General features: G+C 48.2%; 105 protein-coding genes, 1 rRNA gene and 1 pseudogene (1 of these 107 running past the window's edge). 60 read left to right on the forward strand and 47 right to left on the reverse strand.

All coding sequences use genetic code 11. The features are described from left to right. From rrf to K3G39_RS14465, 12 genes and pseudogenes are all read left to right on the forward strand, one after another. Positions 1 to 101 (forward strand): 5S ribosomal RNA (gene rrf / locus K3G39_RS14415); the annotation flags it as partial. A gap of 524 nt (positions 102 to 625) precedes the next feature. Beyond that, positions 626 to 856 (forward strand): annotated as a pseudogene (locus tag K3G39_RS21185) (BatA domain-containing protein); the annotation flags it as partial. Positions 857 to 928: 72 nt separating this feature from the next. Beyond that, positions 929 to 2,635, forward strand: coding sequence for a hypothetical protein (locus tag K3G39_RS14420; protein WP_255594364.1), 1,707 nt, complete (start codon positions 929 to 931; stop codon positions 2,633 to 2,635). A 1-nt stretch (position 2,636) separates the two neighbouring features. Further along, positions 2,637 to 3,908, forward strand: coding sequence for a dihydroorotase family protein (locus K3G39_RS14425; protein WP_220626884.1), 1,272 nt, complete (start codon positions 2,637 to 2,639; stop codon positions 3,906 to 3,908). Between the two features lie 58 nt (positions 3,909 to 3,966). Then, the gene (locus K3G39_RS14430) at positions 3,967 to 4,476 is read left to right on the forward strand and encodes a DUF4199 domain-containing protein (protein ID WP_220626885.1); all 510 of its coding nucleotides are present in this window, start codon (positions 3,967 to 3,969) and stop codon (positions 4,474 to 4,476) included. 35 nt (positions 4,477 to 4,511) lie between these two features. After that, on the forward strand, positions 4,512 to 5,030 hold the full coding sequence (locus K3G39_RS14435; RefSeq protein WP_220626886.1) for a DUF4199 domain-containing protein: 519 nt from the start codon (positions 4,512 to 4,514) through the stop codon (positions 5,028 to 5,030). Between the two features lie 5 nt (positions 5,031 to 5,035). After that, positions 5,036 to 6,010 (forward strand): glycosyltransferase family 2 protein, encoded by a 975-nt coding sequence (locus tag K3G39_RS14440; protein ID WP_220626887.1) that lies wholly within the window; start codon positions 5,036 to 5,038, stop codon positions 6,008 to 6,010. Positions 6,011 to 6,066: 56 nt separating this feature from the next. Continuing rightward, complete coding sequence (locus K3G39_RS14445) at positions 6,067 to 7,155, forward strand: glycosyltransferase (protein ID WP_255594366.1); 1,089 nt, start codon at positions 6,067 to 6,069, stop codon at positions 7,153 to 7,155. A 384-nt stretch (positions 7,156 to 7,539) separates the two neighbouring features. Next, entirely contained in the window at positions 7,540 to 8,274 is a 735-nt protein-coding gene (locus K3G39_RS14450) for a hypothetical protein (protein ID WP_220626889.1), read from the forward strand. Between the two features lie 53 nt (positions 8,275 to 8,327). Beyond that, positions 8,328 to 11,111 carry a TonB-dependent receptor gene (locus K3G39_RS14455; protein ID WP_220626890.1) on the forward strand — a complete coding sequence of 928 codons (2,784 nt, stop codon included), beginning with the start codon at positions 8,328 to 8,330 and terminating at the stop codon, positions 11,109 to 11,111. A 5-nt stretch (positions 11,112 to 11,116) separates the two neighbouring features. Then, positions 11,117 to 12,271 (forward strand): DUF4249 domain-containing protein, encoded by a 1,155-nt coding sequence (locus K3G39_RS14460; protein WP_220626891.1) that lies wholly within the window; start codon positions 11,117 to 11,119, stop codon positions 12,269 to 12,271. A 30-nt stretch (positions 12,272 to 12,301) separates the two neighbouring features. After that, the gene (locus K3G39_RS14465; protein WP_220626892.1) at positions 12,302 to 14,740 is read left to right on the forward strand and encodes a hypothetical protein; all 2,439 of its coding nucleotides are present in this window, start codon (positions 12,302 to 12,304) and stop codon (positions 14,738 to 14,740) included. A 75-nt stretch (positions 14,741 to 14,815) separates the two neighbouring features. On the opposite strand, the gene purB is transcribed toward K3G39_RS14465, so the two are convergent. Beyond that, positions 14,816 to 16,168: an adenylosuccinate lyase gene (gene purB / locus K3G39_RS14470; protein ID WP_220626893.1), complete on the reverse strand. Its 1,353-nt coding sequence runs from the start codon at positions 16,166 to 16,168 to the stop codon at positions 14,816 to 14,818. A 377-nt stretch (positions 16,169 to 16,545) separates the two neighbouring features. Here purB and K3G39_RS14475 point away from each other — a divergent pair, with 377 nt between their 5' ends. Together K3G39_RS14475 and K3G39_RS14480 are read left to right on the forward strand one after the other, a co-directional pair. After that, a complete protein-coding gene (locus K3G39_RS14475; RefSeq protein ID WP_220626894.1) occupies positions 16,546 to 18,519 on the forward strand; it encodes a biosynthetic peptidoglycan transglycosylase in 1,974 nt (657 codons plus the stop codon). A 176-nt stretch (positions 18,520 to 18,695) separates the two neighbouring features. Further along, positions 18,696 to 19,703, forward strand: a complete 1,008-nt coding sequence (locus tag K3G39_RS14480) for a bile acid:sodium symporter family protein (protein ID WP_220626980.1) — start codon at positions 18,696 to 18,698, stop codon at positions 19,701 to 19,703. A gap of 72 nt (positions 19,704 to 19,775) precedes the next feature. Here K3G39_RS14480 and K3G39_RS14485 read toward each other — a convergent pair whose 3' ends face one another. The 6 genes from K3G39_RS14485 to hemG all read right to left on the reverse strand — a co-directional run bounded on the left by K3G39_RS14485 (position 19,776) and on the right by hemG (position 26,008). Further along, positions 19,776 to 20,099: a DUF3817 domain-containing protein gene (locus tag K3G39_RS14485; RefSeq protein WP_220626895.1), complete on the reverse strand. Its 324-nt coding sequence runs from the start codon at positions 20,097 to 20,099 to the stop codon at positions 19,776 to 19,778. A gap of 166 nt (positions 20,100 to 20,265) precedes the next feature. After that, entirely contained in the window at positions 20,266 to 21,129 is an 864-nt protein-coding gene (locus K3G39_RS14490) for a hypothetical protein (protein ID WP_220626896.1), read from the reverse strand. A gap of 303 nt (positions 21,130 to 21,432) precedes the next feature. Next, entirely contained in the window at positions 21,433 to 22,545 is a 1,113-nt protein-coding gene (locus K3G39_RS14495; RefSeq protein ID WP_255594367.1) for a bifunctional 3-deoxy-7-phosphoheptulonate synthase/chorismate mutase type II, read from the reverse strand. A 264-nt stretch (positions 22,546 to 22,809) separates the two neighbouring features. Further along, positions 22,810 to 23,760, reverse strand: coding sequence for a TerC family protein (locus K3G39_RS14500; RefSeq protein ID WP_220626897.1), 951 nt, complete (start codon positions 23,758 to 23,760; stop codon positions 22,810 to 22,812). A 150-nt stretch (positions 23,761 to 23,910) separates the two neighbouring features. After that, positions 23,911 to 24,645 carry a polyprenol monophosphomannose synthase gene (locus K3G39_RS14505; RefSeq protein WP_220626898.1) on the reverse strand — a complete coding sequence of 245 codons (735 nt, stop codon included), beginning with the start codon at positions 24,643 to 24,645 and terminating at the stop codon, positions 23,911 to 23,913. Positions 24,646 to 24,658: 13 nt separating this feature from the next. Continuing rightward, the gene (hemG, locus tag K3G39_RS14510; protein ID WP_220626899.1) at positions 24,659 to 26,008 is read right to left on the reverse strand and encodes a protoporphyrinogen oxidase; all 1,350 of its coding nucleotides are present in this window, start codon (positions 26,006 to 26,008) and stop codon (positions 24,659 to 24,661) included. Positions 26,009 to 26,123: 115 nt separating this feature from the next. Here hemG and K3G39_RS14515 point away from each other — a divergent pair, with 115 nt between their 5' ends. The 5 genes from K3G39_RS14515 (at position 26,124) to K3G39_RS14535 (ending at position 29,846) form a co-directional block, all read left to right on the forward strand. Next, positions 26,124 to 26,645 carry an HAD-IIIA family hydrolase gene (locus K3G39_RS14515; protein WP_220626900.1) on the forward strand — a complete coding sequence of 174 codons (522 nt, stop codon included), beginning with the start codon at positions 26,124 to 26,126 and terminating at the stop codon, positions 26,643 to 26,645. A 402-nt stretch (positions 26,646 to 27,047) separates the two neighbouring features. Continuing rightward, positions 27,048 to 27,551: a hypothetical protein gene (locus tag K3G39_RS14520; RefSeq protein ID WP_220626901.1), complete on the forward strand. Its 504-nt coding sequence runs from the start codon at positions 27,048 to 27,050 to the stop codon at positions 27,549 to 27,551. A 123-nt stretch (positions 27,552 to 27,674) separates the two neighbouring features. Beyond that, positions 27,675 to 28,535 carry an amidohydrolase family protein gene (locus K3G39_RS14525; RefSeq protein ID WP_220626902.1) on the forward strand — a complete coding sequence of 287 codons (861 nt, stop codon included), beginning with the start codon at positions 27,675 to 27,677 and terminating at the stop codon, positions 28,533 to 28,535. 132 nt (positions 28,536 to 28,667) lie between these two features. Continuing rightward, the gene (locus tag K3G39_RS14530) at positions 28,668 to 29,381 is read left to right on the forward strand and encodes a carboxypeptidase-like regulatory domain-containing protein (RefSeq protein WP_220626903.1); all 714 of its coding nucleotides are present in this window, start codon (positions 28,668 to 28,670) and stop codon (positions 29,379 to 29,381) included. A 21-nt stretch (positions 29,382 to 29,402) separates the two neighbouring features. Further along, positions 29,403 to 29,846, forward strand: coding sequence for an SRPBCC domain-containing protein (locus tag K3G39_RS14535; protein ID WP_220626904.1), 444 nt, complete (start codon positions 29,403 to 29,405; stop codon positions 29,844 to 29,846). A gap of 300 nt (positions 29,847 to 30,146) precedes the next feature. Here the strand turns inward: K3G39_RS14535 and K3G39_RS14540 are convergent, their stop codons facing one another. The 5 genes from K3G39_RS14540 to K3G39_RS14560 all read right to left on the reverse strand — a co-directional run bounded on the left by K3G39_RS14540 (position 30,147) and on the right by K3G39_RS14560 (position 33,973). Next, on the reverse strand, positions 30,147 to 30,749 hold the full coding sequence (locus K3G39_RS14540; RefSeq protein ID WP_220626905.1) for a hypothetical protein: 603 nt from the start codon (positions 30,747 to 30,749) through the stop codon (positions 30,147 to 30,149). Continuing rightward, a complete protein-coding gene (locus K3G39_RS14545) occupies positions 30,736 to 31,227 on the reverse strand; it encodes an RNA polymerase sigma factor (protein WP_220626906.1) in 492 nt (163 codons plus the stop codon). Before K3G39_RS14545 ends, K3G39_RS14540 begins: the two co-directional genes overlap by 14 nt. Positions 31,228 to 31,230: 3 nt before the next feature. After that, entirely contained in the window at positions 31,231 to 32,076 is an 846-nt protein-coding gene (locus K3G39_RS14550; protein WP_220626907.1) for an alpha/beta fold hydrolase, read from the reverse strand. Between the two features lie 253 nt (positions 32,077 to 32,329). Further along, positions 32,330 to 32,488: a hypothetical protein gene (locus K3G39_RS14555; protein ID WP_155800585.1), complete on the reverse strand. Its 159-nt coding sequence runs from the start codon at positions 32,486 to 32,488 to the stop codon at positions 32,330 to 32,332. A 90-nt stretch (positions 32,489 to 32,578) separates the two neighbouring features. Next, entirely contained in the window at positions 32,579 to 33,973 is a 1,395-nt protein-coding gene (locus tag K3G39_RS14560; protein ID WP_220626908.1) for an arginine decarboxylase, read from the reverse strand. A gap of 422 nt (positions 33,974 to 34,395) precedes the next feature. Here K3G39_RS14560 and rocF point away from each other — a divergent pair, with 422 nt between their 5' ends. The 5 genes from rocF to K3G39_RS14585 all read left to right on the forward strand — a co-directional run bounded on the left by rocF (position 34,396) and on the right by K3G39_RS14585 (position 39,865). Further along, the gene (gene rocF / locus K3G39_RS14565) at positions 34,396 to 35,367 is read left to right on the forward strand and encodes an arginase (RefSeq protein WP_220626909.1); all 972 of its coding nucleotides are present in this window, start codon (positions 34,396 to 34,398) and stop codon (positions 35,365 to 35,367) included. An 8-nt stretch (positions 35,368 to 35,375) separates the two neighbouring features. Further along, the gene (argS, locus tag K3G39_RS14570) at positions 35,376 to 37,166 is read left to right on the forward strand and encodes an arginine--tRNA ligase (RefSeq protein ID WP_220626910.1); all 1,791 of its coding nucleotides are present in this window, start codon (positions 35,376 to 35,378) and stop codon (positions 37,164 to 37,166) included. 76 nt (positions 37,167 to 37,242) lie between these two features. Then, positions 37,243 to 37,851 (forward strand): glutathione peroxidase, encoded by a 609-nt coding sequence (locus K3G39_RS14575; protein ID WP_220626911.1) that lies wholly within the window; start codon positions 37,243 to 37,245, stop codon positions 37,849 to 37,851. Positions 37,852 to 37,901: 50 nt separating this feature from the next. Further along, complete coding sequence (locus K3G39_RS14580; RefSeq protein WP_255594368.1) at positions 37,902 to 38,834, forward strand: 1,4-dihydroxy-2-naphthoate polyprenyltransferase; 933 nt, start codon at positions 37,902 to 37,904, stop codon at positions 38,832 to 38,834. An 83-nt stretch (positions 38,835 to 38,917) separates the two neighbouring features. Continuing rightward, positions 38,918 to 39,865, forward strand: a complete 948-nt coding sequence (locus tag K3G39_RS14585) for an aldo/keto reductase (protein ID WP_220626912.1) — start codon at positions 38,918 to 38,920, stop codon at positions 39,863 to 39,865. Between the two features lie 136 nt (positions 39,866 to 40,001). Here the strand turns inward: K3G39_RS14585 and pncA are convergent, their stop codons facing one another. The 5 genes from pncA to K3G39_RS14610 form a co-directional block, all read right to left on the reverse strand. Next, positions 40,002 to 40,616, reverse strand: coding sequence for a bifunctional nicotinamidase/pyrazinamidase (pncA, locus tag K3G39_RS14590; RefSeq protein WP_220626983.1), 615 nt, complete (start codon positions 40,614 to 40,616; stop codon positions 40,002 to 40,004). Positions 40,617 to 40,839: 223 nt separating this feature from the next. Next, on the reverse strand, positions 40,840 to 41,553 hold the full coding sequence (locus K3G39_RS14595) for a PIG-L deacetylase family protein (RefSeq protein ID WP_220626913.1): 714 nt from the start codon (positions 41,551 to 41,553) through the stop codon (positions 40,840 to 40,842). Between the two features lie 268 nt (positions 41,554 to 41,821). Continuing rightward, a complete protein-coding gene (locus tag K3G39_RS14600) occupies positions 41,822 to 42,385 on the reverse strand; it encodes a hypothetical protein (RefSeq protein WP_220626914.1) in 564 nt (187 codons plus the stop codon). Between the two features lie 166 nt (positions 42,386 to 42,551). After that, on the reverse strand, positions 42,552 to 44,999 hold the full coding sequence (locus tag K3G39_RS14605; RefSeq protein ID WP_220626915.1) for a TonB-dependent receptor domain-containing protein: 2,448 nt from the start codon (positions 44,997 to 44,999) through the stop codon (positions 42,552 to 42,554). A 301-nt stretch (positions 45,000 to 45,300) separates the two neighbouring features. Beyond that, positions 45,301 to 46,734 carry a DEAD/DEAH box helicase gene (locus K3G39_RS14610; RefSeq protein ID WP_220626984.1) on the reverse strand — a complete coding sequence of 478 codons (1,434 nt, stop codon included), beginning with the start codon at positions 46,732 to 46,734 and terminating at the stop codon, positions 45,301 to 45,303. Between the two features lie 703 nt (positions 46,735 to 47,437). Between K3G39_RS14610 and K3G39_RS14615 the strand changes: the two genes are divergently transcribed. Both K3G39_RS14615 and K3G39_RS14620 read left to right on the forward strand, forming a co-directional pair. Next, entirely contained in the window at positions 47,438 to 48,583 is a 1,146-nt protein-coding gene (locus tag K3G39_RS14615; protein WP_220626916.1) for a CaiB/BaiF CoA-transferase family protein, read from the forward strand. A gap of 122 nt (positions 48,584 to 48,705) precedes the next feature. Then, positions 48,706 to 49,377, forward strand: a complete 672-nt coding sequence (locus tag K3G39_RS14620) for a hypothetical protein (RefSeq protein WP_220626917.1) — start codon at positions 48,706 to 48,708, stop codon at positions 49,375 to 49,377. Positions 49,378 to 49,457: 80 nt separating this feature from the next. Here the strand turns inward: K3G39_RS14620 and K3G39_RS14625 are convergent, their stop codons facing one another. Beyond that, positions 49,458 to 50,216, reverse strand: coding sequence for a phenylalanine 4-monooxygenase (locus tag K3G39_RS14625; RefSeq protein ID WP_220626918.1), 759 nt, complete (start codon positions 50,214 to 50,216; stop codon positions 49,458 to 49,460). A 35-nt stretch (positions 50,217 to 50,251) separates the two neighbouring features. On the opposite strand from K3G39_RS14625, the gene K3G39_RS14630 reads away from it, so the two are divergent. From K3G39_RS14630 to K3G39_RS14640, 3 genes are all read left to right on the forward strand, one after another. Beyond that, complete coding sequence (locus tag K3G39_RS14630; protein WP_220626919.1) at positions 50,252 to 50,599, forward strand: hypothetical protein; 348 nt, start codon at positions 50,252 to 50,254, stop codon at positions 50,597 to 50,599. Positions 50,600 to 50,680: 81 nt separating this feature from the next. Continuing rightward, positions 50,681 to 51,679: an alkaline phosphatase family protein gene (locus K3G39_RS14635; protein WP_255594369.1), complete on the forward strand. Its 999-nt coding sequence runs from the start codon at positions 50,681 to 50,683 to the stop codon at positions 51,677 to 51,679. A 74-nt stretch (positions 51,680 to 51,753) separates the two neighbouring features. Continuing rightward, positions 51,754 to 52,893, forward strand: coding sequence for a hypothetical protein (locus K3G39_RS14640; RefSeq protein WP_255594371.1), 1,140 nt, complete (start codon positions 51,754 to 51,756; stop codon positions 52,891 to 52,893). Between the two features lie 56 nt (positions 52,894 to 52,949). Here the strand turns inward: K3G39_RS14640 and K3G39_RS14645 are convergent, their stop codons facing one another. The 3 genes from K3G39_RS14645 to K3G39_RS14655 form a co-directional block, all read right to left on the reverse strand. Continuing rightward, positions 52,950 to 54,821, reverse strand: a complete 1,872-nt coding sequence (locus K3G39_RS14645) for an ABC-F family ATP-binding cassette domain-containing protein (RefSeq protein ID WP_220626920.1) — start codon at positions 54,819 to 54,821, stop codon at positions 52,950 to 52,952. 96 nt (positions 54,822 to 54,917) lie between these two features. Next, positions 54,918 to 55,307 carry an SPW repeat protein gene (locus K3G39_RS14650; protein ID WP_220626921.1) on the reverse strand — a complete coding sequence of 130 codons (390 nt, stop codon included), beginning with the start codon at positions 55,305 to 55,307 and terminating at the stop codon, positions 54,918 to 54,920. Between the two features lie 87 nt (positions 55,308 to 55,394). Then, entirely contained in the window at positions 55,395 to 55,922 is a 528-nt protein-coding gene (locus K3G39_RS14655; protein WP_220626922.1) for an RDD family protein, read from the reverse strand. 310 nt (positions 55,923 to 56,232) lie between these two features. Between K3G39_RS14655 and murI the strand changes: the two genes are divergently transcribed. From murI to nuoK, 8 genes are all read left to right on the forward strand, one after another. Beyond that, on the forward strand, positions 56,233 to 57,048 hold the full coding sequence (gene murI, locus K3G39_RS14660) for a glutamate racemase (protein ID WP_220626923.1): 816 nt from the start codon (positions 56,233 to 56,235) through the stop codon (positions 57,046 to 57,048). Between the two features lie 386 nt (positions 57,049 to 57,434). Next, positions 57,435 to 57,986 carry a hypothetical protein gene (locus K3G39_RS14665; RefSeq protein ID WP_220626924.1) on the forward strand — a complete coding sequence of 184 codons (552 nt, stop codon included), beginning with the start codon at positions 57,435 to 57,437 and terminating at the stop codon, positions 57,984 to 57,986. A gap of 159 nt (positions 57,987 to 58,145) precedes the next feature. After that, positions 58,146 to 59,333 (forward strand): glutathionylspermidine synthase family protein, encoded by a 1,188-nt coding sequence (locus tag K3G39_RS14670; protein WP_220626925.1) that lies wholly within the window; start codon positions 58,146 to 58,148, stop codon positions 59,331 to 59,333. Between the two features lie 28 nt (positions 59,334 to 59,361). Then, a complete protein-coding gene (gene map / locus K3G39_RS14675; RefSeq protein WP_220626926.1) occupies positions 59,362 to 60,120 on the forward strand; it encodes a type I methionyl aminopeptidase in 759 nt (252 codons plus the stop codon). Positions 60,121 to 60,189: 69 nt separating this feature from the next. Beyond that, positions 60,190 to 61,293 carry a complex I subunit 1 family protein gene (locus tag K3G39_RS14680; protein WP_220626927.1) on the forward strand — a complete coding sequence of 368 codons (1,104 nt, stop codon included), beginning with the start codon at positions 60,190 to 60,192 and terminating at the stop codon, positions 61,291 to 61,293. Between the two features lie 121 nt (positions 61,294 to 61,414). Beyond that, the gene (locus K3G39_RS14685) at positions 61,415 to 62,023 is read left to right on the forward strand and encodes an NADH-quinone oxidoreductase subunit I (protein WP_220626928.1); all 609 of its coding nucleotides are present in this window, start codon (positions 61,415 to 61,417) and stop codon (positions 62,021 to 62,023) included. A 38-nt stretch (positions 62,024 to 62,061) separates the two neighbouring features. Beyond that, positions 62,062 to 62,574, forward strand: a complete 513-nt coding sequence (locus K3G39_RS14690; protein ID WP_255594375.1) for an NADH-quinone oxidoreductase subunit J — start codon at positions 62,062 to 62,064, stop codon at positions 62,572 to 62,574. Continuing rightward, entirely contained in the window at positions 62,574 to 62,888 is a 315-nt protein-coding gene (gene nuoK, locus K3G39_RS14695; protein WP_255594376.1) for an NADH-quinone oxidoreductase subunit NuoK, read from the forward strand. The genes K3G39_RS14690 and nuoK overlap by 1 nt, the downstream gene beginning before the upstream one ends. A 26-nt stretch (positions 62,889 to 62,914) precedes the next feature. Here nuoK and K3G39_RS14700 read toward each other — a convergent pair whose 3' ends face one another. From K3G39_RS14700 to K3G39_RS14730, 7 genes are all read right to left on the reverse strand, one after another. Next, positions 62,915 to 64,219, reverse strand: coding sequence for a hypothetical protein (locus K3G39_RS14700; protein ID WP_220626929.1), 1,305 nt, complete (start codon positions 64,217 to 64,219; stop codon positions 62,915 to 62,917). Positions 64,220 to 64,223: 4 nt separating this feature from the next. After that, the gene (locus K3G39_RS14705; RefSeq protein WP_220626930.1) at positions 64,224 to 65,243 is read right to left on the reverse strand and encodes an STELLO glycosyltransferase family protein; all 1,020 of its coding nucleotides are present in this window, start codon (positions 65,241 to 65,243) and stop codon (positions 64,224 to 64,226) included. Between the two features lie 50 nt (positions 65,244 to 65,293). Continuing rightward, the gene (locus K3G39_RS14710; RefSeq protein ID WP_255594377.1) at positions 65,294 to 66,025 is read right to left on the reverse strand and encodes a glycosyltransferase; all 732 of its coding nucleotides are present in this window, start codon (positions 66,023 to 66,025) and stop codon (positions 65,294 to 65,296) included. Between the two features lie 663 nt (positions 66,026 to 66,688). Further along, positions 66,689 to 67,015: an iron-sulfur cluster assembly accessory protein gene (locus tag K3G39_RS14715; protein ID WP_018478385.1), complete on the reverse strand. Its 327-nt coding sequence runs from the start codon at positions 67,013 to 67,015 to the stop codon at positions 66,689 to 66,691. A 13-nt stretch (positions 67,016 to 67,028) separates the two neighbouring features. After that, positions 67,029 to 67,436, reverse strand: coding sequence for a hypothetical protein (locus K3G39_RS14720; RefSeq protein ID WP_220626931.1), 408 nt, complete (start codon positions 67,434 to 67,436; stop codon positions 67,029 to 67,031). Positions 67,437 to 67,451: 15 nt separating this feature from the next. Next, entirely contained in the window at positions 67,452 to 67,865 is a 414-nt protein-coding gene (iscU, locus tag K3G39_RS14725; protein ID WP_196116176.1) for a Fe-S cluster assembly scaffold IscU, read from the reverse strand. A gap of 90 nt (positions 67,866 to 67,955) precedes the next feature. Beyond that, positions 67,956 to 69,170: an IscS subfamily cysteine desulfurase gene (locus K3G39_RS14730; RefSeq protein ID WP_220626932.1), complete on the reverse strand. Its 1,215-nt coding sequence runs from the start codon at positions 69,168 to 69,170 to the stop codon at positions 67,956 to 67,958. A gap of 118 nt (positions 69,171 to 69,288) precedes the next feature. Here K3G39_RS14730 and mce point away from each other — a divergent pair, with 118 nt between their 5' ends. The 3 genes from mce to K3G39_RS14745 all read left to right on the forward strand — a co-directional run bounded on the left by mce (position 69,289) and on the right by K3G39_RS14745 (position 71,964). After that, positions 69,289 to 69,690, forward strand: a complete 402-nt coding sequence (gene mce / locus K3G39_RS14735) for a methylmalonyl-CoA epimerase (RefSeq protein WP_220626933.1) — start codon at positions 69,289 to 69,291, stop codon at positions 69,688 to 69,690. Positions 69,691 to 69,803: 113 nt separating this feature from the next. Beyond that, positions 69,804 to 70,376 (forward strand): L-threonylcarbamoyladenylate synthase, encoded by a 573-nt coding sequence (locus K3G39_RS14740; RefSeq protein WP_220626934.1) that lies wholly within the window; start codon positions 69,804 to 69,806, stop codon positions 70,374 to 70,376. Positions 70,377 to 70,521: 145 nt separating this feature from the next. After that, positions 70,522 to 71,964, forward strand: coding sequence for a CCA tRNA nucleotidyltransferase (locus tag K3G39_RS14745; protein WP_220626935.1), 1,443 nt, complete (start codon positions 70,522 to 70,524; stop codon positions 71,962 to 71,964). 13 nt (positions 71,965 to 71,977) lie between these two features. On the opposite strand, the gene K3G39_RS14750 is transcribed toward K3G39_RS14745, so the two are convergent. The 3 genes from K3G39_RS14750 to K3G39_RS14760 all read right to left on the reverse strand — a co-directional run bounded on the left by K3G39_RS14750 (position 71,978) and on the right by K3G39_RS14760 (position 75,800). Then, complete coding sequence (locus K3G39_RS14750; RefSeq protein WP_220626936.1) at positions 71,978 to 72,859, reverse strand: hypothetical protein; 882 nt, start codon at positions 72,857 to 72,859, stop codon at positions 71,978 to 71,980. 83 nt (positions 72,860 to 72,942) lie between these two features. After that, positions 72,943 to 75,459 (reverse strand): PspC domain-containing protein, encoded by a 2,517-nt coding sequence (locus K3G39_RS14755; RefSeq protein WP_220626937.1) that lies wholly within the window; start codon positions 75,457 to 75,459, stop codon positions 72,943 to 72,945. Continuing rightward, on the reverse strand, positions 75,456 to 75,800 hold the full coding sequence (locus K3G39_RS14760; protein WP_220626938.1) for a PadR family transcriptional regulator: 345 nt from the start codon (positions 75,798 to 75,800) through the stop codon (positions 75,456 to 75,458). Before K3G39_RS14760 ends, K3G39_RS14755 begins: the two co-directional genes overlap by 4 nt. Positions 75,801 to 76,083: 283 nt before the next feature. Here K3G39_RS14760 and K3G39_RS14765 point away from each other — a divergent pair, with 283 nt between their 5' ends. Continuing rightward, on the forward strand, positions 76,084 to 77,178 hold the full coding sequence (locus tag K3G39_RS14765; protein WP_255594378.1) for a PorV/PorQ family protein: 1,095 nt from the start codon (positions 76,084 to 76,086) through the stop codon (positions 77,176 to 77,178). 28 nt (positions 77,179 to 77,206) lie between these two features. Next, positions 77,207 to 82,273 carry a C25 family cysteine peptidase gene (locus K3G39_RS14770; RefSeq protein WP_220626939.1) on the forward strand — a complete coding sequence of 1,689 codons (5,067 nt, stop codon included), beginning with the start codon at positions 77,207 to 77,209 and terminating at the stop codon, positions 82,271 to 82,273. A 34-nt stretch (positions 82,274 to 82,307) separates the two neighbouring features. Here the strand turns inward: K3G39_RS14770 and K3G39_RS14775 are convergent, their stop codons facing one another. The 5 genes from K3G39_RS14775 to K3G39_RS14795 all read right to left on the reverse strand — a co-directional run bounded on the left by K3G39_RS14775 (position 82,308) and on the right by K3G39_RS14795 (position 86,422). Beyond that, positions 82,308 to 83,198: a transposase gene (locus K3G39_RS14775; RefSeq protein ID WP_220626940.1), complete on the reverse strand. Its 891-nt coding sequence runs from the start codon at positions 83,196 to 83,198 to the stop codon at positions 82,308 to 82,310. A 39-nt stretch (positions 83,199 to 83,237) separates the two neighbouring features. Continuing rightward, positions 83,238 to 83,693, reverse strand: a complete 456-nt coding sequence (locus tag K3G39_RS14780) for a hypothetical protein (RefSeq protein WP_220626941.1) — start codon at positions 83,691 to 83,693, stop codon at positions 83,238 to 83,240. Positions 83,694 to 83,764: 71 nt separating this feature from the next. Further along, a complete protein-coding gene (locus K3G39_RS14785) occupies positions 83,765 to 84,256 on the reverse strand; it encodes a dihydrofolate reductase (protein ID WP_220626942.1) in 492 nt (163 codons plus the stop codon). Continuing rightward, the gene (gene fmt / locus K3G39_RS14790) at positions 84,253 to 85,188 is read right to left on the reverse strand and encodes a methionyl-tRNA formyltransferase (RefSeq protein WP_220626943.1); all 936 of its coding nucleotides are present in this window, start codon (positions 85,186 to 85,188) and stop codon (positions 84,253 to 84,255) included. The genes K3G39_RS14785 and fmt overlap by 4 nt, the downstream gene beginning before the upstream one ends. A 4-nt stretch (positions 85,189 to 85,192) precedes the next feature. Further along, positions 85,193 to 86,422 (reverse strand): exo-beta-N-acetylmuramidase NamZ domain-containing protein, encoded by a 1,230-nt coding sequence (locus tag K3G39_RS14795; protein WP_220626944.1) that lies wholly within the window; start codon positions 86,420 to 86,422, stop codon positions 85,193 to 85,195. Between the two features lie 111 nt (positions 86,423 to 86,533). Between K3G39_RS14795 and K3G39_RS21190 the strand changes: the two genes are divergently transcribed. Continuing rightward, positions 86,534 to 87,748: an FtsX-like permease family protein gene (locus K3G39_RS21190; protein WP_220626945.1), complete on the forward strand. Its 1,215-nt coding sequence runs from the start codon at positions 86,534 to 86,536 to the stop codon at positions 87,746 to 87,748. Positions 87,749 to 88,344: 596 nt separating this feature from the next. On the opposite strand, the gene K3G39_RS14805 is transcribed toward K3G39_RS21190, so the two are convergent. The 3 genes from K3G39_RS14805 to K3G39_RS14815 all read right to left on the reverse strand — a co-directional run bounded on the left by K3G39_RS14805 (position 88,345) and on the right by K3G39_RS14815 (position 90,596). Then, positions 88,345 to 89,202, reverse strand: coding sequence for a mechanosensitive ion channel family protein (locus tag K3G39_RS14805; protein WP_220626946.1), 858 nt, complete (start codon positions 89,200 to 89,202; stop codon positions 88,345 to 88,347). Between the two features lie 91 nt (positions 89,203 to 89,293). After that, complete coding sequence (locus K3G39_RS14810) at positions 89,294 to 89,995, reverse strand: peptidoglycan DD-metalloendopeptidase family protein (RefSeq protein ID WP_220626947.1); 702 nt, start codon at positions 89,993 to 89,995, stop codon at positions 89,294 to 89,296. Between the two features lie 46 nt (positions 89,996 to 90,041). Continuing rightward, the gene (locus K3G39_RS14815) at positions 90,042 to 90,596 is read right to left on the reverse strand and encodes an HNH endonuclease (RefSeq protein WP_253405077.1); all 555 of its coding nucleotides are present in this window, start codon (positions 90,594 to 90,596) and stop codon (positions 90,042 to 90,044) included. Positions 90,597 to 90,854: 258 nt separating this feature from the next. On the opposite strand from K3G39_RS14815, the gene K3G39_RS14820 reads away from it, so the two are divergent. The 3 genes from K3G39_RS14820 (at position 90,855) to K3G39_RS14830 (ending at position 95,117) form a co-directional block, all read left to right on the forward strand. Next, positions 90,855 to 91,940 (forward strand): ferredoxin--NADP reductase, encoded by a 1,086-nt coding sequence (locus K3G39_RS14820; protein ID WP_220626948.1) that lies wholly within the window; start codon positions 90,855 to 90,857, stop codon positions 91,938 to 91,940. Positions 91,941 to 92,072: 132 nt separating this feature from the next. Beyond that, positions 92,073 to 93,785 carry a M3 family oligoendopeptidase gene (locus K3G39_RS14825; protein ID WP_255594379.1) on the forward strand — a complete coding sequence of 571 codons (1,713 nt, stop codon included), beginning with the start codon at positions 92,073 to 92,075 and terminating at the stop codon, positions 93,783 to 93,785. Positions 93,786 to 94,094: 309 nt separating this feature from the next. Then, complete coding sequence (locus tag K3G39_RS14830) at positions 94,095 to 95,117, forward strand: copper resistance protein NlpE N-terminal domain-containing protein (protein ID WP_220626950.1); 1,023 nt, start codon at positions 94,095 to 94,097, stop codon at positions 95,115 to 95,117. A 435-nt stretch (positions 95,118 to 95,552) separates the two neighbouring features. On the opposite strand, the gene paaD is transcribed toward K3G39_RS14830, so the two are convergent. The 5 genes from paaD to K3G39_RS14855 form a co-directional block, all read right to left on the reverse strand. Then, positions 95,553 to 96,038: a 1,2-phenylacetyl-CoA epoxidase subunit PaaD gene (paaD, locus tag K3G39_RS14835; protein ID WP_220626951.1), complete on the reverse strand. Its 486-nt coding sequence runs from the start codon at positions 96,036 to 96,038 to the stop codon at positions 95,553 to 95,555. Between the two features lie 102 nt (positions 96,039 to 96,140). Continuing rightward, positions 96,141 to 96,896: a 1,2-phenylacetyl-CoA epoxidase subunit PaaC gene (paaC, locus tag K3G39_RS14840; RefSeq protein ID WP_220626952.1), complete on the reverse strand. Its 756-nt coding sequence runs from the start codon at positions 96,894 to 96,896 to the stop codon at positions 96,141 to 96,143. Further along, on the reverse strand, positions 96,896 to 97,531 hold the full coding sequence (locus K3G39_RS14845; RefSeq protein WP_220626953.1) for a phenylacetic acid degradation b: 636 nt from the start codon (positions 97,529 to 97,531) through the stop codon (positions 96,896 to 96,898). The genes paaC and K3G39_RS14845 overlap by 1 nt, the downstream gene beginning before the upstream one ends. 116 nt (positions 97,532 to 97,647) lie before the next feature. After that, entirely contained in the window at positions 97,648 to 98,634 is a 987-nt protein-coding gene (gene paaA / locus K3G39_RS14850) for a 1,2-phenylacetyl-CoA epoxidase subunit PaaA (protein ID WP_220626954.1), read from the reverse strand. A gap of 80 nt (positions 98,635 to 98,714) precedes the next feature. Next, positions 98,715 to 99,287, reverse strand: a complete 573-nt coding sequence (locus tag K3G39_RS14855) for a TetR/AcrR family transcriptional regulator (protein ID WP_220626955.1) — start codon at positions 99,285 to 99,287, stop codon at positions 98,715 to 98,717. 353 nt (positions 99,288 to 99,640) lie between these two features. On the opposite strand from K3G39_RS14855, the gene K3G39_RS14860 reads away from it, so the two are divergent. From K3G39_RS14860 to K3G39_RS14905, 10 genes are all read left to right on the forward strand, one after another. Further along, positions 99,641 to 100,414, forward strand: coding sequence for an enoyl-CoA hydratase/isomerase family protein (locus tag K3G39_RS14860; RefSeq protein WP_220626992.1), 774 nt, complete (start codon positions 99,641 to 99,643; stop codon positions 100,412 to 100,414). A gap of 71 nt (positions 100,415 to 100,485) precedes the next feature. Then, on the forward strand, positions 100,486 to 100,968 hold the full coding sequence (locus K3G39_RS14865) for a fatty acid hydroxylase (RefSeq protein WP_255594380.1): 483 nt from the start codon (positions 100,486 to 100,488) through the stop codon (positions 100,966 to 100,968). After that, on the forward strand, positions 100,941 to 101,828 hold the full coding sequence (locus tag K3G39_RS14870; RefSeq protein WP_220626957.1) for a MerR family transcriptional regulator: 888 nt from the start codon (positions 100,941 to 100,943) through the stop codon (positions 101,826 to 101,828). The genes K3G39_RS14865 and K3G39_RS14870 overlap by 28 nt, the downstream gene beginning before the upstream one ends. A 210-nt stretch (positions 101,829 to 102,038) precedes the next feature. After that, entirely contained in the window at positions 102,039 to 102,548 is a 510-nt protein-coding gene (locus K3G39_RS14875) for an RNA polymerase sigma factor (RefSeq protein WP_220626958.1), read from the forward strand. A gap of 36 nt (positions 102,549 to 102,584) precedes the next feature. Continuing rightward, positions 102,585 to 104,093 (forward strand): NAD(P)/FAD-dependent oxidoreductase, encoded by a 1,509-nt coding sequence (locus tag K3G39_RS14880; RefSeq protein ID WP_220626959.1) that lies wholly within the window; start codon positions 102,585 to 102,587, stop codon positions 104,091 to 104,093. Positions 104,094 to 104,108: 15 nt separating this feature from the next. Further along, the gene (locus tag K3G39_RS14885) at positions 104,109 to 104,942 is read left to right on the forward strand and encodes a phytoene/squalene synthase family protein (RefSeq protein WP_220626960.1); all 834 of its coding nucleotides are present in this window, start codon (positions 104,109 to 104,111) and stop codon (positions 104,940 to 104,942) included. Positions 104,943 to 104,946: 4 nt separating this feature from the next. Further along, on the forward strand, positions 104,947 to 105,483 hold the full coding sequence (locus K3G39_RS14890) for a hypothetical protein (protein ID WP_220626961.1): 537 nt from the start codon (positions 104,947 to 104,949) through the stop codon (positions 105,481 to 105,483). Positions 105,484 to 105,489: 6 nt separating this feature from the next. Then, the gene (locus K3G39_RS14895; RefSeq protein ID WP_220626962.1) at positions 105,490 to 106,188 is read left to right on the forward strand and encodes a lycopene cyclase domain-containing protein; all 699 of its coding nucleotides are present in this window, start codon (positions 105,490 to 105,492) and stop codon (positions 106,186 to 106,188) included. A gap of 6 nt (positions 106,189 to 106,194) precedes the next feature. Continuing rightward, positions 106,195 to 107,046, forward strand: a complete 852-nt coding sequence (locus K3G39_RS14900; protein WP_220626963.1) for a 4-hydroxy-3-methylbut-2-enyl diphosphate reductase — start codon at positions 106,195 to 106,197, stop codon at positions 107,044 to 107,046. Positions 107,047 to 107,243: 197 nt separating this feature from the next. Continuing rightward, positions 107,244 to 107,933 (forward strand): fatty acid desaturase, encoded by a 690-nt coding sequence (locus K3G39_RS14905; protein ID WP_220626964.1) that lies wholly within the window; start codon positions 107,244 to 107,246, stop codon positions 107,931 to 107,933. Positions 107,934 to 108,121: 188 nt separating this feature from the next. Here K3G39_RS14905 and K3G39_RS14910 read toward each other — a convergent pair whose 3' ends face one another. From K3G39_RS14910 to K3G39_RS14920, 3 genes are all read right to left on the reverse strand, one after another. Beyond that, on the reverse strand, positions 108,122 to 108,472 hold the full coding sequence (locus tag K3G39_RS14910; protein ID WP_220626965.1) for a heavy-metal-associated domain-containing protein: 351 nt from the start codon (positions 108,470 to 108,472) through the stop codon (positions 108,122 to 108,124). A gap of 85 nt (positions 108,473 to 108,557) precedes the next feature. Further along, positions 108,558 to 110,780 carry a TonB-dependent receptor gene (locus K3G39_RS14915; RefSeq protein ID WP_220626966.1) on the reverse strand — a complete coding sequence of 741 codons (2,223 nt, stop codon included), beginning with the start codon at positions 110,778 to 110,780 and terminating at the stop codon, positions 108,558 to 108,560. Between the two features lie 65 nt (positions 110,781 to 110,845). Beyond that, positions 110,846 to 111,265 carry a hypothetical protein gene (locus K3G39_RS14920; RefSeq protein WP_370627266.1) on the reverse strand — a complete coding sequence of 140 codons (420 nt, stop codon included), beginning with the start codon at positions 111,263 to 111,265 and terminating at the stop codon, positions 110,846 to 110,848. A gap of 393 nt (positions 111,266 to 111,658) precedes the next feature. Here K3G39_RS14920 and mraZ point away from each other — a divergent pair, with 393 nt between their 5' ends. The 4 genes in view from mraZ to K3G39_RS14940 are tightly spaced (at most 47 nt apart) and all read left to right on the forward strand, a layout consistent with a single transcriptional unit that may run on beyond the window. After that, on the forward strand, positions 111,659 to 112,126 hold the full coding sequence (mraZ, locus tag K3G39_RS14925) for a division/cell wall cluster transcriptional repressor MraZ (RefSeq protein WP_220626967.1): 468 nt from the start codon (positions 111,659 to 111,661) through the stop codon (positions 112,124 to 112,126). Next, positions 112,126 to 113,028, forward strand: coding sequence for a 16S rRNA (cytosine(1402)-N(4))-methyltransferase RsmH (gene rsmH / locus K3G39_RS14930; RefSeq protein WP_220626968.1), 903 nt, complete (start codon positions 112,126 to 112,128; stop codon positions 113,026 to 113,028). The genes mraZ and rsmH overlap by 1 nt, the downstream gene beginning before the upstream one ends. A gap of 47 nt (positions 113,029 to 113,075) precedes the next feature. Then, positions 113,076 to 113,513: an FtsL-like putative cell division protein gene (locus tag K3G39_RS14935; protein WP_220626969.1), complete on the forward strand. Its 438-nt coding sequence runs from the start codon at positions 113,076 to 113,078 to the stop codon at positions 113,511 to 113,513. Beyond that, a protein-coding gene (locus tag K3G39_RS14940; protein ID WP_220626970.1) for a penicillin-binding protein crosses the window boundary here: on the forward strand, positions 113,503 to 115,343 show its 5' portion. The gene runs 259 nt beyond the window's last position; only the first 1,841 of its 2,100 coding nucleotides appear in the window; it begins with the start codon at positions 113,503 to 113,505; the stop codon falls past the right edge of the window. The genes K3G39_RS14935 and K3G39_RS14940 overlap by 11 nt, the downstream gene beginning before the upstream one ends.

Here is a 115,343-nt window from a genome sequence, read left to right on the forward strand (position 1 = left end):
TGGCGCCGGTGAGCACCTCTTCCCATCCCGAACAGAGAAGTTAAGCCCGGCTGCGCCGATGGTACTGGGGTCACACCCGGGAGAGTAGGTGGCCGCCAACCCCAACAACAAACAGCCCCTGTTTCCCTAAAAGAAGCAGGGGCTGTCTTGCGTTTATAGACCCTGTCTGTTGTAGGTAGTGGCTGGCCGACTGCAGCGCTTAACTGTAGCAGAGCCCTAAGCAGAGACTATCCACAGAATATTGACCACTACACAATCCACAAGGTCAGCCTACACGGCAAGTTCCTAAATCTTGCTAATGCAGAAGGGACGCAAATCTGCCAAAAGCCGCTAGTAAGATACACGCTGGGTCGCTAACAATAGCACCTAAGCCCGCATCAGCACCTATCAATTAGCCATAACCGACACGCTTGACAGCAGAAGCAAGCTGAAAGTGGGAAGAAATCGACCAATGAAATGGTATCGGAAAAGAGGCTAATAAGAAGTGCCCAAATTTTCAGGTAAGGTACTCGTAAATGGCGATGCCTAATATTTCTTGTTACTACCATCTCATTATGGGCAACAGCGTATGGGAATGTTCAACCTTTACGTTGTATATTACAGACATCCTATCTAACTTGTTGACATGGCCTTTCTCTATCCCTCATTCTTATGGGCGCTTGCTGCAATATCGATTCCGATCGTACTACACCTCATCCAATTACGCCGGGCAAAGCGGATAGAATTTAGTAATGTAAAGTTTATACAGGTTTCCAAAGACCTAACCGCGAGTCAGCGTAATCTAAAGGAATTACTTATTCTTGCAGCCCGTATCCTATTCATCATTTTCCTTGTATTAGCTTTTGCGCAGCCTTTCATTTCTGCTTCCGAGACTGAGCGCCCCACTGATTCTTCGCAAGTAACCATTGCACTCGATAATTCCCTGAGTATGCAAAACCTACATGCTGATGAGGATCTGACTTTACTGACTGTCGCAGCTGATCAGGCAAAAAGGGTATTGGATATTTTTCCGTCTACAACAGCAATCAGCGTAAATACTAATTCTAATTATAACAGAGCCGCTACTATAGGTACAAGTGAAGCTGTTAGTGCATTGGATCAGCTGTCGCATTCTACCAGGCCTTTTGTAAGTCAGCAGGTGATGAAAGCTGATCAGGGCTATGCTGAGCATGTGTTTCTCTTTTCTGATTTTCAGAAGTCTTACTTTGAGCCTTCTTTGCTTAGTAAAGTTGACAGTAACCGTGTCTATCATCTTGTTCCATTAAAAGCGGCGGATATAGCAAATGTATTTGTAGACTCTGTATACCTGGCTGATGAATTTGTTCGTCCTGATACAGAAGGAAGGTTTTATGTTAGGCTATACAATGCTGGTAATAAGGCTATACCTGATTGTCCCGTCAGGCTGGTGATTGACAACGTGCAGATTGCTGCTTTGAGTATTGACCTGCCGCCAAAGCAAATAACTGAAACAACTATCAACTTTACAATCAGAGGTGAGGGGAGCAAACAAGCTTGGGTAGAAGTAGAAGATTATCCGGTTGAATTTGACAATCTGTATTATTTTGTCCTTCAACCTTCCGGCCGTCTGGCTATTACTGAGATCAGTTCAAGTGAGGCTAGTCCATTGCAGCGGCTATACCAAAATGAGCCTTTGTTTCAGACACAGCGCTTCTCACCCGATAACATTGACTATGCACGCTTGAACAGTTCAGACATTATTGTCTTACAAGGTATAGAGGAGATACCGGCAGCACTTATTTCAACGCTTGAGACCTTTGTGAAATCTGGTGGTACGTTGGCTATTATACCACCATTATCTGAGCGTAGCAGTACCTATGCAGCTTTAATGCAAGCGCTCGCTATACCTGCCAATCTGAATACCGGTAGTAGCACTAAAACTTCACTTGCTATTCCGAGTCGTGATAATCCTTTTTTCAAAACCATTTTCTCAGATTACGACCCCAAAATGCAGATGCCTGCTGCTGTTCGTAAGTTGGTTTGGTCCCGTTCCTCTGAAGATATCCTGAAGTACAGAGGTGGTGCGCCATACCTGTCACGCTTCGACAGAGGCCAGGGAAAGGTATACCTGCTGGCTGCGCCCTTACAGCCTGAGCAAAATGAGTTGGTGAGTCATGCGCTCTTCGTTCCGGTCATGTACCGTCTGGCTATAAGTAGCTATAAACAAGAGCAGCAGATTGCTTATCGTTTGCAGAATAGCGCAATTTCTATACCTGTGCAGAAGCAGGCTGGCAGTGAAAATATTTACAAGTTGGTAAAAGACAGTACCGTTTTTATACCTGAACAGCAGATAAGGGGAGGGCGCCTGGTGTTTAACGTGCCGCCAGACCTGGAGGAGCCCGGTTTTTACGACTTACAACTTCAGGGAAATACGGTGGGTCGCTTCGCCTTTAATTTTGAAAAGCAGGAGTCTTTGCTTGAACAGTACAGTCCGGCAGAGTTGAGAAGTTTCTTGTCCAAAGACCAGCAACAGGTGCATGTTTATGACTACAGCGATACTTTCTCGGTTAAGAGCGAGTTCGAAAAACGATTTTTTGGCGTCACCCTTTGGAAATATTGCCTAATATTGTGTCTGATTTTCTTGATGGCAGAAATAGCTCTAATCAGATTCCTCTAACATGAAACTTCTTCTCAAAGCAGTCCGCATTTACGATCCTTCATCAGCTTTTCATCTTCAGCAACAGAACATACTTATTGAGCATGGCACGATCACCTCAGTAGGAGGGGACGCGCAACAGGCAGACCAGACCATTGAGCTGGAAGGGCTTTGTGTGTCACCAGGCTGGGTTGATCTGTATGCACAGATGGGAGAGCCGGGATTGGAGCACAAAGAAGATATAGAATCTCTGGCTGAAGCAGCTGCTGCAGGTGGTTTTACGGACGTGCTGTGCATGCCCAATGTACAGCCTATCGTTCAAACAAAAGGCGCTATTAATTTCATCAAGGCCAAGTCGGCAGGTTTACCGGTGAATTTGCTGCCGGCTGGTGCAGTAACAGTAGATACGCAGGGCAAAGAGTTGACAGAGATGATCGATCTGCAACGTGCTGGCGCAGTTGCTTTCAGCGATGGGGCAAAGCCAGTGCAGGGAGCCGAAGTAATTGTAAAGGCATTGCAATACCTGCAACCGTTTGATGGCGTACTGATGAACCGGCCGGAGCACACTCGTCTGGCAGAATACGGGCAGATGCACGAAGGAATTGTGAGCACCCAACTCGGCATGAAAGGTATACCTGCTCTGGCAGAAGAAGTAATGGTAACACGCGATCTGCAATTGCTTGAGTATACAGGTGGGCGACTGCACTTTTCGCTTATCTCTACGGCAGCAGCTGTAGAAGCCATGCGTGCCGCCAAAGCTAAAGGCCTGCAGGTTACCTGCGATGTTGCCAGTTTCCAGGTTGCCTATACCGACCATACCATAGCGTCATTCGACACAAACTATAAAGTATCTCCTCCTTTCAGAAGCGAAGCCGATAAAGAGGCAATCTTGCAAGGGCTTGTCGATGGTACTATCGATGCCATTTCATCGGGGCACCAACCTCAGGACACTGAAAGTAAGAAGCTGGAGTTTGATCTGGCTGAGTTTGGAATCATTAACCTCGAAACGGCCTTTGCTGTAGCTAATACCACCATGCGCGATAAACTACCACTCGCGCAATTGGTTGAAAAGCTGACCATAACTCCCCGCCAGATTCTGCGCATGCCTGCCTGCGGAATAGCAGAAGGAGAGCCGGCTTGTCTGACACTTTTTCATCCGGACTTGAAGTGGACTCCAACGCTTGAAAGCACCCGATCTAAATCCAAGAACACTCCATTTCTGGACCTCGAGCTGACAGGCAAAGTAATTGGCTTAGTAAACAAGGGGCAAATAGTACTTAATCAATCTTTTTAATATATTTATAGCTATATTTCTGTTAGCTGCCTGGCTGGCTTAAATAAGCGGATAACGAATGCTGGATCAAACGATAGTAAGAGTGGGTGTACGCTATGGCGTGCTGTGCGGATTGGCTTCTTTTGTCATCATTATGGCCCTATACCTGATGGGATTCAATGCATTGGGAGAAGCCGGAAGATGGAGTTATCTGCCTCTTCCTATTTTTATTTTTATGGGGCTGCGCTACTTCAAGCGCTTTCACGATGCCGAAGTTGGTTTCTGGAAAGGGGTGCGTGTGAATATGTCTGTCACTTTTTACACCGCATTGAGTGCAGCCATGCTGCTATACCTGATGCTATACCTGGTAGGGCCTGAGATCATACAACAACATGTAGTTGAATTGAGAGCGCTGCTAGACCAGAGCCGGGAGGCGCAGATAAAACTGATAGGCGAGTCAAACTTTGAGCAGGCTTATCAGGAACTGGACAATTTGTCGCCAAGTATGCTGGCCACACACGATTTTTTGAGCAGGGTGATTGTAGGGATGTTGTTTTCGGTGGTAGCTGCTGTATTTTTTAGAAAATAATTCATCTTTACATAACCCTAAAACCCTAAATCCACATGACTGAAACTCAACCTTCTGTATCTTCTGTAGCGCTTAAGTATGGCCTTATAGGCGCTTTGGCATCCATCGTATTCACTGCTGTCCTGCTTATCACAGGAGTGAACGTAAGCGGCTGGATAGGTTCTTTAGGCTATCTTATCCTGATCGCCTTTATGGTGATTGCCATGAAGGAATACAAAAATCAAAATTACGGCTTTATGTCTTATGGCCAGGGCTTAGGTATAGGTACAATGGTATCGTTGGCTTTCGGCGTTTTAGGCGGTGTATTTATGTTTATTTATACCTCTTTTGTCGATCCGGATTATACTTCCAGCATGATGGACAAGCAGCGTATCGAGCTGGAAGAAAGAGGTATGAGCGATGAGCAGATTGAGCAGGCAATTGCTGTAGGAGAGTCTGTTTCCAGCCCTGTTATGATGATCGTTTGGTCTATCGTCGGTTACCTGGTTATTGGTTTCCTGATTTCGCTTATAGTTGCCGCCGTGATGAAGAATAAGCGTCCGGAGTTTGAATAAAAAGCATGCAATACCCTTATGATATATCAGTAGTGGTTCCTCTTTTAAATGAAGAGGAATCGCTGCCTGAACTGGTCCGTTGGATCAAGCGTGTGATGCACGCACACAGTTTTACTTATGAGATCATCCTGGTAGACGACGGCAGTACAGACCGCTCCTGGGATGTGATCACAGAATTGAGTGCCGAAGACAATACAGTCAAAGGCATCAGCTTTAACCGCAATTACGGCAAATCTGCTGCCCTGAACGAAGGCTTTAAACGTTGCGCCGGCGAAGTGGTCATCACCATGGACGCTGACCTGCAGGATAGTCCTGAGGAAATCCCTGCCCTGTATGACATGATCAAGCACCAGCGCTTTGATCTGGTGTCGGGCTGGAAGCAGAAACGATTTGACCCGGTTAGCAAAACCATTCCTACTAAATTATTTAATGCAGCTACCCGCGGCCTCTCAGGTATTCAGTTGCACGACTTTAATTGTGGTTTAAAGGCTTATCGGCAGTTGCTTGTAAAGAGTATTGAGGTACACGGCGAGATGCACCGCTACATACCTGTTATCGCCAAATGGCACGGATTTACGCGTATCGGTGAAAAAGTGGTGCAGCACCAGGAACGCAAGTACGGTACCACCAAATTTGGTCTAGAGCGGTTTGTCTACGGCTTCCTGGACTTACTCTCGATTACCTTTGTGAGTCGCTTCAAAAAGCGTCCGATGCACTTTTTTGGTACGTTTGGCACACTTTCTTTTGTGGTCGGGCTGGGCATCACCTTGTGGCTGATCATCCAAAAAGTGTTTTCGCTATACCCGGAAGGCCGTGTGCGCGACGTTGTGGATCAGCCGCTGTTCTATCTTTCACTGGTAGCAGTTATTCTGGGAGTGCAGCTTTTCCTGGCAGGTTTCCTGGCCGAGATGATGTCCATGACTTCCAGCAAAAAGAATGAATACCTGATCCGTGACCGGGCAGGTTTGATCAAGAAATAATGGCAGGGAGGCGTGTCGTGATCGTGGGGCCTGCACACCCTCTAAGGGGTGGGGGCATGTCTACATTCAACGAGCGTCTGGCCGTGGCTTTTCAGGAAGCTGGCGACCAAGTAGAGATCGTTTCCTTTAGCCTGCAATATCCTTCCTTTCTTTTTCCCGGCAAAAGTCAGTTTACCAACGAACCTGCTCCAAAGGGCATCACCATTAAGTCGCTGATCAACTCCGTCAACCCGATCAGTTGGGTGCGTACCGGAAATTATATTAGCAATCAAAAACCTGATCTGGTTATATTCCGGTACTGGCTACCTTTTATGGGACCCGCTTTGGGCACCATTGCCCGCCTGATCAGGCGCAACAGGTATAGCCGGATATTGGCCGTTACCGACAATGTGGTGCCACACGAGAAAAGGCCGGGAGATGTCCCTTTCACAAAATACTTTTTGAGTGCCTGCCACGGATTCCTGACCATGTCGCGGGCCGTGCAGCAGGATTTGCAGCTTTTCGAACCGAACAAGCCCAACGTATACCTGCCGCATCCACTCTACGATAATTTTGGCCCTGCCGAAAGTAAAGCCGAAGCCTGTGCTGCCTTGCAGCTGGACCCCAATTTCAACTATCTACTCTTCTTTGGATTCATACGATCCTACAAAGGACTTGACCTGCTGCTGGAGGCCATGGCTATACCTGCGCTGCAAGCCATACCTGCTCTGAAACTGCTGATCGCCGGAGAGTTTTACGACGATGCCAAGCCTTACCTTGACCTGATCAAAAAATACAGGCTGCAGGACCGGCTGGTGCTTCGCACTGACTTTATACCAAATGCGGAGGTGCGTCATTATTTCTGCGCGGCCGATCTGGTGGTGCAGCCTTACAAGCATGCCACTCAAAGCGGTGTCACGCAGGTCGCCTATCATTTTGATAAACCGATGGTGGTAACCAATGTAGGAGGTCTGTCGGAGTTGGTGCCCCATGGAGAGGTCGGGTATGTGGTAGAGCCGCAGCCAAGGGAAATCGCCGCTGCCATCCTTGATTTCTATACCTCAGCTAAGGCAGAAATATTTGCTCAAAACATCTCCAGGTATAAGAAACGCTTCAGTTGGAGCCGGTTCGTGGAAGCAATCTACGCATTGTCGGAGAAGGTATAGCTTCAGTATTGCTGCTGTATCGCTTAGAACAGAATTGGTAGCTAAGAAATATTTACCCTGAGCAGGGTAAAGAGAATAAGTGCAAATATCTCCATAATTTGCCGTGCAGCCCATGATTTAGCGTTTGGTGAAATAGAGGCTTTATAAGACATACCTGTAGGTATAGACTAAGGATTATTTAAGATTTAGAGCTTCCGCTCATCCGCCTGCCAATAAAAAGGATAATCCTGATAAAGCTTAAGTGATATTTTAAATAGTTGATCTGTCTGATTCCAGTATGCTATGAGGTACTATTTGCTGAAATAATTTAATGGCAAATTTGTCATAACATCAAACATACTTTATATTTAATGTTGTATCGCTGCACATCAGTCTATTCTATTTATGCGCAAAAGCTCTGCTTACCTGGTTTTGATTTTTTTAATGTCTTTCCTGCCTTTTGCCTCCTATGCACAGGCCGATACCACTTTTGTTGACAATGCGGTTTCTAATGTGTTGCAGCAGTACCGCACTGCGGTGGGGGTACACGCACACCTGTATAATGGGCCGGAGTATTATGTGCCAATAAAATCTTATGTGGAAGGGCATCAGTTCTATCAGGATAAGATCTACCAGAATGGCACCGTAAAATATGACGGTGCCTGGTTCGAGGATGTTCCGATGTTGTATGATCTGATGCAGGACGAGCTCCTGATTGTGAACCACGGTAGCGGGCAGTCACAGCAACTGGTGAAAAACAGGGTAGAGGCCTTTAAACTCTATGGCCATACCTTTATTAGGCTGCAGGCAGACAGCTCAACCGGACTTTCCCTTCAGCCAGGCTTTTATGATCTGCTTTACGATGGTAATGTGCAGGTGCTGATGAAACGTGAGAAGACGCTCTTTGAGCGGGCAAGCACCGAAGGTATGGAGGGCGAGTATAGAGATGCCAGCAAATTCTACCTGGTGAAAGACGGCGTTTACCACCAGATCAGCAACAAGCGCTCGGTTATGCGTGTGCTGCAAGACCAGAAGAAGCCCCTGAATAAATTTGCCAACGCTAATAAACTGCGCTTCGGCAAAGAGCGGGAACGCGCGATTGTGAAGACCGCCGAGCATTATGATTCGCTCCAACAGTAAGGTGGTGTATGCCTGATCTATCTAAAAAACATTTTAAGCTCTTTCCCCTTCTTATGACCCATTTTTACAGAGCATTTTTGCTGGTAGTGCTGTGCTGTATGATCACGGCACTACCTGTGCATGCCCAGCAGCGAGATGAGGCTCCGCTCATAAGCGGCTCGTTCCGCAACATGACGTTTCAGGATTTTGCACAGCGACTGGAGACCCGGCTGCCTTATAAGTTTTACTTTGAGCAGGTCGTTGGCGATAGCATTACGGTGGACCTGGAAGTGGATGGAGAGCCGCTCAATCTGGTGCTAGCCCAAATTCTGAAAGAGACTGACTATAAATTTGCTATTACCGAGCAACGGCAGATTTTTATTACCCGGCAGAGCGCGATCATGACCAGTCTGCCCTCCAATTTCTTTAAGGATGAGGAAAAAGCCAGGCGAAGCAGTCAACTTGCCACGCCAGCCTACCTGCCGCAACAGCAGAATAACAAGAAAAGGATTCAGTCAGAAATTAAGCTGTACGAGATAGGTACGCCAAACAGAAGCAATACAGGCAGAGCAAATCTGGCGGGCACCTTGCGCGATGCCGGCACAGGCGAGCCGATCATTGGAGCCCATATTTACATTGAGTCCCCTTCCATCGGCACGGCTTCAGACCAGTATGGTTACTACTCCCTCTCGCTCCCGGTGGGACGACACGAGCTGAACATCCGGGCAGTTGGACTCAAAAACACGAAACGCCAGGTTGTACTGCACAGCGACGGCAAACTGGATATTGAAGTAGAAGAAGACATCCGCACTCTGAAAGAGGTATTGGTGGAAGCTGAAAAAGACCGCAATGTAACGGGGCTGCAGATGGGTATGGAGCGACTGGATATCCGCACAATCAAGCAGGTGCCGACGGCTTTTGGTGAAACTGACATTCTGAGAGTGGTGCTGACGCTGCCAGGTGTGAAATCTGTGGGGGAAGGCAGTACCGGCATGAACGTGCGCGGCGGCTCTACCGACCAGAACCTGATCCTGCTGAATGATGCCACCATCTATAACCCATCACACTTGTTCGGCTTCTTTTCCGCTTTCAACCCGGACGTGATCAAATCAGTGGAGCTTTACAAAAGTGCTGTGCCTGCCCGCTATGGTGGTCGCTTGTCATCGGTGCTGGAGGTGACCTCAAGAGAAGGTAACAAGAAGCAGTTTAGCGGAGCTGGTGGTATCGGTCTGCTGACAAGCCGCCTGACGCTGGAAGGACCGATCATCAAAGACAAAACCTCGATTCTGGTGGGAGGACGCTCTACCTACTCTGACTGGCTGCTCAAGAAAATTCCGAACAAGTCTTTCAGCAACAGCGAGGCTTCCTTTTATGATATCAATACGCATATCAGCCATGAGATCAACGATAAGAACAGCCTATACCTGACTGGTTATCTTAGCAAAGACCGTTTCAAACTGGCAGCCGACACGTTATACCGCTTCCAGAACCAAAATGCCAGCATCAAGTGGAAGCATAACTTCCACAATAAGCTCTATAGTGTCGTAACAGGCACTTACAGCCACTACGGGTACAATATTTCAAACGAAGAGAATGCCGTAAATGCCTCTGTCATGGACTTTGGAATCAACCAGACTGGTATGCAGGTGGACTTCAACTACTTCCCTGACTCGAAACACACACTCGATTTTGGTGCCAGTGCCATCCGCTACGAGGTAAACCCAGGCAGTCTGGTGCCAAATCATAGCGAGTCACTTATCAAGGCAGATAAACTACAGCAGGAAAAAGCCATCGAGAGTGCGTTATACCTATCCGATCGCTACGATATCAGCCAGAAACTTTCAGTTTCAGCTGGTCTGCGCTACTCCTTATTTACGGCGCTTGGCCAACGCGACGTGCTGCAATATGCACCAGGTTTGCCTATGACTCTGAACACGATCGTGGACACGGTTTCTTATGGCAGCGGCAAATCCATCGCGACTTACCACGGACCGGAGTTCAGGCTTTCGGCCCGCTATGTGCTCTCAGATAACTCATCCGTAAAAGTGAGCTTTAACAGACTGCGCCAGTATGTGCACATGCTTTCCAACACAGCTACCATGGCTCCAACCGATACCTGGAAGCTGAGCGACAGCAACATCAAGCCCCAGGTAGGCGACCAAGTGGCAATAGGATACTACCGCAACCTGCGCGCCAACACCATCGAGTTTTCTGCGGAGGCTTACTACAAGTGGATGCAGGACTTCCTGGACTACAGGAGCGGTGCTAATATCATCATGAATCACCACATCGAAACGGATGTAGCCAATGCTGACGGCAAGGCTTATGGCGTAGAGCTGATGCTCAAAAAAGCATCGGGCAAACTCAACGGCTGGATAAGCTATACCTATTCCCGCACCATGGTACGCCTCAACGATCCGACCGTGTCAGAGGTGATCAACAGAGGGGAGTGGTATGCAAGTAATTACGACAAGCCGCATGACCTGACCATGATCAGCAACTACCGCTTCAGTCAGCGTTTCAGCACCTCGCTTAACGTTACGTACAGCACCGGTCGCCCGATTACACTACCGCTGGCCAAGTACTACGATGGTAGCTCTAACCGTATCCTTTACTCCGACCGCAACGAGTACCGCATTCCGGATTACTACCGCGTAGATCTGGCCCTGAACATAGAGGGTAATCATAAGATCGCGAAGCTGGCGCATAGCTCCTGGACGGTGGCTGTCTATAACCTGACAGGTCGCAAGAACCCTTACTCTGTTTACTTTAAATCGCAGGGAGGACAGATCAAAGGTTATAAAATGTCCATCTTCGGGAACCCGATTCCTACTATTACCTATAACTTTAAGTTTTAATTGCCATGAAGATCCGGAACTGGAAAAACCCAATTGTCTGGCTTGTGATGCTTGTTTTCAGTGGTTGCGTTGAACCTTACTTCCCCGAAGTAAAAGAGTCGGCTAGTAGCTTCTTGGTAGTGAATGGCTTCCTTAACGCCAACGGACCCACCACCATACAGTTGCTCCGAACTCAAAACCTAAATGAAACCGGAACTCCTCCTGCTGAGGTAAACGCTACCGTATTTGTAGAGTCGGAGAATGGTGAGCGCTACGGCCTGCATGAAACAGATTTTGGTACCTATGTGCATCCCAACCTACAGATGAGTAGCGATTCGAAGTACAGGTTGTACATCCGCACCCGGTCAGGCAGCGAATATGCATCCGACTATGTGGAAGTGCAAGTAACCCCAGAAATTGATAACGTGCATTGGAGAGCAGTAGGGGATGAGGTGAAGGTATACATAGATACCCATGATCCATTGAATAATTCGCAGTATTACCGATGGGAATATGAACAAACCTGGCAGTTCAGGTCAGCGCTACCAACCACGCTACTCTACGAACGTGGCACCATACGTTACCGCGATCAGCGTGATATGCCAATTAATCTCTGCTGGAAAACAAGTTTTTCTAATACCATCGAATTGGCCTCCTCTGAAAATCTGTCAACTGATGTGATCAGTGATTACCATATTTTTTCTATACCAGCAGGATCCGAATCTATTAGTATAAGAAATAGTATTTTAGTTAGGCAATATACCTTGACCCGTGACGCATACCAATACTGGGGGATTGTAAAGAAAAACACTGAAAATATTGGCACCCTGTTCGACCCCTTACCTTCGCAACAACACAGCAATATTAAAAGTCTTTCAAATCCAGGTGAGGTAGTGATTGGGTTTGTCTCGGCAGCTTTTGTTCAGGAGAAAAGAATATTTATTGATAAGGACGAATTGCCAAGCGAATGGCGCCCTAACTTTGCCAGTTGTGGTACTGATACACTTATGTTGAGTGAGGGAAACATAAGGGATTATTTTGAAGGTGGTTATCAGATGCCGGTTAGCGAGATTTTCCCCCCGAGTGGGTCCATGTACCCCATCGGTTATACCTATGCGCCTCGCAACTGTGTGGACTGCACCACGCAAGGCACCAATGTTAAACCAGCCTTTTGGGAATAAATGCTATACCTGAAAAGAACACTCGAAGCGATGAACAACTTTCAACATTACGAACCTCAGTCTGGTAGAAAAAGGTATGTCCTGCGCACCTTACTTTGCCTGGGCTTAGGTATAGCAGGTATAGGAACTGTAAGTGCCCAGTCCAGCCAGGATAACGAGGCTGTGAAAAGCCTGCAGAAGCACCGACAGGCATCGCTGCAGGAGAAGCTATACCTGCACATCGACAGACCCGTGTATGCCTGCGGCGATGAGATGTGGTTTAAGGTATACAACGTAGACGGGAGCCTTCACCGTCCGCTCGATATGAGTAAGGTAACTTATGTCGAGTTGCTGGATGCAGACCAAAAACCTGCTTTGCAGGCTAAAGTAGCTATGAAAGACGGTACTGGGAGTGGTTATTTTCAGTTACCCACCATACTCCGGACTGGCAACTATACCGTGCGGGCCTATACGAGCTGGATGAAAAATTTCGATCCGGAATTTTATTTCCAGCAGCAGGTAACGATCATCAACACCTTTGAGCAACTCCCGAAGCAGGAAGCCCCCAAAGCTAAAGGCTATACCTTACAGTTCTTCCCAGAGGGTGGGAATCTATTGGCAGGTATAGCAAGCCAGGTGGCTTTTAAGGTAACAGAAAGCCAGAGTGGTAAAGGAACTGCATTAACGGGAGAGGTACACGACCAGGAAGGAAATGCAGTTGCAGCGCTCACACCACACAAGTACGGGATGGGCCGTTTTGCCTTTACGCCAGCGCAGGGCAAACGCTATACTGCAAAATTAAAGTTGCCTGATGGAAGTACGCAGGAACAGGCCCTGCCACAGGTATACGAACGTGGCTATACCTTACAACTGGCTGATAGCACAGACCAGTACCTGTATATTGCGGTGCGTTCAGTAGGCAAACCAGATGAGCAGGTATACCTGCTGGGTCATACCCGACAGCAGATAGTCAGCTCTGAGAAATCGCTGCTGCAAAATGGCAAAGGTTTGTTCAGAGTAAGCAAATCCGATCTGGCAGACGGCATCACGCACTTCACAGTATTCAACACAGCAGGGCAGCCCGTAAGCGAGCGGCTGTATTTCAAATACCCTACAAAAGAACTGGCCCTGCAGGTGGTGGCACCGCAGCAACAGTTTAACCTGCGCGACAAGGTGAGCCTTGCCCTGCAGGCATCCTCTCAAACACCGGCTAATCTTTCGATGGCGGTATATAAACTGGACTCGCTGCAGCAGCAGCCACAAGCGAATATCAACAGCTACATTTGGCTCGAATCAGACCTGAAGGGCACCATCGAAAACCCCGCTTACTATTTTTCAGATACCGGTAGGGCAGATCGTCAGGCAGTAGACAACCTGATGCTTACCAACGGCTGGAGCCGCTTTAAGTGGGAGGACGTGCTGGAAAAAGACGCGCCACAACATGCCTATTTGTCGGAAAACCATGGCCACTTGCTCCTCGGGAAAGTCACGCAGAAGAGTTCCGGGCAGCCTGCTCCGGGTATCATGACATACCTGGCATCACCGGGCCGTCCCATCCGTTTTTACAATGCGCAAAGTAATGCTGATGGCAAGCTGTTGTTTGAGCTGAAGGACTATTATGGCAATAAGGATCTTGTACTGCAGTCTGATTTCACAAAAGACAGTACTTACCACTTTGAATTGCTTAGTCCTTTTTCTTCACGCTATACCTCCGGGCCACTTTCCATGCTTCAACTGACTGAGTCACGTGCAGGAGATATAGCTGATCGACACATGCAGGTACAGGTGGAGCATGCTTATTTTGGCGCCTACCGCAACAGGCAATTGGCGCCAGGTATAGACAGCTCGGCTTTTTACGGGCAGCCATCGGAGAGCTACCTCCTCGATGATTACAAGCGCTTTAAAGTAATGGAAGAAGTGATGCGTGAGTATGTACAGGGCGTGCAGGTTCGTTTGCGCGGCCGCAGCTTTAACTTGATGGTCATGAACCGTCCGTATAAATCAATCTTCCGCGAAAACCCGATGGTACTGCTGGATGGCGTGCCTGTTTTCAACATCGACAAGATCATGGCCTTTGACCCGCTTAAGGTCAAGCAGCTGGATGTGGTTACCAGTCGTTTCTTCCATGGTCCGATGGCTTACGAAGGGCTGGTGAGCTATCATACCTACGGAGGCGATCTGGCAGGCTTTGACCTGGATGCGCGTGCACTGATGCAGGCCTACGAAGGACTTCAGCAGAAACGCGAGTTCTACGCACCGACTTACGACACCCCGGAACAGAAGCGTAGCCGACTGGCAGACTTCAGAAACCTCCTGCACTGGACTCCGGAGATCAAACTGAACCCTGGAAAAGACGAGCAGGTAAGCTTCTATACCTCCGATCAGCCGGGTACCTACCTGGTAGTCGTGCAGGGGCTGTCTGCTTCAGGAGAGGCGGGCTATCAGGTGCTGCAGATCAAGGTAAACGGACCAGTTGCTCAGAGACAGTAAGCGATTAGCACAGGTATAAAAAAGCCCCCGCTGGTATAATCCGGCAGGGGCTTTTTTATGTTGAGTTACTATACCTTACAGCAATTGCACACCGGTGTAGGTATACGGACTTATCTTTTTCAGCTCGGCCTTAATGGCATCGCTCACCTCTAGGGTATCGATGAAGCTGGATATCGTCTGCTCAGTAATCTTTTCGTTTTTGCGGGTCAGGTCTTTCAGTGCTTCGTATGGCTGCGGGTACCCTTCGCGACGCAGCACCGTCTGTATACCTTCAGCTACAACAGCCCAGTTCTCTTCCAGGTGGTGGCGCAGAGCCGCTTCATTCAGTTCCAGTTTGCCAATGCCACGCTCTAGCGACTTCAGGGCGATGACCACATGCGCCAGCGGCACACCAATGTTGCGTAGCACGGTAGAATCGGTGAGATCGCGCTGCAGGCGGGAAATAGGCAGCTTGGCTGACAAATGTTCCAGCACGGCGTTGGCTATACCTAGGTTTCCTTCAGCGTTCTCAAAATCGATTGGGTTGACTTTGTGTGGCATGGCCGAAGAACCTACTTCCCCTGCCTTAATCTTCTGCTTGAAATAACCCATCGACACATATTGCCAAACGTCGCGTGAAAAGTCGATCAGAATAGTGTTGAGGCGCTTGATGCCGTCGAAATAAGCGGCCAGGTTGTCGTAGTGCTCGATTTGGGTAGTATACTGGCTGCGGCGCAGGCCCAGTGCTTCCTGCACAAAGCGATTGCCAAACCCTGGCCAGTTCACATCCGGGTAGGCCACATGGTGGGCATTGAAGTTGCCGGTCGCACCGCCAAACTTAGCCGAAAAAGGCACCTGGTTTACCTGGTCCATTTGCGCTTCGAGGCGCTCTGCAAACACCATTATCTCTTTGCCCAAACGGGTAGGAGAGGCTGGTTGTCCGTGGGTATGGGCCAGCATCGGGATATCTTTCCAGGATTGCGACAACTTCACCAGCGTCTGGTGTAGCTGTTGGTACAGCGGCATCAGCACACTTTCATCGGCTTCGCGCAATGAGAGCGGTATAGCCGTATTATTTACGTCCTGCGAAGTCAGGCCAAAGTGGATGAACTCTTTGAATTGACTGAGCCCCAGCGTATCGAATTTTTCTTTGATGAAATATTCAACCGCCTTCACATCGTGGTTCGTGGTCTTTTCCGTTTCCTTGATGCGCAGGGCGTCTTCTTCTGAAAACTGCTCGTAAATCGCCCGCAGCTCCTGAAATTGATGAGGAGGCACATCGGTTAACTGCGGCAATGGCAGCTCGCACAGGGCAATAAAATATTCCACTTCTACCAGAACGCGGTAGCGGATCAGTCCGAATTCAGAAAAGTAGGCAGCTAACTCTGTTGTGTTGCGGCGGTAGCGACCGTCCACCGGAGAAATGGCCGTTAGAGATGTCAGGTTCATGCAATGAGAATGTTTCGTTGGTCAAAGATAAGCTTAAAGCCATCGTGAGCCAAATGAGCAAGTGCCTATTTAGCAACTATTAAGCGCTCAAATAAATGTATTCAACACAGCAGTCTTCAAAAAGAACGTAAGTGCTACGAGTGCTGTTTATTTGTTATAAAATGTTGTAAACTAGATGTTTGGTCTTGTTCTTGCAAGAGGCAGTGCTGTGAAATGTTCACTAGAACATCTAAATCCGGCAACGGTCGTATGCGGGTTAGATAACACAAACTATAGCCTGTTACGTATGCGTGATGAAGTGCTATATTATAGAGGCACTATATTTTGATACTCAATCTAATTAGCGTAATTCGCATCTTAATATTTTGAACCAACGATTGAAAAAAAGAATACTGATAGGGGCCGGCGTTGTGCTGGGCCTTTTCCTAATCCTTATTATTTCCCTGTTTGCATTTAGAAGTAGCCTGTTAAGCTATACTGTAAATCGTGTAGTGGAGAAAGTAGAGAGCCGCTACCCTGTTGATTTTAACATTGGAAATGCCTCATTTACCGGACTTACCTCCGTGGTATTGAGCGACATAACCCTTGTTCCGCACGGACAGCCACAACTCTTTAAAACAGACAGCGTGCATGCTACGGTAGGTTTCCGTTCTCTTTTTAAAGGGCGGATTGCGCTGCGTGAACTCAATGTGGCCAATGGCTATCTTACGGCTATAAAGGATGGAGACCGCAACAACTTTTCGTTTCTTCTAAAAAAAGACAGCACACAGCCTGCCGATACTGCTGCCAAAGGCGATCGCAACTACGGCGAATTGCTCAACCGCGTGCTCGAAACGGCTTTCGATAACGTGCCTGATCAGGTGCATTTCAGTAACCTGAACGTTTCCTATACCTCGCCCAATCGTGTGATTGACGTGCGGATGCCGTTCCTGACAATTGAGGACGGGAATATAGAGTCGGAAGTAGCCATCCGTACGGATTCTCTCACCAACAATATGTTTGTGAGGGGTACCATCAACCCTCGCGACTACAATATCAAAGCAAGTTTCTATGCCTCCGATACGTTGGGCATCAGGCTGCCTTATATCCAGGAGAAATTCAGCGGCACAGTGGCTTTTGACACCCTGCATCTGGGCATGAAAGAGAAACGCTACCGCCGCGACAGACTGACCGTAAAAGGCAGCGCGATGGTAAACAACTTGACTGTGAACCACGAAAAACTGGCCGACGAGCCCATCTTTCTGCGCGAAGGTGCGGTTGAGTATGTGGTTTCGCTGGGCCAGAACCTATTTGTGGTGGACAGCCTGACAGAGGTTCGTGTAAACAAGGCCCGCGCCAACGTTTACGCTTCCTACAACAATGCTAATTCCAAGATCATCGACCTGAAAGTGCGCACAGAAGAGTTGCCGGCCAACGACTTTTTTGAGTCGCTGCCTACCGGACTTTTCGAGACGCTGGAAGGTATACAGGCCGAAGGAAAGCTCCAGTACAAGATGAAATTCCATGTCGACCTCGATAGCGTAGAGCGTGTGGTATTTGACTCTGACCTGGATGCGTCGGATGACTTTAAGGTTGTGAAATGGGGCAAGGCAAACCTGAATAAGCTGAAGGGGCCCTTTGTACACACCATGTATGAGTATGGTAAACCGATCCGCACGTTTATGGTAGGGCCGTCGAATCCCTTTTATGCACCAATTAGTCAGATTTCGCCATACCTGCGTAATGCCGTGCTCACGGCAGAAGATGCAGGATTCTATAGCCACAAGGGTTTCCACGAAGAGGCTTTCCGGCAGGCTATTGCTACCAACATCAAGAAACGTGAGTTTGTGCGTGGTGGTAGTACCATTTCGATGCAGCTGGTGAAGAACGTGTTCCTGACGCGTAAGAAAACGGTATCCCGCAAAGTGGAGGAGGCCATCATCGTATGGCTGATTGAAAACGAGGAGATCATTTCGAAGAACCGGATGTTTGAAATATACCTGAACATCATTGAGTGGGGCCCGGACGTGTACGGTGCCAAAGATGCCTCGCGGTTTTATTTTGGCAAGCAACCATCTGAACTCAACCTGGCAGAGTCCATCTTTTTGACCAGTATTATACCTAGCCCGAAACGTTACCGGTCTTCTTTTGACAGTTACGGCAACCTCCGCAGCTGGAAGTCAGGTTATTATCGACTTATCGGGGGTATTATGGCGCGGCGTGGCCTCATCTCGCAGGCCGAGTACGAAAACCTGCAACCAAATGTGCGACTCTACGGCCGTGCGCGCGACCTGATCGTGACCGCGCCGGATGCCGATTATGAAGATACCACTGAATTTGAACTAGAAACAATTGATATGCTGGGCTTCTAAGTCCTGACTATACCTGAAACAACGGCCGGCGCTTGTAATTGCTCCGGCCGTTGTTTTGTTTTGGGACTGGCTATACCTGGCCTTCTCAATCAACTAAAGAAAACATACCTGTGAGCACACCCCAGACATCGCTACCTGACGACCCTAACTGCCAAGTAAACAAGCCTCGCTTTGGGGTGCGTAGTGTGCGGGAGCTTCTCGTTCGTGCCGGGTTCGACTGGTTCCTGCTGGCGTTGATCGTAATGATCGTGCTGGCCTGGCTTTGGCCGGAAGGAGGTATAGACCGGAAACCTATCTCGCTGGGTGATGTAGCAGGTATAGGGGTGTCCCTGATCTTCTTCTTTTACGGGCTGCGCCTGAGCCCCGAAAAGCTTCGGGCCGGCCTGGGCAGTTGGCGGCTCCATCTGGTAGTGCAGGCTTCTACCTTTCTGCTTTTCCCGCTACTGATCATGCCCCTACATGGATTCTTTGAAGGCACTCCGTATGAGTTGCTCTGGCTTGGGACATTCTATTTGGCGGCATTGCCCTCTACGGTGTCTTCATCGGTAGTGATGGTATCAATCGCGGGGGGCAATATTCCGGCGGCTATTTTCAATGCCAGTATTTCGAGTTTGGTAGGTGTGTTTGTCACGCCGCTCTGGATGGGGCTATACCTCACGGCCGGCTCCGGAGACTTCGACATGGGGCAGGTGATGGGCAAGCTGGTACTGCAGGTACTGCTGCCGGTTACCCTGGGCATTGTGCTGCATCGCTACTGGGGAGCTTTTGCGGAGCGCAACCGCAAGCAGCTACGCTTATCTGATCAGATCATCATTTTGTTGATCGTCTATACCTCATTCAGCGAGTCCTTTGCCCGCGACATGTTTAGTGGGTACAGCATCGGAAACCTGCTGCTGCTCGGCCTGGCCATGATCGGTTTGTTTTTCTTAGTGTACGGCATCGTGCATTTGGTCAGCCGTGTGATGGGTTTCAGTCCTGCTGACAGGATCACAGCCATCTTCTGTGGCTCCAAAAAGTCGCTGGTACATGGCACGGTAATGGCGAAGATGCTTTTCCCTGACGCTGATATGGTGGGATTGATGCTCTTGCCTATTATGATCTACCACGCCTTGCAGCTCCTGGCCTCCAGCGCAATTGCGCAATCCATCGCCCGACGGTCTGGCTTGTCTTTAAAAAATGAGTGAGGCATGAAAAAAGGGCTGTCCTAAGTGGACAGCCCTTTTTGATACTATTGGCTAAATAGTTGAGTGTTGTTGCTATGCAACCTGCTTAACAGGCTCTTCTTTTCTGGTTTCCTCTTCTTTCAATAATTTCTTATCCAGTATGAACGGTCCGAACGGCAGAAGCGAGGCAATTACGGCAGCTGCTACTTTCTTGATAGACCAGTTGTGCGTCAGCGTCACTTCCAACACCGACATCATATACAGCACAAACAGCACGCCGTGTGCCCAGCCTGTGTACTTCACCACCTCAGGTATACCAGCCATGTACTTGATAGGCATCGCAATGCCCAGTAGGAGCAGGTAAGAGATACCTTCGTAAATGCCGATAGTGCGAAGTCTTGAAATAGGGGTTCTCATATTTTAATGCTTTTGTTCTGCTGCAATTTAGCACTTAACAGCTGAGTAACCCTAATCGTGCCATTGGAATGCAGAAAATTACGACAGACAGCAGGTATAGCTGCCAGGAGAAAAGAAAACAGGCTGCCTGTGGGGCAGCCTGTTGTACTTGAAGGGGAGTATGCTATTAGTTTAAAGTTATTGGGGCTGCAACAACTTTTACTTTTTCACCAGCATTATCTGTGCCTTCGACAGACCAACCACCTGTAATCTCATCTTCTTGGTTCTTTTTAAAGTTCTTGAAAGTGATGGTAAATGTATTGTTGTAACCGGAAGCTATATTGCCTAACTGCCATGAAATTTTGCTGTTGCTCTTATCATTGCCTATAGCAGTGTCTTCTTCATTTGCTTCGACATTCTTACTGTCAATTGCTGAAACAAGCTCAGTAAATGCTGTTAAGCCCCCCTGGATTTTGGCTCCATTGATTGTTATGCAGGATTTAAAAGTATACTTTACAGTATATTCTGTATAGCCCACGTATTTGGTTGAGCTAATTAGTTCGCCTCTTAATTCGGTGTTCTGGCAATTATCTAAAACTTCAAGATCCACTTTTGTATCGGTGTTTTCAAAGGACTTACCACCACCAGTATACTTTGTATTCCACTGAATAGTACCAGCGGCATCGGGAGTAAAGGTATAGCTCAGAGTAGGTGCAGCCTTTTTCTCATCTGAATGAGCCACAGATTCCCATCCTAAGTCTGTCATTCTCTGTAAAATAAGGTTTCCTGATGTCAGTTTTTCTTCGCTAGCTGAAGGTTCTGTTACTGTAATTGATATAGTAACCGGTCTACCAACCACAGCCGGTGATTCTGAGAAATTAATAGTTATTACAGGGGCTAGTTTTTTGTCACTATTGTTATCAGTCACGCCTCCCTTAGCCGCATCAATACTCGATGCATTCAAACCTACCTCATCCAAATCTTTGGTACAGCTTGTGAAGGTTCCGGCTATCATGAGTAGCGCGATGGTAATAGTAGATAATCTTTTCATTTTGATTTTTATAAGGGTTTGTGGTTTGACTTAGGTTGTGCTTATGTTATGGTGAAATTGTAATAAATAATTTTATTATTAAAATATATTTATATAAATATTTTTAAATAAAAGCCATTTAATTATAATAATGTGCGCTGAATTGTACTAAAATCTCAGAGGTCAAACACGGATATTAAGCTGATAAATAATACCAGATCACAAATACTGATAAGCCAATTACTGGCAATTGCACAAACAAAACAGCCTGACAGCTCTCAAATAAGAAGCTGTCAGGCTGTTTTGTTATGCCCGCAAACCAGACTACGAACTCAGGCCGTAGTTGTAAAGATGCGTACGGGCATATTGCGAACGCACTTCCTGGAAAATGGTCTTCACAAAGGACTGGTCTATACCTGCGCTGCTGGCTTGGTGCAGAAGATTTTCCAGTACCAGATCCCAGCGTACCGGGTCCGGCGTCTCAGTGTTCTGGTCAGACGGTCTGCTGTAATCGCTAAGCTGTGCTGTTACTTTGGTGCGGCGCGATAATAAGGTCAGCAACTCATCGTCGAGGTGCTCTATTTCCTTACGAAGCTTTTCCAACTGCGCGTTTTGCTTCAGTTTTTCAGTTGGTGTATGCTGCTTTTTCAAGGCCTGCAGGAGCATGTGCAACTCCTGCGGCATGATCTGCTGCTGTGCATCGCTTAGGGCGGCAGCAGGGTTGTGGTGTGACTCCACCATCAGGCCGTCATAACCCAGGTCGAGGGCGCGCTGGCTTACCGGACGGAGCAGACTGCGACGACCTGCTATATGGCTGGCATCGCAGTACATGGCCAGGTTAGGTACCTGCTGGCGCAGCTCCAGTGCATGCTCCCACTTCGGGTGGTTGCGGTAAGGCGCGTTGTCCAGGGTAGAAAAGCCGCGGTGCAGGGCGCCCAGATCCGAGATGCCGTTGTTGTGCAAACGCTCCAAGGCGCCCAGCCACAAAGCCATGTCAGGGTTTACAGGGTTCTTTACAAGTACAGCTACCTGCACGCCTTTTAGCGCATCGGCTATCTCCTGCACCAGAAAAGGGTTTACCGTCGTGTGGGCTCCAATCAGCAGGATGTCTACGCCGTGACTAAGGGCTTGCCCGGTTTGTGAGGCGTTGGCCACTTCGCAGGCAGTACGCAATCCGGTTTCCTGTTTCACGGTGCGTAACCACTCCAGCCCGATCGTGCCTACTCCCTGAAAGCTACCCGGGCGGGTGCGCGGCTTCCAAATGCCCGCTCTGAATACCGACACTCCTTTTACCTTTTTCAGGCCAAGGGCGGTTTGCAACATTTGCCCTTCACTCTCAGCGCTGCACGGACCTGCAATTACCATTGGTCGCTTACTGCTTACCAATTGGCTCTGCTGCCCTGCTAACTTCATGCTGCTGTGTGCTGATGTACTCATGAGTATATGTAGTTTAAAATATGCCTTAAAACAAAAAAGCCCCGCTTGTGGCGGGGCTCCTATGGTATTTGTGTATGTTGATGTTTTACCTAACGCACAAAGTTCTACCAGGGAGCCCCGTTGGAGGCACCAGCTTAGAATTTGTAAAAATATAGGCGTTAGCGAAAATCATTTCTTCTTAATTATTCTGCAATTGAAGTCATTTAAAATCACAAAAGCAAATATATAGATTAGATTTTAGTTAAAAATCTTACATAATCTTCTTTAAGGAATGTTAGCATCAGGCGGTGGCGGCAGCTCATTGTCCTTTTTCGGGAAGAGGAGCGAGGCCACAATCGATACTGTTAGAATACCAGCTACTACCAACAGGGCATAGCGCATATCCATGTGATAAATATCGCTTAGGAGCAGCTTTGCACCAATGAAAACGAGGATCAGCGACAGGCCATAGTGCAGGTAATGGAACAGTTGCATAATACCGGCCAAAGCAAAGTAAAGCGCTCGCAGGCCAAGCAATGCAAATACGTTGGAGGTATAAACGATGAACGGATCTTTTGAAATAGCCAGAATAGCAGGTATAGAATCGGCTGCGAACACCACGTCTGTACTCTCCACCATAATCAGCACCAGAAAGAGTGGTGTGGCGTGGAGCTTTCCTTCTATTCGGGTGAAGAACTTGCCACCCACAGCTGTTTTCGTGAAGCGCAGCTTCTGGCTTGCCCACACAATCAAAGGGTTTTGCTCCGGGTGAAGCTCATCATCCTGCTTGGTAAAGGCCATCTTCGCGCCTGTGTAGATCAAAAAGGCACCGAGTATGTAGATGATGAAGTGGAACTTGGCGATAAGGGCCACACCCACTAGAATGAAGATTCCGCGAAGCACCAAAGCACCAATAATACCCCAGAACAGAATTTTGTGCTGATACTGTTGCGGGACTTTAAAGAAGCTGAATATCAGGATGAAGACAAAGAGGTTATCAACGCTCAGCGATTTCTCGATCAGGTAGGCTGTCAGGAACTCCATCGCGGGGCCAGAGCCCTTCCAGAAGTAAATGCCCACATTAAAGAGCAGCGAAAGGGCAATCCAGAAAGCGCTCCAGAGCAGCGCCTCTTTGATCTTTACCACATGCTCTTTGCGATGGAACACAAATAAGTCCAGCCCTAGCAGCAGTAGGATAAAGGCGTTGAATATGACCCAGAAAAGAATATCATCCATAGGTTAAAGTGCTGAGCATGTTAGCCTACAAACATAAGTAGACACAATTGTGCTTCATCTGTAAAGATAACTGATTTAGCACGGCATAAGCATTATCGACCACAAGAATATATTTGGGCAAATGAGCAGTCGGCCAGGTATAGCCGGTAGCTAATAACGGTCGAAATGACGGAAAAAACTGTTCACTTTCATTCGTATTACGCCCAGCACCGCCTCTTTAAATATACCTGACGACATCTTGGACTGACCTTTGGTGCGGTCAGTGAAAATGATCGGCACCTCCTTGATTCTGAAGCCATACTTAAAAGTGAGGAATTTCATCTCAATCTGGAAAGCATAGCCGACAAAGCGAATCTTGTTGAGTTGGATGGTCTCGAGCACTTTGCGGTGGTAGCACACAAAACCAGCGGTAGTATCGGCAATGGGCATACCGGTGATCAGGCGCACGTACAAACTGGCAAACCACGACATCAGCACACGACTCATAGGCCAGTTCACCACGTTTACACCCTGCACATAGCGGCTGCCGATAGACATGTGGTGCCCTTCTGCGGCACATGCCTGGTAAAGGCGCACCAGGTCGTCAGGGTTATGCGAAAAGTCGGCATCCATCTCAAAAATGTACTCGTAGCCCTGGCGCAGCGCATACTTGAAACCGTGAATGTAGGCGGTGCCCAAGCCCAGTTTGCCGGTACGTGACTCCAGGTGCAGACGCTCTGTAAACTCCTGCTGCAGGGTGCGTACGATATCGGCAGTGCCATCCGGAGAGCTGTCGTCCACGATCAGCAGATCGAAAGGGTGGGGGAGTGACATCACCTTCCTAATAATAGCCTCAATATTTTCCTTTTCGTTGTAGGTCGGTATGATCACCAGCGAGTCATTCATACCGCAAATATAGTTATTCGGCTATTGAGCGGGAAACGGCGCGGGGATTAATTTTAGTGGCAATGGCTTTAGCTTCACGCACGCAGTCGGGCACCGAAACACCGGCATACCAGTTAGCTGATATAAACAGGCCGTCCTGTTCAAGCACCTCTGCCATGTGGTGGGCGTCTTCGATGTAAAGGTCGAACTGAGGCAGGGCATGTTGCCACAGGTGCAGGTGCTGGTACACAGGAGCCAGCGCCTTGATCTGGTAGGTTTGGCAGAGCTCCCGGTGAACCTGCTCGAGCAGGCTGCGCTCGTCGAGCTGAGCATGCTCGGCAAAGCGTGTGCCGCCTACATAGGAGGTGATTAAAACCTCATGGGAACGGCAGCGGTTCTCAAAAAGAGAGCTCGTCCAGATAGAGCCAGACGTGAAAGACTGTTCTTCCCAGGGATGGAGTGCCCCAAAACCTTGCAGCGGGTGTCCTACTTCGGCGCGGTTGTACACGGTGTGCACCACGGCCATCGGCGGATAGTTGATGTTCTGCAGCGCAGCCGACATACCTGGGTAGGTGAACTCGATCAATTCGGCTGCCTGATGCGCAGGGAGGGCGAGCACCAGTTTGTCATACTCTTCATTGTCGTGGTCGCCGTTGGCGGCGCAACTGATGATGTACTTGCCTTTGATACGGGTAATGAACTCCACTTTATGCTCAAGGTGCAGCGAGATCAGCTTATCGGCTATGGCCTGGGGCAGCGTAGACATACCATTTCGGAAAGAGAAGGCCCGTTGGAACACGCCCCGCTTCTTTTTCTGCACCATACCTTCCAGCACGGAGCCAAATTCCGTTTCCAGCTCTTTGAGTTCCGGATGCGCTTTGTTGACCAGCAGCTGTCTGGGGTCACCACCATAGAGTCCACTGATCATAGGAGCCGCCAGGAAATCCATTTGCTTCACTCCGAAGCGGCGCTTAAAAAAGTCTGAGACAGTTTCGTTTTCGACCTCGGCAGCTGGCTGTTTCCTTTCCTGCAGGATCCTGTACTTGTCTTCTTTCGAAAAAAGATCGTTGGCCAGAAAAGATTTCGGGCTTGAGGGCACCGGATGTAGCTTGCCGCCATGCAGCACATACCTTTTGTTATTGCGCGGAGTTAGTGGCTGCAGTTCAGTCTCCAGTTTAAGCTCTGTGATGAGTTGCAGGAGCTCCTCGTTCATTTGTAAGGTGTTAGGACCCAGCTCGAAGGTATAGCCGTTTTTGCGAAAGGTACGCATATTGCCACCTACCTCACTGCCTGCCTCAAACAGATCGTAGGCTATGCCCTGCCGCTGCAGGTAATAGGCCAGAGACAGACCCGAAATTCCCGCTCCTATTATCGCTACTCTCATATTTTCTTGCCTGTAAGCTCTTTAAATTTGCGCCTTTGTGCTGCAGTATTGCTGCCGGGGCATGCATATCCAACGTAATAATTCTAATTTTAGCGCCTCAACCTATAGATAAACAATGCAGCGAAAGTGCGTATTCCTGGACCGTGACGGTGTACTTAACCGCGAACGAGGAGACTATACCTATACCTTGGAAGATTTTGAAGTGCTACCGGGCGTGCCGGAGGCTTTGGCGCTTTTGAAGCAAAACGGCTATTTGCTGATTGTGGTTACAAACCAGGGAGGTATAGCCAAAGGCCTGTATACCAAGGCCGATGTAATGGCCTGTCACCAGAAACTGCAGGACGGCTGCAGTCAATTGATTGATGCGATCTACTACGCCCCCTCACATCCCAACCATTCCGAATCGCTCTCCCGCAAACCCAATAGCCTGATGCTCGAGCGGGCCATGGCCAGGTATAGCATAGACCCCACCCAAAGCTGGATGATAGGCGACTCCCACCGCGATCTGGAGGCTGCTCAGAAAGTAGGTATACGTTCCATCATAGTAGGCGATAAGTATGCGCCTGATAGCTATACCTGGCAGGTAAACGATCTGTGGGAAGCGGCCCAACTTATTTTGCGAGAAGAAGGGAAGTGAGATTCAGTATTATATAATTTCTTATATTTAACATAAGTGGTGTGACGTTTAGCCGACAGGTGTTTGTCGGGAAAGCATATGTTTGCGCTTTTGAGTTAGTTGTGGTGCATTTGAATTAATAAATTAAAAAGGAAATTGAAGAGACTGATACCGATACTAACCTTCATTCTGTTACTGGTAGGGCTTCTAATCTTTTTTGGAACCATATGGTTCGGTATTGGTTTTTATACCCTTCTGTTGACTGTCGCAACACTGTCGGGTTTTATAGTTTCACTCTCCAACAGAAAAACAGGGTGGACTATTATTTTCATTACCTCTATAGGTTGGCTTCTACGGTACTTTGAGCATACCAGCTACTTAATTCTTTACGACCTTCAGCATATTGGTCGATGGATTTTAGTAATGATTCCACTTTTATTGGCTCTCTCCCTATTTACTCTAATATATAAAGTATGGCAAGAAGGATTTGGGAAGCCATTTAGAGTTGGCTTTATCGTTTTGTCTGTTCTGGCTCTATTCACTGTCGGAATAGGTTCCTTTATTTGGAAACCCCACACAGACGAGTTTAACTGTTGGTACTACTTTGACAAGAATAGCAATGTCTTCAAAGTGACTTTTGCACTAACTCCCGACTTGACAATTGAAGCCGTAAGTAACTCTGAAGAATTAGAAGCCTTCCTAAAGGAAAATGGGATAAGGGATAGGTATAGACCAGGGATTTACTGTCCAGAAACCAAAGTCAAGATTATTACAAGCTTTAAGAAAGTAGTTTCTGTTGAAATCTTAGGCTTTCGGAATACTGAAATTGACAAAGTATTGAGCTTAGACAATCCAATTCAAATGGACCTAAGCTCAATAAAAGGAAAAAAGCAGATTTTACAACCTGAATTTAATTTGGGAGACTAAAAGAAAAACGAACCACAACACGGCACTGGCTCCATATTCGGCTGCGCCTCGTCCTACATTTTAGAAGTCGTTCGGCGCAATAGGCGAGCAGATAACAAGCCATAATAATCTGACTGTGAGAGAATGAAATTGAAAATCTATATTATTGTGATCGTTGTATTTTTCTCTTCATGTTCGAAATCAGAAAAATATGAGGGAAAGATATTTGATACGCATGTGCATTTTACAAAGGACATCGATACACAGTTTGATGACTTTAAAAAACATAAGATTATAAAAGGCGCCGTTAGTAGTTCCTGGGACAATCAGGAAAATTACAGAGGGGTAACCGAGACAGAATTCTTAATTGGTTTGATGTTTCCGTGTCCGAACGGTATTGTGCCTTATAGCGGACAAAAATGTTTTTCAGATGGCAGCGAGTTTCCTGATGTAAATTGGGTTAAACAACAGATAGCCGACAATAAGATTGATTTTCTCGGAGAAGTTCTAAATGAATATTATGGTATATCACCTGCTGACAGTAGACTTTTCCCCTATTATGCATTAGCCGAAGAATTTAAAATTCCGGTTGGAATACATACAGGATTGGCAGGCCCTGGTCACCTTTGCCCAAATTATAATCTGAAAATGGGTGACCCCGCACTCATGAAAGATGCTTTAGATAAATTTCCAGGTCTCAAAGTATGGATTATGCACGCGGGAGCCCCATACCTGAAAGGAACGCTCGAAACTTTGAAGTATTACCCCCAGGTATATGCAGACATCTCCGTATTGGCAAATCCAGACATAATCAACAACGAGGATTTCCATGCTTATATGAAAGCCCTTATTGACTCAGGGTTCGAAAACAGGTTGATGTTTGGTTCAGACAATGGAGACCTGAATAAAATGATAAATGCGGTAAACGAACTGGATTTTTTAACGCTTGAACAAAAGGAGAAGATATTCTTCAAGAATGCGGACAGATTTTTTAGTGTAGATTGAATCTGCGGACACATTTTATCGCGTGAATAGCAAGCGGCCTTATGGTATATAGGTACGACTTGAGAGCCACCTTTATGAATGCCGATCTGGTCGCAGCAAGTTGATTCAAAATTTACTTTAAGAGCAATCAATATGAAAACAATTAATTATCCGGTGCTCTTGTTATCGCTGTTGATTATGTTCAGTTCCTGCGAGAAGGAGGATATTGATATTTTCATTATTGAAGGACAGATAAGGGATGATCTCTCAAATCAGCCAATTGAAGGAGTACACATTAGCGTCGATGCCATAAAATCGCCGTCAGGTATGGGGATCATCACTGATGGGAAACGCAAAAGGGTTGGTGAGGCAACAACTGATAAAAATGGATATTATAAGGCCAGACTTAAAGTGTTTCAGGAAGCCCAATTGCTCGAAATATCCATTAATGAAAATAATAAGAAAGAAGGGTATACTGACGGTTATATAGACGCATCCCTTTCAACTTTGAACAAAGGAGGAAGTACTAATTTCAGTCATACGCTAAGCCCTACCGCTACACTTAAAATTAAGTTTGTAAATGCAAGTCCACAAACCGATGCAGATAAGTTTATGCTGAATTGGTGTAACTGCGGACAAGGGTTGACAAAAGGAATCATAAAAAGAGAAAGCTGTGGCACCGTGCAAGAGAGTGAAGGAGGGCAGTGGATAGGGAAAAATGTTTGCGGTGTTTATACGATCGAAGCGGTTGCGGGAAGAAAATCAGACTTCTCGTGGTATGTGACTAAGAATAATGAGACGAAGCTATACCTGGATTCTGTTTTTGTTGAGCGTAGCGTGCTAAATGAATTTCTTATAAATTATTGACGAAGCTTAAATAATACATTCATGATGGACCTGATTGCGAAAGCCACGATTCAAATCCAAAAGCCGGTTGATGAAGTTTTTGAAGGAATTGTGAATCCCGAAAAAATGACGAACTATTTCATCTCGGAAAGTAGTGGACGAATGGAGACAGGAGCGGAACTGACCTGGCAATTCCCTGAATTCCCTGATGCGTTTGCTGTGAAAGTGATAAAGGCCGAAGCCAACCGTTTGGTTTCGTTTAACTGGGACGAGGAATCCACAGTAAACATCGTATTGGAAGCACAGCCTGACCAAAGCACGGTAGTAAGCGTAACCGAAGGCGGAAAACCATACAATGAAGAAAACCTGAAATGGTTGATAGGGAATACCGAAGGCTGGGCAAATTTTCTTGCCTGTATGAAGGCTTACCTGGAGTACGGTATACAACTTCGAAAAGGAGCATTCGATTTCATGAGAAAAAAATAAAACCTACGAGCTGGCATGGAGAAAGCTGTATTGAAAAATAGTTTGTTAATCAGCAAGTGTAGCGATTAGGCAAGAGGTACGGGAAGACAGCAGTTCTTCATAAATCTATCAAAAAATTAACTTTGTGGTGGGGAAGACCCTATACAAAGGTGCCTAAAACAAAAAAGCCGGCCTCTAAGCCGTTTTTTTATATCCAAAGGCTAATCCCAGCGGATTAGCCTTTGATCACTTCAGTTTCCTGCACAAGGTCGGTTGCCGGGGCGTCCTGCGTGCATGTTTTCGCACTGGCGATAAGGCAGGTTATTCCTTTAGTTGCATTTCTAATTGCTTCAAATGCTCTATTATGTCCATAATTCGCTGTTCCTCTTTTTTCAGTACCTTTTTGCCCAAGTAGAAGTAGGCAATCACCATCCAGCCGAGATAGATACTAAGGGATACCAGTTGAAACTGCCCCGACGCCCGTGCCAGTACTTCCCACAGGTATAGCCCCATAGCCAGGCTGAGCAGCAGGAAATACAAAGGGCCGTTCCATCGGATAAGCCGTTGCCGGGAGGTATAGTAGGCTTCCCATTGGAGGAGATGCTCAGTAGTAGGCGCTGTCTCGTCGATTTGCTTTATGCTGTGGTAGATGTAAAACATTAGGCCAGCCTGTGCCAGGCAAATGACACAAACCAATGCCATGGCTGCATAGGTATACCAATATTTAAAATTAAAGCCCCCCCAGAAACCCAGCCCTGCAATGAAAAGAGCGGTCAGAACCAGGCAGATGGCGCCATTGCGCTGCGTGCGCTGCAGCTTTGTTTTAGTTAGTGCCGATGCCTTGCTCACGTTAGGCAAGGAGCCAGGCTGCGATGCTGATGTGCTCTGCTGCCAGATATGTTTCAGTTCCTCAAACTCTTGCATAGCTATTGAACATTTCAGTTAATTGTTTTTTTATCCGGTGAATTTTTACCCGCAGGTTGTTTGCAGTGATGCCGGCTATGGAAGCAATGTCTTCGTAAGGCAGCTCTTCCAGCACCATTGAGATGATAAGACGATCGGTTTCCGGTAACCTGCTGATACACTTGTAGAGCAGTTGCACCTCGCCATCCTGATTGTACTCTTCCTCAGCCAGGTTTAAAAGGGCGTCGTCGGTTATTTTCTCAGGCTTGGTTTTCTCTTTGCGCAGGTATAGCAGGCAGGTATTAACTGCAATCCGGTAAATCCAGGTGCCCCAACTGGCGTCGCCTCTGTATTTGTGCATGTTGTTCCAAACGGCCAAAAAGGACTCCTGCAGCAGGTCCTCTGCCTGTGTCGCAGAGCCGGTGTAGCCCCGGCACAGCTGCCGAATACCTGGCGCATACTGCCTGTAGAGCCGGGTGAATGTTTCTTGCTGCGTCATCTTTTAATTCAGAAAAGCATCCAGCTCGGCATACAGCCACTCCGGCTGGTCGTACATGATAAAGTGCTTGCTATCGGCTATCCGAATAATCGTGTTAGTCAGCTGGCTGTACTGTTCACCCAAAATCCGCTGGCTGTTTTCTTTCGTGCCGTATAGACTACCCAGAACAAGTACCGGTTGTTTGATCCTTGAGATCTTGTCGCGGAGGTCTGTAGTGGACATCTCCACCAGGGTAAGACCCAGGGTTTTTCTGTTGCTGTTGAACTGCCAGGTAGCAATCTGGCGAGCCCGCAGGCTGTCTTCTACCTGGTACTTCATGGCTGCTGCTACCCGGTCTATAAACCCTTCGGATGGCATTTCCTCGAAATTCTTCACCACTTGCTCCGGGTTCATGTACGGGCTCTTTTTAACGGCCTCCACCGTTATGCCCGGGTCGGACATCGCCGATATGAAAGGTACCCCATCTACACAAACCACCTTGCCAAACAGGTCCGGGGCCTCGCTGCTCACCCAAAGGCTCATAAAGGCGCCTAGGCTGTGCCCCAGCAGTACCGGCTTCTTCAATTTGTTTTGCTTCACGTAGCTGATAATCTCATCTTTTACAGATTCCAGAATGGGAGTATCAATGGCTGGGGCTCCGGCATAGCCAGCTAGCGTTAGTACATGGCATTCATACCTGTTCTTGAGGTGTTCAACGGTTTCTTTCCATACCTCGCCGCTGCAACTGTAGCCTGGGATTAGCAGGATAGGTTGTCCTTTTCCAATCACTTCCACGGCAAATGCCTTATTCTGTGCGAAGGCTGTCACTACTGTGCACCATATCAATGCTAAAATTATTACCTTTTTCATGCTGGACGTGTTTTTTTAGGTTACTGTTCTCTTACATCCATTTGATGCGTAGGCCGCCGTATTATTACAGCGCTGCAATTTTTTTTGAGCAGGTATAGGAATGGCTAAACGGTTGGAGGTTGCAATAGGGCGGGGTAGAAAGCAGCAATGCAATTCCTTGGGAATAGTATGCAGCTGCATGTCAAGGTATAGCACAAACAAAAAAACCGGCTTAAAGGCCGGTTTTTTTATATCCAGAGGTAATCCGCTCGGATTAGCCTTTGATCACTTCAGTTTCCTGCACAAGGTCAGTTGCCGGGGCGTTCTGCTCGGACACCTCAACGCTGGCAAAGTTGTAGGCTGGGCAGTATGTCTTGCAGGAAGTCATACCCAGTGCCAGGATGAATGCGCCGAATGCTGCTAATTTCTTCATGGTAAAATATTTAAATAAACGATGGTAATCCAAAAATACAATTTTTACTATAAATGCAAAACAGTATACGCAAATTTAACGCTCACGGCTTTAAATTTCGTATCCCAGGATGTTCAGCATCGATTCATATGTCTGCTCAGGAGCAAATTGCCAGCTTTTCAGCTTGCCGTCTACATCACGATCTACCAAAATGTGTTGTGGCGAAGGTATAAGACAGTGCTTGATGCCGCCATACCCGCTCAGCTGCTCCTGGTAGGCTCCCGTATGGAAGAATCCGATGTATAACGGCTTTTCCTTCGGCGCCTTCGGCAAGAACACCTGGAACGAGTGCATCTCTGAGTTATAGTAATCCTGGCTGTCGCAGGTCATGCCGCCCAATTGTATTTTGCGGTACTCTTTGTCCCAGTGGTTGATCGCCAAAAGCGGCCAGCGCTGGTTAAGCGCCCAGGCATCCGGCAGATTCGTGATAAACGAACCATCGATCATGTACCATAGTTCCTTGTCGTTCTGGAGTTTCTCATCCAGAATGGAATAAATGTTGGCAGCGCTTTCACCTACCGTGAAAATTCCGAACTCGGTGAAAATATTTGGCTCCGGCACACCTTCTTCATTGCAGATCCGCTTGATGGTGCGCAGAATCTCCTCGGTCATGTACTGGTAGTTGTAGTCCGCCTGTATAGAAGTTTTGATCGGGAAGCCGCCACCAATATCAATCGTGTCGAGCTCCGGGCATACCTTCTTAAGCTCGCAGTACTTGTGCACAAAGCGGCTCAACTCAGACCAGTAATAGGAGGTGTCCTTTATACCTGTGTTGATGAAGTAGTGGAGCATTTTGAGCTCGAAACGATCGTCTGGCTTAATCTGCTGCTCGTACAGGTCAATCACATCGTTGTAGCGTACGCCCAGGCGGGAGGTATAGAACTGGAACTTCGGTTCTTCGTCCGACGCCAGGCGCATACCTACCTTCGTTTTCACGTTTACGTGCTCCTTGTAATACTCAATCTCGCCTATGTGGTCGAGTATCGGCATACAATTCACAAAACCATCGTTTATAAACTCCGTGATCCACTGGCGATAGCGCTCACGCTTAAAGCCGTTGCAAACGATATAAGTGTTTTTGTTGATTTTGCCCTTCTTGTAAAGCGCCTTCACGATCTGCATATCGTAACCCGAAGAGGTTTCGATGTGGATGTCGTTTTTGAGGGCCTCCTCCATTACAAAAGAGAAATGCGAGGCCTTAGTGCAGTAGCAATAGGTATAGGTGCCCTGGTAGTCAAGCTTCTGAATAGCGTCGTTGAAAAGCCCTTTCGCCTTTTGTATCTGCGAACTAATCTTGGGCAGGTATGTTAATTTTAATGGGGTACCGTACTGTTTGATCAGCTCCATCAGCGGAATGCCGTTGAAGTACAACTCGTTGTTCTCCACAGTAAATTCGTCTGTCGGAAAGTCAAAAGTCTGGTGAATGAGGTCGGTGTATTTATCCATCCTGGTGCTTGTGGGCTTAAGAAAACATGCAATATTGTTCGTTATTTACCATCTTTGCAAAAACTTTGTTTAAATTATAAGAAACGTTCAGTTATTTATGTCAATCACGCTCTTCCGGGCGGGAAGATAAATGGCGTCGGAGAGCAGTGTGCGCACGTTTTCCCTTAGAACCAGGCAAAGCCTTTTTGTTTGAATTTTTTGTCATCCTGAAAAGATCCTGGTAGCTAGGAGCAGCTGCTTGACCTGTTTTTTGACAGGCACTTTAACAGCATGACAGAGAATTGGGAGTGCGTTTTTGGAATGAAATTCTTCCTTTGGAAATGAAGATACCGGATCTGGTTCAGGAGTTGCAGAGGGTGAAGATCAAAGGGAGGAATTGCTGTGAGGAGAAAAACTGAACGACTACAGACTACCTATTACCTATGAAAAAGATAAAACTGATAGAAGTACGCTCAGAACTCGGTGCGGGCACGCGCGGGGCCAGCATGGGTATAGATGCGTTGCGGGTGGCCTGCTGGGACAAAGGCTGCGATTACTTCAAGCGTTTCAACTCTGTCAGCGTACCCGACCTCAACTATACCCTGTTCGATAAGGACCTGTTCCCCAATGCTCACCGCATCGACAGCATCCTGACTGTGCAGAAAAACATTGCCAATGCCGTAGAGCAGACGCTGGAGCTGGATATGTTTCCGTTGGTACTTTCCGGCGACCACTCTAACGCGCACGGCACCATAGCAGGTATAAAAGCCGCTTACCCCGACAAGACCCTGGGTGTGATTTGGGTTGATGCGCACGCTGACATTCACTCGCCCTATACCTCACCATCGGGTAACGTGCACGGTATGCCGCTGGCCATGGCCCTGAATCTCGACAACCTGGAGCGCCAGATCAACGACCCGGAACAGGAAACGATCTTTTTCTGGAACTCGCTGAAAAAACTGGGCTACCCGGGGCCGAAGATGAAGCCGGAGCACCTGGTATACATTGTGGTGCGCGACACCGAAGAACCTGAGGATTACCTAATCGCCAAGCACGGCATCAAGAACTTTACCTACGCCGAACTGAGCCAAAAAGGCCCCGAGCAGGTAGCCGCCGAGGCGCTGGATCGTCTGCACGACTGTGATATTATTTACGTGTCGTTTGACGTGGACAGCCTGGACTCGAAGTTCTCGAAAGGAACGGGTACGCCGGTAGAAGTAGGCCTGAATGTAGAAGAAGCCAAATTGCTCAACTACCACTTGCTACAGGACCGGCGTATTGTGTGCTACGAGATGACGGAAATCAACCCGACGCTCGACACTGAAAATACTATGGCCGAGAACGCTTTCGAGATACTAGAGACCGCCACTGACGCCATTTTACACCGAGAATTTAACAAAACAGCCATACATTAATCTACTTAATGCAACTTCAAAACGCCATCAGCCAGAGCATCAGCCAAGCATTGGAGGCTTTGTTCGGCCTTACCGTTGACGCATCTACCATCAGCCTGCAGCCTACCCGTAAAGAGTTTGCCGGCAGCTTCACGTTCGTTACCTTTCCTTATACCAAGCAGGCCGGCAAAGGTCCCGAGCAGATAGGCGGGGCGCTGGGTGCATACTTAAAAGAGCACGCCGCCGAAGTGAAAAACTACAATGTAGTAAAAGGCTTCCTGAACCTCGAGATCGAAGAGCAGGTATGGGTGAACTTATTCCGCGAATTGATGACCGACCCAGGTCATGGGCAGGCAGCCGATTCGGGCAAGAAAGTGATGGTGGAATACTCTTCGCCAAACACGAACAAGCCGCTGCACCTGGGCCACCTGCGCAATAACTTCCTGGGCTATTCCGTGTCGGAGATCATGAAGGCTAATGGCCACAACGTGATGAAAGCGAATCTGGTGAATGACCGTGGTATTCACATTTGCAAGTCAATGCTGGCGTACCAGATGTTTGGTAATGGTGAGACGCCTCAAAGCAGTGGCATCAAAGGCGACCATCTGGCGGGCAAGTACTATGTGCTGTTCGACAAGGCTTACAAAGAGCAGATCAATGAGTTGGTAGCTGGTGGTATGGATAAAGAAGAAGCGAAGAAAAAAGCTCCTTTGATACTGGAGGCTCAAACTATGCTGCAGAAATGGGAGCAGGGCGACGAAGAAGTAGTGTCACTTTGGAAAACCATGAACGGCTGGGTATACGAAGGCTTCGATGCGACGTACCGCAACATAGGTGTTGATTTTGATAAATTCTATTACGAGTCAGAGACCTATACCTTGGGCAAAGAGCGTGTAGAAGAAGGCCTGCAGAAAGGTGTGTTCTTCAAGAAACCAGATGGCTCGGTATGGGTAGACCTGACTGACGAAGGACTGGACGAGAAGCTGCTGCTCCGATCTGACGGTACTTCGGTGTACATTACCCAGGACATGGGCACGGCCGAGCTTAAGCACAACGACTTTCCATACGATCAGTCTATTTACGTAGTGGCTGATGAGCAGAACTACCACTTCCAGGTACTGAAAGCGGTGCTCAAGAAACTGGGCAAACCATACGCCGAAGGCATCTATCACCTGTCTTACGGCATGGTGGACCTGCCATCAGGCAAAATGAAATCGAGAGAAGGTACCGTGGTGGATGCCGACGAACTGGTGCAGGAGATGATCGACACGGCCCGTCAGCAAACCGAAGAGTTAGGCAAGATCGAAGGTTTTACGCCGCAAGAGGCTGCTAAACTTTACCATACCCTGGCCATGGGTGCCCTGAAATACTTCCTGCTCAAAGTGGATCCGAAGAAGCGAATGCTCTTCAATCCGCAGGAGTCGATTGACTTCCGTGGCAACACCGGTCCGTTTGTGCAGTATACACATGCCCGTATTTCGGCCATCCTGCGTAAGGCTGGCAAGATAGGTATAGCAGTAGACGCAGCTTCATTTGGTGAATTCAAAAACTTGCACGAAACAGAGCAGGACGTGATCACGTTGCTGGTGAATTACCCGGAAGTGGTGCAGGAAGCCGGTAAGCTATATGCGCCGTCAGTGATCGCAAATTACGCCTACGAACTGGCCAAAGCTTACAACCGTTTCTACCAGGAGATCTCGATCTTCAACGAAACCGACGAACAGGCACGTAACTTCCGTATTGCCCTGTCTGCCATGGTAGCCCGCTTCGTGCGCGAAAGCATGAGCCTGCTAGGTATAGAAGTGCCGGAGCGAATGTAACTACAGGTATAGTGAGTCAAAACAAAAACGAAGCATTCCGGTTAAGCCGCATATATGTATATCTTAAGCAAAAAACATGAAGCTCACCGTACAACTTTTAACCGCAGGACTTGTACTAGGTATAGTAACTGCCTGCTCAGGTGGTTCTAATACAAGCAATCTGACAACAGATACGACAACTGACACGATGGCAACAGAAACATCTCAAACTGCACAGAATACCGATTTTTATGCTTTCAAGGTCAACAGCCTGGAAGGACAGGAAATTGATTTGTCGAAGTTTAAAGGCAAGAAAGTACTCGTAGTGAACACGGCATCAGAGTGCGGCTATACCCCACAATATGCAGATCTGCAGAAACTGCACGAAACGCATGGCGACAAAGTGGTGGTGCTGGGCTTTCCGGCAAACAATTTTGGTGGTCAGGAACCAGGTTCAGAAGAAGAAATCGCAGCTTTCTGCCAGAAAAATTACGGCGTGACATTTCAGATGATGGAAAAGGTCTCGGTGAAAGGCGATGACCAGCACCCGCTTTATCAGTGGCTGGCCAAAAACAGCCCGAACAACGATGAGCCAGCCTGGAACTTCAGTAAATACCTGATTGACGAGAACGGGAAAGTGATCGCTTTTTATCCGTCTAAAGTAAAGCCGACGGGCGAAGAAATCCTGGCGGCGATTCAGAAGTAACAGCAGGCAGGTATAGCGCTCAGGTATACCTGCTTTTTTAGAGAAATACATTGAATACAACACAACACATTCCGCAGAATCCAGGCTTGGTAAAGGCCTGGATTTCGGCTTTTAGGCCACGCACACTGCCACTGGCTTTTTCCTGCATCGGTATGGGCGGTTTTATGGCTGCTGCCTACGGTGCCTTCAACGCTACCATTGTGGGCCTCTGTGTGCTCACCACCCTGTTTTTGCAGATACTCTCGAACCTGGCTAACGACTACGGCGACTCCATACACGGCGCTGACAGCGTGCACCGGGAAGGGCCAAAGCGTGCCGTACAGGCCGGTCACATCAAAGCGGAGAACATGAAGAAGGGAATGGCCGTGTTTAGCCTGCTGTCGCTGGTGACGGGCTTGCTGCTGCTGTGGGTATCTTTCGGGAAGGAGGGCATCTACCTGTTTCTGATCTTTCTGGGGCTTGGTCTGGCCTCTATCTGGGCGGCTATCAACTACACGGCGGGCTCTAAGCCTTATGGCTATGCCGGCTTAGGAGATATTTTTGTGTTCGTATTCTTCGGGCTGGTAGGCGTGCTGGGTACATTTTTTCTGCAGGCGCAGTCATTGCCGGCGGTCGTAATTCTGCCCGCTATGGTTTGCGGCTTCTTTTCGATGGCGGTACTCAACGTGAATAATATCCGAGATATCAAGTCGGATGTGCTGGCAGGTAAGCGTTCCATACCTGTGCGACTCGGCCCGAAGCGTGCACGTGTCTACCATCTGCTGCTACTGGCTGGCGGTGTGGGAAGCGCTCTGGCCTATGTTCTGCTCAATTTTTACAGCGTGTGGCAGTTTTTATTTCTGCTGGCTGTACCGCTCGTTTTGGTTAACGGTATAAAGGTATGGCAAAAGCAGACTTCCGCCGAGCTCGATCCATACCTGAAGCAAATGGCCATCACCACCATGCTCTTTGTACTGCTCTTCGGTATCGGACAGTTGCTCTAACCAGGTTAATCTGGTGGCTATACCTGCCATACCCTGAGCGCACTGCTTCCGTAAGTAGGTACTTACCTTTTAATTCTGATGACATGGAAAAACGCAAGCTTGGAAATTCTGGTCTTGAGATAGCGCCCTTGGTATTTGGCGGAAATGTGTTTGGCTGGACGGCCGATGAGCCAACCTCTATAAAATTGCTGGATGCCTTTGTTGATGCCGGTTTTAACTGCATCGATACAGCCAATTCGTACTCCTCCTGGGTGCCGGGCAATACGGGTGGGGAGTCTGAAACCATCATCGGAAACTGGCTGAAGCAGCGCGGAGGCCGGGAGCAAATCATCATTGCCACCAAAGTCGGGGCCAACTTGGAAGGCAAGGGTGGCTTGAGCAAAGACTACATCCGGCAACAAGTGGAGGCTTCCCTCAAACGACTCCAGACCGACTACATTGACCTGTATCAGTCGCATTACGACGATCCGGAAACACCCATCGAAGAAACGCTGGAAGCTTATTCCAAATTGATACAGGAAGGAAAAGTACGTGCGATCGGGGCGTCGAACTTCAGCGGTGAGCGCCTGGAGAAGGCGCTGAAGGCAAGCGAACAGAACAACCTGCCGCGTTACGAGAGCTTTCAGCCGGAATACAACCTCTACGACCGCGAAGCCTACGAAAAAGAGACTGAGCCGGTCTGCACCCGGTATGGCTTGGGTGTGATCAACTATTATGCGCTGGCTAGTGGTTTCCTCACAGGCAAGTATCGCTCCGAGGCGGATTTGGGGCAGAGTCCACGGGGCCACGGCGTGAAAGATTACCTGAACGATCGCGGGTCCCGTATTTTGCAGGCGCTGGACGAAGCGGCCAAGCAGTACAGCACCACGGCAGCCAGCATATCGCTTGCCTGGCTAATGGCACGACCCAGTATTACAGCACCGATTGCCAGCGCCACCAAACTGGAGCAACTGGAGGACTTGGTAAAAGCGGCCGGGCTTAAGTTGGATCAAGCCACCATTAAAAAGTTGGACGAAGCGAGTGCCTATTAAACTTAAGCACAGGTATAGCATCAACAGCAAGAGCCGCTTTTTTAGCGGCTCTTGCTGTTGATGCTATACCTACCCGACTACTGTAGACAAGCAAGGGAACAGGTATAGCTAAAAAAAATCCGGCTGAGGAGCTGAATCAATTGGCCAGTAAGTCGCTGCTTTGAATGATTTTACCACCTTTCTCCTGTATGTCGTTGCGGGCTGCTGCGTAGCTTTCCTGGCTAATAGCGCGGATGGCATTTTCTATCACAAACGTCTCAAAACCTTCCTGCAGGGCATCTATGGCGGAGTAGTACACACAGTAGTCGGCGGCCAGGCCAGCCAGGTATAGCTGCATTACGCCTTTGCCGCGCAGGTAGTCCGCTAGGCCCGTAGACTTGAGTCGACCGTTGTCATAAAAACCGCTGTAGCTGTCAATATCGGGGTTGGTGCCTTTGCGGAAAATCGCTTCTATTTTATTTGCTTCGAGAGCAGGGGCCAGGTCAGCGCCGGATGTGCCTTGCAAACAATGGTCTGGCCATAGCACTTGCGGGAGCCCGAGCAGTTCGGTCATTTCAAATGGGTTCTTTCCTTCATGATTAGAGGCAAAGCTCTTATGCGAAGCCGGATGCCAGTCCTGCGTGGCCATTACCAAATCAAACTGCGATTGCAGGCTGTTTACAACAGGTATAATCAAGTCGCCTTCCGGCACGGCCAACGCGCCGCCAGGCATAAAATCATTCTGGATATCGACCAGAAGCAATACTTTCATAACGTTTTTTTTCAGGTATAGCGACAAGGTATAGGTATAGGCTGAGTTTTGCAATACAGCAGTTCGCATACACCCTGTGGCTATACCTGCTTTAATGGCTGGCTATACCTGAAATTCGGATTTTATTGTCCTTTGCAAGAACTCAATCTGTTTTCAGTTAGCCGTAAACTTATAATTTCTGGAAGAAGCTATAGGTGCTTAGGAGTTCCTTTGCTAAGAATTGCTAGAGTTCGTCTGTCAGGTTGGCTAAAGGCGGTTTGTGGTCTTCCTGGTAGATCTCAAAGTATACGGTGTCGCCAATCGATTCCACCACATTGGCCTGTTTGATCACGTCCTGATAGGTATCATAACAGCTCAATGCTTTTTTCATGATCTCAATATCGGCTGGGCGCGGTTTTACTTCACAGTCAATCAGGCTGGGATCGCTGTGTTTCATCAAAAATTTACCGGATTGCAGCGGTTGCGCTGTTTTGTTGGGCAGCGTCAGAAAAGCAAGTCGTTTGAGGTAGTAAGCGCCACTGTCGCGCAGTTCCAGGTATAGGCGCTTGATGACGGCGTGCATCACCAGGTGGTCGTGAAAGCCGCTCACGCCATGCACGGGGTACGACACAATCAGTTGCGGCTTAATCTGCCGGATATGCGCTTCTACTGTTTTCTCGATTTCGCGTGGGTCCATTTCGGCAAGGCCATTGTCGGGCAGGTCGAGCACCGTCATACCTGTCAGGCCCAGTACCCGCTCCACAGCCAGCATCTCCTTATACCTGACCTCGCCCATCTCCTCTACACTTAGCCCCAACTCGTGCCGCACCTTGGTAGCACCGCCGCGCGTGAGGGTTAGCAGGTATACCTCATGGCCCTGTTCCAGCTGCTGCCACATGACAGGAGCGGGGCCAAAGGATTCATCATCAGGATGCGGGAAAATGTAGAGGATGCGCATAGCGGTGCCGGTTTAAATGTTGGTTTATACTTAAACGAGCATATGCAAGAGAACGGTTAAGGAATTGCGGTCGCCCACAGCGAGAGAGCACATTGATTCAGGTTATACCTGCAAGGCTTTCTAAAATTAAAATTTCCTTGATCAACCATAAGGAATCTCTTGGGGTTGAGTTTACTAAATCATGTTATAGCCTAAAGTGTGGCCTATCCAGGTATAGGTCAGCTTAAGCACAAAGCCGGCCGGATGACCGGTGGTAACAGTTTGATTTTTAGAACCGGTATCCGATTCTCAGACGCAGGTCAAATTCGACCTCTCTGGTGTTTTCAGAGTAGCCTGCTCCTTTGGCAAAAACATGCCTGTAGCCTAGCCCGACTCCTGTTTCGTAATTAAAATGGGCTCCGATATTTCTTCTTATCCCCCAGGTAGGTATAATAGTTACCTGATGTAGTACATTGATATTGTCGTAATTTGAAATGACAAACCAGTCGGGAATGTAGGCGGTTCGCAGGGAAATGAAATTGCCGCTGTTCCCGGAGATCTCCTTTGACTTCAGACTTCTTTTGTTCAGATTATAGTAGAGTTTTGGCTCCAGGAAGAACATCGGAGTCAGGATGAACCCTGTTTTATCGTAAAAGCTTCCTCCAAAAATCCCGCTTGTGAAACCGGCTTCGCTTCTTAAGGCTAATTTGTTGGATAGTCTGGCTTCGTTGTGCGCCCAGATTCCCAGAAAACCTACCTGGATTCCGGATATTGATCTTTCTACACTGGCATCCTGGGCTTTTGATACAAGTGCTAGACTAAGAAGGGCAAGGGTTAGTAAGACTGTTTTCATATGGGTTGCTTGAGTGGTTTGTTGCGAAGGTATAGCCGGCATTTCACACACTGGACTCCAGAATTTCTAAGTGCGACAGAATCAGTTTTATCAGCATCACAGGCTTTTTTAAGTAAGACCGGGAGCAACATCACAGTGCGGCTCCCGGAACTGACCTAACAAAATCTTAATTCGCGCCGCTTCCGCCTTGCTGTTCGCCGGCTTTCACGTCGTCGTTTTTAATGCCGCGTTTCTTACGGGCAATATCTCCTTTCAGCTTGCCAAACCGGTAGTTGAAGCCAACACTGTAGCGGCGCATCAAAGAGTAATTCTCCTGGTGCTGGGTGAAACGCTGGTCGTTGATTTCGTTTAGGAAGCGGCGGTTTTTCTGAAACGGACTGTTCACCGAGAAACTGATCGTCGCTTTATTGTCTTTCAGAAACTGCTTGTTCACCGAAATACTGTTCCAGACATAGCCGGCTGAGCGGCCCTGCAGCATGATGCGGGAGGAATAGTAGCCAATGTTGCCGCTCGCACGCCAGCCTTTCTCAAAGCGGTAGCTCGAGTAGCCGAACACATTGTAAGTAAAGCCCTCGTTATTCTGAGGCACACCGTCGATCACGCTGGTCAGTTTTACATAATTGGTTGTGGAATTCAGGTTGATGCTCAGCTTCTTAAAAAAGGTAGTATTGCCGCTCAGCGAGAAGCCATACGTCTGGTTACGGCCTATGTTACCATAAGTGGTGCGGGCAACGGTGTCGGCGCCGAGTGTGGTAAAGCTCTGGATAGAGTTGTTGGTGAAGTTGTGGAAGATACTTGCGTTAATAGAGGTTCCTTTCACGAAAGTGCTGTAAGCCAGGTTGAATACATTATTGGTAGCCGGGTCCAGCTTCGGGTTACCGTAACTGATGTTGAGTGGGTCAATCTGGTTTACGTAGGGGTTCAGGTAGTAGAGGCTCGGCCGCTCGATGCGCTGGGTATAGGACAGGCGCATGGTGCTGGCTCCCTTTAACTTACGCGACAATGTGATGTTCGGGATCAGGTTAAAATAGTCTGGTGTGGCTACCGTGCCGGATGACTTAAAGTTGGCGTCAATCTTAGTTTTTTCCAGACGGGCACCTGTTTTCAGGCCCCAATCGCCTTTTTTAAGGCTAAGTGAGGTATAGGCCGCATAAATGTCTTGCCGGTAGTCAAAATTATTGGTCAGCTTATCGTCAATTACAAAGTTGCCAGTTTCAGGGTTCTGGTTGCTGTAGAAGTAGTCGCTGCTGTTGAGGCGGAAGATCGTCTTCACACCGAGTTCAAGCGTATGCTTCTTGATTGGTTGCACATAATCGGCCTGCATGGTGTGCTCCAAGGAGCTACCGTCATTGTCAGTTTGGCTCACCTGACCATTGAAATTGAGTACAGGGTCTAATATAAAATCCGAACCGCTTCCGTTGATGCTGTTGTTGAGGCGGTAGGAGAGCGTAAACAGCTGGTCTTTGCTCTTCTTGAACGTGCGCTGATAATCTGCTCCTAAGTCATAGCCTTTCCAGGTATAATCGCCGTTGTTCAGGCGGGTATAAGCCTGTGACAGAGCACCGCTAGCATCAAAAAGATCGACACGCTGCGTCAGGAAATTATTGCCTGTGTTCGAGTTCATGCTGAAGTTGGCGGTGAAGAGGTTAAGTGTGTCCATTTCAAAGCTGAACTCGCCGCTGGCGTACTGGTAAGTGTTATCGTTGCGGCTTTCACCCACTTGCTCTAGTATGGTCTGGCGTATTTTATCTTCTCTGTACAGGTTGTTGCTATTGGGAGGGCTGTAGTAAGAGCCTGTGCCAAAGTACCCTGAAAAGCCTGCCTTGCCGGCCTTGGCCGTCAGGTAGCCGCCAACGTTAGCACCTTTGGGACTGGAAGCCTGCGCATGCACAGAGCCATTATACCCACCGATGTTTTTCTTGTGCGTGATGATGTTGATGATGCCGCCTACTCCTTCAGCCTCATACTTTGAAGGCGGATTCGTGATCACCTCGATACTTTTGATGGTGCTGGCCGGCATACTTCGGAACACATCCTTGGGGCTGCGCACAAACAGCGATGAGGTTTTGCCATTCACGAGCACGCGGTAGTTGCTGTTGCCGTTCAGTTTAATGTTGTCTTCTGCATCCAGGCTCAGTAGAGGCACTTTGCGCAGCATGTCCAGCGCCGTCATGGTCTGGCTTTCGGGGTCGGCATCTACGTTGTAGGTGAGCTTGTCAATGTCCTGCTCCACGAGTAGCTTCTCTGTCACGATCTGCACTTCTTTCAGTTGCTTAGCCGAGGATACAAGCGGTAGTTTACCTAAATCGATGGTGTTGCCGGTAAAGGCGGGAAGAGGCAACACTTTGGTTTTGTAGCCCACATACGAGAGAACCAGTTGGTACTGCTTCATCTCAAGGCCTGTCAGTTCAAAGGAGCCGTTGTCTTTTGTGAAAGTACTTTTGATCGTTTGATTTTTACCTGTCTCCTGCACTACCACCGTTACATAGTCCAGGGTGGCTTGAGTGGCAGAGTCGGCTACTATACCTTTAATAGTGCCTGTCGGTGTTGGGGATTGGGCATAAGCCATGCAAGCCAGGCACCAGAGCAGTGCCAGCAGTAAAGTTTGTTTCATTTAGTTATAGAATTGTTTGGATGACGCAATCGGTACCAACAGGCTTTACCAGCCTTGCCTCTGCACTTTACTTAAGTCTCAACTGATAGTAAATACAGGGAGCTTAATCAGTAACGATTAGAAAGGTATTAAATAATATATATAAATCTGTAAATATTAGATAAAACTTCCTTTTCTATAGATGAAAAAGGCTATTGATGCCGATGAAGCTGAGGAGCCATGGGGTATAAAAGTGCGGCTGAAAGAGGGCAGGGTGCTGTTAAACAAAAAGAGCCGCTCGGTCAGGAGCGGCTCTTTTTGTTTAGTTATTGTCTTGGGGCACCTGTTGGCTGCTGTTGCCCGGCGGATTGTCTGACTTGTCTCTGTTTTTATTGCGATTGCGGTTTCTGTTGCGGTGCGGTTTCTTCTCGCCTCCCGCACCTTCTGCACCCGGAGCTCTTTCGCCTGTTGCGGCCGGAGTCTGGTTGGCTAATTTCACCGGACGGTCGTTACCTTCGTTAGCTGCTGCTGGCTTAGGGCCTTTATTTCTGTTGCGGTCTTTGTTGCCTCCTTCGCTACCACGGCCACCTGCTGGTTTACCGCCACCTTGTCTGCCACCAGGTCGTGCACCGCCTTTGCCTCCACGCCCGAAATCACGACGGGTCGGGTCGTATGCAGGCGCAGCACCAAAACCTTCCGGAAGAGGTAACTTTGGCAGGTCGCGCTCAATCAGTCGCTCCACTTTGTGCACACGGTACATGTCATTCTCGTTCACAAACGTGATGGCCATACCTGTAGACGCAGCACGGGCCGTACGGCCTACGCGGTGCACATAGTCTTCTGCATCCTGTGGCATGTCAAAGTTGACCACGTGGCTCAGGCTGTCGATGTCTATACCTCTGGAGAGGATGTCAGTGGCCACCAGAATCTGGTACTTTTTGTTCTTAAAGCCTTGCAGCGCCTTCTCGCGCTCTTCTTGTGTCAGGTCCGACATGATGCCCTCGGCTTCGAAGCCCATTTTGCGCAGCGAGCGCACAATCTGGTTCACATTCGATTTGCGGGACGTGAAGATGATCATGTTCTGCACTTCCAGCTCCCGAATCAAATGCTCCAGCAAAGGCAGCTTCTGGTTGTCGTAGGTCAGGTATAGGCGCTGGTCTATACCTTCAGCAGGCTTGGAAATGGCCAGGTTAATTTCAGAAGGCTCCTGCAAAATCTGCTGAGCCAGGTCACGAATTTTCTTTGGCATGGTAGCCGAGAAGAGGAGTGTCTGACGCTCCGTTGGCAGGGCTCGCACAATCTTCAGGATGTCATCCATAAAGCCCATGTCCAACATCTTATCGGCCTCATCGAGCACCAGGTGCTGCAACTGGTCTAGCTTTACATAGCCCAGGGCCATATGCGACATCAGGCGACCCGGCGTGGCAATAATAATATCGGCTCCGCTGGTAAGGGCCCGCTTCTGCTGATCCCACTCGTCGCCTTTGCTGCCACCATAAATGGCAATAGAGCTTACCGGGGCATAATAGCCCAAACCCTCTACCTGCTCGTCAATCTGCTTGGCTAACTCACGGGTGGGTACAAGTATAAGTGTGCTGGTGAAATCAGTATTAGTATGCGAGATGCGGTCGATGAGTGGCAATAGATACGCTGCTGTTTTACCTGTACCGGTCTGGGCACAGGCTATCACGTCTTTTCGCTCAAGTATGAGCGGTATAGCCATCTGCTGTACCGGGGTCGCGGTATTGTATCCCATCGACTCAATTCCGGTGATCACGTCTTCGTGAAGGTTAAATGAACGAAAATCCAAAATTATCTCCTTAAAATTATTTTTATGGCCTAGCGGCCTCTAAACCGCATTTATTGTGGTAAAGATACGATTATTATACCTTATTCGAGAAAAATTTAAAAGTTGATGTTATTTATCTTCAAAATTATATTAATATTGCATCGTCAATCAGTGAAGAATATAACAATACATTTAAAAATTTGGTTAGGTATTTAAAAAGTTCAAAGAATTAGAAAACCGCTATATAGATAGAAGGCTTTAAATTTAAATGAAAACCAAGAATACTTATTACTGTTATATAACTTAAGCAATATTTAGTTTTAATTACATAGATTTTTTTATATTAAGGCCGAAACATTTAGTCAAGTGCGGCGTAAATAAGCCCAAAGTGATATAAACAATCATCTTAAAACATATAAAAGAAAGATTTATTTAAATTTAAAATGAAAAAAGCTATACAAGAATCTCCGAACTTTTATCTTCTACTAGGTGTAAACATCATCAATGCTATTTTCATCTTGATATAGTACACCTCCTGATCGGAACCTAATTACAAAACATAGCGAAAACATACTGGCAGCTCTTCTTCGGAAGGGCTGCTTTTTTTATCCCCTTTTTGATAGCTTTGTTCCTGAGGCAATGATGCGCGCTATACCTATACCTGACTACAATGGCAGAACCTGTTTTTAAAGAGATGCTGGTGCTGGAGCTGGCCAGTGTGCTGGCGGGCCCGAGTGTGGGGCAGTTTTTTGCAGAGTTGGGCGCTACCGTCGTGAAGCTGGAAAATGCAGCGACCGGCGGCGATGTAACACGCAGTTGGAAACTGGCAGGAGAACAAAATAATGTGTCGGCTTACTTCTCAGCGGCAAACTGGGGCAAACTCTCCCTAGGGCTTGATATTACCGAGCTACAAGCACTGGAGGCTGTGCACAAACTGGCGGCCAAAGCGGATGTCGTTATTGCTAGCTACAAGCCCGGTGACGCGGAGAAACTGCAAGTAGATTACCATACGCTTGCCCTGCTAAACCCAGGCCTGGTATACGGACACATTACCGGCTATGGCCTGGAAGACCAGCGGGCTGGTTACGATGCCGTGATCCAGGCGGAGAGCGGGTTTATGTACATGAATGGCTCCCCGGACGGACCTCCCACCAAAATGCCTGTCGCACTGATGGATATTCTGGCAGCGCATCAACTGAAGGAAGGTATCCTGACCGCACTTCTGCAGCGGGGACGCACCGGCAAAGGCAGCTTTGTGCAGGTTTCGCTGTTTGACGCGGCGGTGTCAGCGCTGGCTAATCAGGGGACAAACTACCTGGTGGCGGGGCATAGTCCGCAGCGTATGGGATCGGAGCACCCTAATATTGTGCCTTATGGCAGTGTGTTCACCTGTAAAGACGGTCTGCAGCTGGTGCTTGCCATTGGCGACGACCGACAGTTCAGGCGCCTGTGCCAGGCATTGGGAGATGCCGCCCTGGCTGATATGCCTGCCTTTGCCGGTAATCGTGCCAGAGTGCAGCACCGGGATGAAGTAAACCAACAATTAAAGAAGCTGATCAGTCAGCAGGAGCGTGCTGAGTTGCTGCAGGAGCTACACAGACTGCATGTACCGGCTGGCGCCGTCAACAGCGTGTCAGAAGTATTTGAACAGCCGCAGGCAAGGCGTATGTTACTTACCCAACCCAATGGCCCGAGCGGCATCAGGCAGGTAGCTTTTGTGATGGAAGGTGCGATAACTGATGAAGTAGCGCCTCCACCGGCCTTTGCACAGCACCAGAGCCAGGTTCTGGGTATGCTTAAAAACCCTACAATGTAAAGCGAGTACTATTGAGCAGCGTATAAATGGCTTCGTAGTGAGATAAAAGTCTCAGAAATCTGCTGAATAACTATTTACAAAAGATTAGAGTAAAAAATACAGCACCCGAAAATAACGCAAGTATGAAAGATAGACTCGACGATATAATACAAGGCCTGCAGCAAAAGTCGGCCACCAAGCAGGCTATTTACCGCAATACCCACCAAACCTTCACCCGCATGAAGGAGATCTCGCAGGAGATTGTGGACGAACTGACCAGCCGGATCACGACGCACAATGCCGATGTGGTAATCGAGTACAAAGCCATCAGCGACCTGGAGTTTCAGATCAAGTTCTCAGGCGATCTGCTCGTTTTTGTGATGCACTCCAACATTATTACCTTTCCGGATGATTACGAGATCATGCGCAACGATTATGTAGAAGAAGATTTCAGGCGCCGCTTTTTTGGGCACATCATGGCTTATAACTTCATGGCCGACACCATTAAGTATAATCGCCTCGACGACCCGGGTTACCTGGTGGGCCGCATGCTGATCAACATCGAAAACCACTTTTTGATAGAAGGGGTCAAGCAAATGGATCTGCCTTACGACCGCATCGCCCGTAACGTAATCAGCGACGACATGCTGCGCCTGATTGTGGAAAGTGCCATGATCGCGGCTGTGAACAACGACCTGATGGGGCAGGATGTGTCGGATATTGAGCGCATTACCTACAAGCAGAAACTCGAAAACTCCCAGCTTTCAAGGCCGCGTAAACTGGGCTTTATGGTCAGTCACGAGCTCACACACTAACCTTTCAGGTATAGCTTAACAAATAATTCCGCCCGCAGCAGGTAACTTATACCTGTCGCGGGCGGAATTTGCTTTTAAGGCTAAATGGTAGCAGCCTGAACTTCTTGTATGCGTAGCTGCTGCAAGGCCGCCTCTATTGCTGGCAGACTGTGGAGCAATTGCTCAAAACTTTCGATGCAAAAGTACTGGCTCTGGAAAGTCTCTTTAATATAGGTGGTGTCCAGAATATGATTCACATTAAAGTCAAACTTTACGCTCTCATCGGATACAGACAGGTTGCTCTCGCCTACGGATGACAGGATGCCGGCCCCATAAATCTGCGCTTTCTGGCCCGGCATGCGGAACAAACCGAACTCGATGGTATACCAGTAGATGCGCGTAAGACGGTCGATGATATCGGGGCGGTCGAGGTGGGAGAGGGCCAGTTCAGATAGCTTGGCCAAAAACTCGCAGTATACCGGTATGGTGAGCAACGGCACGTGGCCAAACACATCATGAAACATATCAGGCTCCTCGAGGTAGTCGAGTTGGTCCATGCGGCGCACCCATACCGTGGCCGGAAAGCGCTTGCTGGCGATTAGTTGAAAGAACAGGGCATCGTCGACAATGCCGGGCGCTGCCACCACTTCAAAGCCTGTCAGCGGCTTCAGTTTTTGATTGATCTCCCGGAAATCAGGTATACGGTCGCGGCTGAAGCCGACTTTGTCAAGCCCTTCTATAAACTCAGGTATAGCCTTGTCGGGGAGGTTGCGCAACTGGCGGTCGTAGAGGATGGCCCATACCTGGTGGTTCTCTGGCGTGTAGTTGCTGTAGTGCTGTGTCAGGTTCATGTCTGTCATCTTATTTGAATTTGAATTTTTGGAATAGGTATAACATGAAAAAAGCAGAGCGAAAGCTCTGCTTCAGTTGTATCAGTTCAGGTATGCCTGTTGGCTCTTTTTCCTGTTTAGTTGCGGTTTATGAGTCGCCTGATTGCCTGAGAGAGCGCAGTAGAGCAGCGGTAATAATAACCGTAGCAATAATAGGCGGCACGATAGCAATCAGCGGAAACAGCAGGCAGCAGCACATGGCCGAGTGGCAATGGCAATGGGAGGGTCGCTATGGCTGCTGGTGTATGCATTTATCTTTAGATGGTCGCAATGAAGCAATTATCAGGAGTAAACGCAAATTATTCTGCCGGGTTTTTCCGATTATTTTGATCGTCTTCTGGCTGCTTGCCTGAACTTCTGGGGAATTCGTATACCTAGGTATAGGAGTTTATGTTCTTTTATTTGTGTCAGGTATGGGAGCACTCCCCGGATTTTTGAAGCGACAACAGGCTGGTTGGCAATACATGCTGCTGATTGTGGCTACAACCGCCCTGCTTAGCTCGTGTGCTGCAACAGGTGGAGGAGCCGGCGGGCTGCGTACTGAAAATGTGATCATCCTGGTAATAGACGGGGTGCGCTACTCTGAAACCTGGGGTGCCGTGCCGGGGGTTATACCTAACATGTCGCAACGCCTGATGCCACAGGGTACCTTTTGCAATAACTTCCGGAACGACGGCTTTACCTATACGAACTCCGGCCATACCGCCATCACCACAGGTATAAGCCAACCTATTGACAACTACGGAACTGAACTCCCCGCCAATCCTTCTTTCTTGCAGCTCTGGCTTAAACAGACAGGCAAACCTGCCACTGCTGCCTGGATCGTGTCGAGTAAAGACAAGCTCGATATTCTGGGAAACACCCTGCATCCGGACTGGCAAAACCAGGCGCTGCCCTCGCTCAACTGCGGCGTCAGCGGCCCCGGCAGCGGCTACCGGGCTGACTCCCTGACACTGATAGAGGTGCTCAAGGTGCTGCAAACCCAACAACCGAACCTGATGCTGATCAACTTTATGGAGCCCGATGGCTATGCTCACGCAGGCAACTGGGAGCATTATGTGCGCGGCATTTCCCGTAGCGACCGCTATGCAAAACAACTCTGGGATTTCCTGCAAAAAGACATGCACTACCGCAAAAAAACGACGCTGCTGATTACCACCGACCATGGCCGCCATCTGGATACAGTGGACGGTGGCTGGGTAGAGCACGGCGATGACTGCGAAGGCTGCCGGCGCATCAGCCTGCTGTCACTGGGACCTGACTTCCGGAAAGGCGGATTTGTAGAAACAAAGTATACGCTGGTGGATATTTCGGCCACCGTGGCCCCGATGTTGGGTATAGCTTTTCCTCAATCGGAAGGGGCGGTGATGAAAGAGCTGTTTACGCGGAAAAGTTTGCGCAGGCTACCGGCTGGTACCGTACCTATACCCTGATGCCTATACCTGATTTCAGGTATAGCTTTTTTTGATTTTGAATGCTACGGGCTGCATCGTTTATTTTCCTGTCTATGGCAGCTTCCCGGATTTTTGGTGGTTTTAGACATGGGCTATACCTGTTTGTGTGGGCCGCAATGCTATACCTGCCGCTGCGGGGTATGGCGCAGGTATACGCAACCGAGGGCCAGCCTTTAGAGGTTCAGCAAAACGGGCAGGCAGCTCAACCTAAAGACCTTTTTTCAGAAGACTCGCTGCTCAGGTTTACACTTGTGGTTAACTACCAGCGGCTGCTGAAAGATCGGGGCGATGAAAGGCAGTATCACACCGCCACGCTTTCGTATGTGGAAAACTCAGGCACTGTTGTGACTCTGCCGCTCCGGGTAATGGTGCGCGGCAACCGCCGCCGGGATGCTACGGTCTGCCGTTTCCCGCCGCTCATGCTCAACCTGATCCGCAAGAAGATGCCCGCAGGAACCATTTTTGAAGGTCAGAACAAGTTAAAGCTGGTAACACACTGCGTCGGCGAAGAATATGTGCTGCGGGAATACCTCGTGTATAAGGTATACAACCTATTGTCTGAAGAGAGTTATCGGGTGCGCTTGTGCCAGGTTACCTACCAGGACAGCATTGGAAGACGGAAGGAGGAAGTACGCTATGCCTTTCTGATAGAAGACGACAAGGCCATGGCTAAACGCACCAAACTGAAGCTCATACCTGGCAAAAGAATCATCGGGATGGAGCACCTCAATCAACTGGCTATGGCGCGGCTGGCCCTCTTTCAGTACATGATCGGCAATACGGACTGGTCAGTGCCCTACCGCCACAACATCGACCTGCTGGCACCTGACTCACTTTCGGTGCCCACCCCCGTACCTTTCGACTTTGACTACGCAGGTATAGTCGGCACTCCGTATGCTGCACCGCCGCCTGAGCTAGGTATAAAATCGGTGAAAGAGCGTCTGTACCGGGCATACAGTTTTCCGGAAAATGTGCATCGGGAAGTCGTCAATACTTTCAACGCCCACCGCACCCCGATCTATGCGGTATACAGGCAGTGTGAGTCTTTGAGTAAATCAGGCTTGCGTAAGACGCTTGGTTACCTGGACGAGTTTTACAGCATCATCAACAACCCGCGCAAGTTTGAGCGTGAAATCGTGAAAGTGGGCGAGCGCAACGAGAAAGCGTACGTGACCGTGAGAGGCCTGAAATGAAATCGCCGGAACAAACAGGTTGCTCCGGCGACGTGAAGGTATGGCTATGCTATAACTTACATAATTTCGGATAGCTCAAGCCAACGCATTTCCATTTCTTCAAGTTGCTCGTTTAGCTGTTCCAGTTCTTTGGCCCAGACGTTCAACTGTTCGTGGTCGGTGGTAGTGCCAGCATTCATGGTCTCTATCAGTTCTGTTCTGCGGGTTTCCAAGCGAGGCATTTCCTTCTCCAGTTCTTCAAATTCTTTTTTCTCCTGATAAGTCGGTTTGCGCTTGCCTTCGGTTTTTTCCTGTTTCTGTTCGATAACGGGAGCCGTTGGTTTTGTTTCCTGCACGACTTTCTCCTGCTCTTTCAGCCACTCGCGGTAGTCGGTGTAATTGCCCGGGAAGTTACGGATCTTGCCTTCGCCCTCGAACACAAACAGGTGCTCTACCAGCCGGTCCATGAAGTAACGGTCGTGCGACACCATGAGCATACAGCCGCCAAAGTTGAGCAGGAAGTCCTCCAGAATGTTGAGCGTGATGATGTCGAGGTCGTTGGTGGGCTCATCGAGGATCAGGAAGTTGGGGTTCTTAATCAGCACGCGCAGCAACTGCAGACGACGCTTTTCGCCACCACTCAGCTTGCTCACAAAGGTATACTGCTGTGCCGGCGGAAATTGAAAGTGCTGCAAAAACTGACTTGCCGTGATCACTTCACCATTGGCCATTTCCACCACTTCAGCAATCTCTTTTACAATATCGATTACGCGCTGGTCTTCCTTGAAAGTCAGTTCGTCCTGGGTATAGTAACCAAATACGGTAGTCTGTCCGGGGTCGATGGTGCCGCTATCGGGTTGCAGTTTGCCGGTGAGCATGTTCAGAAACGTAGACTTTCCAGCGCCGTTCGGCCCTACCACACCGATGCGGTCTTTCTTCTTGAACACATACGAAAAGTCGTCAACGATCTTCTTGGCGCCAAAGGACTTCGAAATATGGTCTACCTCAATGATCTTGCCGCCCTGACGGGTGGTCTTGACAGAAAGCTCCAGTTGCGGCCCCGCTGTTTTCTTGGCTGCTTTTTCTTTCAGTTCCTCAAAGGCATCTACTCTATACTTGGCTTTGGTGCCACGGGCTTTCGGCTGGCGTCGGATCCAGTCGAGTTCTTTGCGCATCAGGTTGCGGGCCTTCTCAGTTTCGGCGGCGGCCATTTCCTCACGCGACGCTTTTTTCTCCACAAAATAGCTGTAGTTGCCTTTGTAGGTATAGAGTTCACCGTTATCGAGTTCAGCGATTTCGTTGGCCACTTTGTCTAGGAAGTAACGGTCGTGCGTCACCATCAGCAGGGTAGTATTCTGCGTTGAGAGCAAACCTTCGAGCCACTCAATAGTGTCCAGATCCAAGTGGTTGGTAGGTTCATCGAGAATCAGCATAGTAGGTTCTTCGATCAGCACACGTGCCATGGCTACCCGTTTACGCTGCCCTCCCGAGAGGTGCTTTATCTGTTGCTCCAGGTTGTGTATACCTAGCTTGGAGAGGATCTGCTTTACTTTGATCTCAAAATCCCATGCCTGTAGTTCGTCCATGCGCTCCATCAGGTGCTGCATAACCTCTGCGCTGGTGTCGGGGTGAGAGATGGCTACTTCGTAGTCACGTATCAGGTCCAGTACTTCGCCCTGTCCGCCAAAAATGGTCTGCTGCACGGTAAGTTCTTCATCAAACTCCGGATTCTGGCCCAGGAAACCAATTGTTATTTCTTTGCGCACACTCACGCTGCCACCGTCAGGGGGCAATTTGCCTGCCAGCACATTCAGCAGGGTGGTTTTGCCAGAGCCGTTTACGCCCACAAGCGCTACACGCTGCCCCTGGCTGATACCAAAATTCAGGTTTTTGAAAAGCCAGCGTTCGCTAAAGCTCTTCGATATATTTTCTGCGGATAGGTAATTCATAAAGCAAATTTAGGCATTTCTGCGCTATGCAGCAGGCAAAATAAAACAGGCCGACCTGTTAGAGTCAGCCTGTTGCTTTATACATGGTTTGTACGGCTATCGTAATGGATCTTCGTGGGCTACATTGGTTTTGTAAGCTCTGCTTGGCGTACGGTGCGTTGTCAGTGAGGCCAGCATTGAAAATACACCGAAAATGAGGTGTGGCGTAAACACACGGTCTGCAAAACCAAACAGCCATGGCGAAAGCGCCAGAATAGCACCAATACCAAAGTCGAGCATCAGGTGAGTCTGCATCGGAATCTTTTTAATCAGACCCATTTCAAAATCTGTGAGGATCGTCTGCAGGAGTACCATTGCACCAAAAACGACAGGCACCCACGTCTCGGCACCTCCGGCGGCGAAGTCAAACAGCCAGGGCGATGCAATGAGCAAAATGCCATACAAATAGTCCAGTATTCCGTGAAAACGGGTTGGGATAAAACGCATTATTACCTCCTTTCTTATTGTTCTACAAGGAATAATATACGTTTCTGTAAAAGCGGTGTTGGATATATAGTGATAAAATAGTGCAATTTATTGGTCAGTCATTACCAGTGTGCGGGCTACATAATCGTGCAGGGCCTGTCTGCGGCGCGTGAACTGTATCAGCAGGAAACCTAACAGTAGGGGTAATGCTGACAGGAGGCGCGAAAAGTAGCGCACATTTGCTTGCAGCAGAGAAATCCGCTTGCCACGTACGTCGGTCACTTTGAGGCCCAAGGTGAACTTGCCGATGGTAGCCTGCTTTGGAGAAGCCTCCAGCAGGGTATAGTAAAGCCAGTGCAGTATCGGGAAATACAGACTATAGAAAAACAGTTGCAACACCGCTTCAAACTCCATCAGGCTGATGCCGCCCTCAGATACCACCTGCTTCCAGGTATTGAACTGCAGCGAGTATTCGGCCATGGAGTAGATTATAATTGAATACCAGAACACCAGTATGGTCGTGTCGATGAGGAATGCCACAAAACGACTGATAAAACTACCATACAAGGGAGCGCGTTTCACTATTGGTGAAGCGGATGACATAATAAATGCAGAGTCGGTGATAGCTGTAGGCATAAGGGCTAGGCTAAGAGGTGGATAATCTGCCTTATCTGCTCTGTTGATAAAGCCAACGGGGTATCGTTTGCAGCTATTTATAAATTTAATAGCAATTCCCTTTGTGTAAAGTAGTTAAATATAATAAACTAAACTTTATTAACAAAATATATTGTAAAAATAATATTTAATTGGGGTGATTGTGTTGTTCGGCTGCTTCATAAAGCAAAATTAAGTTCGAATAATTCAATGTAAATTACTTAATAAGTGAATGATCTTAAAATTATAGTGAATAGCTAATTCTGTAGGTTTTAGCATAACTTCGCAGCGTATGAGAGACAGAAAAAGCGCATCCCCCATCGGGGTTTTTGACAGTGGCATAGGCGGACTTACCGTAGCACAGGCAATCGTGGGGGAACTGCCCCGGGAGCGGCTGGTATACTTCGGAGACACCGCCCACTTGCCTTATGGCGATAAGTCAACTGCTGCGATACAGGCTTATGCCGTCAAGATATGTGATTTGCTGCTCCGGCAACATTGTAAAGTGATTTTGATTGCCTGCAACTCGGCTTCGGCGGCAGCTTATGAGCTGGTGAAGGAATACGTGGGCAGCAAGGCGCTTGTGCTGAATGTGATAGACCCGGTGGTGGAGTATATTGGCAAAACCTATGCAGGCAAAACCATCGGACTCATCGGAACAAAGCAAACCGTCAACTCAAATGTATACCTCAAAAAGGTTGATGCGCTGGATCTAAATATTACGTTGAAGTCACACGCCACGCCGCTGCTGGCCCCTATGATTGAAGAAGGTTTTTTCAACGATTCTATCTCTGAAAATGTGATTCATGCCTACCTGTCGGCTCCGGAACTGCAAGGTATAGAGGCGCTTATATTAGGATGTACCCATTACCCGCTTATCAAAAAACAGATCGCAAACTACTACCAGGGCAAAGTGGATGTGCTCGACGCCAGTCAGATCGTAGCCAAACACGCCCGAAGCTTTCTGGAAGTCAACGATCTGGTATCCGAGGAGCTGCTCGGTGATCATGCTTTCTATGTGTCGGATTTTACCAGATCTTTCGAAGAAAGCACCCGCATCTTCTTCAATCGAAAAGTGCAACTAGAGCATTATCCGTTGTGGGAATAAGGTGAGTTTGGGATTTTAAGAGTTAGCGAGTTGTGATGTAGTGGCTTTATACCTTAATGTCGATCAAGTTTGTACCCAATTGCCATCATGCAGGTGAATTCCTTTTTGAAGTGCCATTTCATCCTAAGAAATCACGCTCAAACGCACTGTCATTCTGTAAAGAAACTTGTCTGATGGGAAGTTAAGCCTGTGCTATTCGCTTCCAAGATCCTTTCAGTATGACAAATAGAATAGAACGGAATGAACCTGCTTCTCAAAGGGGTAGGGGCAAGTTAATCGAGAGCTTAATAATTTAAACACTCAGCAATTCAACCATCAATCCCAAACCCCATCCTTCCAGAAATTCCGTAAAAAGTGTACCTTTATACTGCAACCGAGAAAATCTTATGAAAAAGCGATATTTAACCATTGGCGACTTTAAGCGCAACGCCTTTATTGTGGCGGCTGCCGCTACGATGGGATTGACCAGCTGCGACTCTAACACGCAGACAAATGATGAATGGAATGCCGGGACAGAAGTGCCAGCGCCGGATGGTGTTGTAACAGAACTGACCGAGGAGGCTCCTGACCAGTGGAAGATCACGGACGAGCGAACCACGGTACCAGGCCAGAGCATGGCTATCCTGAAGTACAACGACGGCCGCGTGGATACGCTCCAAGGGCTGGCGCTCGAAAATCAGATGAAAGACTTGGCTAACAACCAGCAGCAGTACAACCAGGGTGGTTTCGGTATGGGCAATGTGTTGTGGTGGAGTGCCATGGGTTTTATGGCCGGCCGCATGATGTCGCCGAGACCTGCTTATTATGCTAACCCCGGCGTGATGAACAACACCGCCGCCTGGCGCCAGAATGTGCAAAACTACCGGCAGCAGTCCACTGCGCCGCGTACAGGCCAGCGTGGCTACTTCCGCGGACGCAGCGGCGGGGCAGGAGCCTAATCCGAAGCAAGGCTTTCTGCTTCAGTAGTTTACTTATTTATACAGGTATAGCTTTGTGTTTTGAAGGGGCCATACCTTGTTTTGAAGGTATCAGTATAAGCCGCTTTGCTTGTGCCGATACCTTCTTTCGCATTTCAACTCATTAGATTAAGTTATTTCATGTCAGATATTTCGAAGACGAGCATACAGATAAAACCTCATACCGGCGATGTGGAGAAGGCAGTGCGTGGACTGGGCTGGGAGTGGTGTGTGGAAGATGGCTGCGCCAATTACGTGCCCGGTGAAGCGGTGGTAATCTCGGAAGACGAAGCCGAGGAACTGTTGGATGCCGCCAGCTCGCTCTACGACATGATGATGCAGGCCATCCCGAAAGATCTTCCGGATGCTTTCCTGAAAGTGCTGGGTATACCGGAGAACCTTTGGCAACTGGCGCGCCTGTCCTGGAACGACGATCGTCAGGTGCATTTATATGGCCGCTTTGACCTGGCCATGACGCCGGACGGCCCCAAAATGCTGGAATTTAACGCCGATACCGCCACCTCTATACCTGAAACAGCTGTGGTGCAATGGGCCAGTCTGGCCGCTGCCGGAAAAAATGATGCCCTGCAATATTCAGGTCTTTACGAAGCCTTGGTGGAGCAACTCAAGGTATGGCGCGAGCGCAATGAGAATTTACCACCAGCCTTGCTGGTTACCTATATCGGAGCCAGTGCCGAAGACGAAGCCAACTGCTCCGTTATCACACAAGCTGCTAACGAAGCCGGTTTCGAAGCTCACATGTGCCCGATCGAGGATGTAACTTTCACAGCGGAAGGTGAGGAAAAAGGGGTATGGGCACAGATAGAGCAAGATCAGTGGCGACACTTTTCGTTTCTGTTCAAGCTCCTGCCCTGGGAGGAGATTGCCTGGGAGGAACCTGAATTGCTGAAAACTCTCACGTTGCTTGCCCGTTCCCGCACCATCACGATTGCCAACCCTGCCTATACCTTGATGTTTCAGAGCAAAGGCATGCTGGCCTGGCTTTGGAAGGCTTTCCCGTACCACCCGCTCTTGCTGGAAGCTGACATTGAGCCATTGACAGGTAAGTATATCAAAAAGCCATACTTTGGTCGCGAAGGACAGAGTGTAGAGGTAGTAGACCGCGGGCGTGTGACCAAAGTGCGGGGCGAGTATGATCAGCAGCAACAGGTATACCAGCGCTGGTGCGAGCTGCCCGAAGACAGCAAAGGCTATCAGTACCAGGCCGGCGTGTTCTGGTCAGGTGAGGGAGCCGCCATTGGTTTCCGCCGCGAAAAAGGTATCATCACTAACCTTTCGCAGTTTGTGCCGCATCTGGTGGAAGGTTAATATTTCTTAAAATTTAAATGGTATAGCCATGTCAATAGACTCAGAAGAGGATCTGGAAGGTATAAAAAGGGTGAGTGAAGCCGTGGCCTTTACCCTGAAGCAAATGCGAGAGCATGCCAAACCAGGTATGACTACAAAGGAACTGGACGACTTCGGTTATCAGATACTGCAGTCCTGTAAGGCGCAGTCGGCACCGAAAGTCACCTACGATTTTCCCGGCTATACCTGCATCAGCATCAACAACGAAGCGGCACACGGTATACCGTCCGATAAAACAGTGCTTAAAGATGGTGACCTGGTAAACATTGATGTATCTGCTGAGCTCAATGGCTATTATGCTGACAACGGCGGTTCTTTTATACTGGGAGAAGACATCCACGGCTTAGGCAAATTAGTGGACACATCACGTACTGCCCTGCACAAGGCGCTAAAGGAAATAAAAGGTGGCAAAAAAATAGCTGAGATAGGCCGTATCATAGAGACTGAAGCAAAGAAAAATGGCTTTAAAGTAATCAAGAACCTGGTCGGCCATGGCGTCGGACGCAGTCTGCACGAAGAGCCGCACGAAATTCCCTGTTTCTATGACAAATACGAGACACGCCGGTTCCGGAAAAACACAGTGGTGGCCGTAGAAACCTTTATCTCGACCAAAGGAAGCTATGTGCACGAGAAAGGCGACGGTTGGACACTGCTCGCTGATTCGGGCGCTTACGTAGCGCAGCACGAGCACACGATCCTAATCACAGACGGAGAGCCGATCATTCTGACAGCTGCTAACGGCATTTAACTGAGTGACGTGCTTGGCACATTAGCACATTAAAAACTACCTTTGCGCGTTCCTAAACCCTGACTGCTTATGCTTGCTTTTCTGCTGACACTTATGCTCCTCCTGGGTATCGTCATTGTGTTGGCGTACGCAGAGCGCAAGGTGGCTGCTTTTATGCAGGACCGCATGGGCCCAACTGAGGCAGGTCCGTATGGTTCGCTACAATCGGTGCTGGACGTGCTGAAGCTGCTGCAGAAAGAGGATATTGTGCCCGCAGCAGCCGATAAAAAACTGTTTAAACTGGCTCCGATTCTGATATTCGCTGCCGTTTTTGCAGGCTTTGCAGTCATACCTTTCACCCCGGATCTTATACCTGCCGGCATTGGCATCGGCGTTTTTTACCTGCTTGCTATCATTTCACTCGACGTGGTGGGCTTGCTTATGGCTGGCTGGGGCTCCAATAACAAATACGCTATGCTGGGTGCCATGCGCTCCGTGGCTCAGATTGTGTCGTATGAAATACCAGCGGGGTTGGCCATTCTTTCTGTTGTGATGATCTGCCAGTCACTCGATTTTCAGGAGATCAGCTACCAGCAAGGTATACTACTGAACCGTTTCTCCGGACTTGAGTTTGAAACGAACTGGCTGTTCGGCATCGAAGCCTTAGGTATAAACACCACCAATATTGGTGGCATCACGACCTGGAACATTTTCAGGGCCCCCATTTTACTGGTAGCTTTTGTGATCTATTTCATTGCATCATTGGCTGAGAGTAATCGTGCGCCGTTTGATATACCAGAAGCGGAATCGGAGCTGGTCGCGGGTTTTCATGTGGAGTACTCGGGTTTCCGGTTTGCTGTGCTTTTTCTGGCAGAGTATAGCATGATGGTGCTGGTAAGTCTGGTGGCCGTTATCCTCTTTTTGGGGAGCTGGAACACGCCTCTGCCAAATCTGACGGCGCTGAAGTTTGCTAACTGGACAACAGGTACGGTAGGGGAGTTGTCAGGTATACTGTGGGGAGGCTTCTGGCTGCTCAGTAAAACCTTTGTATTGCTGTTCCTGCAGCTGCAGATCCGTTGGACTTATCCGCGCTTGCGTGTCGACCAGCTCATGCACCTGTGCTGGAAAGTGCTCACACCCGTTGCGTTAGGCATCGTGCTGCTGGCTGGCATTTGGCGGCTGCTGATGGTTTGAGTTAGGGGTTGAAGAGTCTAGTAGTTTAAGAGTAGGAAGGATATAGAGTGTTGAAAACCGGGTTGCTAATTTCCGCTAGGGAGGATCAAATTAGCTTCCAGCTTATTCTCACATAGTTAATATGGAAAAATCGTCCGTTCAACATAAAACAGGTTTTTGGGAGGTGGTAAAGTCGCTGTTGAGTGGCTTGCGACTGACCTGGCGGCATTTCCGAAATGCGGACAAGCGGCGTGCTCCTGTGCCGGTAATGGACGAGAATTACTTCAATCAGCCCGAAGGACTGGTGACGCTTACCTATCCCTACGAGGCTATACCTGTTCCGGAAAACGGCCGCTACCGCCTCCACAACGAGATCGACGATTGCATCGTGTGCGACCTTTGCGCCAAGATCTGCCCAGTCAACTGTATCACCATTGAATCGGTGAAGGCAACAGAGGAAATCGGGATGACCTCAGACGGTACCAAAAAACGCCTTTACGCTCCTGTTTTTGATATTGATATGGCCAAGTGCTGCTACTGTGGTCTCTGCACCACCGTCTGCCCAACCGATTGCCTGACCATGACGCCTGTGTATGATTTCGCTGAAGTGGACATCAAAAATATGATCTACCACTTTACGGATCTGACACCCGAGCAGGCAGAAGAGAAAAAGCAGCTATTGGCCAAACAGCAGGAAGAAATGGCCGCAGCCAAAGCAGCTGCACTGGCAGCGAGGAAGCAACAGGGCTGATTTAAAGCAAATGACTAAGTAAACTGATACTGATAAGTATGTTGTTCTACATATTCGCAGCGCTAGCTATACTTTCGGGAGCCTACATGGTGCTGACGCGGAACCTGCTGTATGCCGGTTTTTCGCTGCTACTTACTTTACTAAGTATAGCCGCCATTTATGTGTTGCTTTTTGCTGATTTTGTAGCCGTTACCCAACTGATGGTATACGTAGGCGGTGTGCTCGTGCTGATTCTTTTCGGCATCATGCTCAGCAGCCGGGTACACGATAAGTCGGTTATGTCAGAAAATACGAATGTAGGATGGGGCGTTACGATCTCTATGCTCACACTGATCGGGTTAAGTTATACCATCTGGCAGGCAGGTTTCAGTTCACTTCCATGGATTCAACAGGGTGATACCAACGTTTTGGCTGGGCAAAAGAGTACCGTGCAACTTATCGGTATAAAACTGATGACCGACTTTGTGCTGCCTTTCGAGATAGCCTCTCTATTGTTGCTTATTGCGCTTATGGGAGCCGCTTACATCGCCACTGAAAAACAGAACGTATAATGTTAACCGAGATTCCGTTAGAACATATTCTGCTGTTGAGTGCTGCCTTGTTCACGATTGGCATCCTGGCCGTCATTACCAAGCGCCATGCCGTGGTGGTACTGATGGGTATAGAATTGATCTTCAATGCAGCAAACCTCAACTTAGTAGCCTTCAGCCGTCACGATCCCCAACTGCTGCAGGGCCAGTTGTTCTCGCTTTTCGTTATCCTGGTCGCCGCTGCCGAAGCTGCCGTAGCGCTTGCCATTGTGCTGAAGGTATACCAGCATTTCAAAACAGCAAACCTTAATGAAATTATAAGTAAGGAGGGATGAATAACTGGTTAATTCATAATTTTCATTTAGCTAAAGCTTAACATCCCCTTAACTAGTACTACGACTTTATAAAAAGTGTCTGATAAAAATTGAAGTATTAGGATAGGTGCAAGAGTCTCCACATATTTTATAATACTCCAATTATAAGAGGGAACACCTACAATCAAGCACATTAAAGTAAGGAATGATTTGGAATTACTTAAGCTACTGTTGAGTTGCCTATTAATATAAGCGGAAATACAAACAAAAGTTGAAGGCAATATATCGGTTAAAGTCTGCTTTGGCACTATTAAGAGAATTGCAAATGTCGAGGAAGTCCATAAGAAAACCCACCGTCCGTAATCCCACCCTAATATAAAAAGTGGAGCCACAGCAAATAATTGAATTATTAAGAGACTTGATAAATGTGCTATATTGAAACTTAAAATGGGTTTATAATTTAATATCCTAAAATTGAGGTTATTGATATTTATTAGAATAAAGTAGATAGAACTTATGATAAGTGCCCAAGCAAAAGGCGCATAGATGTCAAAGTCAAAATTTTTGATTGTGGCGCCAAAATAACTAAGTCCTTCTGCTAGTGTCCACGAAATACCATCAATTGCAGCTGGCGGTGCCTCGTTTCCCCCTTGTTCAATGGGAAAATTGATGTTATTCCAAGATCTCCATATGCTGGAGGCAATTTTAAGAGTTCCCTTGAAGTATGCTATGCTAATGAAGGTGATAAAGGCTGGGAGCAATTGCAACGAAGCAATAGAAATATTGTATACAAATGAGCGTGCTTGAGATGTGTATACTTTTTGGTTTCTATGATATAGTAAGAGAAATATAAATGGTAAGCCAAAGAATGCAATAGATTCGTGTATTAAAATTCCTATTACTAAAAATAGGTTAACTAGTGCTATAACAAACTTGCCACCTTTTGTTATAAAATACATAGCTGCAATAAAGAGCAAAAGCTCTATCACATCTTTTCTTACCCAAAAGTCATTAATGATTGGATTACCGAGAAAGAATACAAAAGGAAATAGAAAAACAGGGTAGCCCTTGACAATAAAAGATTTTAGAAAGAAATAAATTAAGAACAAATAAGCAATCAGGCTTAATAAAATGATGATAAGGTATGGGCTTAGGTGTAAATGTTGAGATATTTGATATAAAATTTCACCTAACAAACCTCTTCTTACAAATCCACCCTGATAATTGATAAGAAACTCTGTGATATGCCAGCTTTCTTTTTCATAGCCTGCTTTTATACTTCCTAAGAGTCGAATTACAAGTACAAGAACAAATAAAACGTAGAATGCATTAATGATTCGATCTCTTTTCATCTGATTAACTTATCTGGCTTACTGGCAGCAGTGATGCAATATCTTTAAGCCATGTTTCAAGCAAACCTAGTTCTGCAGGATCTATAATTTCAAGCTCAACTAGTTTGGTGTAGCACACAATCAAATTCTCAGGGATGTTTTTAAGGCCATCTTGTAACTTTAAGTTTTTAAGGCTCTGCAATATTAGATCGTTGTTCCTATATCCAGGGATCTCATCCTTGAAATCATTCATTAAATTATGAACGTTTCTTTCTTGACGAACGGTACAGTTGTGAAACAAGATAGGCCATCCGCAAGTCCAAGCGATCCGTTGTGCTACAAAAGAGCGCCAGATGTCCGTCATTCTGAAACTGCAGTAAGATGGTAGATATAGTAAAGGAAAGGCCTCTTTAAACCACGTCGTATTTTGGCTATTGAAGGGACAAAAGGAATTTGCTCCTAATGCAATACTCTTAGACATTTTAAAATAAACTGGTAACGACCTGGTTAATCTGTATATCGCATCTACATCAGGGTTTTCATCAGCTAAGCCCTGCTGTATAGGACTTTTTACAAGAGTAGTTTTGCTTAACTTTGGAATTGCCTCATGTAAGTGCTCTAGAGCAAAGCCTCTTGGCCAAATATTAGTATCGGCGAAATACCTGTAAACATTTGTCCATCCTGTATCTTCCAATAGGTGAGCCTCAGCCTCAATTAACCTTTCATCCCAAAAAGTTGCTAGTGGTATATTGTCATCATCTGTTTCTACTATAATCTCTGCGCCACTTTCAATAGCTTTTAAATAACCAAGGTTCTTGCGCGAGTAATGTCCAACAGGTAGTTTTTCAGCTAAATCAAATGGGAGTTGGCCTTGATCTTCCAGGGAATAGAATTCACAGCCTTCTAAAGAGAATTCCTTAGGACTAGATATGTCGCCGATTACAATCAGTGGTACTTGGTGACTGACCGCTCTCGCAGCTATTTTTGTCAGAACAGGGTGACACTCATCAGCAATAGATGTAATTACAATGAAAGTTTTATTCATATGGAGGAATTAGAATACAGGAATTCCAATATGTGTTATAGCCATGACGCTTACTTTATTGATGGAGCCCTAAATGCTACTCTTTTGGTTACATAGTAAAGTAGTACATAAATAGAGTTTAAAATTGCCTTTCCAGAAACTCTAGGTGATGGTGCTCTATATTGAATTGGTATTTCGACAAATCGGGTTTTACGAAGAAGGTAGCGAAGTTCCGTTTGGTAAAAATGAGCCTCAGATAGCAGGTTGTAGGATAAGAATTTTCTTACTATTTCAAGACTGAACCCTTGAAACCCGGACGTCATGTCATGCATCTTAGTTCCTAATAGTAGATTAGAAAGTAAAGTACCTACTCTTGATAAGAAAGTCCTCTTCCAATTTGAATCTACTATAGCCCCCCCAGCAATAAATCGACTCCCAAAGACACAATCATAATCCTTAAGCAATAGAGATAAAAATCGTGAGATTGCATTAGGATCGTGAGATAGACCGGCATCCATCTCTATGATAAAATCATGTTCTGCCTTAGCTGCAACCTGATACCCACAAATGTAAGCGTCAACAACATTCCTCGTTTCCGGTGCCCAAACTGTTACAAATCTTGCATCAATGGAAGAGGTGTGTTGGCATAATTGTAATGTTCTGTCCTTGGATGCCTTATCTACAATAAAATATACTTGACCGCACTCCAACTGATTCAACACTCCTGCTAGGGTATTCACAAAAGGTTGAAAGTCTTTCTCCTCATTTGCCATTGGAATGATAACAGCAAAGTTTTGTCTCATTATTTAGATTGTAGGCGTAAAGATGATTCGACTATTGTCAGGTTTATGAGCGAATTTAAGATAAATATTCGTAAGGAGTCAAATTTACTATAATTCAGGATTATGCATCCTTATAATGCGTAATAAAGACTTTGGATTACAATACATAAGTAGCATTAAGTAAGATAGATTAGTATAAAACTCAAACAGTAGATATAAGTCCGATCTACAAACTATACCTTTCACGACCGCCAACCATTAGTAGGCACTTCCTACTATCGCCTCAAGCAAGTTGACGAAGACCTGACTTATACCTACACCAGTGTAATCGCAGTTTCTAATCAGCAGCGAAGTCCGCTGCTTTATACCCTACGCTCGCACAACAGGAGCTAAAAGTGGAGCTGCCGCTGGCTCACTTAACCTACGATGCGGCCGTGTATGATAAAATGGGTCGCATGGTGCTGCGCCAAAGTCTTATGGGCTTTACCCACTCGTTAGATGTCAGCCGACTGGGGCACGGGAACTATACCTTGGTACTCTTGAATGAAATGGGGGAGAAGCAGGCACTACGATTTTTGGAGAGATAGCTATACCTGAAAATAGCTATACCTGCCACATGCAAAAAAGCAGAAGGGCCAGCTAGAAATAGCTGGCCCTTCTGCTCTGTATAAGTTGCTGTTTATGTTAAACGGAGAAGCTGTCACCGCAACCGCAGGTACGGGAGGCGTTCGGGTTGTTGAAATAGAAGCCCTTGCCGTTCAGGCCGTCCGAAAAGTCAAGTTCGGTGCCCGCCAAGTATAGGAAGCTCTTCATATCTACCACTACCTTAATGCCTTTGTCCTCAAACTCCTGGTCCATGGGCTTTACTTCATCGTCGAAGTCAAGGTTATAGGAGAGACCGGAACAACCGCCTCCGGCCACAGATGCGCGCAGGCGAAACGTATCGTCTAGCTGAGCATCCTGCTTCAGCCTCAATACTTTCTCTTTTGCTTTATCTGATACTGTTATCATAACATTTCTTTCTTTAAGATACCGGATTCAGCACCACACTGAAAACAGTAATCGTGTTCATGTCGCGGCCAAAGTATAATTTGTCGAGTGCCTCGTACATATTACGGGCCCGGAAGTAGGAAGTATTCAACTCTTTATCTCCATGGGCCATCCACTGCACGGTATACGGACTCTCTTTTGCTTTATAACTCTGCACATACTCCCACATCTTACGAAGCGCATCCACTCTATCGTATCCTATTTCTGTGTGAAATAGAAAAGACTGCAGGTGGCGCGGATTTACCGTAATCAGATCCAGACGCACTTTGTTATTCATCGGTCGGAATTCGAAAAGCAGACTGTCACCGCTTAAGCCTAAGTGGTTCTCAATCTGCTTTTGAATGCGTGCACTTTCTACATGCACCTCTGTCGTTGACTCCATGCGTGAGTCCGGGTCTTAGTGGTGAGACTTCGGCATTTCCAAAGCAGGAAGGCCGTTCTTTACTCTGTAGTCGTTGATGGCAGATTTAATTGCATCTTCAGCCAGCACAGAGCAGTGGATTTTCACAGGCGGCAATGCCAGTTCTTCCACGATGTCCATGTTGTCGATGGCAAGGGCTTCGTCAACAGACTTGCCTTTCAGCCACTCGGTAGCCAGCGACGAAGAAGCGATCGCAGAACCACAACCGAACGTCTTGAACTTCGCGTCGGTGATAATCTGGTTTTCGTCAACTTCAATCTGAAGGCGCATTACGTCACCGCACTCAGGTGCACCTACAAGGCCAGTACCCACGCTGTTCTTCGCTTTATCAAGCGTACCAACGTTGCGTGGATTGTTATAATGGTCGATTACTTTATCTGAATAAGCCATAGCTATTTATAATTACTAGTTTTTAATGATTAATGAATAATAAGGGGGAGAACAATCAATCATTATTCATTCTCCATTATTAATTAAACCTTAGTGATCTGCCCACTCAATTGAGTTCAGGTCGATGCCTTCTTTGAACATCTCCCACAATGGCGACATCTCACGCAGTTTGGCAACAGCCTCTTTCACGTGATTGATGGCGAAATCAATTTCCTCTTCTGTTGTAAAGCGGCTCAAACCGAAACGCAGCGAAGAGTGTGCAAGGTCGTCACTTAATCCTAACGCTTTTAGCACGTAAGAAGGTTCTAAAGATGCTGATGTACAGGCAGAACCGGAAGAAACAGCGATGTCTTTTACGCCCATCATCAAGCCTTCGCCTTCTACATACTTAAAGGAAATGTTGGTTACGTGCGGAAGACGGTGCTCACGCGAACCGTTTACATAAGATTCCTCGATTGTCAGAAGCTCTTTCTCGAGTCTGTCGCGCATAGCTGAAAGACGGGCTGTGTCTTTCTCCATATCCTGTTTTGCAATCTCGCAAGCCTTACCCAGGCCTACTATACCTGGTACGTTCAGCGTACCAGAGCGCATGCCGCGTTCATGTCCGCCACCGTCCATCTGAGCAGTTACTTTTACACGTGGGTTTTTGCGACGTACGTACAGGGCGCCAACACCTTTCGGTCCGTACATTTTGTGGCCAGAGAAAGCCATCAGGTCAATGCCGTCAGCTTCTACGTCCACTGGAATCTTACCTACCGCCTGCGTAGCGTCTGTGAAGAACAGCACACCGCGCTTCTTGGCGATGGCAGAGATTTCACGAATTGGCTGAATTACACCCACTTCGTTGTTACCATACATGATCGAGATCAGGATGGTCTTGTCTGTAATGGCTTCTTCCAGTTGTTGCAGGTCAATCAGACCCTCAGCGTTTACAGGCAGGTAAGTTACCTTGCCACCGATTTTTTCGATGTGCTTGCAGGTATCCAACACCGCTTTGTGCTCGGTAGTAGTCGTGATGATGTGGTTACCCTTCGAAGCGTACATCTCAAACACACCTTTGATAGCGAGGTTGTCAGACTCGGTAGCGCCGGAAGTGAAGATGATTTCTTTAGGCGAACAGTTGATAAGTGAGGCGATTTGCTCACGGGCATAGTCAACAGCCTCCTCGGCATGCCAGCCGAATGCGTGGTTACGGGAAGCGGCATTGCCAAACTTGCCAGTGAAGTACGGCATCATGGCCTCCAGCACGCGCGGATCAAGCGGTGTAGTGGCGTTGTTGTCTAAGTATATCGGAAATGTTAGCATATCACTATTTTTTTATCTCTTTTAATCCTGTCTGATTAACAGTTGTGAGAAATTATTAGTTTTGAATTCCCTGCAAAATTAACAAAAAAAGGTTACTTAGACTAATTACAAATTGAAAATGGTAAACGTAGAACATATAGGTATAGCAGTTAAAAATTTTAGTGAGGCAAATGCCCTGTATTTTAAATTGCTGGGCGTAGAACCTTATAAAACAGAGTTTGTGGAGTCTGAGGCTGTAAACACCTCTTTCTTCAAGGTAGGCGGCACCAAAATAGAGCTTTTGGAGGGCACAACTCCCGATAGCGCCATTAGCAAGTTCATCGAAAAGCGCGGTGAAGGTATACACCACATCGCCTTTGAAGTGGAAGATATACTTGCCGAAATGGAGAGGCTGAGAGGTGAAGGCTTCACTTTACTGAACGAAACGCCCAAAAAAGGCGCCGATAACAAGCTGGTTTGCTTTGTGCACCCCAAAAGCGCTAACGGTGTGCTGATTGAACTGACGCAGGAGATTCGGTAAATGGTTTCATGGCTGCATTGTTAAATTGTTGAATTCAGCTAATGTTTCGATTCGAGTATAAGCTCCGAGAGGAACAACCATTTAACCATAAAGCAATTTAACCATCTAAAACGATGAAACACTTTCTGAAGGAGGTACAGGCGGCTGAAGACGAGTTGCTGATTGGCAACGTGATTTTATACCCCACAGATACGGTATGGGGAATTGGCTGCGATGCCGAAAATGCCAGAGCAGTCAAGAAGATTTTTAAAATAAAGGAGCGAGAAGAGTCGAAGTCGATGATCGTGTTGATGAGCGACGTGGCCATGCTGCGTCGCTATGTGCGCGATTTGCCGGAGGGCTTCGAAGAACTGGCTGCATTGCAGAAACGACCAACGACCTTTGTCTTGACTGGTGCGCAAAATCTTCCCCAAGAGCTGATCGCCGAAGACGGCAGCATCGGTATACGCATCGCTAAAGATAAATTCTGCCACCGCCTGATGCAGCAGATTGGTCGTCCGTTGGTGTCTACGTCGGCTAATGTGAGCGGTGAGGCTGCCCCAAAAGCTTTCACCGAGATTTCTGACACCATTAAAGAGCGGGTAGACTATATCGTGCAGTGGCGACAGGATGAAGACGTGGAGTCGCGACCGTCGCGTATTATTAAGATTGATGAAAGTGGGAAGCAGACGGTTATTCGGGAGTAGGGTATAGGTATAGCATGATCAGCATAGACTTGCTATACCTTTGTTCCAAAGTCCGTTACCAAATTTTGACTACGCTCTGAATTTATCTCTTTATTTTTGTGCCTCGGGGGCGGTTCTGCATAATCCGAGGTTTTGATTTTTCTGAATGGATACAATAAAATTACCAGAGCACCCCATATTTGATACCGTTGCCGCGGCCGCTGCGGAAGTAGGCGTAGATGCTTATGTGATTGGAGGCTTTGTGCGTGATTTGGTCCTCAAAAGGCCTTCTAAAGATATAGATGTGGTATGTGTCGGCAATGGCATTGAGCTGGCCGAGTGCGTATCGCATAAACTAGCGCATAAGCCAAAAGTATCGGTTTTTAAGAACTTTGGTACGGCCATGCTGCGCTCCGGTGAGTGGGAAGTGGAGTTTGTAGGAGCCCGGAAGGAGTCTTATAAAGAGCATTCCCGTAAGCCAGATGTAGAAACCGGGACGTTGGAAGATGACCTGAAGCGTCGCGACTTTACTATCAATGCCCTAGGTATAAGTCTGAACGAGAGCACGTACGGACAGCTGATCGACCGCTTCGATGGGATAAAAGACATGAAGCGCAAAATCATTCGAACGCCGCTGGAGCCAGGCATTACGTTTTCTGACGACCCGCTGCGCATGATGCGTGCTATACGCTTCGCCTCTCAGCTCAATTTCGATATCGCTCCAGAAACTTTCGATGCCATTATCGACAACAAAGAGCGCATCAAGATTGTGTCGCAGGAGCGTATTACAGACGAGTTGAACAAGATCGTGCTCTCTCCGAAGCCTTCCTATGGATTCAAATTGCTTTTCACTTCCGGTCTTTTGCAACTGATCTTCCCGAAAATGGCAGAATTACAGGGTGTGGAAACCGTAAAAGGCAATTCCCATAAAGATAACTTCTACCATACCCTGCAGGTGCTCGATAATGTGGCCGAAGTGTCGGATGAGCTGTGGCTGCGCTGGTCGGCCATTTTGCACGACATCGCCAAACCCGATACCAAGCGATACCACGAGAAAGTAGGCTGGACTTTCCACGGCCACGAAGAGCGCGGCGCCCGCATGGTGCCCAAGTTGTTCAAAGACCTGAAGCTACCCCTGAACGAACACATGAAGTTCGTACAGAAGTTGGTTCGCCTGCACCTGCGCCCCATTGCGTTGGTAAAAGACACCGTCACAGACTCAGCTATACGCAGACTTCTGTTTGAGGCGGGCGACGACATTGATGCGCTGATGAAACTGTGCCGCGCCGACATCACCTCCAAAAATGACAGCAAAGTGAAGCGCTACCTGCAGAATTTCGATAAAGTGGAGAAGCGACTGGTAGAGGTGGAGGAGAGCGACAAACTGCGCAATTTCCAGCCAGTGATCACGGGCGAGATTATTATGGAGACTTTCGATCTGAAACCTTCCAAAACGGTAGGGGAGCTGAAAGAGGCGCTGACGGAGGCGATATTGGAGGGAACTGTTAAGAATGAGTTTGAAGAGGCATATACATTTCTTCTCAAAAAAGGAGAGAAGTTGGGGCTGACAGTCGCAAAGAGACTATCAACAAATAAAAAAGGAGAGTAGCTACTCTCCTTTTTTATTGCAGTGCGCACCGAATGGCTGGCGCCTGCATTGGAACATGGTTGCGCCCGACTACGGCAAATACCCGTTCTCCCCGCTGCACGGCATCGGTTAGAAGCCTGTACATGTGCAGGTTACGGTACTCGCTGCTGTGGCGGTTGATGGTATTTGTGAACTTGCCGCCGGTTTTATCTCCATCTTCACGAGGTGTAAACCAGGCAGAAGGAGCCTCCCACCAATTGGCCGGCGCTGACCAGTACTTCTCATAAGCTGGTTGCAGCGACTCGATATCGGGCAATACTTTGGCAAAGGCAGGTATAAGGGTGTTAGCTTTTTGGAGCAATTGCGTAATGGCGGCTTTAATCTGCGATTCATCCATTCCTTTATGTTCTCTCAGCCTGCTTGCCTCCCGAAGTATGTAGAACAGCTTAATTTGTTCAGGAGTGAAATCATTCCTGGCAATTAAGTAGTTTACCTCTTCTTGTGGGCTTGGTTCCAGCGACAGCGTTTTTATACCTGCAGCCTTTGCCATGAACCTGACAAAGCCAGGCTCTCCGAATTTCTGTATCGTTTCCAACTCAGAATCGGCTATACCTCGGTCCGGCCCCTCAAAAAAAGCTAGCGTTGGTTTTTGAAGCGCCCATATCTGACGCATTTCCAGGAACTGTGGATCGGCGATATGATCAGTATGGGATACGCCAATGTATTGCAGGCTGCCGCCGCTTTTGGCTGTAAGCTGCAGAGACCACTGTGTTGCAGGAGTTTCCTTCCAGCCAAGATAGGATATTACTTTTTTATCGCAGTCGGTGTAAGCCGGACCCTGTGCCTTTGCTCCTGTAAAAGTGGTTAATACCGTCGTAGCAATCGTCAGAAAAAGAAAGCTTATATTATTCAGCATAGTTTTAAGTTGTTCTAACGGACAGGTATAAGAGGAATAGGAAAGGGATAAGCAAAACAGCTTATCCCTTTTTCGTAGACTTACTACATGCGAGACACCTTGCTGGCGCCTGATACATCAGTTACCACGTTGCTTGGGTTACCTTTGTAGCGCACTTTGCTGGCACCTGCAGCATCGGCTCGCAGCGTGTTGGTGGCATGCACATCGGCTGAACACGCACCTACGGCTTCTATCTCTACTGTGTTGGCAACTAATCTGGTGGCATCTAACTTACTGGCGCCTGCAACATCCATCTCCACGTTATCAGCGCGACCTGTAAAGGTACTTTTAGAAGCACCTGCAATATCAGCTTTCAGCCTGTTCACATTCACATCCACAAAAGCCTGTGTCGCACCTGTCAGGGCAAGGTTCAGACTACTTGACTTGATGTGACCTATATCGGCTTTGATGGCGCCGCTCAGGTCGAGGCTGCGCAGCTCAGGTACCGTAATCTGAATCAGCACCGCTTCCTGTTTTTCAAAAAGTCTGATGGTACGGTCTTCGTGCTCAACTACCAATTCGCTCCCGTCTTTTCTGATTTCGAGCTTTTTCAGGTCATCGACGTTACCATTGGCTGTTACACTGTAGGTGCTGCCCTGCGTGATTTGCACGTGGTAGGCACCGTTTACTGTAATCGCATCAAAATCACTGAAGTCGTAGGTCTGTTTGTTCGAGCTATACTCCGACTCGTTCATCAGCACGCTTCCTCCAGCGCCCATTGTAGCGGCGGCATTATATGTGAAATCGCTGTCTGCTACGTCAAGTGTGTCAGATGCGCAAGTGATACAAGCAAGTAGGTTGCCCTTTACCTGCCAGAGGTTACGCAGGGTTTTCTCGCGGCTATACTCTTCTTCAAAAGCGCTGCTTGGTACCATGCGCAGGAAGTTGTTGGTCAGGCGCAGTTGCTTGTCCTGCGGTATCATCAAGGTAACATCCATGCGCTGGCTACGGTAAGCTGCCCCGGACGCAAACTCAAAGCTATCGTCGAAGCGGAGTGTAGAGTCGGTCTGTACCACGCGGTAAGTAACCATACGGGCATTTTCCTGTGCTTCAGCCTCGTTTTTTCCTTTGGCTTTCAGGCGTTGCTGTACATCCAGGTTGGAGCCAGTGTGACCCTGCACATCAAAATAGATGCGATTTTCATAAGAAGAATTCGTGTTATACCCATCCAGCGTGATAGTAGGGTATGGGCCCACCGGGAATGACTGTGTAGTAACCACTTCGCCGGAGCGACGGAAGTTTTCAGCATGCGCCGCAATAAAAGCTATCATGGTGAACAAGCTGATCAGCCAGATTCCGAACAAAGACCAACCTACCAAAGGACGCATAAAGAAGCGTTTCGCCAAAAGGCCAATGGATAACAAGATCAGGAACAGGATAGGTATAAGTCCTACAAAAAAACCAGCCACCAGTCCGAGCCGGGGAAAGCCCTCCAGAAGAATGGAGGCCGGAAAATCACCTGTACTAATCCAGACCTGATCATCAACTATGCCCAAAGACACAAACAGGGAAGTGAAAAGCGCCACGGTCAGGCCGAGGGAAATCACCAATAGGGTAATTCCGGCAGCTACTCTGATCAGTGTAATCAGGACACCAAGTATAGGTCCCAAACCGCGACCGAGCCAGTTAATCACCTGCGAGATGATGCGAAAAGGAAGCAGCAGTACCTTTGCGGCAGTACTTTCCTCTCCGTTCTGGTCTTTCATGTTCAGGTTTTCCTTGAGCGTGTGCTCAATACTGGCCAGCGTAACCGGGTTGCCCTGCATTTGCATACGTTCGGTCAGGCTGGCCGCCTCCGGGACCGCTACCCAGAGGATAATGTAAGCCAGTATACCAAAGCCGCCCGCAAAAATCAGGGCCAGGAACAAAATGCGGATAACGGCCACATCCACACCGAAATACTTGGCGATACCGCTTGCTACACCTGCCAGTTTCTTGTCGTCAGGGTCGCGGAACAGCTTTTTCACCGTAATTTCAGGCAGTGAGTGGTTTACAGGCAGCGCAATCCAGAGGATGATGTAAAGGATCAGGCCGAAAGAACCAGAGATACCCTCGGTTAGTGGCGTACCTATTACCAGGAACACGAAAATCAGGCGAATCCAGACAGGGTCTACGTTCAGGTAGTTGGCTATACCTGCCGATACACCGCTTACTACTTTGCGGCTCACGTCGCGGTAAAGGCGTCTTGGTCTGGCTACTGTGGCTGCCGCTGCACCTCCGGCTTCGGCAAACTCAGGTTCAGGAGCGTTGGTGGTGTATGCTTTTCTGGCGTGTGACATTTCCTCTTCCATCGGCTCCAGTATCTCGAAGTCGGTCACATCACCCATCTGTGCGATAAGAGACTGTACATCCTCCATTGTGATAACCTGTTTGCCAGGAGAAAGACGCGTTGAAAAGATCTCCGCGATACGTGCCTCGATATCAGCTACAATCTCCTCGTGCCCTTCGTAGCTCGAAAAGTAGTGGCGGATAGAGGTAAGATAGCGGCTCAGTTGCTCATACCCATCCTCCTCGATGTGGAAGATGATGCCTTGCAGGTTGATATTTATGTTCTTTTTCATAATTGCTGCGCTTTCTTGTTTTGCATGATGAATTCGGTGGAAGCTACCAGTTCGCCCCATGTATCCCGGAGCTGGTCCAGAAAAGTGCGACCGGTCTCGGTCAGTGTGTAATACTTGCGGGGAGGCCCGGAGGTAGATTCGACCCAACTGTAGTCGAGAAGCCCCGCGTTCTTGAGGCGAGTAAGGAGAGGATAAAGGGTTCCCTCCACTACTATCATCTTGGCAGCTGTCAGCTCCTCCAACATATCGGATGCATATACCTCACCACGAGCGATAATCTCCAGGATGCAGAATTCCAGAATTCCCTTCCGCATCTGCACTTGTGTGTTTTCTACTTTCATGATGATTCCGTTTAATGTTGAAGCAAAGTTAATAAAAGGTACTATGTAACGCAAGGTACTGTTTAAAAATAATTACGAAACTTTTTTCAAAGAGTTTAAGTGGCAGCTAATTGTGGATAAAAATGATTATTTTTGGATGCAAAAAAATGCCGCATAAAGTCAACTAATTCAGTTTCTGAAGTGTTAGGAGGCAAATTGCCATACCTGGAGAGCGGTAAATTTTTTTTAATCCGAGCGAATAAATTTTTTTTAAGACCCCTGAAGTTACAGTTTACCTGTGCCTATGAACAGATTTACCCTTTCTATATTTATAGTTGTGCTGTGTTTTGTGAGTGGGGCTGTGCAGGCGCAGGTGTCCACGCCGAAATACAGCAACGAGTTTTTGAACATTGGCGTAGGAGCCCGGGCGCTCGGTATGGGCAATGTGCAGGTAGCCTTTGCAGACGATGCCACGGCAGGTTTCTGGAATCCAGCCGGTCTTGTTCAGCTTCAGAACAGGTATAACATCTCCCTGATGCACTCCGAGCTTTTCGCAGGTATAGCCAAAAACGACTTTGGCAGCTTTGCCATGCCCATTGATTCGAGCAGTGCACTGGCCGTTTCGGTTATCCGCCTCGGGGTAGATGACATTGTGGACACCCGCCGTCTGCAGAACGAGTATGGCTACATTCAGTACGACAGCATTCGTTTCTTCTCTGTAGCCGACTATGCCGTACTCTTTTCCTATGCCCGCAAGAGCAATTTGATCGATGGCTTAACACTGGGTGTGAATGCCAAGATAATTTACCGCAACGTGGGGGAGTTTGCCAATGCCTGGGGTTTCGGTTTTGATGCAGGCGCCCAGTTGCGTCGCGGTACCTGGCAGTTTGGCGTCATGGCAAAGGACGTAACAACCACCTTCACCGCCTGGACCCACAACGTAGAAGCACTGGAGGCAACTTATCAGCAAACCGGCAACGACCTGCCCGAGAGTACAGCTGAACTCACGCTTCCTCGTTTGGTGCTGGGAGCAGCCAAAAACTTCACTTTCTCCGATAAAATTACAGGTATACTGGCCACTGATATTGACTTCACTTTCGATGGCCGACGCAATGTGCTCCTTAAGTCCGACTTTGCCTCCGTGGACCCACATGTGGGGATGGAACTTGCCTATGCCCAGACCGTATTTGTGCGTGGCGGGCTGAACAACTACCAGCAATTCCGGAATTTTGACGGGGGCATGTCTGCTAAAGTGCAGCCCAACTTTGGGGTAGGCTTCCAGAACAATGGATTGAACATCGATTTGGCGATGTCACGCATCAACGGAAGCGATGGTAATACGGCCAATGCTGCGGGTCTTTACTCCATTATCATTTCGCTAGGTTATTCTTTCAATTAAAAACATACGGTTTCAAGTTTTACAGCCGATGAAAATAAACAGACTCTTCCAACAGTTTTTACTCGTTAGCGTACTCTCATTCGGGTTGCAGGCAGCAGTACAAGCCCAGTCACCGACACCTTACGGCAACGAGTGGATTGATTACAACAAAACCTATTATAAGCTCAAGGTAGTTAACACAGGTCTGCACCGCCTCAGCCATGGCTTCCTGGATAGCCTTGGGCTGGCTGGTACCAACCCGCAACATTTCCAGCTTTTCAGAAGAGGCAAGGAAGTCGCCATTCACGTAGCCGGCGAAGCTGACGGCCGTCTGGACACGCAAGACTTCATCGAGTTTTTCGGTGAGCGTAATGATGGGCGGTTAGATCAGGATCTTTATAAGAACCCAGCTCATCAGCCACATCAGTTATATAGTCTGTATACGGATACCGCTGCTTATTTCCTGACGGTGAATCCAGCCGGCGGCAAGCGCATGCAACAGGTGAATCCTTCGCCTGCAGGGAAAACGCCGGAGCCCTATGTGTTAAGGAAGGTGACGCAGTATTTTGTGGATCTGTATTATAGTGGAAAAATATATGGTACACCAAAAGCACAACTCGCTTGGATGGATACAGGAGAAGGTTATTCTGCAACTGGTAGTGCTAGTCCAAAGAACTATAATATTACTTCTGTAACTAACTTAGTCACAACAGGACCAAAACCGTTTGCTCAATTTAACTTAATTGGTATAAATGGTGAGACGCAGACAGGACTAATAAATGTGGTGCCGTCTGCAGGAGGGGCAAAACAAGTATCATCCTTTATGTTTGGAGCATATGGACACCAGCATATTAATGGTCAGATTGAATTTTCTGATGTTCTAGCTGATGGTAGAGTTACTTTCCAAGTGGTTCCTAACTCAGTCCAAAAAAGTAGTGTTAGTATGTCCAACATACGATTAACGTTTCCCCAAAGGCCAACCCTTACGGCAAACTCTATTATATTCTTTACTGATTCTACACGTGCAGTAAACCCTTATTTTGAAATAGGAACTGCAACAGAAGGAGCGTTTGCTTATGATATATCAGATCCTTTCAATCCTATTCGAATTGAAGGTAATATAAGCGGGAATGGGAAAGGATTTGTAATTCCAACAAGCTCTAGTATTTCTCACAAAGTACTTATTGCAAATACAGCTAAAGCGTTCAAAGCTGTTGGTAAGTCAGAATTATCACGCTTCCGTCAGATAACACCCGCAGATCATAACTATATCATTGTTACGAATAAAAGGCTGATGAAAGTAGCTGTAGGTACACAAAGGCCTGCACCGCTGGAATATGCATCCTATAGGGCTTCGCCAGCAGGAGGCGGTTATGATACTCTGATGGTGTATATGGATCAGATTGTTAACCAGTTTCATTACGGTGAATTTTCATCGAATGCTATTCGAAAATTCATGTCCTATATGCTGACATCAGAACGAACTAAACACCTGTTCATCATAGGCAAGGGCATGAAATATGCTCATGGTGATTACAGATCTTTACGAGATTCACATTGGACAGGCACCCATAATAAGTATAGTTTTTATCATGTCGATGGCAGACATCCCAAAGTGCATGAAATGGATCTGGTTCCCACCGGTATGTTACCTGCCTCTGATGTTTTCTTTACTGCTGATTTTAGGAACAATCGTTATGCACCCCGCGTGCCCACTGGGCGTCTTCCAGCTACAACTGCAGAAAATATTATTGCATACTTAAACAAAGTTAAGGAGCATGAAAGCTTACCTGATGGTTTGGAATGGCGAAAGAATATTCTTCATCTAGGTGGAGGGAATGAAGGATTGCAGTCCTCTACTTATAAAAATTATTTAAATAGCTATAAGGAGATAGCTGAGGGCGTGCATTTCGGTGGAAATGTAACTTCACAATTCTTGCATCAGGAATCAAGCAATTATCTGAATGTATCTTCTGAGGTCAACTCCGGCCTTTCTTTAATAACGTTTTTTGGTCATAGCTCTACAGAAGTGTCAGATCTTGAGATTGGCTTAGCCTCTTCTAATGTGCATGGGTATCGAAACAAAGGAAAGTACCCAGTGATATTAATGAATGGCTGCTACAGTGGAGATGCATTTTTCTATAATAAAAATTCTTTCGGAGAAGATTGGTTGGTAACTCCAGATAGAGGTGCCGTGTCATTTATGGCAGAGTCATACATAGGTGGGGACTTGCCATTGCATAATTTCTCAGAAAGGTTTTATCAGATTGCCTTTGAGGATGCAACTTTTTATGGAAGTACTATAGGTAATATACATGGTGAAACTATAAGACGATTTAACAATAGCTCCTCAAATTTGGATGATGTACGCATAGCTACCATGACTCAGATGATTTTGCAAGGTGATCCGGCTGTTAGGCTTTATGCCCCAAGTAAGCCAGACTATGCTTTTGAAAATAATAGTTTTTCGGTTAGAGATCTGAATGGAGAAGTTGCTACTTCAGTTTCAGAGCATTTTGTTATAAATGTCAACGGAATCAATTTAGGTAAGGCAATTTCAGATTCAATAAGTGTCAGTATACAGCGTATACTTCCTGATGGGAATGAGCTAGCACCATTTTCTGTTAAAGCTAAGCCTATTTTTTATAAAGCCCAGCTAAGACTTGCAGTTCCAAATGTAGATACAAAAGGAGCGGGGATGAATAAATTTATAATTAATTTGGATAATATTAAACAGGTTGATGAGCTTAATGAAGACAATAACATAATTCAGGCTCAACACTTTTTACCGAGTTCAGGCATTTCCATTTTATCACCAATGGATTATTCCATAGTAAGTGAACCTACTGTCAATTTGATGGTACAATCTACGCAGCTTCGTGCCGAACCCAAGGGGGTGTACTTCGAATTAGATACAATAAATACATTTAACTCTGGACTGAAAAGGAGCTTTCAGGCTGCTCCAGGTGCTCTACCGGCTTGGCAAGTTTCTTTGCCAATTCAAAATCTGGATACTGATAGCACGGTTTACTTCTGGCGTGCTAGGTTTGATAACTTTGCCAAAGGGGAAGATACGGTATGGGTAAGCAGTTCTTTTAGGTATATCAAAGGCAATACAGGAGGATGGTCACAAAGCCATGCTGGACAATTTACGAAGTCAGTACTTGATAAGACTGTAGTCGATAATAACTCAGGTTGGAATTTCTCTCCTCAGTTCAGTAACATAGAAATTCGAACAATTGGGGGCGATGTAAGATTTAGGACACCTGATTTTGGAATTTTTATCAACAATGTGACGCGAGTTGATAATGCTTGCGGAGGGTTTATGAGTTCAGCGGCTCCAAGAATGTATTTTCTGGTGCTAGATAACCTTACATTGGAAGTTGTATCTGTTCCTGGATTTACACCTTGTAGATTTATGGGTGGGCTTTATGAATTTGGAAATTTAAATACAGCTACGATACGTGCTACAGTGCAGAGATTTTTAGATGCTGTACCTCAGAATTACTATGTAATTGCAATGAGTGCCAATAGTGTTCCATTTGAACTGTTTACCCCAGAGTTAAAAGCTGCATTTAATAAACTGGGCTCAAAGCTGATAAACGAAATTAAAACAGGTTATCCATTTGCAATGGTTGGACAAAAAGGAGCTCCAATCGGCGCTGCTGAGGAAGCTACAGCTGACTTAACAAGTAATGTGCCTCCAATGGAGCAGGATCTCCGATTCATCCACCAGATTAGTTCATTTAATACCCAAGGCTCCATCACCTCTACCCTAATAGGCCCGGCCCTAAGTTGGGGCAGCCTACATCATAATATAGAAAAGTACAAGAATGGAAACGATAGTTATAAGCTGAGCTTGTATGGTGTAAGTCCTGATGGTAACCGTGCCTTGTTAAATGATAATATAACATCAAAATCATTCGACCTAAGCAACGTGAGTGCCGATCAATATCCAAAACTTCAACTGACGGCAAATTTGACCGACACAGAAGACCGAACTGCTCCACAGCTTAAACAGTGGATGGTTTACTACCAAGCCGCTCCTGAAGGGGTCATACGTCCAGACTTAGTGGAGGTAAGCGACGATATTATAGCACAGCAAGCAAACCGGGGCCGTATCGAAATGCCGATGGCTTTTCAGAATGTGACGCCGTATGCTTTCCGCGATTCGATTACGGTGGAGGTAACACTGACTGGGGAAGGTATAGAACCACGCGTATCGCAGTTTAAGATCGGGGCGCTTGAAGGTAATAAGACGGCAATTTTCGACTATACTATATCGACACTCGAACTGGATGGTAACTACAAGTTGAGCATTTATGTGAACCCACAACTGCAGCCAGAACAACAATACCAGAATAACATTTATGAAGCGAATTTTGCTGTAAAGTCAAAGTTGCACCCAATTATGGATGTGGCTTTTGATGGGGTACATATCATGGATGGCGAGTTGGTAGCACCGAGTCCACTCATCAGCATTACCATGAAGGACGAGAACAAGCATGTTTATCTGGAAAATGCGGATGCGATGGAGGTTTATTTAACTAACAATGTTACAAATATATCAGTAGATGTAAGAGAATCTGCAAAGGCAAGTGAATTGCGTGTTTTCCCAGCCGATGAGAAAAATGATTTCCGTTTTGAATATAAGCCAGAACGTTTAGAAAACGGTATCTATACCTTAGAAGTAAAGGGCAAAGATGCGACAGGAAAAGACTCTGGTAATTCTTCATATAAAATCAATTTTGAAGTAGAAAACGAGTCTAAAATCACAAACTTCTATCCATATCCGAACCCTTTCTCAACCAAGACACAATTTATCTTCACCCTGACCGGGGGCGTCATCCCTGATGATTTCAAAATCCAGATCATGACTGTGACGGGTAAAATTGTGAAGGAGATTATGCGGGAGGAAATTGGGCCGATCCGCATTGGCAACAACAAAACAGAATATGCTTGGGATGGTACTGATACCTATGGCGACAAATTGGCTAATGGTGTATACTTGTACCGTGTAGTAATGCCGAAAGAAGCCGAGGAGATGAAGCACTTCTGGAAGAAAGGAGACAAGGGCTTCGTGAACGGTTATGGCAAGATTTACATTCTTCGATAAAACATAACCCAATCTTACCGATAACAACCATGAGTCATCCCGAATTTAGGGATTGATATTGTGTCCAAACATGCATGAGAGCTGTTCGGACGCGGTAAAGCGGCACCAGGGCTTCCTGGTGCCGCTTTCCTGTTCTATGGCATCCCCACCGGAGCAGCTCCTGGAGCTCTTCTGCCTGCAACAGGCTCAAGAGAAAGGCATACACCACCGAGAGGATCATCATCAGCTTGAGGCGGTTTTGCCAGAACCAGAGCCGGGGGCTTTCCAGGGCAAGCTCGGATTTGGAGTAACGGAAGGCTGCCTCCACCTGCCAGCCTCTGGCATAGCAGAAGACCACACGCCAGGCCTTTTTCACATTCGTGACGGGCAGGTTGGTAAGCATATAGAGCGGGGCATGCCCCTTGCTAGGCCTTAGGATGATGAGAAAGAGCTTCCTTTTGGGCCAACGGGGGTGGAAGACGGGCTGGAAGTAAAGGCCCATGTGGCGCTGGCACCTGCGCGGGGTATCCTTGACCAGGCGTTTGGAAAGGCTGCGCTTGCCCCTTGCCAGCTGCCAGCAGGGAAGCTGCCGGCCCTGCTCGTCTATCAACGCATACGCTTTGTTCCAGCGCAGGATAAAGTGCTGGCGACGCGCCAGCAGCTGCTTGAGCCAGGGAGCACCGGCGTAGCCGCGGTCAAAGACGTGGATGACCCGGCGCCCGAAATCTTTCACCGCCTGCTCCAGGCACCGCCGCCTGATCGTGGCCGCCTCCTCCCTGCCGCCCTCCAGGCGGGTGCTCCACCACTGGCGGGTGCTCCACCACTGCTGCAGATACAGGCGGGGGGCCGTGTGCAGGCCCATGAGCAAAAGGCCCAGCCAGTGAAAGCCCGGCACATGGACCGGGCGCTGCAGCGGCGGGTTGAAAAAACCCGGCCGGATGCGCACCAGCCGGCGAGCCTTGGTGCTGCGGACCGGGCACAGGCCCTAGGCGCCGATGCTTTCGGGCTTCTCCACCACGCTCTCGTCCCAGTGCAGGAGCACGGGCTGATGGGACCACTGCTGCATGGCGGCTTTGGCCTGCGCGCGCAGCCAGTCTGAGAGCAGGCCATAATGCCACTTGTCTGAGCGCAAAAGGTTGCTGATGCGCTTGGTGCCGGCAGGGGCCTTGGCCGGGGTGAGCAGGTAGGCGCCCAGCTCGCTTAGCAGCAGCCCGTGCTGGCGGTGGCGAAAACGAATGATGGACGCTACCAGCAGCGAGAAGGTACGGACCAGGCGCCGGTCCAGCCGCGCGTCCAGCATACCGAGCAGGGGGGAGAGAAAGTCCGAGAGCCGGTCGTGGAAAACAGAGCTAATCCGCTTTATCCTTTCTGCCGGCGGCTGCGTATGGGTAAGTAAATGCATAAAGCCTCCTTTTCTAAAGTGATCTGATACTACTATCACTTACGAAAAGAAGGCTTTTGCTTTGAAGCAATCCCAATCCTAAAGTTTGGGGTGACTCATGTTTGTTGCGGCTATACCTTGCGGCTCAGCTCCTTAAAGGTATAAGCATACTTGTTCTTCTCGTCTGGCTTGTGGCTTTCTGCGCTAACTTCCTGCCATTCCTCTTGCTTCAGCTCAGGAAAAAAAATGTCTCCATCAAAGGTATGGTGCACCTCCGTCAGGTATAATGTATCGATAAAAGGAAGAGCTTGCTTATAGATTTCAGCACCGCCTACAATGCTCACTTGCTCACTGTCCAGTTCTTTGCCCTTTGAAATCCCTTCTTCCACCGAGTTTACCACGATACAACCTTCCGCTTTGTAGTCTTCCTGACGTGTAACGATGATGGTGGTACGGCCGGGGAGGGGCTTACCAATGGACTCGAACGTTTTGCGGCCCATGATCATCGGGTGGCCCATTGTTTTTTGCTTGAAGTGGCGCAGGTCAGCAGGCAAGTGCCAGATCAATTGGTTGTCCTTCCCGATGACGTTGTTCTCGGCTATGGCGACGACAATGGCTATCATGCTTGTTCGTTTTTAAAGGTATAGCCTCTGAGTAAATCTTGCATCGGCATGCGCTTTTTGCCTTCCATCTGGAGGTCCAGAATATTGAGAGCACCTGCGGCAGTCTGTACGTGCAGATAGGTCTTATTATCCGTCTTGATTTGACCAGGTTCCAAGGTATAGGCTGTATCTCCCAGCACTTCCGTCTTGAAAATCTTAAACGTCTTCCCATCGAAACGGGCCCAGGCGGCGGGGTAAGGGGAGAGGCCACGGATAAAGTCGCGTACCTGATGAGCAGGCTGATTCCAGTTTATTTCGCAGGTCTCCTTGAAAATTTTGGGGGCATGCTTCGTATCGGCAGACGTTTGCTGCGGCTGTGATTGTACTTCGCTACGCTCGATGGCCTGTACGGTTCGAACGGCCAGCTCAGCGCCTTTGTGCTTCAGCTTTTCGTACATGCTGCCGAAATCATCCTCCCCCAAAATCGGTACGCGGTCCTGGAAAATCAGGTCGCCGGTGTCGATTTCGTGCTTGAGGAAGAAGGAAGTAACGCCTGTTTCTTTTTCTCCGTTGATGATGGCCCAGTTGATAGGCGCCGCGCCGCGGTACTGCGGCAACAAGGACCCGTGTATGTTGAAAGTACCCAGTTCCGGCATGGCCCACACCACTTCAGGCAGCATCCGGAAAGCTACGATAATCTGCAGGTTCGCCTGGTGGCTGCGCAGTTCTTCTAGAAAAGCCTCTGACTTCAGGTTGGTCGGCTGCAGCACCGGTATACCTTGCGACACAGCATATTCCTTCACAGGTGATTGCTGTAGCTTCTGGCCACGGCCTGCTGGTTTATCGGGTGCCGTGATGACCGCTACTACATTATAGTTGTGTTCGACGAGTGCTTGCAGGGTAGGCACCGCAAAGTCCGGTGTACCCATAAACACGATGCGTAAATCGCGCATGGTTCTATTCAAAATCAGGGTATAGCAAATAGTTTTTGCGGAGCACTTTGTAGTCCGACAAGTTTGGCTCCCAGCTGGCTCTTATCTCCGTCTCTGTTTTGCCGGCAATCACTTGCTTGCGCAACTCCGAAGTGCCTGCCAGTTTCTCAAAAAAGTTGTTGAAGAATTTATCCTTGTTCGACGAGTTGTTGTACATCTCCAACAGGTACTTCAGGGTAAACGGCTGCGCAAACGAAGGGTCAGTCAAATCCATACCGTAGCACTTAACATCTTTATGCGGCGGATCAGTGGCTCCTGGTGTGCTGACAGGTGTAAACGTGTAGTCCTTCTTCTGGTAGAATGGGGAGCCAATTACTTGAAAAGGTGTAGGCGTGCCGCGACCAACGCTCACGTTCGTTCCCTCAAAGAAACAGATGGAAGGGTATAGCGCAATGGACTGTGGGTTTGGCAGGTTCGGGGAAGGACGTATAGGCAGCTCATAGGCCATTGTGTGGTCGTAGTTCTCCATTTTAATCACGGTCAGGTCGCAGCTTCTCTCGCCTTCCAGCCATTTTTCGCCGTTAATCATCTCGGCCAGTTCGCCCACTGTGAGGCCGTGCACAATCGGAATCGGGTGCATGCCCACAAAGGACTTGTGCTCCGTCTCCAACACCGGGCCATCTACGTAGTGCCCATTCGGATTCGGGCGGTCCAGCACGAGTATCTTTTTGTTATTTTCGGCGCAGGCTTCCATGGCGTAGTGCATAGTGCTGATGTAGGTATAGAAGCGGGTGCCCACGTCCTGAATATCAAACACGAGCACATCGAGGTTCTGCATTTGCGCTTTCGAAGGCTTCTTGTTGCTGCCGTAAAGCGAGATAATCGGCAGACCCGTTTTGGTGTCTTTTGCGTCTTTGATGTGCGCACCAGCGTCGGCCTCGCCACGGAAACCATGCTCTGGCGCAAAAATGGTGGTTACTTCCACACCACGGCTAATCAGGGTGTCCACGAGGTGGGTTTTGCCAATCATCGACGTCTGGTTCACGACCATACCTACCCGTTTGCCTTCGAGGTGCTTCAGGTACCGGTCGAGTTGTTCGGCACCCAAAGCCAGCGGTTTCTGTACAGGTGCTTGGGTAGTTTCTTCGGTGGCCGGAGCATTTTGCTCAGCGGCGGTGGCAGGTGCCTGTTTCGGTGCGCAGCTGTTAAAGCTAAGCATAAGGGCACTGCAAAGTATAGCAAATGGTTGTGTCATCAGTGTTGGTTTTTCAGGGTCGGGTTTGGAGACTCGCTCGCAAATACGAAAATTTAACAGTCCCGAAGTCAAAATTCATACCTATCTTTAAGGCAGTTTAGACGCAAGCGAGTGAACGTATCCAAATTCATATCTGATAAGATTTCCGAAGTACAGGCAGGTTCTTTCACCACGTCTGTGACAAAAATAGCAATTATAAGCATAGCTGCAGGCATTGCCATCATGATTGTGTCATTTGCGATTCTGGAAGGCTTCCGCGACGAGATACGAAACAAGATCTTCAGCTTCGGGGCACACCTGCAAATCAGCAAATACGACACCAACAACTCCTTCGAAGGTGCTCCCATCAGCACGGCCACAGGTATAAACAGCACCGAGGAGATCGCAGGTATACAGCACATTCAATCGTTTGCCCGCAAAACGGCCATCATCAAAACCGACGACGAAGTACTGGGTGTGGTGATGAAAGGCGTGGATAAAGACTATGACCTGAGTGCCATGCAGGCCAACTTAGACGAAGGCGGAGTAGTTTCATTCTCGGATACCGCTTCTTCTAAAGACGTGATGCTAAGTCGGAAAATTGCCAACAAACTCCGGCTGAAAGTAGGCGACGAGGCGATTTTCTACTTCATCCAGAATCCGCCGCGAGCCCGAAAACTAAAAGTGGCGGGTGTGTTCAACACGGGTCTGGAAGAATTTGACGAAGTATTCGTAATCGGCGACCTGCAACTGATTCGTGAACTCAACAACTGGCCCGATACCCTGGTGGGTGGCGTGGAGATTTTGCTCAAGGATTTCGAGCAGATTGATATGGTGGCTGACCAGGTGTTTGACCAGATGAACTACGACCTGCAGCTCGAGAAAATAACAGACCGGCATGCCCAGCTTTTCGACTGGCTGCAGCTGTTGCGCAAGAACGTGGTCATCTTTCTGGTTCTGATCATTTTCGTGGCGACCTTCAACATGGTATCCACCGTGTTCATCATGATCATCGAGCGCATCAGCATGATCGGCGTTCTTAAAGCCATCGGGGCCACCGACGCCCAAATACGGAAAATCTTCTACTTCCGCGGTCTCAGCCTGACGCTCAAAGGAATGCTCTGGGGCAACGTCATCGGCCTTGGCTTCTGCGTCGTCCAGTACTACTTCCAGGTCATCCCGCTCGACCCCGAAAACTACTACATGGACACCGTTCCCATCAGTTGGAACTTCGGCATCATCATCGCCCTCAACGTGATTACTTTAGTGATGACCATGCTCGCCATTCTTATACCTGCCGCCATGGTAGCGCGCATTAAGCCTGTACGGGCGATTAAGTTTGATTAAGGGGAGAGATATGCATAAGTTAGCATACAAATTATAGAAAGTGGAGGGGCCCTTGTATCAGTATAGTTATCGCTTATGTTGGGGACAGATTTTTAATACCCTTTCAGGTACAGGCCTGCTCGGTGCCGCCTTGTTTCTTATGTTTCGCTTTGGAATCGATACAACAGGTATAGTTCTTATTGTTGTGTTTCTTGTATTGGGTTTAATTCCACTATTGATTTCATTACATTTTTTATAGTTAGCAAGGGGCTTTCGATTACAATTCAAGCCGATAAGAGACTTATTGAAATTACCAGAAATGGTGAATTATTTAATCTTACATTCGATGAGCTAATAATTGTTGAATTATATGAGCACAAAGGATTGGGGCTATATGAATTTGAGTTTGACTTCGTGAGGTACAGGCTTAAAAATGGGAAACATTTTGTTGCTACAAGCTTTATGACCAGCAATTACTCTATTCCAAATGATGTGGAACTAAGACTGAAGAAAGTATTCTTGCCAATAATTTGGAAAAGAACTAATCTTTAAGGAAACAAATACGGCAGCCCATACCTGAGCTGCCGTTTCCATTTACAAAGATCTATATCTACAAGCTATACCTGCGGCACCGCCTTCGGAGTCTGGCCATTGCTGGCACCACCTATCATCTCCCTTCTTGGCACCGGCATCTTTATACCTTGCTCTTCAAAGGCTGCCTTGGCACGTTCATTCATATCCCAGAAAAAGGCCCAATAATTTTCTTTTTCTACCCAGACTCTCACGCTCAGGGTGAGGGAGTGCTCGGCAAAATTGGTTACCACAATGGCAGGCGCTGGGTCGGTCAACACACGGTTGTCAGCTTGTATCAGATTCTGCAAAAGCTGACGCACCTTCCCAATGTCGTTGTTTACCGATACGGCAAAATTGAATTCCACACGGCGGGTCTTCTCGATGGTATAGTTCACCACCACGCTGTTGGCCAGCGGACCATTAGGTATAAAAATAGTCTTGTTATCAGGTGTTTTCAACACCGTGTTGAAGATATTGATCATGTCTACAGTGCCGCCCTGTCCCTGTGCTTCTACGTAGTCGCCCACGCGGAAAGGCTTGATGGTGAGAATCAGCACGCCGCCTGCAAAGTTGGCAAGACTGCCCTGCAAGGCCAGACCAATGGCAAGACCGGCCGAGCCGAGTATGGCAATGAACGAGGTCATCTCAACACCCAGTTGGGCAATTACCAGAATAATCAGTAGCACGCGCAGGGCAACGGCCATGACACTCTTCAGGAACGGGCGCAGTGATACATCCACATCCTTCTTCACCATCAGATTAAACATCATGCGGTTGAGCCAGTTGATGACCCAAAGGCCAACTAACAGAGTGATAACAGCCACTACCAGGCGCAAACCATAAACCATCACAAAATTAGTAATCGTGGCGCTGTAAGCATCAAAATTGAAAAGGTCAGACATTCCGGTCAGTTTTGAGTTCAAAAGAAAAACTCTGGCACCTTTTCGGGGTACCAGAGTTCAAAGTTGGTTAATTTCTACAGCAAAGGCAAAACTAAGCCAAATGGCGGCATTTCAGAATCAGGTTTGGGTTCGGGCAAAGGCTCTCATATACAGCTTGTTCAGACAGGCGCGCCACACCCGGATAATCGCCATTTTTCCCATCCATCGAGCACATTACCTGAAAGTGCAGGTGCGGCGGCCAGTCGCCGTTCACAGGGTAGGGACCTACTTCGGCAATCTTGTCACCTTTACGGAATTCCTTGCCAACTGACAATCCTTCCAGACAAGCAGCATTCAGGTGTCCATACAAGGTATAGAAGGTCACGCCCTCCAACTCGTGTTCCAGAATAATGGTAGGGCCGTAGTCACCGAAGTTAGCGTTGTCAGCGAAGCTGTGCACCTTGCCGTCAAGAGGAGCAAACACAGCCGTGCCAGCTGGTAACCAGACGTCTATACCTAGGTGCAGATCGCGGCTCTCTTCAGCTACGTCAAAGTGTTGGCTGCGGCGGTAGATGAAGCGGTTCTCGAGGTAACCGCCTACCCCGATGGTGGCGTTCTGTTCCTGCAGCATTTGGTTCACGGCCTTATTAAAGGCTTCGGTGTTACGCAGGTTAGTCTGTTGCAAAAGCTGATTAGCTGCCGTAAAATCAAGACGGCACACGTGTTCGCCGTTCAGGTCCGCATCAAGTACGGGCCCGAAGGCAACAGTGTGCCGTCTCAGAATATTGCTAAGTTTCTTTTCGGTATTCAGCATGTAAAAGTGGGGCGGGGAATGTGCCGCCACGCAAGTATAAGAAGAATTATGCTACTTCTTCTACATACTTGGAGAGTGTCTTCAGGCTTTTGGTTTTGCCAAAAAGCTCCTCGGATTTTTTGCTGTAAGCCTGCGCAGCTTCCTGCAGCGTGTCGAAGGTGCCCAGGTTAATGCGTTGCTTGTTATGGTGAATGATGGCGCGGTATTTTTGAGCCTCTTTGTGCACGCCGCGTACACCCAATTTATTTTCCGTTTTTGCTGTGTTGCGCACAATTTTGCAAAGCGGAGCCCATTCCAGGTTTTCGAGGCGACAGTCGAGCTTGTTGCCGTTCTTGAAATGCACATACAGCTTGATGTTGCTTTCTGGCTTTTCAATCAGCTGTTCGCCAATCATTTTGTGCAGGTAAATGGTTTCGTTGCGGTACTTGCCGTTTTTCAGCGGCCAGTTCTTCTGAAAGAAGGCGTAACCGTTAGAGTGAATGCGCAGGTGCTTCAAAAAATCAATTTGCTGCAGGTAAGCATTGTTTTGAATATACTCGTAAGTGCGGTCGTCCACCATTACGGTTTTTTCACAGTTTTTGAGAGTTAGTTTGTAGAGCATTGGTGTTTTCAGTAATTGTATGGTAAAGAACGGAATGCGGGGGTCGGTTATTACCCGCCTACAGCACAGGTGCGTACTATGTTACAAATGTGCAGCTTTTTTTTCATTCAGCGTTCTTTCTGTGTATGATTTGGTTATAATACGTGATTCGTGAAATCGGTTTTAAAAATTACCCGAAATTTTCACTCAACAGCCCAGATTGTCGTAACTTTCAGTTTGAAACCATGTTTCCCCCTAAAAGACTAGTAATAAAACGATATGAGTAGCCCTTATTTCATGCTGAAGGTTGTGGAGATAACCCGCGAAACCTCAGATGCGATTACGATACACTTAGAACATCCCGATAAAAAACCGATTCCATTCAAGGCAGGGCAATTCCTGACACTTATCATCCCGATTGACGGAAAGAAAGTCCGCCGTTCTTACTCACTGTGTTGCGCCCCGAACGAGGGCAATCGCCTGTCAGTAACTGTTAAACGTGTAGAAGGCGGTCTGGTTTCTAATTATTTGCTTGATAATCTGCAAGTTGGACAGGAAATTGAGGTGATGGAGCCGCTCGGTAATTTTAACTTCGTTCCAGAAGCCGGAAAAAGCCGTCATGTTATCCTTTTTGGCGCCGGCAGCGGCATTACACCACTTATGTCCATGCTCCGGGCAACGCTGCGCGAAGAGCCGAATACCATAGTGACTTTGTTGTATGGCAACCGCGATGAGGATTCAGTTATTTTCAAGCAACAGCTGCAGGAACTGCAGGCCGCCAATCCGGAGCGCCTGCATGTGGAGTATATCTATAGTCAGCCCAAGCATGCCTGCGACTACCGCGGCCGCATGAATCAAAGCATGGTGCTGAAGATACTCGAGCGTTTGAAAGTGGCCAAACCAGCTGATGCGCTCTACTACATGTGCGGACCTGAGGGTATGATGGAAGAGGCCCGCAAAGCCCTGAATGTACTGCATGTGCCTGCCGACCGCATTTTCCGCGAGAGTTTTGTGAGCAACAAACTGGTGGAGCAGCAGGAGCAGGAGCACCACGGCGACGTTTCCTCATCGAACGATGACGGTGAGATTACCACTCAGACCGTCACTATCATTTACGAAGGAGCCGAGTACAGCGTGGTGGTAGAGCCGGACCAGACCATACTGGAAGCGGCGCTTGACCAGGACGTAGATTTGCCATATTCCTGCCAGGCTGGTTTGTGTACCGCCTGCCGTGGCAAGTGCCTGAGCGGAAAAGTACACCTGGACGAACGTGAGGGACTTTCTGACGCCGAACTCGACGAAGGGTATGTACTCAACTGTGTGGGCCATCCTTTAACCGCTAATGTGGTCATCGAAATAGGCTAGAATACGACTGTTGTAACTTCAATTTAGCTGCGCTATATTTTACATATATAGTGCAGCTTTTTTTTGCACTTTCAGGAGAAGTCTCTATATTACCTTTTCTTTACAGAACCACCTATGAGTAAAACAGAAGCTATGATACAAGTACCCGAACGAAAGAAGCGGGTTTACCTGTCCGAAGACTTTAAAATAGATAACTGGGAAACAATACAGCCATATTTTGAAGAGCTGAAAAGCCGACCTATCAACTCAGGGGAGGAGCTGGAAAAGTGGATGAAAGACCGTAGCGAACTCGAGAGCGTGCTCTCTGAAGACCTCGGTTGGCGCTACATCCGCATGACCTGCGACACCCAAAATGAGGATATCACAAAAGCTTTCCAGTATTTCGTATCAGAGATAGAACCCCAAATTGCCCCTTACGACCACGAACTCAACCTGAAGTTGATGCATTCGCCTTACGTAAACGGGCTCGACAAAAATAAATACCGCATCTATCTGCGCGGCGTAGAACGTGCACTGGAGATTTTCCGGGAAGAGAATATTCCACTCAACACCGACATCAGCACCAAACAGCAACAGTACGCCGCCATAACAGGGGCTATGACCGTGACGCTGGACGGCGAGGAGATGACCCTGCAACGTGCCGCCGACCGCCTGAAGCGCAATGAGCGTGAAGTACGCGAGGAGGCGTGGCGTGCCATACAGGAGCGCCGCACACAGGACCGCCAGAAACTCGACGACCTGTTCGACGAACTGTTAAAGCTTCGCACGCAGGTTGCCCAAAATGCTGACTTCGACAACTTCCGGGACTACATGTTCGCTGCCATGGGCCGCTTTGACTATACCCCGCAGGATTGCTTTGATTTTCATCAGTCCATCGAAGAGACTATCGTGCCTCTGTTGTCAGGTATAGATCACGAACGCAAAGAGAAGCTAGGTATAGCTGACCTGCGCCCGTGGGACCTCGACGTAGACCCGAGTGGAAAAGCACCTTTGGAGCCATTTCATTCAGGTGAGGAACTCCTGGAGAAAACGATACAGGTATTCTATAATCTTGACACTTATCTCGGCGACTGCCTGGCTACCATGCGCGAAATGGGCCACCTGGATCTGGAATCGAGAAAAGGAAAGGCGCCAGGTGGGTATAACTATCCGCTGGATGAGATTGGAGTTCCGTTCATTTTCATGAATGCCACTTCGAGTCTGCGCGATGTGATTACCATGTTACACGAAGGCGGCCACGCCGTGCATTCCTTCCTGACCCGCGACCTGACGCTCAGCGCATTTAAACACCCACCTTCAGAAGTAGCCGAACTGGCATCTATGTCAATGGAGCTGATTTCAATGGACTACTGGGATACCTTCTTTAGCGATGAAGACGAATTACGCCGTGCCAAACGCACACATTTGGAGAGCGTACTCGAGACCTTCCCGTGGGTAGCTACCGTGGATAAGTTTCAGCACTGGCTGTATGAAAATCCAGGCCATACGCAGGAAATGCGCCACCAGGAGTGGCTCAATATTTTCGGGCGTTTTAATCACTTAGAAGTTAACTGGAACGGACTCGAGAAGTATAAGCCCTTCATGTGGCAGAAGCAGCTACACATCTACGAAGTGCCCTTTTACTACGTAGAATATGCCATGGCACAGCTGGGAGCTATCGCCGTCTGGAAGAACTATAAAGAGAATCCTGCCGAAGGACTGGCCGCCTACAAGCGTGCCCTCAGACTAGGTTATACCGTCTCGATTGGCGAGGTATATGAAGCTGCCGGCATCAAGTTCGATTTCAGCTCGGAGTACATCAAAAGCCTGGTAGATTTTGTGAAAGGCGAAATGGCTAAAATATAAGGTATAGCTATACCTTCGCGAAAGCCCCGTCGTTACCTGCGTGTGACGGTGGGGCTTTTTCTTTTTACAGTAAGGTTGCCGTTGTCAGATAGTAGTTCTAGCTTTGTGAGCACAGTATTAAAACGTGCGCTTACCAGTATTAATCTCTTTGTCGGAGAGATTAATTGCCCTTTCAAGTAGAGAATTTATACCTGTTCGAAAAGAAACATGAACCCGCTTAAACTCTTGTTCCCAATAGCGATTTTATTGTTATGCATCGCTGCAGCCTGTACCAACTTGCCAGGCTCTGTTACGCAATCCAACGCACCTATGTCAAATGCAGAAGTTGCACGGACAGCCATAGGCATGTGGTCGGGCACTATTCCCTGCGCCGACTGCCCGGGGATAGATTATACCTTAGAGCTTCATGCTGACAGCACCTACCGCGAGCGCATGGTGTACCAAGGGCGCAGTGCGACACCATTCGTACAGTCTGGTCATTGGGGTGTTGGCGATGGCAGAGTGCAGCTAAAAAAACAAGGCGTAGGTAATAATCAGTTAGTTATAGAAGGCGAAACGTTGATCATGCTCGATAGTGAAGGCAACAAAATTGAATCGCAACTTGCCGATGCCTACCGCCTGGCCCGCCAAAACCCGGAAGAACCAGAGGACAATCCTAGCCTGTGGCGCGAGAAGTATGAGCGGGGTATAGACTTCGCTGCTACCGGTAACGAACCATTTTGGTCGCTGGAAATTGACTTAGAAAAAATGATAGAGTTCAAGGCGCTGGATGAAGAGAATGGCAGCGTGCTCACCCCGGTTCCTGCCGCTGAAAAGCTGGAAGGAGCGGAGGGTATAGTTTATAAAGTGCAAACTGTATCAGGAAATCTGGAAATCCGGCTGGTGAAAGAGACTTGCGTCAACACGATGTCAGGTCGTAAGTTTCCTTATACTGTAACTGTGTTGAAAAACGATATGGAATACAAAGGCTGTGGCATGTACCTCCGTGACTCCCGCTTAAACGGCAACTGGAATTTGGTTGAGCTAGAAGGGAAAGCCATTAATATTAAAGATGCTGAACAAAATCAGCCTTTCCTGAACATAGATTTAGCCGAAGGCAGGGTGTCGGGAAGAGCAGGTTGCAACAGAATAACAGGCAGGCTTGAGCCAATCAGTGACAGAATCAATTTCGGTCCCATCGCCGCAACGAGAATGGCTTGTCTGGATATGGACCTGGAGAGCCAGTTTTTGCGGGTGTTAAGTGACGCAGAGTTGAGGTATAGCGTAAGTGAAGAAAGTCTGGAATTGTTGTTGGGCGGGAAGGCAGTTGCTGTTTTCGCTAGGGGAAAGTAAGTGGGGTATACCTAGGCTTTCAGGTATACCAAGGGGTATTGTTTTATAGCTTCGCCTGTGCGGCGGGCACTCACTTTTTATCTTGACATAAAAAGTTAGCAAAAAAATCAAGACTTCCCAAATCGAGGGCCCCTACCCCCACTCGTTGAACGCTCAAACACTGAGTAGTCATTTAAGTGCACCTGGCTCAGTGATTTATTTCATAGCCTAAAGGGCAAGTTACTCTTGCCATACCTGCCAGTGGTGTTTACTATGGAGCTATACCTAGAAACTGGCAGTAGTAGAAGTCCCCATTTGAAGGGGACATGGGGATGTTAATCGTACACGAAGATTCCTGTCAATCCGTGGGGTAGGGGCCTTCTTAAATCCAGATTCAAACAAAAAAATCGCCTGTCGTTTCCAACAGGCGATTTTTTTGTTTTCTTATCAATGCAGTTATAGCGGCTTGAACTGCTCAAACATCTGCCGGCAGTCGTTGCAGTAGTGCATGGAACGGCATAATGTTGGTCCGAAAGGTGTGCGTAGGTCGGTGTTTTCGCTGTCGCAGTAGGGACATTTCGCATGCTCCAGAATGTCCAGATCGAGAATCAAATCATACTTTGGGGGGGGGGCCAAACCGAATTCCTTTAGGTGCTGACGCCCTTTTTCCGAAAGCTTGTTACTGTCCCAAGGCTGGTCGAAAGACATAATGACGGTATGGTTGGTAATGCCATACTTATCCAGAGTGCGCTCCACGTCCTTTTTCATGTAGTCCATGGCAGGGCAACCGGCAAAGGTCGGCGTCATATTCACCGTCACGTGGCTTTCGTCAGATATAGTCACGCCCGTGATCACCCCCAAATCCACCAGCGACAACACCGGTATCTCAGGGTCCTTCACCTCCTCCAACAGGATCAATATGTTTTCTTTTGTCAGTTCCATGCTTTTACTTGTAGACAAAGGACTTAATGACTAAAGACAAAGGAATTGACTGTGTTATGTTCCATCTTATATCCTTTGAAAAACTGTCCATTGTCAAATCAGTTACCACTCCGCAGTCGGGTCAATTTTAAACACTTCGGCCATCTCGTCGAGAAGCGGCTGTAAATGCTCGGTATGCTCGCCGTTGCGACCGCCAAACTTTGGCTCAGTCGTATTCAGATCTGGTAATTTCAAATCAGTCTTTTCAATCACCGCCTGAATGCGCTCCAGCCACTCGGCTTTCACGGCCTCCTCGCCAGCGTATACGCCAGATTCGATTAACTCCTGTTCGAACTTCGAAGTCTCAAACATACCCAACGCATAAGGTATAGCTTCGGTCAAAGAAGACTGCAAACGCAGGATGGCTTCTTCGGTAGAAGAGCCCAGGTTCTTGATCCAGGTGTTGGCGTGCAGTACGTGGTACTTCACTTCACCTTTCAGCTTAGTAGTAACTTTGGCAATTGGTTCGTAGCTCGACTGGCTCAGCATCTCGAAACGGATGATCTCGGCGTTGTCGTACAGGAAGTGACGAATCAAACTGAAGTCGTACTCGCCGTTAGGCAGCTCAACCAACTGGCTGTTGTGAAACTGGTTGGCGTTGCGTGTAAAGGCAACCGTATCCGGGTCAGTTTCGCCTAGGTCCTGAAGCAAGGTATAGAACGCCAGGCTATGGCCAATTTTATCCTGCGCCATTGATGAGAAGGCAATGTCTTCTTCGAGGATCGGGCCGAAGCCTGTCCACTCGGAGTTGCGGTGGCCCAATATCAGTTGGTCGTCGGCCAGTTTGTATAAAAGGTCTTTTATCGCGAGCTCGTTCATTAGGAGGCAGTCGTTTTGTGTTCTTCTTTATACTTTGTGATTTTGTCCATCACTTTGTAGGCGATGGCTTCGCGGTACTTTTTCTCAGGTATAGTGGTCCACATGTCCTTGTCCTCTTCTGCTGACTGCAGTACATGCTTCGATTTCATCACCCAAACATTCACAATCGGGCCTTTCTCGCCGAATTGTTTGCGTGCTTCCTGTAGTGCTTCCTGATAAGAAGTCGCCATTACACGACCTACATGGGCATGTGCTTTGCCACGTTTCTTGAGGTGAAAGATTTCGTAAGCCTCAACTTCTTCGCTGCGCTCCGTCGGTTCTTCTACACGCATCATGTCGTACACATTTTCCTGGTCGCCTACATAGGGCGTCACCTGAATGTGTTCAGTGCGGACAATCCAGAGGCCTACGCAGGTAAATCGGCGGCTATACTGTTCTTTCGCAAACAGGAAAGCCACGTCTTCGTTTGGCGCGTGAACGGGTCCCACATAGGTATGGGCGGCTCCGTCTTTTTTCTGATGAAAGGCCTCGTATGTTTCAAACTGGTCCAGCTCCTGCTTTGGCTCAATAGCGGGCGCCTCGCCTTCCGGCAGGTTCAGTCGGGTTACTCTTGGGTCTAATGATTTTAAGCTCATGCTTCGCTAATTATGAATCAAAAATTAGAAAATAGAAATGAAGTCAAGCCTTTTGAGAGCCACGTACTTCAAATCAATTTCTAATTCATAATTTCTCATTTCTAATTTGTCATTGGCTACGCCAATGGCTTCACATACTTTGCTTTCGGGTTGAGGAGTGCTCTGCGAACCCAGGCACCACGCTCTTCGGCGGTGCGGCGCACGGCCAGTCGCTCGGCGTTACAAGGACCGTCGCCGTTTATCACACGCTTGAACTCATCCCAATCCGGCTCGGTGTATTCCCACTGACCGGTTTCCATGTTCTTCTTCAGTTTCGGGTCTGGCACAGTCAGTCCAAGTTCCCAGATCTTGGGCACATACATGTCGAGGAACTGCTGGCGGCACTCGTCATTAGAGGCCATCTTCACTTTCCAGCGCATGAGCGTTTCGGTGTGTGTACTCATTTTGTCCGATGGGCCAAAGAAGGTCATAATAGGAGGCCACCAGCGGTTGAGTGCAGCCTGAATCATTTCGCGCTGCTTGGATGAGCCGGTTGCCATGTGCACTACAGCGTCGTGCCCATACTTCAGGTGGAAAGCTTCTTCAGCACAGATACGTTCCAGCGCACGGGAGTAAGGACCGTACGAACCTTTGGCATTGGCCATCTGGTTTACAATCGCGCCCGCGTCAATGAGCCATGAAATGATGTTTGAGTCTGCCCAGGTAAAAGCCGGGTAGTTGAACACATTCGAGTACTTGCTCTTTCCATTAATCAGGTCGGTCAGCATTTGCTCGCGTGTCTTGCCCAGTGTTTCGGCGGCACTATATAATAACTGTGCGTGCCCAACTTCGTCCTGCACCTTGGCCATTTGGGCCATTTTGCGGCGAAAGCCTGGTGCGCGGGTAATCCAGGTACCTTCTGGCAGCGCACCGATTATTTCGGAGTGCGCGTGTTGCTCAATCATACGAATGAGTTGCTTGCGGTAGAGCTCGGGCATCCAGTCCTTTGGCTCAATTTTCTCGCCACGGGCGATACGCGCTTCAAACTCGGCCAGCTTTGCAGGGTCTTCAGTCTGCAGGTTGTCGAATTTGGTAGCTTCAAAAACGTTTCCTCCTCCGTACATAATATTTTCAGTTTTAAGGTTTAGTAAAAAGTGCCGGACTGTTAAGGTGGTCAGTCCGGCTAAGGTTAGGTATAGGTAAACTAGTTAAGGTTCGTCTTTAAACCATTCAGCAGCATGGCCGACAGGTTTCCGGCAATCTCCGCCGGTTTCATTTTCCCCTCCGGCTTGTACCAGGTATGAATCCAGTTCAGGCCTGAGAGAATCGTCAGCACGGCAAACTTCTCATCTGGCACCTGAAACTCACCGCTGGCTATACCTTGGCGGATGATTTCGCGGAAGTAATTTTCATATCGGTCGCGCAGGGCCAGAAAATCGGTATGGTAAGGCTCACTTAAGTGGCGCCACTCCTGCAGAAACACGGCAGAGGCCTCTGTGTTGCGGGTGAGTACCTGCACATGCGCTGAAATAGCGCGTTTCAGTTGTTCAGTGGCGCTGGCATCCTCGTCTTTCACAGCTTCAATCGCTCCGAAGAACTCTTCTGCCATCCGGAAGCATACCCGCTGCAGAATCTCTTCTTTGGAACGGATATGCGAGTAAATGCTGGCTGCCTCTATGCCCAAGGCATTGGCCAGGTCACGCATGGAGGTGGCCGAAAAACCTCTGCTCTTGAATAAGGCCGTAGCCGTTTGCTCTATCTGTTCTTTCCTGCTCAATTATACTTCTAATATAGATAACAACAAATGTAAACAACCTAACGTTCGTTAGCAAATAATTTTTACGGAGTTTAAACACCTTGGGTTGAGTTAATATCCGGCTCCTATACCTTTTCCCTTTACTTGAAATCTAACAGAAGATTAACTGATGACCGCAGGCTGTGTGGAGGACAACTCGACTATTGCCTAAGATTTTGTACCTGTTTTGCTGAGACATTCACCTAATTTGCTTATCTTTTTCGAGCATTAGCTATTTGCTCGCGTATACCTGATACCGGCTTGCCGGTGTAAGAAAACCAATTTTAGAAGACATTACCATGACTGACACAACACAACCACCTATCACGCAAACCATGGATTTCGTGCGCTACGAAGTAAAGGAGCGTGTTGGGTATATCACCCTGACCAGATCTGAAAAGCGAAACGCCCTGAATGCTGAAATGGTAACCGAACTGAAGCGCGCTTTTGCCGCCGCCGAAGACGACGAAACCTGCAAAGTAATTGTGCTGCGTGCCGAGGGCAAGGTGTTCTGTGCCGGTGCCGACCTCGAGTACCTGCAGCGCCTGCAGCAATACGACTACCACGACAACCTTGCCGACTCCACCCACCTGATGGAGCTCTTCCGTCAGATCTATACCTTAAAGAAAGTGGTGATTGCCCAGGTACACGGGCATGCCATAGCGGGCGGCTGCGGACTGGCTTCCATTTGCGACTTCACGTTTACGGTTCCTGAGGCTAAGTTCGGCTACACCGAAGTGAAGATCGGCTTTATACCTGCCATTGTTAAAGTGTTTCTGCTACGCAAAATAGGAGAGGCCCACGCCAAGCAACTGTTGCTTACCGGCGACCTGATCTCGGCTGCCGAGGCACAGGAATATGGTCTGGTGAATTACGTGGTGCCCGCAGACGAACTGGAAGAAAAAGTATTTGGCTTCGCCCAAAAGCTTTGCAAAGAAAATTCGCGACAGAGCATGGAGGTGACCAAAGAGATGATAGCCCGTGTGCAGGAAATGTCGCTGGAAGAGGGCTTGCAATATGCCGCCGAGATGAACGCCGTGGCCCGTGGCAGTGAGGATTGTCAGCGCGGTATTGATGCCTTTTTAAATAAACAGTCACTGAGTTGGTAGATTTCTGTTAAGTTTTCAAAACCATTTGTTAAACTTGTTGTTGGATGAGTATGCTGATGGGGCTTGGAATAATGTTAATCACTTTTGTAGCGATGGAAGGCGTGGCCTGGGCCATGCACAAGTATGTGCTGCACGGTTTTCTGTGGTTTCTGCACAAGTCTCATCATACGCATCATAAGCACGCCTTTGAGTGGAATGACCTGTTTTTTGCCTATTATGGAACCCTCGCCATGCTGTTCTTTATTTTCGGCAGCGAGCCCATTGATTATCGGTTCTGGATTGGCGCAGGCATTACACTGTATGGCGTGGCTTATTTCCTGATACACGATGTTTTCATCCACAGGCGCATCAGGCTTTTTGGTAATACGTCTAATGTTTACCTCAAAGCCTTAAACATAGCGCATAAAATGCATCATAAGCACACGGCCCGCGACGGCTCAGAATCTTATGGTATGCTGTGGGTGGCACCGAAGTATTTTAGGTCCGCATACGCAATTCTACAAAAACAACAACAAGGGGAACAGACGTGGCGCAGTACACCATCAAAGAGCTAGAACACCTCTCAGGTATCAAAGCTCATACCATCCGCATCTGGGAACAGCGCTACAATGTGCTTTGTCCCCAGCGTACCGACACTAACATCCGGTATTACAGCGACGCTGACTTAAAAACACTTCTGAATATCTCACTCCTGAACGAGCAAGGGTATAAGATATCTAAAATTGCCAGGATGAGCCCCGAACAGCTAAAGCTGACAGTGCAGCAACTGGCCGAACAGGAGAGTACAACGCTTTCGCACCACATCAACAACATGGTTACGGCTATGATCGATATGGACGAGGAGCGGTTCGACAAATCATTCTCCACTGTAACCTTGCAACTGGGCTTTCAGGATGCTATGCTACAGGTGCTATACCCTTTCCTGCATAAGATTGGCATTTTGTGGCAAACCAATAACATAAGCCCTGCGCACGAGCACTTTGTGAGCAATCTGGTGCGGCAGAAACTTATCGTGGCCATAGACGGGCAAGTGGTGAAACGCACAGAAGACACACCTACCTATCTGCTATACCTGCCGGAAGGTGAGCTGCACGAGATCGCTTTGCTTTTTATGAACTACCTAATCCGGGCACACCATCATCAGGTGATCTACCTGGGCCAGAACCTGCCTTTTGAAGATCTGAAGCAAACCTACGAGCAATTGAAGCCCGCAATCATTTGTACGGTTCTGACAATAGTGCCGGAACGGGAGCTCGTGCAGGAATATATTGAGCGGGTGGCAGTAACTTTTCCAGATGCGCGTATTTATTTCTATGGCTACCAGGCGCAGCATAGTTTTCTTAAATACCCAAAAAATACGCACCGCCTGAGTTGCATCAACGATTTTGAAGCGGTGTTGAAAAAAAATATTTAAAAGTTAAACAGCTCCCTGAAGCAGGGATAGTTCAACAATAAAGGTCAAATCCGATTGGGTTTGGCCTTTTTTGTTGGGTAAAATTCAATAACCAAGTTTTGTAAACAGTGCTGTTTGTTTACTTTAATTGAAAAAATGATAAACAAAACTTGGCTTAAATTTATATATACCGTATAATTGTTTAGTTGTTAAAGATAAAAATTAAACATTATGACGGCAGTAGAATTTTCCAATCATATTCAGTTGGCAGCTGGTTCGTTGAAGCCGGTAGCTATGAACCTGACCCGCAACGCGGACGATGCCAAAGATCTGGTGCAGGAAACGTTACTTAAGGCGCTCTCTAACCGCGACAAGTTCAACACCGGCACTAACCTGAAAGCATGGCTATACACCATCATGCGGAACACGTTTATCAACAACTACAACAAGATAACTAAGCGCAGCAGCAATATTGACAGCACAGAGTATCTGCAGTACCTAAACACAGACGACAGCTTTGTGACAGTTAACAAAGGCACGGCGGCATTTGTGATGAGTGATATAAAAGCGGCTATTGCCAAATTAAATGAAGAACATCGCACGCCCTTTATGATGTATTACATTGGGTATAAATACTTGGAAATAGCTGAAAAACTGAACATTCCGATCGGGACAGTGAAGAATCGCATCCACATTGCCCGCAAGGAACTGAAGAAGTTGCTACAGGTTTATGGCGACTAACTACAACTAATGCTGGGATTTTTAGTAAATTTCTAGATGATGTCAAAAAAAGTAATCGTGATTGGTGCCGGCTTTTCGGGACTTTCGGCCGCCACCAGTCTGGCAGACCAGGGTTACGAAGTTACGGTGCTCGAGAAGAACGCCACTCCCGGCGGCCGTGCCCGAAGTTTTGCAGAGGCAGGCTATACCTTTGACATGGGGCCAAGCTGGTACTGGATGCCTGACGTGTTTGAGTCTTACTTCAACAAGTTCGGCAAAACCGTTTCTGATTACTATGACCTCGTGCGGCTCGATCCGTCTTATACCGTAGTGTTTGGTGAGGATGATTTTGTAGACGTACCTGCCTCGCTTGACGAACTAAAGGCACTCTTTGAGCAATGGGAGCCGGGTAGCGCCGCCCGTCTTGATAAGTTTCTAGAACAGGCTGCCTATAAATACGAGGTAGGTATTAACCAACTCGTCTACAAACCTGGTCGCTCGGTGAGTGAGTTCATGAGTTTGCGCCTACTGCTGGATGTGCTTCGCATGGATGTGTTCCAGTCCATACACGCACACATCCGCCGCTTCTTTTCGCATGATAAGATCATCAAGCTGATGGAATTTCCGGTGCTGTTCCTTGGAGCGCTGCCGCAAAACACTCCGGCACTGTATAGTCTGATGAATTATGCTGACATCATCCTGGGCACCTGGTATCCGATGGGGGGCATGTATAAAATCATCAAAGGGATGGTGCAGCTGGCTAAGGAGAAGGGAGTCTCATTTCTATACAACCAAGATGTGAAGAAGATTGAGGTGGAGCAAGGTATAGCCCGCCGCGTGCGAACTGCCACAGGTATGTTCGAGGCTGATGTTGTTGTGGCCAGCGCCGATTACCATCATGTAGAGCGCCATCTATTAGCGCCGGATTTACGGAGTTATACAAACGACTACTGGGACAAACGTGTCATGGCGCCTTCCTGCCTGATTTTCTACTTAGGTATAGGCAAGAAACTTAACAACCTGCGCCACCACAATCTGTTCTTTGACGAGGATTTTGGGCCGCATGCGCACGAGATTTATACTGACCCGAAATGGCCGGCCAAACCACTGTTCTATGTGTCGGCCCCGTCAGTAACCGATGCCGGTGTTGCGCCGGAAGATTGTGAGAACTTGTTTGTGCTGATGCCAGTAGCGCCGGCCTTAGAAGATACCGAAAAATTGCGGGAGCGTTATTACGACCTGATCATGGACCGTCTCGAGCGTCTGACCAAACAGGAAGTACGCAGTGCCGTGGTATACAAGCGCAGTTACGCCCACCGCGATTTCATATCTGATTACAATGCCTTTAAAGGCAATGCCTATGGCCTGGCCAACACGCTGATGCAGACCGCCCTGCTCAAGCCGAGCCTCAAAAGCAAGAAAGTGAAAAATCTCTACTATACCGGCCAGCTAACCGTGCCGGGCCCAGGTGTGCCGCCGTCCCTGATTTCGGGGCAGGTCGTGGCAAAGGAAGTGGCGAAGGATTATGCCTTGGCACCGGGTCAGCGATTACCAGTGAGCAATTAACGCACCAGTAAAACTATGGATTTATTTAAAGACACCTGCCTGAAGTGCAGCAAGCTGATTACCGAGGCGTATAGCACATCGTTTACACTCGGCATCAGGACGCTGCACCGTAAATTCCACGACCCGATCTACGCGATCTATGGCTTTGTGCGCTGCGCCGACGAGATTGTGGACACTTTCCATGACTACGACAAGCGCAAACTGCTTGACCAATTCAGCCAGCAGACTTTTGAAGCCATTGAGCAGGGTATCAGTCTAAACCCCGTGCTGCATGCTTTTCAGTGCGTGGTGAATGAGTACAAGATTGACCGTGCCTACATTGAAGCCTTCCTGAAGAGCATGGCCATGGATCTGGACGACCACGTGTATGATCCGGCCCTGTATAAAGAGTACATTTATGGTTCGGCGGAAGTAGTAGGGCTGATGTGCCTGAAAGTATTCTGCGAAGGAGATGAAGAACAGTTTGAGCGGCTGAAGAAACCAGCCAGCAGCCTGGGAGCTGCCTTCCAGAAAGTGAACTTCCTGCGCGACATGCAGAGCGACTTTAAGGACCGGGGCAGGGTGTACTTTCCGGCCGTGGACATACACACGTTCAACAATGTGTGCAAAGCGCAGATAGAGGCTGACATTGCAAAAGACTTTGAGGACGCCTATGCCGGCATACTGGCTTTGCCCCGTTCGGCGCGCATGGGCGTATACCTGGCCTATGTCTATTATCAGAAGCTTTTCCGGAAAATCAAAGGGCTGCCGGCAACCCATATCTTAAATGAGCGCGTAAGAGTACCTGATAACACAAAGTTTGCCTTACTTTTAGGCTCCTATGTCAGGTACCAACTAAACGCCATCTAACCACGTGAAGAATAGCTTACAAATACTTTTCATTTTTCTGTTTTTTAGTTTTACCGCGCTGGCTGATAATTCCAGAGATTACAAATTGTCAGTGCTGCGCGTGCAGTTCGTGGAGGCCAGCAAAGACAGCAGGGCCGGCCGCGATTTTCATAAACTGATGAGCAACTACGAGGACAACAACCCTGTGGTACTGGCCTACAAGGCGGTTTCTGAGGCGATTATGGCCAAGCATGTCTGGAACCCTTACATGAAGATGAAGCATCTGCAGAAGTCTTCTGAGATATTTGAAGAGGCGGTGAAGCTCGACGCTTTGAGCCCCGAAATACGGTTTCTGCGCTTCACGGTAGAGCATTATGTGCCGCGCTACCTTAACCTGAGCAAAAACCTGCAGGACGACAAAGCTAAGATCATCGCTGGTCTGGAACGTCACCCGAAATCCGGCTTGTCTAACGACATGGCCCGCGATATTCGCGCTTTTATGCTGACGAAAGACCATTGCACCGAACAAGAAAAACAAAGACTCAAACGCATACCGATTTAAACCCTGATGCCGCTATACCTATACCTGAACATTTTCACCATCCTGTTCCCGCTGCTGCTCTCCTTCGACAGAAAAGTGGCTTTTTACAAGAACTGGCCATACCTGTGGCCGGCCATCCTGATCAACGCAGGGCTATTCATCATCTGGGACGAACTTTTCACGCAGGCAGGTATATGGGGCTTTAATCCGGAGTATCTGGTGGGCATCTATCTATTTAATCTGCCCCTCGAAGAAGTGCTTTTCTTTATCACGGTGCCTTACGCCTGCGTCTTTATTTACGAGTGCCTGAACGCCTACATCACCAAAGACTTGTTGCAGCCTTACGCTAAGGGTATCACCTTTGTGCTTATACCTGTGCTTTTGTTTCTGGCGGTTTTCAATCTGGAGAAACTCTATACCTCCATCACCTTTACTTTGCTGGCGGCCATGCTGGGCGCCCACTACTACTATTTCAATACCCAAAAGCTGGGGCGCTTTTATCTGGCTTATGTTGTGCACCTTGTGCCGTTTTTGCTGGTGAACGGTGTGCTTACTTATCTACCCATTGTCTGGTATAACAATAGCCACAACCTGAATCTGCGCATTGTGTCTATACCTGTCGAGGACTCTATGTACTCCATGCTGATGCTTTTGATCACGATTTCGATTTACGAAGGCTTAAAACAGCGTTTTGCTGTTAAACAATATCAACCTTTGGCTGTATAAAGGTATATGCGAAACCTTCAAGTCACCATCGATTCTAACTCAGGCTTTTGCTTCGGCGTGGTCTATGCCATTCAAATGGCCGAAGACCTACTCGACGAGCAGGGGTATCTCTATTGCCTGGGCGATATCGTGCACAACGACGTGGAGGTGGAGCGGCTGCAGAAACGTGGCCTGCGCATCATCAATCATGACCAACTGCGGGAGCTGCGCGATGAAGCCGTACTAATTCGCGCCCACGGCGAACCACCCGCCACCTATCACATGGCATTGCAGAATAACCTGACCTTGGTAGATGCTTCCTGTCCGGTAGTGCTTAAGCTGCAGAATCGCATCAAGACATCATACGACAAAGACGAGCGCATCTTTATTTATGGCAAGCACGGGCATGCCGAAGTGATGGGACTTTTGGGGCAGACGAGCAACAAAGCAGTGGTGTTCGAAAATCTGGATGAGTTGATGCAGCACGAGTTGCCGTCAAAAATTACGCTCTACAGCCAGACCACCAAAAGCACCAATAACTTCTACAACATCAAAGACACGCTCGAGCAAAAAGGCTACGAAGTAGACGCCAACGACACCATCTGCCGACAGGTATCCAACCGCGACAAAGACCTGCGCAAGTTTGCTGCGCAGTTTGATAAGATTATCTTCGTGTCGGGCACCAAGTCGAGCAACGGCAAAGTGCTCTATCAGGTATGCAAAGACACCAACCCGGCTACCTACTTTGTCTCGAAAGTAGGGGAAATTCAACCTGAGTGGTTTGCCGACGACGACAAAGTGGGAATCTGCGGTGCTACTTCTACACCCATGTGGCTGATGGAGGAAGTGCGCGATTTATTGCTGCGGGGAACTGTTTAGTCAGTTATAGCTAAGCTGCCATAAACAAGGTATAGCCGCAAGTAAAACAGGTATAGCTAAAGCTCAAATTTTTAGTAGTACAGGCGAATCCAACCTGGCAAATGCAGGTATAGCACGAGATAGACGGCTGGATAAACCACCACGTAATATTGGTAATTAATCCCGTCCTTTGTCAAATTAGCTTTTGTCAGAAAACCATGGCGAAGACAATCAAAAGAGATAACAGAGGTATAGCAATCGCAGCCATTATCGTGGCGTGCTGGTTTGGCCTGCTCGTATACCTGCTGCGCTTTCCGGTTGATTTCGCCTCGCCACTGTCATACCTGTTTCTGTTGCTGCAGATGCACCTGTATACCGGGCTTTTTATTACCGCCCACGACGCCATGCACAGCGTAGTCGCTCCCGGTCGACCTAAACTGAATCGCTTTATCGGTACCGTTACCGCTTTTCTCTTTGCTTACAATTGGTACCCGAGGCTCTTGCCGAAGCATCACCAGCATCACAGGCATGTAGCTACTGAGGAGGACCCGGACTACCATCATGGTTCCTTCTGGCCTTGGTACTACAGCTTCCTGAAAAACTACATCACCTGGTGGCAGATCGTGCTGATGGCCATTACTTACAACGTTCTCCAGCTGTTTTTCCCGCTTGAGAATGTGGTGATGTTCTGGATGGTGCCTGCCATACTGGCTACGTTTCAATTATTCTATTTCGGTACCTACCTACCACATCGCGGTGAGCACGCGCCTGATAACCGGCATAAGTCCGGCACGCAGTCCAAGAACCACCTGTGGGCATTTGTGAGTTGCTACTTCTTTGGCTACCACTACGAGCACCACGACAAGCCCTACCTGCCGTGGTGGCAGCTGTACAAAGCGAAATCCTGAAGGATTTTGACAACGGACCATTAGACGAAGGACAAAAGACTTTAAATATAGAAAAGGCCTACTTCTGGCAGTGCAGGAGTAGGCCTTTTCATATTTTGTAAACTTCAGGGATTAAAAAGAAGGTGCGCTTAGCGCTCTACTAACAAAGTCCTTTGTCCTTCGTCAAAAAAATCCTTTCTCAAAAAACCCTAGTGCGCGCCAGCTTCTTTGCGGCAGCAATCGTCCAGCTTGTTGTAGGCACGCGGCGTAGCGGGCTTGTCGTCTGCATCGTAGCCGGTGTCGTTCACCGCCTTGCGGATCTTGTCTTCGTTGGTTTTTTTAGGATCAAAGGACACTGTCAGCATTTTTGAATCCACATCCAGGTTCGATTTTTTAACGCCTTTCTCGTAAGCCATCGCTTTTTCCAGGCTCTTTTTGCACATGTCGCACACGGCTGACGTCTTGATTTGGATTGTTTTCTCGTTGCCACTCTGAGCCTGTGCGCCGAGCGCTGCCAAGAGCATCACAAATACTAAGCTGAGGTTTCTGAAGATTTTCATAAGGAGATTTATTATTGGTGAATGTTAATGTATGATAATGATTTTTCTATGTAAAAGCTGATGGAGCTGTGCAAATGATGTGCCGCTACTCAATCTTGAAACGTATACCTGCATAAATTACTCTGCCAGTGATCGGTCCCCATACCATGCTGGTATCGAATTCAGGGCCGAAGGGATTATCAGCTCCCCTGATGGCATCTGGCTGTCTATAGTTCAGCAGGTTTTCGCCGCCCACATAAATTTCCCAGCGCTTGAAAGCCCGCGACACCTGCCCGTTCAAGGTATAGAAAGCGTCCGACTTCCGGACGTCTACTTTCCCTCCGTGGCCTTCCATGTAAGCCAATGGCATTTGCCCGAAAAACTGCGTAGTCAGGTCAGCGCGCCACTTGTCGAAAGGAGTGGCAAAGCCGAGGTTCACAAAAAAGCGGTGTTGTGGAATCATGGGACGTTGCTGCAAAACACCGTTATAGGCAGTCTGCACATCGAAATATTTATAAGCCGTCTTCACGTCAAAACCTTTCAGCACCTCGTACTGAAGTTCTGCCTGGAAGCTGCGTGAGAAGGAGCGACCTTGTAGGTTATAAAATTCCACCTGGTTGGCACTGCTATACATGTCGGCCACCACCTGGTTCTGGAACGTGGTGTAGTAATAGTCGGTGATGAAAGCGCCTGGACGACCGCCCAACTCAAAGTACTGTGTAAAGGATCCGCCCACATTCCAGGCTTTCTCCGGCTCCAGCGCCTCCCGGAACGTAAAAGCACGGTTACTAACCAAGGCCGCTGTGTTCTCCGAAATCGGATTAGCTATCCGGAAGCCTTTGCCTGTCGCCACCCGAAAAATGGTGTTAGGGGTGAGGTCATACTTCACATTCAGGCGCGGGGTGAACACAGTGCCGTAAAGGTTGTGAAAATCAGTTCTTGCGCCGGCCACAATGGTCAGGTTCTCGGCATTGTTGAAAATGTATTCTGCGAAAATACCCGGCACGCGTTCCGTTCTTGCCAACCTGGTTTGCTCCAGTCGCTCTGTATAGTCATCGTATAGAAAGCTGGCACCCACTTTATAGGTATGGCCCGTGTGCCCGATGATGGACTGGAAGATGAAGCGCAGGTCGCCCGTGTTCTGCTCCCCGTTGTACTGCCTGCGGCCATAAAGGGAGTTGAACTTATGGTGCACGCCCGAAGTGATGAGGCCCAGGCTCTGGTATGGCCTTCCGGGGAAGATATAGGAGGTCTTGTTAAAGAAAGACAAACGGCCGGTCTCGGATTCGGTGCCATAATGCTGCGTCGGGCTCACGGCTTCACCTTTCACATAATTCATCTGTCCGCCCAGTTTTGTTTCGCGCAAGGCATTAAAACCAAACTCTGACACCCAGGTATCGCCGTGGGTATATTTCCACTTGTTGTACACGTTGTGGTGCGTACCCAGTGCCAGGTCCATGAACCCGTCCTTGTTGCGGTCCACGCGGTTGCCCAGGTGGTCGCTGTGCAGCATCAGAAGCGTGCTCCACTTCGGGTTCACCTGCGCCGACACGTTCAGGTTGGCATCAAACTTGGCCAGGCTGTTACCATACAGGTTCAGGTAGAGGCGTTCGGTTTTCTCCGGGTCCCGCAGCTTCACGTTCACCTGTCCCGAAATTGACTCATACCCATTCAGTACCGAACCCATCCCTTTAATAATGTCGATGGATTCGATATAAGTGCCTGACAGATAATTGAGACGGTAGGGAGTAGACAGGCCGCGCAGGGCGGGTACGTTGTCGGTGGTGAGCAAGGTATAGGAACCGTCCAGCCCCAGCATCTGGATTTGTTTGGCGCCAGAAACTGCGTCGGTTGTCGTTACTTCCACAGAGGCATTTGTTTCAAAACTTTCGGCCAGGTTACAGCAGGCCGATTTCTCCAGGTCGCGGGTTGTGATGATCTGTGAGTTGGTGGGAGTGAGGGCTGAGTAGCGCGTTTGCTGTCCCTCCACCACGACTTCTTTTAGAGAGCCGGTGGATGTGAGCGCGACAGTAATATTGGTTTTGCCGCTGACGTTTATAGTGTCCGGCTTATACCCTAGGTATGAGACTATGATCTCGGGTGTAGCAGCATCCGCCAGTTGCAGCGTGAAGTTACCAGCAGCGTCGGTAGAAGTGCCTTTGGTGGTGCCTTTCCAGACCGAGCTGGCCCCGATAAGCGGGGAATTGTTGGTTTTGTCTACCACTCTGCCTGTTAGTTGCTGGGCAGTGGCAGGGTATAGGATACTTATAAATAATGCGAACGTTCCGAAAGCACGGTATAGGTATCGCAAAGCGTTATTGAAAATCATCTTTCTTATTCGTTTAAATCTTGAGCATGCAGGTATAGCACCAACGCCGTAGGTTGCAGCAAAGACTAAACGATAAGCATATGCAGCCGATGGAGCAGCTGAATGCCATAGAGAGGGGGAGAACTGTCGGAATAGGTGAGAATGCGCTGGTCGGTGGCAACAGTCGGGGACCAGGTGTTAAAAAGTGGTGTGAATGCTAAAGCAAAAAATACCGGAACCTCAAGCGAGAGTGTTTTGATCGAAGAGACCGGTTCCAGTTTTTCGAAAGACAATTCTGTCGTGCAGCAGTCGTCTTCGTCGGTTTGCTGTTCATCATGCTCCTGCGAATCCGGTTTTTCACAGCAGCCATCCATTGCCTCCTGGGAGGCTGGCGTTCGCAGGCCAGTCATCAGGCACAGTTGCTCACTCAGGGCCACGCCAAAAGAGCCCAGCAAAATGCTCAGCGTCAGCAGCAATGTAACCGTATGGCGGATGGTCTCATTCACAGCACAAATATACGGATATTCCTCCCACTTTTACCACAAACTTTATCCACTCGCGGGATGGTGCCCCACTTTGTCCCACATTCTCCACTTTGTCCCACTTTTGCCGAAAACAGGCTGCAGGAGACGCTTACTGTTCCGTGTTTATGGTGTAAATCACTGATGTTCAAATAATTGCAATATATTGACTCTCGTATATTAGTAAAAGGTGATATTTTCTGCAAATAAACTTATCCGCAAAATGCAGGTCCAAAATGTGGATAATGTGGATAAGTGGGGTGGATAACCATAATTTATCCACAAAGTGGTAAAAAGTGGGAGATTGTGGTTGCGAGCTTTTGTTGTTTCGTTACATTTGTATACTCCGAAAACTATACGGACTCAACTGTCATATACATGAACTTCCTGTCTGGCGAATACGAATGCAAGATTGATCCGAAGGGAAGGTTGGTTTTACCTGCAAAGATAAAAACCAACTTGCCGGAGGCGTCGGGCAATCATGTCGTGCTGACAAGGGGCTTTGAACCTTGCCTCGTGCTCTACCCGAAATCGGAGTGGAAGACGATTTACGACAAGGTGGCGGGTCTGAACGAGTTTAATGAGGAGTACCGCCAGTTTCAGCGCAATTTCTTCCGTGGCAACACAGAGATTGAGCTGGACGGCACCGGCCGTTTCATCGTGCCCCGCACCATGGCCCGCTTTGCCGATCTGGAGAAAGAGGCGATTGTGGTGGGTTTGGGTAACCGTGTTGAGATCTGGAATCCGGACAGGTATGAAGATTTCCTGATCAAGGACCAGCAGAGTTTCTCGCAACTGGCCGAGAAGTTTTTAGGCGATAAACCGGCTGCAGAGCCTATGCTATAATGGAATACCACAGACCAGTCATGCTGCAGGAATGCATCGACGCGCTGGAAATTAAACCAGACGGCGTGTATGTGGATGTGACATTTGGCGGCGGCGGTCACTCAAAGGTAATCGCCAGCAAGCTGACAACCGGTCAGCTTTACTCGTTTGATCAGGACCGCGACGCGGAGGAACAGTCGAAGAAGATCGACAGCCCGGCCTTTACGTTTGTGCGAGCCAACTTTCGGGATCTGAAAAAGTACCTGCGCCTCTACAAAGTGAAAGAAGTAGACGGCATTCTGGCTGACCTGGGGGTGTCGTCGCACCAGTTTGACGAAGCTGAGCGCGGATTCTCGACCCGCTTCGATGGTCCGCTGGACATGCGCATGGACCCGGAGTCAGGTATACCGGCAAGTGAGGTGGTAAACACCTACAGCCAGGAACAACTGCACAAGATCTTCGGGATCTACGGCGAAGTGAAAAACGCCAAAACACTGGCCGGCGTGATTGTGTCGCAACGCGCCCGCAAGCCGATTGAAACGATTGGCGAGTTTAAACTAGCCATCAGCTCCTGCACCCCGCGCGGGAAGGAGAATAAATACCTGGCGCAAGTGTTTCAGGCGCTTCGCATCGAAGTAAACGACGAGCTGAAGGCGCTCGAGGAAATGCTGGAGCAGGCGGCCGAAGTGCTCAAACCCGGCGGACGACTGGTGGTGATGTCTTACCACTCACTTGAAGACCGGCTGGTGAAGAACTTCATAGGCAAGGGCAAATTCTTCGGGGAGGTGGAGAAAGACCTGTTCGGTAACGAGAAAAAACCTCTCGACGCCGTCAGCCGCAAACCGATCACAGCTTCCGACCAGGAATTGCTAGAGAACAGCCGCTCACGCAGCGCCAAACTAAGAATCGCAGAGAAGAGATAGCGAATGCAGAAATAGATTAACAACAGCGAAGTAACCTAAACCTAACTATGGCTCCTAACCTTATGACTAAGACAGCTGCCGCACCCAAGGGCAACACGCTGCGCGTGAAGCGGGAGGAGAAGGTGAAGCCGGAGGTGAAGGCCAGAAAGAAGGGGTTCAGCCTGTTCAAGTGGCTGGACAAGTACACCAATGTTGATTTTCTGTTTCAGGAAGGCGTGCCGACCAAGTACCTGCCGCACGTACTTTTCCTGACAGGTATAACACTCTTCTACATCGGCAACACCCACTACGCCGAAAAGACAATCCGCAAAATTGCCAAGATCAAAGTAGAGACAGAAGACTTACGGGCGGACTATACCACCCTGAAGTCAGATTATATGGGCGCCAGCAAGCAGTCTGAAGTGGCGCGCAACGTGGCACCGCTGGGCCTGGTTGAAAGTTCATCTCCACCTTATCAAGTAGAAGTTGCGGAAGATGAATATTAAGAAATCCATCGTACTGCGTGTTCGGATCGTGTTTTTGCTGGTCTGTCTGTTTGCATGTGCTATCGTGTACAAAATTGTGCAGATACAGGTGCTGGACGGCACCAAGTGGAAGCAGATATCGAAGGAGCGTCGCATTCGTTACCAGCCGGTGCCGGCTACCCGTGGCAATATCTACTCCGACAACGAGAGCATATTGGCCACGTCGCTGCCGTTTTACCGCGTGGCTTTTGACCCGGCTATTGCCCAGGCAGAGACCTTTAACACAGGTATAGATTCGCTGGCTATGATGCTGTCGCGTTTCTACAAAGACCAGTCGCCGGAGTATTACCGTCGCAAGATCAAGAATGCACGGCATGCCGGCAGAAGGTATATAAGACTGAACAGCCGCCAGATCAACTACCAGGAGAAGAAGATGATGGCAAGCTGGCCGATCTTCCGGGCGGGCAAGAACAAAGGCGGGGTGATTTTCGAGAAAGTCGAAAAGCGCTTCAAACCTTTCGGAATGCTGGCAGAGCGGACGATCGGGTTTATTAACGAAGATAAGAATGGCGCCGGCTTGGAATATAGCTATAACGGCGAGTTGGCGGGCACCGATGGGGAGGCCCTTTTTGAGCGTATAGCAGGCGGCAACAAACCAATCTACGACGGTACGGAAGTGGCCCCGCAAAACGGGTACGATATCAAAACGACCATCGACATCAACTTGCAGGATGTGGCGGAGAATGCGCTGTACAAGGCGCTGGTAGAAAAGAATGCCGACTACGGTTGCGTGATCCTGATGGAGGTGAAAACAGGTGAAATCAAAGCGATGGCCAACCTGGGGAAAACCAAAGGAGGTTACATCGAAGACTATAACTATGCCGTTGGTAACCAAGGACGTACGGAGCCTGGGTCTACCTTTAAACTGGCTTCAATGCTGGCATTGTTTGAGCATTCCGATGTAGAACTGACTGACACGGTGGACACGGGCGACGGCCGTTACCGCATCAAGAATACGACCATGACCGACGTAAAAATAGGCGGGTACGGTAAACTAACGACGCAGGAGGTGTTTGAGAAATCATCTAACATAGGTATAGCAAAACTGATTCAGGATAACTTCGGCGATAATCAGCAGGCTTTTGTAGACTACCTGCACAAGTTCGGATTGAGCAGCACACTGGGTTTCCAGATGGACGGCGAAGCAAGACCTTACATCAAAGATACAAGTGATAAAACATGGTATGGTACATCCCTTACCTCCATGTCGATTGGTTACGAAATGAAGCTGGCCCCGCTGCAGACGCTGGCCCTTTATAATGCTGTGGCCAACAATGGCGTGAAGGTGCAGCCGATTATCGTGAAAGAGATTCGCCGGGCCGATCAGGTGGTGCAGACCTTTCAGACGCGCGTGCTGAACGAGCGGATTGCATCGGAAGAAACCATCAAAAAAGTACGGACAATGCTGGAGGGTGTGGTGCAGAACGGTACCGCCAAAAATTTACGCAACGCCGACTATAAAGTGGCCGGCAAAACCGGAACTGCCCGCAAGGTGAAAGATGGGAAGTATGTAAGACTGTACTCAACTTCATTTGCCGGTTATTTTCCGGCCGACAACCCGAAGTACAGCTGTATTGTGATTATCGACAGTCCGAGAGGGGTGAATGTATACGGCGGCGATGTGGCCGCTCCGGTGTTTAAAGAGGTGGCTGATAAAGCCTACGCCCGCGACCTGGCCATGCACCAGCCGCTGCGCGCCCGTGTGGTGCCGAACAAAGAAAGCCTGCCACAAGTGAAAGCCGGCAGCTTCGACGACCTGAGCCTGATCCTCAACAAGATCGGTGTCAGCAA

This window comes from Pontibacter sp. HSC-14F20 (genome assembly GCF_019599265.1).
Classification (GTDB): Bacteria; Bacteroidota; Bacteroidia; order Cytophagales; family Hymenobacteraceae; genus Pontibacter.

Bases quoted from the DNA above. Each gene is read 5' to 3' on its own strand.
- K3G39_RS14935 (WP_220626969.1), top strand. From the start codon at position 113,076: ATGGCTCCTAACCTTATGACTAAGACAGCTGCCGCACCCAAGGGCAAC.
- rocF (WP_220626909.1), top strand. From the start codon at position 34,396: ATGAAAAAGATAAAACTGATAGAAGTACGCTCAGAACTCGGTGCGGGC.
- K3G39_RS14895 (WP_220626962.1), top strand. From the start codon at position 105,490: ATGCCGCTATACCTATACCTGAACATTTTCACCATCCTGTTCCCGCTG.
- K3G39_RS14485 (WP_220626895.1), bottom strand. From the start codon at position 20,099: ATGAGAACCCCTATTTCAAGACTTCGCACTATCGGCATTTACGAAGGT.
- K3G39_RS14845 (WP_220626953.1), bottom strand. From the start codon at position 97,531: ATGAGCTTAAAATCATTAGACCCAAGAGTAACCCGACTGAACCTGCCG.
- K3G39_RS14585 (WP_220626912.1), top strand. From the start codon at position 38,918: ATGGAAAAACGCAAGCTTGGAAATTCTGGTCTTGAGATAGCGCCCTTG.
- K3G39_RS14915 (WP_220626966.1), bottom strand. From the start codon at position 110,780: ATGATTTTCAATAACGCTTTGCGATACCTATACCGTGCTTTCGGAACG.
- K3G39_RS14425 (WP_220626884.1), top strand. From the start codon at position 2,637: ATGAAACTTCTTCTCAAAGCAGTCCGCATTTACGATCCTTCATCAGCT.
- K3G39_RS14455 (WP_220626890.1), top strand. From the start codon at position 8,328: ATGACCCATTTTTACAGAGCATTTTTGCTGGTAGTGCTGTGCTGTATG.
- iscU (WP_196116176.1), bottom strand. From the start codon at position 67,865: ATGGCTTATTCAGATAAAGTAATCGACCATTATAACAATCCACGCAAC.
- K3G39_RS14755 (WP_220626937.1), bottom strand. From the start codon at position 75,459: ATGAAAAAGAACATAAATATCAACCTGCAAGGCATCATCTTCCACATC.
- K3G39_RS14605 (WP_220626915.1), bottom strand. From the start codon at position 44,999: ATGAAACAAACTTTACTGCTGGCACTGCTCTGGTGCCTGGCTTGCATG.
- K3G39_RS14785 (WP_220626942.1), bottom strand. From the start codon at position 84,256: ATGATAGCCATTGTCGTCGCCATAGCCGAGAACAACGTCATCGGGAAG.
- K3G39_RS14530 (WP_220626903.1), top strand. From the start codon at position 28,668: ATGAAAACAATTAATTATCCGGTGCTCTTGTTATCGCTGTTGATTATG.
- K3G39_RS14505 (WP_220626898.1), bottom strand. From the start codon at position 24,645: ATGAATGACTCGCTGGTGATCATACCGACCTACAACGAAAAGGAAAAT.
- K3G39_RS14555 (WP_155800585.1), bottom strand. From the start codon at position 32,488: ATGAAGAAATTAGCAGCATTCGGCGCATTCATCCTGGCACTGGGTATG.
- K3G39_RS14810 (WP_220626947.1), bottom strand. From the start codon at position 89,995: ATGCTGAATACCGAAAAGAAACTTAGCAATATTCTGAGACGGCACACT.
- K3G39_RS14430 (WP_220626885.1), top strand. From the start codon at position 3,967: ATGCTGGATCAAACGATAGTAAGAGTGGGTGTACGCTATGGCGTGCTG.
- paaD (WP_220626951.1), bottom strand. From the start codon at position 96,038: ATGGAACTGACAAAAGAAAACATATTGATCCTGTTGGAGGAGGTGAAG.
- K3G39_RS14685 (WP_220626928.1), top strand. From the start codon at position 61,415: ATGGAAAAATCGTCCGTTCAACATAAAACAGGTTTTTGGGAGGTGGTA.
- map (WP_220626926.1), top strand. From the start codon at position 59,362: ATGTCAATAGACTCAGAAGAGGATCTGGAAGGTATAAAAAGGGTGAGT.
- K3G39_RS14545 (WP_220626906.1), bottom strand. From the start codon at position 31,227: ATGACGCAGCAAGAAACATTCACCCGGCTCTACAGGCAGTATGCGCCA.
- K3G39_RS14670 (WP_220626925.1), top strand. From the start codon at position 58,146: ATGTCAGATATTTCGAAGACGAGCATACAGATAAAACCTCATACCGGC.
- K3G39_RS14885 (WP_220626960.1), top strand. From the start codon at position 104,109: ATGGATTTATTTAAAGACACCTGCCTGAAGTGCAGCAAGCTGATTACC.
- K3G39_RS14740 (WP_220626934.1), top strand. From the start codon at position 69,804: ATGAAACACTTTCTGAAGGAGGTACAGGCGGCTGAAGACGAGTTGCTG.
- K3G39_RS14620 (WP_220626917.1), top strand. From the start codon at position 48,706: ATGAAAGATAGACTCGACGATATAATACAAGGCCTGCAGCAAAAGTCG.
- K3G39_RS14655 (WP_220626922.1), bottom strand. From the start codon at position 55,922: ATGCCTACAGCTATCACCGACTCTGCATTTATTATGTCATCCGCTTCA.
- K3G39_RS14515 (WP_220626900.1), top strand. From the start codon at position 26,124: ATGCAGCGAAAGTGCGTATTCCTGGACCGTGACGGTGTACTTAACCGC.
- K3G39_RS14700 (WP_220626929.1), bottom strand. From the start codon at position 64,219: ATGAAAAGAGATCGAATCATTAATGCATTCTACGTTTTATTTGTTCTT.
- K3G39_RS14730 (WP_220626932.1), bottom strand. From the start codon at position 69,170: ATGCTAACATTTCCGATATACTTAGACAACAACGCCACTACACCGCTT.
- K3G39_RS14640 (WP_255594371.1), top strand. From the start codon at position 51,754: ATGGCAGCTTCCCGGATTTTTGGTGGTTTTAGACATGGGCTATACCTG.
- K3G39_RS14460 (WP_220626891.1), top strand. From the start codon at position 11,117: ATGAAGATCCGGAACTGGAAAAACCCAATTGTCTGGCTTGTGATGCTT.
- K3G39_RS14815 (WP_253405077.1), bottom strand. From the start codon at position 90,596: ATGCTCTACAAACTAACTCTCAAAAACTGTGAAAAAACCGTAATGGTG.
- paaC (WP_220626952.1), bottom strand. From the start codon at position 96,896: ATGAACGAGCTCGCGATAAAAGACCTTTTATACAAACTGGCCGACGAC.
- K3G39_RS14910 (WP_220626965.1), bottom strand. From the start codon at position 108,472: ATGAAAATCTTCAGAAACCTCAGCTTAGTATTTGTGATGCTCTTGGCA.
- K3G39_RS14435 (WP_220626886.1), top strand. From the start codon at position 4,512: ATGACTGAAACTCAACCTTCTGTATCTTCTGTAGCGCTTAAGTATGGC.
- K3G39_RS14500 (WP_220626897.1), bottom strand. From the start codon at position 23,760: ATGGATGATATTCTTTTCTGGGTCATATTCAACGCCTTTATCCTACTG.
- purB (WP_220626893.1), bottom strand. From the start codon at position 16,168: ATGAACCTGACATCTCTAACGGCCATTTCTCCGGTGGACGGTCGCTAC.
- K3G39_RS14600 (WP_220626914.1), bottom strand. From the start codon at position 42,385: ATGAAAACAGTCTTACTAACCCTTGCCCTTCTTAGTCTAGCACTTGTA.
- K3G39_RS14595 (WP_220626913.1), bottom strand. From the start codon at position 41,553: ATGCGCATCCTCTACATTTTCCCGCATCCTGATGATGAATCCTTTGGC.
- K3G39_RS14770 (WP_220626939.1), top strand. From the start codon at position 77,207: ATGAAAATAAACAGACTCTTCCAACAGTTTTTACTCGTTAGCGTACTC.
- K3G39_RS14450 (WP_220626889.1), top strand. From the start codon at position 7,540: ATGCGCAAAAGCTCTGCTTACCTGGTTTTGATTTTTTTAATGTCTTTC.
- K3G39_RS14535 (WP_220626904.1), top strand. From the start codon at position 29,403: ATGATGGACCTGATTGCGAAAGCCACGATTCAAATCCAAAAGCCGGTT.
- K3G39_RS14680 (WP_220626927.1), top strand. From the start codon at position 60,190: ATGCTTGCTTTTCTGCTGACACTTATGCTCCTCCTGGGTATCGTCATT.
- K3G39_RS14745 (WP_220626935.1), top strand. From the start codon at position 70,522: ATGGATACAATAAAATTACCAGAGCACCCCATATTTGATACCGTTGCC.
- K3G39_RS14760 (WP_220626938.1), bottom strand. From the start codon at position 75,800: ATGAAAGTAGAAAACACACAAGTGCAGATGCGGAAGGGAATTCTGGAA.
- fmt (WP_220626943.1), bottom strand. From the start codon at position 85,188: ATGCGCGATTTACGCATCGTGTTTATGGGTACACCGGACTTTGCGGTG.
- K3G39_RS14665 (WP_220626924.1), top strand. From the start codon at position 57,435: ATGAAAAAGCGATATTTAACCATTGGCGACTTTAAGCGCAACGCCTTT.
- K3G39_RS14715 (WP_018478385.1), bottom strand. From the start codon at position 67,015: ATGATAACAGTATCAGATAAAGCAAAAGAGAAAGTATTGAGGCTGAAG.
- K3G39_RS14490 (WP_220626896.1), bottom strand. From the start codon at position 21,129: ATGAAAAGATTATCTACTATTACCATCGCGCTACTCATGATAGCCGGA.
- K3G39_RS14905 (WP_220626964.1), top strand. From the start codon at position 107,244: ATGGCGAAGACAATCAAAAGAGATAACAGAGGTATAGCAATCGCAGCC.
- paaA (WP_220626954.1), bottom strand. From the start codon at position 98,634: ATGTACGGAGGAGGAAACGTTTTTGAAGCTACCAAATTCGACAACCTG.
- K3G39_RS14625 (WP_220626918.1), bottom strand. From the start codon at position 50,216: ATGACAGACATGAACCTGACACAGCACTACAGCAACTACACGCCAGAG.
- K3G39_RS14615 (WP_220626916.1), top strand. From the start codon at position 47,438: ATGGCAGAACCTGTTTTTAAAGAGATGCTGGTGCTGGAGCTGGCCAGT.
- hemG (WP_220626899.1), bottom strand. From the start codon at position 26,008: ATGAGAGTAGCGATAATAGGAGCGGGAATTTCGGGTCTGTCTCTGGCC.
- K3G39_RS14540 (WP_220626905.1), bottom strand. From the start codon at position 30,749: ATGCAAGAGTTTGAGGAACTGAAACATATCTGGCAGCAGAGCACATCA.
- K3G39_RS14750 (WP_220626936.1), bottom strand. From the start codon at position 72,859: ATGCTGAATAATATAAGCTTTCTTTTTCTGACGATTGCTACGACGGTA.
- K3G39_RS14520 (WP_220626901.1), top strand. From the start codon at position 27,048: ATGATTCCACTTTTATTGGCTCTCTCCCTATTTACTCTAATATATAAA.
- K3G39_RS14765 (WP_255594378.1), top strand. From the start codon at position 76,084: ATGAACAGATTTACCCTTTCTATATTTATAGTTGTGCTGTGTTTTGTG.
- K3G39_RS14710 (WP_255594377.1), bottom strand. From the start codon at position 66,025: ATGAGACAAAACTTTGCTGTTATCATTCCAATGGCAAATGAGGAGAAA.
- K3G39_RS14830 (WP_220626950.1), top strand. From the start codon at position 94,095: ATGTCAAATGCAGAAGTTGCACGGACAGCCATAGGCATGTGGTCGGGC.
- K3G39_RS14610 (WP_220626984.1), bottom strand. From the start codon at position 46,734: ATGGGATACAATACCGCGACCCCGGTACAGCAGATGGCTATACCGCTC.
- K3G39_RS14650 (WP_220626921.1), bottom strand. From the start codon at position 55,307: ATGCGTTTTATCCCAACCCGTTTTCACGGAATACTGGACTATTTGTAT.
- K3G39_RS14440 (WP_220626887.1), top strand. From the start codon at position 5,036: ATGCAATACCCTTATGATATATCAGTAGTGGTTCCTCTTTTAAATGAA.
- murI (WP_220626923.1), top strand. From the start codon at position 56,233: ATGAGAGACAGAAAAAGCGCATCCCCCATCGGGGTTTTTGACAGTGGC.
- K3G39_RS14560 (WP_220626908.1), bottom strand. From the start codon at position 33,973: ATGGATAAATACACCGACCTCATTCACCAGACTTTTGACTTTCCGACA.
- K3G39_RS14705 (WP_220626930.1), bottom strand. From the start codon at position 65,243: ATGAATAAAACTTTCATTGTAATTACATCTATTGCTGATGAGTGTCAC.
- nuoK (WP_255594376.1), top strand. From the start codon at position 62,574: ATGTTAACCGAGATTCCGTTAGAACATATTCTGCTGTTGAGTGCTGCC.
- K3G39_RS14820 (WP_220626948.1), top strand. From the start codon at position 90,855: ATGAGTAGCCCTTATTTCATGCTGAAGGTTGTGGAGATAACCCGCGAA.
- K3G39_RS14825 (WP_255594379.1), top strand. From the start codon at position 92,073: ATGATACAAGTACCCGAACGAAAGAAGCGGGTTTACCTGTCCGAAGAC.
- K3G39_RS14880 (WP_220626959.1), top strand. From the start codon at position 102,585: ATGATGTCAAAAAAAGTAATCGTGATTGGTGCCGGCTTTTCGGGACTT.
- K3G39_RS14690 (WP_255594375.1), top strand. From the start codon at position 62,062: ATGTTGTTCTACATATTCGCAGCGCTAGCTATACTTTCGGGAGCCTAC.
- K3G39_RS14795 (WP_220626944.1), bottom strand. From the start codon at position 86,422: ATGACACAACCATTTGCTATACTTTGCAGTGCCCTTATGCTTAGCTTT.
- K3G39_RS14645 (WP_220626920.1), bottom strand. From the start codon at position 54,821: ATGAATTACCTATCCGCAGAAAATATATCGAAGAGCTTTAGCGAACGC.
- K3G39_RS14720 (WP_220626931.1), bottom strand. From the start codon at position 67,436: ATGGAGTCAACGACAGAGGTGCATGTAGAAAGTGCACGCATTCAAAAG.
- K3G39_RS14445 (WP_255594366.1), top strand. From the start codon at position 6,067: ATGTCTACATTCAACGAGCGTCTGGCCGTGGCTTTTCAGGAAGCTGGC.
- rsmH (WP_220626968.1), top strand. From the start codon at position 112,126: ATGGAATACCACAGACCAGTCATGCTGCAGGAATGCATCGACGCGCTG.
- K3G39_RS14525 (WP_220626902.1), top strand. From the start codon at position 27,675: ATGAAATTGAAAATCTATATTATTGTGATCGTTGTATTTTTCTCTTCA.
- K3G39_RS14900 (WP_220626963.1), top strand. From the start codon at position 106,195: ATGCGAAACCTTCAAGTCACCATCGATTCTAACTCAGGCTTTTGCTTC.
- K3G39_RS14550 (WP_220626907.1), bottom strand. From the start codon at position 32,076: ATGAAAAAGGTAATAATTTTAGCATTGATATGGTGCACAGTAGTGACA.
- K3G39_RS14860 (WP_220626992.1), top strand. From the start codon at position 99,641: ATGGATTTCGTGCGCTACGAAGTAAAGGAGCGTGTTGGGTATATCACC.
- K3G39_RS14865 (WP_255594380.1), top strand. From the start codon at position 100,486: ATGTTAATCACTTTTGTAGCGATGGAAGGCGTGGCCTGGGCCATGCAC.
- K3G39_RS14420 (WP_255594364.1), top strand. From the start codon at position 929: ATGCAAAACCTACATGCTGATGAGGATCTGACTTTACTGACTGTCGCA.
- mce (WP_220626933.1), top strand. From the start codon at position 69,289: ATGGTAAACGTAGAACATATAGGTATAGCAGTTAAAAATTTTAGTGAG.
- K3G39_RS14495 (WP_255594367.1), bottom strand. From the start codon at position 22,545: ATGAGTACATCAGCACACAGCAGCATGAAGTTAGCAGGGCAGCAGAGC.
- mraZ (WP_220626967.1), top strand. From the start codon at position 111,659: ATGAACTTCCTGTCTGGCGAATACGAATGCAAGATTGATCCGAAGGGA.
- K3G39_RS14575 (WP_220626911.1), top strand. From the start codon at position 37,243: ATGAAGCTCACCGTACAACTTTTAACCGCAGGACTTGTACTAGGTATA.
- K3G39_RS14630 (WP_220626919.1), top strand. From the start codon at position 50,252: ATGAAAAAAGCAGAGCGAAAGCTCTGCTTCAGTTGTATCAGTTCAGGT.
- K3G39_RS14465 (WP_220626892.1), top strand. From the start codon at position 12,302: ATGAACAACTTTCAACATTACGAACCTCAGTCTGGTAGAAAAAGGTAT.
- K3G39_RS14875 (WP_220626958.1), top strand. From the start codon at position 102,039: ATGACGGCAGTAGAATTTTCCAATCATATTCAGTTGGCAGCTGGTTCG.
- pncA (WP_220626983.1), bottom strand. From the start codon at position 40,616: ATGAAAGTATTGCTTCTGGTCGATATCCAGAATGATTTTATGCCTGGC.
- K3G39_RS14805 (WP_220626946.1), bottom strand. From the start codon at position 89,202: ATGTCTGACCTTTTCAATTTTGATGCTTACAGCGCCACGATTACTAAT.
- argS (WP_220626910.1), top strand. From the start codon at position 35,376: ATGCAACTTCAAAACGCCATCAGCCAGAGCATCAGCCAAGCATTGGAG.